This window comes from Thermococcus sp. 2319x1 (assembly GCF_001484685.1).
Lineage (GTDB): Archaea > Methanobacteriota_B > Thermococci > Thermococcales > Thermococcaceae > Thermococcus_A.
On record NZ_CP012200.1, the window covers coordinates 609276 to 721545 of the forward strand.

General features: G+C 45.9%; 117 protein-coding genes, 4 tRNA genes and 6 pseudogenes (2 of these 127 only partly in view). 62 read left to right on the forward strand and 65 right to left on the reverse strand.

What is annotated here, in order from left to right; translation table 11 throughout:
* Positions 1–414 carry the 3' portion of an Lrp/AsnC family transcriptional regulator gene (locus tag ADU37_RS03465; protein ID WP_058946312.1) on the forward strand. 51 nt of this gene lie to the left of the window's left edge, so only the last 414 of its 465 coding nucleotides appear in the window; the start codon falls outside the window, past its left edge; the stop codon is at positions 412–414.
* On the opposite strand, the gene engB is transcribed toward ADU37_RS03465, so the two are convergent.
* Entirely contained in the window at positions 386–958 is a 573-nt protein-coding gene (engB, locus tag ADU37_RS03470; RefSeq protein ID WP_058946313.1) for a GTP-binding protein EngB, read from the reverse strand. The two genes, ADU37_RS03465 and engB, sit on opposite strands and share 29 nt — an antisense overlap.
* 70 nt (positions 959–1028) lie before the next feature.
* On the opposite strand from engB, the gene ADU37_RS03475 reads away from it, so the two are divergent.
* Entirely contained in the window at positions 1029–1685 is a 657-nt protein-coding gene (locus ADU37_RS03475; protein ID WP_058946314.1) for a hypothetical protein, read from the forward strand.
* Here ADU37_RS03475 and ADU37_RS03480 read toward each other — a convergent pair.
* Positions 1682–1852, reverse strand: coding sequence for a preprotein translocase subunit Sec61beta (locus ADU37_RS03480; protein ID WP_058946315.1), 171 nt, complete (start codon positions 1850–1852; stop codon positions 1682–1684). The genes ADU37_RS03475 and ADU37_RS03480 overlap by 4 nt on opposite strands.
* Positions 1853–2370: 518 nt before the next feature.
* On the opposite strand from ADU37_RS03480, the gene ileS reads away from it, so the two are divergent.
* Entirely contained in the window at positions 2371–5532 is a 3162-nt protein-coding gene (gene ileS, locus ADU37_RS03485; protein WP_058946316.1) for an isoleucine--tRNA ligase, read from the forward strand.
* Positions 5533–5542: 10 nt separating this feature from the next.
* Here the strand turns inward: ileS and ADU37_RS03490 are convergent, their stop codons facing one another.
* The 6 genes from ADU37_RS03490 to ADU37_RS11870 form a co-directional block, all read right to left on the reverse strand.
* A complete protein-coding gene (locus tag ADU37_RS03490) occupies positions 5543–6043 on the reverse strand; it encodes a hypothetical protein (protein WP_144433184.1) in 501 nt (166 codons plus the stop codon).
* A 481-nt stretch (positions 6044–6524) separates the two neighbouring features.
* On the reverse strand, positions 6525–7148 hold the full coding sequence (locus ADU37_RS11235) for a hypothetical protein (protein WP_144433186.1): 624 nt from the start codon (positions 7146–7148) through the stop codon (positions 6525–6527).
* 80 nt (positions 7149–7228) lie between these two features.
* Positions 7229–7543 (reverse strand): hypothetical protein, encoded by a 315-nt coding sequence (locus ADU37_RS03505; RefSeq protein WP_058946320.1) that lies wholly within the window; start codon positions 7541–7543, stop codon positions 7229–7231.
* Between the two features lie 327 nt (positions 7544–7870).
* Complete coding sequence (locus tag ADU37_RS11810; protein WP_343203957.1) at positions 7871–7993, reverse strand: PIN domain-containing protein; 123 nt, start codon at positions 7991–7993, stop codon at positions 7871–7873.
* Positions 7994–8029: 36 nt separating this feature from the next.
* The gene (locus ADU37_RS11815; RefSeq protein WP_343203958.1) at positions 8030–8221 is read right to left on the reverse strand and encodes a hypothetical protein; all 192 of its coding nucleotides are present in this window, start codon (positions 8219–8221) and stop codon (positions 8030–8032) included.
* Positions 8191–8292: a hypothetical protein gene (locus ADU37_RS11870; protein ID WP_394325715.1), complete on the reverse strand. Its 102-nt coding sequence runs from the start codon at positions 8290–8292 to the stop codon at positions 8191–8193. The genes ADU37_RS11815 and ADU37_RS11870 overlap by 31 nt, the downstream gene beginning before the upstream one ends.
* 313 nt (positions 8293–8605) lie before the next feature.
* Between ADU37_RS11870 and ADU37_RS11490 the strand changes: the two genes are divergently transcribed.
* Positions 8606–8803, forward strand: a complete 198-nt coding sequence (locus tag ADU37_RS11490; RefSeq protein ID WP_058946321.1) for a hypothetical protein — start codon at positions 8606–8608, stop codon at positions 8801–8803.
* A gap of 380 nt (positions 8804–9183) precedes the next feature.
* On the opposite strand, the gene glmA is transcribed toward ADU37_RS11490, so the two are convergent.
* The 7 genes from glmA to ADU37_RS03550 form a co-directional block, all read right to left on the reverse strand.
* Positions 9184–11544 (reverse strand): exo-beta-D-glucosaminidase, encoded by a 2361-nt coding sequence (gene glmA, locus ADU37_RS03520; RefSeq protein WP_058946322.1) that lies wholly within the window; start codon positions 11542–11544, stop codon positions 9184–9186.
* A 5-nt stretch (positions 11545–11549) separates the two neighbouring features.
* Entirely contained in the window at positions 11550–12530 is a 981-nt protein-coding gene (glmD, locus tag ADU37_RS03525) for a glucosamine-6-phosphate deaminase (RefSeq protein ID WP_058946323.1), read from the reverse strand.
* A 4-nt stretch (positions 12531–12534) separates the two neighbouring features.
* Entirely contained in the window at positions 12535–13500 is a 966-nt protein-coding gene (locus ADU37_RS03530; RefSeq protein ID WP_203226262.1) for an ABC transporter ATP-binding protein, read from the reverse strand.
* Positions 13497–14471 carry an ABC transporter ATP-binding protein gene (locus ADU37_RS03535; protein WP_058946324.1) on the reverse strand — a complete coding sequence of 325 codons (975 nt, stop codon included), beginning with the start codon at positions 14469–14471 and terminating at the stop codon, positions 13497–13499. The genes ADU37_RS03530 and ADU37_RS03535 overlap by 4 nt, the downstream gene beginning before the upstream one ends.
* On the reverse strand, positions 14468–15391 hold the full coding sequence (locus tag ADU37_RS03540) for an ABC transporter permease (RefSeq protein ID WP_058946325.1): 924 nt from the start codon (positions 15389–15391) through the stop codon (positions 14468–14470). The genes ADU37_RS03535 and ADU37_RS03540 overlap by 4 nt, the downstream gene beginning before the upstream one ends.
* The gene (locus tag ADU37_RS03545; protein ID WP_058947615.1) at positions 15392–16381 is read right to left on the reverse strand and encodes an ABC transporter permease; all 990 of its coding nucleotides are present in this window, start codon (positions 16379–16381) and stop codon (positions 15392–15394) included.
* A gap of 92 nt (positions 16382–16473) precedes the next feature.
* Complete coding sequence (locus tag ADU37_RS03550; RefSeq protein WP_082663011.1) at positions 16474–18309, reverse strand: ABC transporter substrate-binding protein; 1836 nt, start codon at positions 18307–18309, stop codon at positions 16474–16476.
* 158 nt (positions 18310–18467) lie between these two features.
* Between ADU37_RS03550 and bgaS (ADU37_RS03555) the strand changes: the two genes are divergently transcribed.
* The 7 genes and pseudogenes from bgaS (ADU37_RS03555) to ADU37_RS03585 form a co-directional block, all read left to right on the forward strand.
* On the forward strand, positions 18468–20006 hold the full coding sequence (gene bgaS, locus ADU37_RS03555; RefSeq protein WP_058946327.1) for a beta-galactosidase BgaS: 1539 nt from the start codon (positions 18468–18470) through the stop codon (positions 20004–20006).
* Positions 20003–20260, forward strand: a complete 258-nt coding sequence (locus tag ADU37_RS03560; RefSeq protein ID WP_058946328.1) for a hypothetical protein — start codon at positions 20003–20005, stop codon at positions 20258–20260. Before bgaS (ADU37_RS03555) ends, ADU37_RS03560 begins: the two co-directional genes overlap by 4 nt.
* Positions 20229–20717, forward strand: a complete 489-nt coding sequence (locus ADU37_RS03565; protein ID WP_058946329.1) for a type II toxin-antitoxin system VapC family toxin — start codon at positions 20229–20231, stop codon at positions 20715–20717. Before ADU37_RS03560 ends, ADU37_RS03565 begins: the two co-directional genes overlap by 32 nt.
* A 46-nt stretch (positions 20718–20763) precedes the next feature.
* Complete coding sequence (locus tag ADU37_RS03570) at positions 20764–21915, forward strand: MFS transporter (protein WP_058947616.1); 1152 nt, start codon at positions 20764–20766, stop codon at positions 21913–21915.
* 91 nt (positions 21916–22006) lie between these two features.
* Complete coding sequence (locus tag ADU37_RS11585; RefSeq protein ID WP_238981993.1) at positions 22007–23368, forward strand: hypothetical protein; 1362 nt, start codon at positions 22007–22009, stop codon at positions 23366–23368.
* A 4-nt stretch (positions 23369–23372) separates the two neighbouring features.
* A complete protein-coding gene (locus ADU37_RS03580) occupies positions 23373–24035 on the forward strand; it encodes a hypothetical protein (protein WP_058946330.1) in 663 nt (220 codons plus the stop codon).
* 126 nt (positions 24036–24161) lie between these two features.
* Positions 24162–24542: pseudogene (locus ADU37_RS03585) on the forward strand (50S ribosomal protein L16); the annotation flags it as partial.
* A gap of 66 nt (positions 24543–24608) precedes the next feature.
* Here ADU37_RS03585 and ADU37_RS11875 read toward each other — a convergent pair.
* A complete protein-coding gene (locus ADU37_RS11875) occupies positions 24609–25223 on the reverse strand; it encodes a hypothetical protein (protein WP_394325722.1) in 615 nt (204 codons plus the stop codon).
* Between the two features lie 27 nt (positions 25224–25250).
* Positions 25251–26606, reverse strand: a pseudogene (locus ADU37_RS03590) (ABC transporter substrate-binding protein); the annotation flags it as partial.
* Positions 26607–26831: 225 nt separating this feature from the next.
* Between ADU37_RS03590 and bgaS (ADU37_RS03595) the strand changes: the two are divergent.
* From bgaS (ADU37_RS03595) to ADU37_RS03605, 3 genes are read left to right on the forward strand one after another with little or no spacing between them, the layout of a single operon-like run.
* Positions 26832–28286 carry a beta-galactosidase BgaS gene (gene bgaS / locus ADU37_RS03595; protein WP_058946331.1) on the forward strand — a complete coding sequence of 485 codons (1455 nt, stop codon included), beginning with the start codon at positions 26832–26834 and terminating at the stop codon, positions 28284–28286.
* A complete protein-coding gene (locus ADU37_RS03600) occupies positions 28283–28492 on the forward strand; it encodes a hypothetical protein (RefSeq protein ID WP_058946332.1) in 210 nt (69 codons plus the stop codon). The genes bgaS (ADU37_RS03595) and ADU37_RS03600 overlap by 4 nt, the downstream gene beginning before the upstream one ends.
* Positions 28489–28941 (forward strand): type II toxin-antitoxin system VapC family toxin, encoded by a 453-nt coding sequence (locus ADU37_RS03605; RefSeq protein WP_058946333.1) that lies wholly within the window; start codon positions 28489–28491, stop codon positions 28939–28941. The genes ADU37_RS03600 and ADU37_RS03605 overlap by 4 nt, the downstream gene beginning before the upstream one ends.
* Here the strand turns inward: ADU37_RS03605 and ADU37_RS03610 are convergent.
* Positions 28938–29741, reverse strand: coding sequence for a PIG-L deacetylase family protein (locus tag ADU37_RS03610; RefSeq protein ID WP_058946334.1), 804 nt, complete (start codon positions 29739–29741; stop codon positions 28938–28940). The two genes, ADU37_RS03605 and ADU37_RS03610, sit on opposite strands and share 4 nt — an antisense overlap.
* A gap of 214 nt (positions 29742–29955) precedes the next feature.
* Between ADU37_RS03610 and ADU37_RS03615 the strand changes: the two genes are divergently transcribed.
* Positions 29956–30762 (forward strand): hypothetical protein, encoded by an 807-nt coding sequence (locus ADU37_RS03615; RefSeq protein WP_238981994.1) that lies wholly within the window; start codon positions 29956–29958, stop codon positions 30760–30762.
* A gap of 194 nt (positions 30763–30956) precedes the next feature.
* Here ADU37_RS03615 and ADU37_RS03620 read toward each other — a convergent pair whose 3' ends face one another.
* The 3 genes from ADU37_RS03620 to rqcH are packed head-to-tail and all read right to left on the reverse strand — an operon-like array spanning position 30957 to position 34466.
* On the reverse strand, positions 30957–32039 hold the full coding sequence (locus tag ADU37_RS03620) for a radical SAM protein (protein ID WP_058946335.1): 1083 nt from the start codon (positions 32037–32039) through the stop codon (positions 30957–30959).
* 37 nt (positions 32040–32076) lie between these two features.
* The gene (locus ADU37_RS03625) at positions 32077–32517 is read right to left on the reverse strand and encodes a hypothetical protein (protein ID WP_058946336.1); all 441 of its coding nucleotides are present in this window, start codon (positions 32515–32517) and stop codon (positions 32077–32079) included.
* A complete protein-coding gene (gene rqcH / locus ADU37_RS03630; protein WP_058946337.1) occupies positions 32514–34466 on the reverse strand; it encodes a ribosome rescue protein RqcH in 1953 nt (650 codons plus the stop codon). Before rqcH ends, ADU37_RS03625 begins: the two co-directional genes overlap by 4 nt.
* A gap of 256 nt (positions 34467–34722) precedes the next feature.
* Here rqcH and ADU37_RS10900 point away from each other — a divergent pair.
* Both ADU37_RS10900 and ADU37_RS03635 read left to right on the forward strand, forming a co-directional pair.
* Positions 34723–35370 (forward strand): annotated as a pseudogene (locus ADU37_RS10900) (IS6 family transposase); the annotation flags it as partial.
* 100 nt (positions 35371–35470) lie between these two features.
* Positions 35471–35725: a UPF0147 family protein gene (locus ADU37_RS03635; RefSeq protein WP_082663012.1), complete on the forward strand. Its 255-nt coding sequence runs from the start codon at positions 35471–35473 to the stop codon at positions 35723–35725.
* On the opposite strand, the gene ADU37_RS03640 is transcribed toward ADU37_RS03635, so the two are convergent.
* The 8 genes from ADU37_RS03640 to psmB all read right to left on the reverse strand — a co-directional run bounded on the left by ADU37_RS03640 (position 35718) and on the right by psmB (position 42178).
* Positions 35718–36290: an aldolase gene (locus ADU37_RS03640; protein ID WP_058946339.1), complete on the reverse strand. Its 573-nt coding sequence runs from the start codon at positions 36288–36290 to the stop codon at positions 35718–35720. The genes ADU37_RS03635 and ADU37_RS03640 overlap by 8 nt on opposite strands.
* Positions 36287–36871, reverse strand: a complete 585-nt coding sequence (locus tag ADU37_RS03645; RefSeq protein WP_082663013.1) for a hypothetical protein — start codon at positions 36869–36871, stop codon at positions 36287–36289. Before ADU37_RS03645 ends, ADU37_RS03640 begins: the two co-directional genes overlap by 4 nt.
* A gap of 59 nt (positions 36872–36930) precedes the next feature.
* A tRNA-Leu gene (locus tag ADU37_RS03650) sits at positions 36931–37018 on the reverse strand.
* Positions 37019–37174: 156 nt separating this feature from the next.
* A complete protein-coding gene (gene rpiA, locus ADU37_RS03655) occupies positions 37175–37858 on the reverse strand; it encodes a ribose-5-phosphate isomerase RpiA (RefSeq protein ID WP_058946340.1) in 684 nt (227 codons plus the stop codon).
* A gap of 3 nt (positions 37859–37861) precedes the next feature.
* Entirely contained in the window at positions 37862–38185 is a 324-nt protein-coding gene (locus ADU37_RS03660; RefSeq protein WP_058946341.1) for a hypothetical protein, read from the reverse strand.
* A 49-nt stretch (positions 38186–38234) separates the two neighbouring features.
* Positions 38235–39566, reverse strand: coding sequence for a pyridoxal-phosphate dependent enzyme (locus ADU37_RS03665; protein WP_203226277.1), 1332 nt, complete (start codon positions 39564–39566; stop codon positions 38235–38237).
* 24 nt (positions 39567–39590) lie between these two features.
* Positions 39591–41537: a beta-CASP ribonuclease aCPSF1 gene (locus ADU37_RS03670; RefSeq protein ID WP_058946342.1), complete on the reverse strand. Its 1947-nt coding sequence runs from the start codon at positions 41535–41537 to the stop codon at positions 39591–39593.
* A 17-nt stretch (positions 41538–41554) separates the two neighbouring features.
* Positions 41555–42178, reverse strand: a complete 624-nt coding sequence (gene psmB, locus ADU37_RS03675) for an archaeal proteasome endopeptidase complex subunit beta (RefSeq protein WP_058947620.1) — start codon at positions 42176–42178, stop codon at positions 41555–41557.
* A gap of 185 nt (positions 42179–42363) precedes the next feature.
* On the opposite strand from psmB, the gene serK reads away from it, so the two are divergent.
* The 3 genes from serK to ADU37_RS03685 all read left to right on the forward strand — a co-directional run bounded on the left by serK (position 42364) and on the right by ADU37_RS03685 (position 44400).
* Positions 42364–43092 carry an L-serine kinase SerK gene (gene serK, locus ADU37_RS03680; RefSeq protein ID WP_058946343.1) on the forward strand — a complete coding sequence of 243 codons (729 nt, stop codon included), beginning with the start codon at positions 42364–42366 and terminating at the stop codon, positions 43090–43092.
* A 381-nt stretch (positions 43093–43473) separates the two neighbouring features.
* A complete protein-coding gene (locus ADU37_RS11250) occupies positions 43474–43614 on the forward strand; it encodes a hypothetical protein (RefSeq protein WP_203226263.1) in 141 nt (46 codons plus the stop codon).
* A gap of 120 nt (positions 43615–43734) precedes the next feature.
* Positions 43735–44400: an HAD family hydrolase gene (locus tag ADU37_RS03685; RefSeq protein WP_058946344.1), complete on the forward strand. Its 666-nt coding sequence runs from the start codon at positions 43735–43737 to the stop codon at positions 44398–44400.
* 241 nt (positions 44401–44641) lie between these two features.
* On the opposite strand, the gene ADU37_RS10910 is transcribed toward ADU37_RS03685, so the two are convergent.
* The 3 genes from ADU37_RS10910 to ADU37_RS03695 form a co-directional block, all read right to left on the reverse strand.
* Complete coding sequence (locus tag ADU37_RS10910; protein WP_144433190.1) at positions 44642–45715, reverse strand: hypothetical protein; 1074 nt, start codon at positions 45713–45715, stop codon at positions 44642–44644.
* Between the two features lie 42 nt (positions 45716–45757).
* Positions 45758–45835: transfer RNA gene (locus ADU37_RS03690), tRNA-Val, on the reverse strand.
* A 13-nt stretch (positions 45836–45848) separates the two neighbouring features.
* Positions 45849–45926, reverse strand: a tRNA-Ala gene (locus ADU37_RS03695).
* Positions 45927–46025: 99 nt separating this feature from the next.
* Between ADU37_RS03695 and ADU37_RS03700 the strand changes: the two genes are divergently transcribed.
* A complete protein-coding gene (locus tag ADU37_RS03700; protein ID WP_058946345.1) occupies positions 46026–46556 on the forward strand; it encodes a flavin reductase family protein in 531 nt (176 codons plus the stop codon).
* A gap of 22 nt (positions 46557–46578) precedes the next feature.
* Here the strand turns inward: ADU37_RS03700 and ADU37_RS03705 are convergent, their stop codons facing one another.
* The 6 genes from ADU37_RS03705 to ADU37_RS03730 form a co-directional block, all read right to left on the reverse strand.
* On the reverse strand, positions 46579–48261 hold the full coding sequence (locus ADU37_RS03705) for an ATP-dependent DNA ligase (RefSeq protein WP_058946346.1): 1683 nt from the start codon (positions 48259–48261) through the stop codon (positions 46579–46581).
* Between the two features lie 42 nt (positions 48262–48303).
* Positions 48304–48534: a hypothetical protein gene (locus tag ADU37_RS03710; protein WP_058946347.1), complete on the reverse strand. Its 231-nt coding sequence runs from the start codon at positions 48532–48534 to the stop codon at positions 48304–48306.
* Positions 48531–49445 (reverse strand): pantoate kinase, encoded by a 915-nt coding sequence (locus ADU37_RS03715; protein ID WP_058946348.1) that lies wholly within the window; start codon positions 49443–49445, stop codon positions 48531–48533. The genes ADU37_RS03710 and ADU37_RS03715 overlap by 4 nt, the downstream gene beginning before the upstream one ends.
* Before the next feature lie 501 nt (positions 49446–49946).
* The gene (locus ADU37_RS03720) at positions 49947–51545 is read right to left on the reverse strand and encodes a Na+/H+ antiporter NhaC family protein (protein WP_058946349.1); all 1599 of its coding nucleotides are present in this window, start codon (positions 51543–51545) and stop codon (positions 49947–49949) included.
* 326 nt (positions 51546–51871) lie between these two features.
* Complete coding sequence (gene udg / locus ADU37_RS03725; protein WP_058946350.1) at positions 51872–52459, reverse strand: type-4 uracil-DNA glycosylase; 588 nt, start codon at positions 52457–52459, stop codon at positions 51872–51874.
* Complete coding sequence (locus ADU37_RS03730; RefSeq protein WP_058946351.1) at positions 52446–52814, reverse strand: hypothetical protein; 369 nt, start codon at positions 52812–52814, stop codon at positions 52446–52448. The genes udg and ADU37_RS03730 overlap by 14 nt, the downstream gene beginning before the upstream one ends.
* Positions 52815–52990: 176 nt before the next feature.
* Here ADU37_RS03730 and tes point away from each other — a divergent pair, with 176 nt between their 5' ends.
* Positions 52991–54742 (forward strand): tetraether lipid synthase Tes, encoded by a 1752-nt coding sequence (gene tes / locus ADU37_RS03735; RefSeq protein ID WP_058946352.1) that lies wholly within the window; start codon positions 52991–52993, stop codon positions 54740–54742.
* A gap of 5 nt (positions 54743–54747) precedes the next feature.
* Positions 54748–55020, forward strand: a complete 273-nt coding sequence (locus tag ADU37_RS03740; protein WP_058946353.1) for a DUF3213 domain-containing protein — start codon at positions 54748–54750, stop codon at positions 55018–55020.
* Between the two features lie 32 nt (positions 55021–55052).
* Here ADU37_RS03740 and ADU37_RS03745 read toward each other — a convergent pair whose 3' ends face one another.
* Positions 55053–56546, reverse strand: coding sequence for a DUF2139 domain-containing protein (locus tag ADU37_RS03745; protein ID WP_058946354.1), 1494 nt, complete (start codon positions 56544–56546; stop codon positions 55053–55055).
* Between the two features lie 132 nt (positions 56547–56678).
* Between ADU37_RS03745 and ppcA the strand changes: the two genes are divergently transcribed.
* Positions 56679–58109, forward strand: a complete 1431-nt coding sequence (gene ppcA, locus ADU37_RS03750) for a phosphoenolpyruvate carboxylase (protein WP_058946355.1) — start codon at positions 56679–56681, stop codon at positions 58107–58109.
* Between the two features lie 398 nt (positions 58110–58507).
* Here ppcA and ADU37_RS11260 read toward each other — a convergent pair whose 3' ends face one another.
* Complete coding sequence (locus ADU37_RS11260; RefSeq protein ID WP_058946356.1) at positions 58508–58690, reverse strand: hypothetical protein; 183 nt, start codon at positions 58688–58690, stop codon at positions 58508–58510.
* 101 nt (positions 58691–58791) lie between these two features.
* Here ADU37_RS11260 and ADU37_RS03760 point away from each other — a divergent pair, with 101 nt between their 5' ends.
* Entirely contained in the window at positions 58792–60777 is a 1986-nt protein-coding gene (locus ADU37_RS03760) for a DUF460 domain-containing protein (protein WP_058946357.1), read from the forward strand.
* 232 nt (positions 60778–61009) lie between these two features.
* On the opposite strand, the gene ADU37_RS03765 is transcribed toward ADU37_RS03760, so the two are convergent.
* Positions 61010–61264 carry a hypothetical protein gene (locus ADU37_RS03765; RefSeq protein ID WP_058946358.1) on the reverse strand — a complete coding sequence of 85 codons (255 nt, stop codon included), beginning with the start codon at positions 61262–61264 and terminating at the stop codon, positions 61010–61012.
* 102 nt (positions 61265–61366) lie between these two features.
* On the opposite strand from ADU37_RS03765, the gene ADU37_RS03770 reads away from it, so the two are divergent.
* Positions 61367–62374: a radical SAM protein gene (locus tag ADU37_RS03770; protein ID WP_058946359.1), complete on the forward strand. Its 1008-nt coding sequence runs from the start codon at positions 61367–61369 to the stop codon at positions 62372–62374.
* Here the strand turns inward: ADU37_RS03770 and ADU37_RS03775 are convergent.
* On the reverse strand, positions 62361–63326 hold the full coding sequence (locus ADU37_RS03775) for a TIGR00269 family protein (protein WP_058946360.1): 966 nt from the start codon (positions 63324–63326) through the stop codon (positions 62361–62363). The two genes, ADU37_RS03770 and ADU37_RS03775, sit on opposite strands and share 14 nt — an antisense overlap.
* A 116-nt stretch (positions 63327–63442) precedes the next feature.
* Between ADU37_RS03775 and ADU37_RS03780 the strand changes: the two genes are divergently transcribed.
* Positions 63443–64177 carry a hypothetical protein gene (locus ADU37_RS03780; protein WP_058946361.1) on the forward strand — a complete coding sequence of 245 codons (735 nt, stop codon included), beginning with the start codon at positions 63443–63445 and terminating at the stop codon, positions 64175–64177.
* Here the strand turns inward: ADU37_RS03780 and ADU37_RS03785 are convergent.
* The 5 genes from ADU37_RS03785 to ADU37_RS03805 form a co-directional block, all read right to left on the reverse strand.
* Positions 64170–64682 (reverse strand): TIGR00725 family protein, encoded by a 513-nt coding sequence (locus tag ADU37_RS03785; RefSeq protein ID WP_058946362.1) that lies wholly within the window; start codon positions 64680–64682, stop codon positions 64170–64172. The genes ADU37_RS03780 and ADU37_RS03785 overlap by 8 nt on opposite strands.
* A 4-nt stretch (positions 64683–64686) precedes the next feature.
* Positions 64687–65820, reverse strand: coding sequence for a site-2 protease family protein (locus ADU37_RS03790; protein ID WP_058946363.1), 1134 nt, complete (start codon positions 65818–65820; stop codon positions 64687–64689).
* 139 nt (positions 65821–65959) lie between these two features.
* The gene (locus ADU37_RS03795) at positions 65960–66709 is read right to left on the reverse strand and encodes a biotin/lipoate A/B protein ligase family protein (RefSeq protein ID WP_058946364.1); all 750 of its coding nucleotides are present in this window, start codon (positions 66707–66709) and stop codon (positions 65960–65962) included.
* Between the two features lie 123 nt (positions 66710–66832).
* The gene (locus tag ADU37_RS03800) at positions 66833–67342 is read right to left on the reverse strand and encodes a signal peptidase I (protein WP_058946365.1); all 510 of its coding nucleotides are present in this window, start codon (positions 67340–67342) and stop codon (positions 66833–66835) included.
* Complete coding sequence (locus ADU37_RS03805; protein ID WP_058946366.1) at positions 67324–67872, reverse strand: DUF531 domain-containing protein; 549 nt, start codon at positions 67870–67872, stop codon at positions 67324–67326. Before ADU37_RS03805 ends, ADU37_RS03800 begins: the two co-directional genes overlap by 19 nt.
* Positions 67873–67942: 70 nt before the next feature.
* On the opposite strand from ADU37_RS03805, the gene ADU37_RS03810 reads away from it, so the two are divergent.
* From ADU37_RS03810 to ADU37_RS03830, 5 genes are read left to right on the forward strand one after another with little or no spacing between them, the layout of a single operon-like run.
* Positions 67943–69013, forward strand: a complete 1071-nt coding sequence (locus ADU37_RS03810; RefSeq protein WP_058947621.1) for a tetratricopeptide repeat protein — start codon at positions 67943–67945, stop codon at positions 69011–69013.
* A gap of 28 nt (positions 69014–69041) precedes the next feature.
* The gene (locus tag ADU37_RS03815) at positions 69042–69974 is read left to right on the forward strand and encodes a dipeptidase (RefSeq protein ID WP_058946367.1); all 933 of its coding nucleotides are present in this window, start codon (positions 69042–69044) and stop codon (positions 69972–69974) included.
* Between the two features lie 47 nt (positions 69975–70021).
* Positions 70022–70861 (forward strand): methyltransferase domain-containing protein, encoded by an 840-nt coding sequence (locus ADU37_RS03820; RefSeq protein WP_058946368.1) that lies wholly within the window; start codon positions 70022–70024, stop codon positions 70859–70861.
* A gap of 12 nt (positions 70862–70873) precedes the next feature.
* Complete coding sequence (locus ADU37_RS03825; RefSeq protein ID WP_058946369.1) at positions 70874–71689, forward strand: 7-cyano-7-deazaguanine synthase; 816 nt, start codon at positions 70874–70876, stop codon at positions 71687–71689.
* Entirely contained in the window at positions 71667–72653 is a 987-nt protein-coding gene (locus ADU37_RS03830; protein ID WP_058946370.1) for an AIR synthase family protein, read from the forward strand. Before ADU37_RS03825 ends, ADU37_RS03830 begins: the two co-directional genes overlap by 23 nt.
* Here the strand turns inward: ADU37_RS03830 and ADU37_RS03835 are convergent, their stop codons facing one another.
* Positions 72654–73724: an mRNA surveillance protein pelota gene (locus ADU37_RS03835; protein WP_058946371.1), complete on the reverse strand. Its 1071-nt coding sequence runs from the start codon at positions 73722–73724 to the stop codon at positions 72654–72656.
* A gap of 151 nt (positions 73725–73875) precedes the next feature.
* Between ADU37_RS03835 and ADU37_RS03840 the strand changes: the two genes are divergently transcribed.
* The 13 genes and pseudogenes from ADU37_RS03840 to ADU37_RS03900 all read left to right on the forward strand — a co-directional run bounded on the left by ADU37_RS03840 (position 73876) and on the right by ADU37_RS03900 (position 85660).
* Positions 73876–74460, forward strand: a complete 585-nt coding sequence (locus ADU37_RS03840) for a 50S ribosomal protein L15e (protein ID WP_058947622.1) — start codon at positions 73876–73878, stop codon at positions 74458–74460.
* 756 nt (positions 74461–75216) lie between these two features.
* Positions 75217–76326, forward strand: a complete 1110-nt coding sequence (locus tag ADU37_RS03845) for a cystathionine gamma-synthase family protein (RefSeq protein ID WP_238981995.1) — start codon at positions 75217–75219, stop codon at positions 76324–76326.
* Between the two features lie 52 nt (positions 76327–76378).
* A complete protein-coding gene (locus ADU37_RS03850) occupies positions 76379–77377 on the forward strand; it encodes a methylenetetrahydrofolate reductase (protein ID WP_238981996.1) in 999 nt (332 codons plus the stop codon).
* Complete coding sequence (locus ADU37_RS03855; RefSeq protein ID WP_058946374.1) at positions 77374–78303, forward strand: 5-methyltetrahydropteroyltriglutamate--homocysteine methyltransferase; 930 nt, start codon at positions 77374–77376, stop codon at positions 78301–78303. Before ADU37_RS03850 ends, ADU37_RS03855 begins: the two co-directional genes overlap by 4 nt.
* 1 nt (position 78304) lies before the next feature.
* On the forward strand, positions 78305–79315 hold the full coding sequence (locus ADU37_RS03860; protein ID WP_058946375.1) for a methionine synthase: 1011 nt from the start codon (positions 78305–78307) through the stop codon (positions 79313–79315).
* Positions 79315–80418: an aspartate kinase gene (locus ADU37_RS03865; RefSeq protein WP_058946376.1), complete on the forward strand. Its 1104-nt coding sequence runs from the start codon at positions 79315–79317 to the stop codon at positions 80416–80418. The genes ADU37_RS03860 and ADU37_RS03865 overlap by 1 nt, the downstream gene beginning before the upstream one ends.
* A 71-nt stretch (positions 80419–80489) precedes the next feature.
* Entirely contained in the window at positions 80490–80939 is a 450-nt protein-coding gene (locus tag ADU37_RS03870) for a hypothetical protein (protein ID WP_144433192.1), read from the forward strand.
* Positions 80940–80963: 24 nt separating this feature from the next.
* Positions 80964–81842 carry a homoserine kinase gene (locus ADU37_RS03875; protein WP_058946378.1) on the forward strand — a complete coding sequence of 293 codons (879 nt, stop codon included), beginning with the start codon at positions 80964–80966 and terminating at the stop codon, positions 81840–81842.
* A pseudogene (locus ADU37_RS03880) lies at positions 81833–82096 on the forward strand (threonine synthase); the annotation flags it as partial. The gene ADU37_RS03875 and the pseudogene ADU37_RS03880, both read left to right, overlap by 10 nt.
* A gap of 53 nt (positions 82097–82149) precedes the next feature.
* The gene (gene asd / locus ADU37_RS03885) at positions 82150–83157 is read left to right on the forward strand and encodes an aspartate-semialdehyde dehydrogenase (protein ID WP_058946380.1); all 1008 of its coding nucleotides are present in this window, start codon (positions 82150–82152) and stop codon (positions 83155–83157) included.
* An 89-nt stretch (positions 83158–83246) separates the two neighbouring features.
* Positions 83247–83399: pseudogene (locus ADU37_RS03890) on the forward strand (50S ribosomal protein L15e); the annotation flags it as partial.
* Positions 83400–83593: 194 nt separating this feature from the next.
* On the forward strand, positions 83594–83947 hold the full coding sequence (locus tag ADU37_RS03895; protein ID WP_144433194.1) for a hypothetical protein: 354 nt from the start codon (positions 83594–83596) through the stop codon (positions 83945–83947).
* 186 nt (positions 83948–84133) lie between these two features.
* On the forward strand, positions 84134–85660 hold the full coding sequence (locus tag ADU37_RS03900) for a hypothetical protein (RefSeq protein ID WP_144433196.1): 1527 nt from the start codon (positions 84134–84136) through the stop codon (positions 85658–85660).
* Positions 85661–85882: 222 nt separating this feature from the next.
* Here the strand turns inward: ADU37_RS03900 and ADU37_RS03905 are convergent.
* A pseudogene (locus ADU37_RS03905) lies at positions 85883–86528 on the reverse strand (IS6 family transposase).
* Between the two features lie 119 nt (positions 86529–86647).
* Here ADU37_RS03905 and ADU37_RS03910 point away from each other — a divergent pair.
* Positions 86648–86959: a hypothetical protein gene (locus ADU37_RS03910; protein ID WP_058946384.1), complete on the forward strand. Its 312-nt coding sequence runs from the start codon at positions 86648–86650 to the stop codon at positions 86957–86959.
* Here the strand turns inward: ADU37_RS03910 and ADU37_RS03915 are convergent.
* Complete coding sequence (locus ADU37_RS03915; protein WP_058946385.1) at positions 86942–87586, reverse strand: hypothetical protein; 645 nt, start codon at positions 87584–87586, stop codon at positions 86942–86944. The genes ADU37_RS03910 and ADU37_RS03915 overlap by 18 nt on opposite strands.
* 58 nt (positions 87587–87644) lie before the next feature.
* Here ADU37_RS03915 and ADU37_RS11590 point away from each other — a divergent pair, with 58 nt between their 5' ends.
* The 4 genes from ADU37_RS11590 (at position 87645) to ADU37_RS03925 (ending at position 88865) form a co-directional block, all read left to right on the forward strand.
* Positions 87645–87875: an acetamidase/formamidase family protein gene (locus ADU37_RS11590; RefSeq protein WP_238981997.1), complete on the forward strand. Its 231-nt coding sequence runs from the start codon at positions 87645–87647 to the stop codon at positions 87873–87875.
* A gap of 31 nt (positions 87876–87906) precedes the next feature.
* Positions 87907–88095 (forward strand): hypothetical protein, encoded by a 189-nt coding sequence (locus tag ADU37_RS11595; RefSeq protein WP_238981998.1) that lies wholly within the window; start codon positions 87907–87909, stop codon positions 88093–88095.
* 6 nt (positions 88096–88101) lie between these two features.
* Positions 88102–88551 carry an acetamidase/formamidase family protein gene (locus ADU37_RS11600; RefSeq protein ID WP_238981999.1) on the forward strand — a complete coding sequence of 150 codons (450 nt, stop codon included), beginning with the start codon at positions 88102–88104 and terminating at the stop codon, positions 88549–88551.
* An 86-nt stretch (positions 88552–88637) separates the two neighbouring features.
* Positions 88638–88865, forward strand: coding sequence for an Lrp/AsnC family transcriptional regulator (locus ADU37_RS03925; protein ID WP_004066764.1), 228 nt, complete (start codon positions 88638–88640; stop codon positions 88863–88865).
* Positions 88866–88928: 63 nt separating this feature from the next.
* On the opposite strand, the gene ADU37_RS03930 is transcribed toward ADU37_RS03925, so the two are convergent.
* The 5 genes from ADU37_RS03930 to ADU37_RS03950 form a co-directional block, all read right to left on the reverse strand.
* Entirely contained in the window at positions 88929–89615 is a 687-nt protein-coding gene (locus tag ADU37_RS03930; RefSeq protein ID WP_058946386.1) for a TIGR00153 family protein, read from the reverse strand.
* Between the two features lie 5 nt (positions 89616–89620).
* Positions 89621–90847 (reverse strand): inorganic phosphate transporter, encoded by a 1227-nt coding sequence (locus tag ADU37_RS03935; RefSeq protein ID WP_394325717.1) that lies wholly within the window; start codon positions 90845–90847, stop codon positions 89621–89623.
* Between the two features lie 106 nt (positions 90848–90953).
* Entirely contained in the window at positions 90954–92546 is a 1593-nt protein-coding gene (locus ADU37_RS03940; protein ID WP_058946388.1) for a metallophosphoesterase, read from the reverse strand.
* A 12-nt stretch (positions 92547–92558) separates the two neighbouring features.
* Positions 92559–93068, reverse strand: coding sequence for a hypothetical protein (locus tag ADU37_RS03945; protein WP_144433198.1), 510 nt, complete (start codon positions 93066–93068; stop codon positions 92559–92561).
* A gap of 103 nt (positions 93069–93171) precedes the next feature.
* A tRNA-Arg gene (locus ADU37_RS03950) sits at positions 93172–93249 on the reverse strand.
* 271 nt (positions 93250–93520) lie between these two features.
* Here ADU37_RS03950 and ADU37_RS03955 point away from each other — a divergent pair.
* The 3 genes from ADU37_RS03955 to ADU37_RS03965 all read left to right on the forward strand — a co-directional run bounded on the left by ADU37_RS03955 (position 93521) and on the right by ADU37_RS03965 (position 95769).
* Positions 93521–94585 carry a DUF835 domain-containing protein gene (locus tag ADU37_RS03955; protein ID WP_058946390.1) on the forward strand — a complete coding sequence of 355 codons (1065 nt, stop codon included), beginning with the start codon at positions 93521–93523 and terminating at the stop codon, positions 94583–94585.
* A gap of 81 nt (positions 94586–94666) precedes the next feature.
* The gene (locus ADU37_RS03960; protein ID WP_058946391.1) at positions 94667–95575 is read left to right on the forward strand and encodes an MBL fold metallo-hydrolase; all 909 of its coding nucleotides are present in this window, start codon (positions 94667–94669) and stop codon (positions 95573–95575) included.
* A 2-nt stretch (positions 95576–95577) separates the two neighbouring features.
* Positions 95578–95769 (forward strand): hypothetical protein, encoded by a 192-nt coding sequence (locus ADU37_RS03965; protein ID WP_058946392.1) that lies wholly within the window; start codon positions 95578–95580, stop codon positions 95767–95769.
* On the opposite strand, the gene ADU37_RS03970 is transcribed toward ADU37_RS03965, so the two are convergent.
* The gene (locus tag ADU37_RS03970) at positions 95758–96195 is read right to left on the reverse strand and encodes a flavodoxin domain-containing protein (protein WP_058946393.1); all 438 of its coding nucleotides are present in this window, start codon (positions 96193–96195) and stop codon (positions 95758–95760) included. The two genes, ADU37_RS03965 and ADU37_RS03970, sit on opposite strands and share 12 nt — an antisense overlap.
* A gap of 86 nt (positions 96196–96281) precedes the next feature.
* Here ADU37_RS03970 and ADU37_RS03975 point away from each other — a divergent pair, with 86 nt between their 5' ends.
* Entirely contained in the window at positions 96282–97556 is a 1275-nt protein-coding gene (locus ADU37_RS03975) for a tRNA (N(6)-L-threonylcarbamoyladenosine(37)-C(2))-methylthiotransferase (protein ID WP_058946394.1), read from the forward strand.
* A 100-nt stretch (positions 97557–97656) separates the two neighbouring features.
* Here the strand turns inward: ADU37_RS03975 and ADU37_RS03980 are convergent, their stop codons facing one another.
* Both ADU37_RS03980 and pepQ read right to left on the reverse strand, forming a co-directional pair.
* A complete protein-coding gene (locus tag ADU37_RS03980; protein ID WP_203226264.1) occupies positions 97657–99135 on the reverse strand; it encodes an MFS transporter in 1479 nt (492 codons plus the stop codon).
* Between the two features lie 157 nt (positions 99136–99292).
* On the reverse strand, positions 99293–100336 hold the full coding sequence (pepQ, locus tag ADU37_RS03985) for a Xaa-Pro dipeptidase PepQ (protein ID WP_058946395.1): 1044 nt from the start codon (positions 100334–100336) through the stop codon (positions 99293–99295).
* Positions 100337–100425: 89 nt separating this feature from the next.
* On the opposite strand from pepQ, the gene ADU37_RS03990 reads away from it, so the two are divergent.
* Positions 100426–100842, forward strand: coding sequence for an RNA-binding domain-containing protein (locus ADU37_RS03990; RefSeq protein WP_203226265.1), 417 nt, complete (start codon positions 100426–100428; stop codon positions 100840–100842).
* On the opposite strand, the gene hflX is transcribed toward ADU37_RS03990, so the two are convergent.
* Positions 100843–102117 carry a GTPase HflX gene (gene hflX, locus ADU37_RS03995; protein ID WP_058946397.1) on the reverse strand — a complete coding sequence of 425 codons (1275 nt, stop codon included), beginning with the start codon at positions 102115–102117 and terminating at the stop codon, positions 100843–100845.
* Between the two features lie 81 nt (positions 102118–102198).
* Here hflX and ADU37_RS04000 point away from each other — a divergent pair, with 81 nt between their 5' ends.
* Positions 102199–102558, forward strand: coding sequence for a carboxymuconolactone decarboxylase family protein (locus ADU37_RS04000; protein WP_058946398.1), 360 nt, complete (start codon positions 102199–102201; stop codon positions 102556–102558).
* Positions 102559–102560: 2 nt separating this feature from the next.
* Here the strand turns inward: ADU37_RS04000 and ADU37_RS04005 are convergent, their stop codons facing one another.
* From ADU37_RS04005 to ADU37_RS04020, 4 genes are read right to left on the reverse strand one after another with little or no spacing between them, the layout of a single operon-like run.
* Positions 102561–102902: a nascent polypeptide-associated complex protein gene (locus ADU37_RS04005; RefSeq protein WP_058946399.1), complete on the reverse strand. Its 342-nt coding sequence runs from the start codon at positions 102900–102902 to the stop codon at positions 102561–102563.
* A 60-nt stretch (positions 102903–102962) separates the two neighbouring features.
* Complete coding sequence (locus ADU37_RS04010) at positions 102963–103997, reverse strand: tetratricopeptide repeat protein (RefSeq protein ID WP_058946400.1); 1035 nt, start codon at positions 103995–103997, stop codon at positions 102963–102965.
* Complete coding sequence (gene otg, locus ADU37_RS04015; protein WP_058946401.1) at positions 103985–104512, reverse strand: methylated-DNA--protein-cysteine methyltransferase; 528 nt, start codon at positions 104510–104512, stop codon at positions 103985–103987. Before otg ends, ADU37_RS04010 begins: the two co-directional genes overlap by 13 nt.
* Complete coding sequence (locus ADU37_RS04020) at positions 104499–105239, reverse strand: RNA methyltransferase (RefSeq protein WP_058947624.1); 741 nt, start codon at positions 105237–105239, stop codon at positions 104499–104501. The genes otg and ADU37_RS04020 overlap by 14 nt, the downstream gene beginning before the upstream one ends.
* 40 nt (positions 105240–105279) lie before the next feature.
* Between ADU37_RS04020 and ADU37_RS04025 the strand changes: the two genes are divergently transcribed.
* From ADU37_RS04025 to ADU37_RS04040, 4 genes are read left to right on the forward strand one after another with little or no spacing between them, the layout of a single operon-like run.
* On the forward strand, positions 105280–105924 hold the full coding sequence (locus ADU37_RS04025; RefSeq protein WP_144433200.1) for a hypothetical protein: 645 nt from the start codon (positions 105280–105282) through the stop codon (positions 105922–105924).
* Entirely contained in the window at positions 105921–106820 is a 900-nt protein-coding gene (locus ADU37_RS04030; protein WP_058946403.1) for a 2-dehydropantoate 2-reductase, read from the forward strand. The genes ADU37_RS04025 and ADU37_RS04030 overlap by 4 nt, the downstream gene beginning before the upstream one ends.
* Before the next feature lie 32 nt (positions 106821–106852).
* Positions 106853–107500, forward strand: coding sequence for a TIGR00153 family protein (locus ADU37_RS04035; RefSeq protein ID WP_058946404.1), 648 nt, complete (start codon positions 106853–106855; stop codon positions 107498–107500).
* Positions 107501–107502: 2 nt separating this feature from the next.
* Positions 107503–108420 (forward strand): D-2-hydroxyacid dehydrogenase, encoded by a 918-nt coding sequence (locus ADU37_RS04040; protein ID WP_058946405.1) that lies wholly within the window; start codon positions 107503–107505, stop codon positions 108418–108420.
* Between the two features lie 71 nt (positions 108421–108491).
* On the opposite strand, the gene ADU37_RS04045 is transcribed toward ADU37_RS04040, so the two are convergent.
* The gene (locus ADU37_RS04045) at positions 108492–109493 is read right to left on the reverse strand and encodes a 2-hydroxyacid dehydrogenase (protein ID WP_058946406.1); all 1002 of its coding nucleotides are present in this window, start codon (positions 109491–109493) and stop codon (positions 108492–108494) included.
* 107 nt (positions 109494–109600) lie between these two features.
* On the opposite strand from ADU37_RS04045, the gene proS reads away from it, so the two are divergent.
* A complete protein-coding gene (gene proS, locus ADU37_RS04050; protein WP_058946407.1) occupies positions 109601–111067 on the forward strand; it encodes a proline--tRNA ligase in 1467 nt (488 codons plus the stop codon).
* Here the strand turns inward: proS and pcp are convergent.
* Positions 111064–111666 (reverse strand): pyroglutamyl-peptidase I, encoded by a 603-nt coding sequence (gene pcp, locus ADU37_RS04055; protein ID WP_058946408.1) that lies wholly within the window; start codon positions 111664–111666, stop codon positions 111064–111066. The two genes, proS and pcp, sit on opposite strands and share 4 nt — an antisense overlap.
* Positions 111667–111729: 63 nt before the next feature.
* On the opposite strand from pcp, the gene ADU37_RS04060 reads away from it, so the two are divergent.
* A protein-coding gene (locus tag ADU37_RS04060; protein WP_058946409.1) for an NAD(P)/FAD-dependent oxidoreductase crosses the window boundary here: on the forward strand, positions 111730–112270 show its beginning. Its footprint extends 578 nt past the window's final position; the window shows 541 of its 1119 coding nt (coding positions 1–541); its start codon is at positions 111730–111732; its stop codon lies beyond the right edge, outside the window.

Genomic DNA, 112270 nt, shown 5'->3' on the forward strand with positions numbered 1-112270 from the left:
CTTTACAAAGAGGGAAAAACCATAGAGGTACACACCGTTGAAAAGACCCAAGATGAAATAGCCGAGGAATTGGGGATAACAAGACAGGCTTTAAGCAACCATCTCAAGACCCTCAAGGAGCTCGGATACATAAGAACGGGTAGGGGGTTTATAGATCTCACCGACAAGGCGTTAGAGTTTTTGGGTGAAAAGAAAGGAGACGTGTTCATTTTTGTCAGGATTGAACCAACGAAGAGAAAATTTGTTTACGATGCAATCAAAAAGCTCAAAGTTAAGCGCGTTTACAGGGTTACCGGAGATATAGACCTTATTGTTGAAGCGGATAAAACAAGACTTGACGAGATACTCGAGGAGATAGCCTCCCTTGATGGAGTTAAGGAGACAGTCACCCACGTTGTTCTTGAGATTCTCTGATTTTCTTTTCTATCAATTTTCCAAGCTGGTCCAAGTTTGTCCCAAATTTTGCAGAAATCGGCAGAAAGACATCTTTGTAATCTTCCCATGTTCCACTGAGCCCAAATTTCTCTATAAGGCGGTTTATGGTTGCATTTAAGTTTTTCACTTTATCCATCTTGTTGACTGCAACTATGGTTGGTATGTTAAGTTCTTGAAGAAACTGGAAGAACTCGACATCGATGGGTATTTCCCCCCTCTTCTCCCACCGCTCAATGACTTCAAGGGCGCTTTTTCCATCCACAACCAAAACCGCAAGCTCAATTTTGTCGGCGTTGTCTTCTATAAAGTGCACTATTTCAGTTTTTATCTTTTCTTGAACATGTTTTGGTACTCCGCTCATAAATCCAAAACCCGGCATGTCAACTATTGTCTTTCCTCTCCATTCTATCTCTATTGGTTTTCTCGTTACGCCTGGCCTCTTGCCCCTCTTAACGTACTTTCCAGTAAGCCTAAATATCAGCGTGCTTTTCCCGACATTTGACCGTCCAACAAAGATTATCATAGACTCTCACCTTCTGACCTCGGAAAGGCTTAAGTAGAGTAACCTCAAAAATCTTTCTTAGGTGAGTGCCATGGAGAACCAACAGGGGAACCAGCTTGTTAATAAGTTTGTTATTTCATTGACCGATGGACAGATACTTGGTTATGTGACCGACATTAACGTGGAAGTTGACCATGACCAGTTCTATTTTATTCTAAAAATCAAGCCCCTCGAAAATATAAGCAAGAGCGGTGAACTCCAGCCCGGCATGTTTTCAAGTGAAAGAAAGATAAAGATCAAGCCTACCGACATTGTCAGCGTTGGTCCGGATGTCATAATCCTCGGAAACGGTCAGGTTCCACCAATAAGGGAGATAGAGAGGCTCCACCACATAGCTTCAGAGTACAACGCTCTGGTAAAGGAGCTGGAGCACAAAGAAAAGGTTATTGCAGATCTTAAGGAGGAAAACTCAAGGCTGATCAAGCAGATTGATGAGCTTACGAGGGAGGTAAAGAGGCTTCAGGTTCTCAAAGAGGACTTTGAACACCTAAAAGAACAGCTTATAAAACAAGAGGGACAGCTTGAGATGGCGAAAGAATATATAAAGCTCCTAGAAGGGTTAAGGCACGATATAGACCAGATAAAAGCAGACGTCGAGACCCTTATCAAGGGTTACATTGAGGACGTAGTTAGGAAGATAGTAAATGAAGAATTGAACGCAAGGGGACTAAAGAAGGCACTACTTTAGCCAAATATCTGATGACCGAACACGTTGAGCAGTATCTCAACGGCCACAAATATCAATACTATCGCTATTGCTCCTTTGGGACTTATTTTTATTGCCTTTGTATCTTCATCAAAGAACCTCATTAAACCTGCACCGGTAGGAGGGAGAGTTGTTTTTTCCTTGGCCATGTTATCACCTCTTGTTGAGAAGATGGGTATAAGCATATAAAAAAGTTTTTGTTGAAGAGGGCGTGTTTAGTTTCACCTCCCGTTACTTAAATAGTATTTAAGGGTCTATGCCATAGTTCTGGATGTCTCTGAGGGGTAGATTGTAGTACTGTTTGAAGAGGGGTACTGCTATTATTGTTTTTACTGGGAATTTTTTGGATTTTTGGTGGGTTTTTCAGTTTTCCTTCTGATTTTAGGTCTGTTGGGACGTCAAGAATTGTGAATGCTATGCTTTCGGGGTCTTTGAGTCCATGATCCCATCTGGGATCATGTGATCACCAGAAAAATTCGGCAAAAACCCTAATAAAAGTTACCATAAACACGCCCGTTTTGGCAAAAGGTTTATAAATAAAACCCCACAATTTTGACCGATGTCCATGAGGGGGGAGTGTTTTATCCTTCGCTTTGCATTTTGCCCGTGATCCCTTTGGCCATTTTGCTAACTCAGTCTATTCTATAAACTTCAGGAGGTTTTTGAGATGATAAAGGAGCCAGAGATGAGGGAGTACGATCCACAAGTCTTGGAGGAAAAAATAGAAGCATTCTGGAAAGAAAACGACGTCTACAACAAGGTGAAAAGAGCAAGAGAAAACGGTCCGGACTACTATTTTCTTGATGGGCCACCATATGTAAGCGGTGCCATACACTTGGGCACTGCATGGAACAAAATAATCAAGGATATGGTGATAAGATTCAGAACCATGCAGGGTTACAACGTTAGAAGGCAACCGGGCTTTGACATGCATGGCCTACCAATAGAGGTTAAAGTTGAGCAGGCCCTTGGGTTGAAATACAAAAAGGATATAGAGGAGAAGGTTGGTGTTGAAAACTTCATAAAGAAGTGTAGGGAGTTCGCTTTGACCAATCTCAAAATCATGACAGAGCAGTTTAAAATGCTCGGAGTTTGGATGGATTGGGATAATCCATATATGACAATCAAGAACGAGTATATAGAATCAGCTTGGTTTACTTTAAAGAAAGCATGGGAAAAGGGACTTTTGGAGAAGGATCAGAGGGTTCTCCACTGGTGCCCCAGATGTGAGACTGCTTTGGCTGAACACGAAGTTAGAGGAGAATACAAGATAAGGGAAGACCCAAGCATATATGTAAAGTTCCCGGTAGAAGGAAAAGAAAACGAGTACCTCCTCATCTGGACAACCACACCATGGACTTTACCTGCGAACTTGGCCGTTACCGTTCACCCTGAATACGAGTACGCAAAAGTGAAGGTATTCCTTGATGGAAAAGAAGAGCACTGGATAATAGCTAAGGGGTTAGTTGAGAGGGTTCTCAATGAAATCGGTGCCAAAGGAGAGATCGTGGAGGAATTCAAGGGCGAAGAGCTTGAGGGCATAAGGTATGTGCACCCGTTTTTGGAGGAATATCCAAGGCAGAAGGAGTTTAGAGAAAAATACGAGTGGGCCCATTGCGTAATATTGGGAGAGCACGTTACCCTCGGTGAAGGCACCGGATTAGTTCACACCGCCCCGGGACACGGTGAAGAAGACTTTGAGATAGGAAAACTGTATGGCCTGCCAATCTACTCACCTCTTGACGATGAAGGAAGATATGTAGAGGGCAAGTGGGAGGGCAAGTTCGTTAAAGATGCTGATCCCGAAATAATTGAGTATCTAAAGAAAAAAGGCCTTCTCGTGAAAGCCGGTACAATAGAGCACAAATATCCACACTGCTGGCGCTGTAAGACGCCGCTGATATTTAGAGCAACAGACCAGTGGTTCCTCAAGATAAGCAAAGTTAAGGAGAAGATAATAGAAGAAAACGACAAGAACGTCACCTGGTATCCGGATTGGGTAAAGATAAGGTACGACAACGGAGTCATGAACAGCGGAGACTGGTGCATCTCAAGACAGAGGTATTGGGGAATACCATTACCAATATGGGTATGTGAGAGCTGTGGTAACGTCCATGTGGTGGGTTCTTTTGAGGAGCTCAAAGAGATGAGCAAGGAGCCAATAGAGAAGGACTTTCATGAGGTGGACCTCCACAAACCGTGGATTGATACGGTAGTGCTGAGATGCCCCAAGTGTGGAGGAGACATGAAAAGGGTCAAAGACGTTCTCGATGTGTGGTTCGACAGTGGAATAGCGAGCTGGGCTTCCCTTGACTATCCAAGGAGGAAAGACCTCTTCGAAAGGCTTTGGCCTGCGGATTTCATAGTTGAGGGGGAGGATCAGGTTACAAAGTGGTTCTACTCCCAGCAGGCGGCAAGTGTTGTTGCGTTTGACACCGTTCCGTACAAGAAGGTCGCAATGCATGGCTACGTTTTGGACGAAAAGGGAGATAAGATGAGCAAGAGCCTTGGAAACATAATAAGGCCAGAAGAAGTTGTCCAGAAGGAAGGAAGAGATTCGTTTAGGTTCTACATGCTCTGGGCGACGACTCCTTGGGAGAACCTGAGGTTCAGCTGGAAGGGGCTTGCACAGGTTAAGAGAATGCTCAACATCCTCTGGAACGTCTACATACTGGCTTCAACCTACATGAGCTTGGACAACTTTGATCCCACAAAGCTCAATCCAGAGGAGCTTCCATTTAGGGAGGAGGACAGGTGGATACTTTCAAGAGTCAACACTCTAATAGATGCCGTGGAAGACGGAATAGAGACATTCTACCTCACGAGGGCAACGAGGGCAATAGAGTACTTTGTGATAGAGGACTTGAGCAGGTGGTATGTAAGGCTCATAAGGAAGAGGCTCTGGATTGAGAAAGACGACCCAGATAAGCTTGCCGCTTACTGGACATTGTGGAAGGTGTTCGACGTTCTGCTTAGATTAATGGCACCATTTACGCCCTACATCACCGAGGAAATTTATCAGAACCTTATAAGACCGTTCAGCGGAAAGGAAAGCATACACCTCGAGGACTGGCCTAAGAAGGACGAGAGCTGGGTTGATGAAGAGCTCGAAAGGGAAATGGAGATAGTGAGAAAAATAGTGGAAGCTGGCTCCGCGGCAAGACAAAGGGCAAAGATAAAACTCCGCTATCCTGTGAGGCAGATACTCATAGAGACCGAGGACGAAACAACAAAGAAAGCCGTTGAAAGACTTAACTATCTCCTCAAAGACCAGCTCAACGCTAAGGAAGTCAAGGTTGCCAAGGTTGAGAGGGAAATAAAGGTAAAGCCCAACTTCGCCAAACTCGGGCCCCACTTCAAGGGGGATGCAAAGCTGATTGCAAAATGGATCGACGAGCAAAACGACAGGGAGCTTTATGAGAAGCTCATGCAAGGAAAGCTGAAAGTGGAGATAGAAGGCAAGGAGTTTACAATCGAGAGGGAGCACATTGTCGTTGAGGAAGAACTCCCGGACTTCCTTGTAGGAGAAGAATTCGATCACGGCAAGGTATTTGTTGACAAGACACTCACAAGGGAGCTCATGATGGAAGGGCTTGCAAGAGAGTTCGTCAGAAGGATACAAGAGATGAGAAAGCACCTTGACTTGGATGTCAATGACAGAATAGTGGTTTACATTGAAACAGCTGAGGAAAACAAAGAGCTCCTCAAAGAGATGCTTGACTACATAAAGGGAGAAACAAGGGCGGTTGACGTTAGGTTCGAAGAGGCTAAGGGCTACGTTGTCGAGTGGCCGGAAGTTGAGGCGAAGATAGGGATTGAGAGAGTTTGATCTTCACCCTTTACCCTTTTCCACCAACAAGGTAGGCGTAGGGCATGGTAACATTCTTCGACCCCCTAACCATCAGTATTCTGGCAAGTCCAAGACCCTCTATTTTCCCGCATTCAATGTATAGATACTCACCGTTCCTCGCATAAAGCCTTGAAAACACCACCTCCACAGGATTCTTTTGCCATTTTCCAAAGTCTTCAACAGCGGTAAAGTTAAGGCGCCTACATATTCTTTCAACAATATCATCCAGAGAACACGAGCAACTTGCTTCAATTAAATTGGGTGAAACCACTCCACCATATATAGGTTCCGACCAAAAGACCCAGCGTCCCTTATAGAGTGGGATGAAATAGTAGGCAATTTCTAAACTTCCACTCAACGCTCTGACACTGCCTAGGTCAACCCTCTCTGGTTTGGAACCCTTCCCCAAACAGCTCCCATGCTCATACTGGACGTAATGTCCCAAACTGTTTGTGTCTCTTGGGAGGGTTATCCTCCACTCCTCTCCCAATATCGCACATTGTGGTGAGATGCCAGCTCTTTAGTCCAGCTGCTTTTTCACCGTTGAAAAATACGGGAATGACTTCATTGTCCCCAACTTCATACACATACTCTTCGGAGAAGAAAACGAACTTATCCCCAGCAATCCTCACTGCTGTGGTGAGCCAGAAAGGGGAGTATGGAACTGAAGAAAGGCAATCGGTGGAGAAGTTGCTCATCGGGAGTTTACACTCAGGATTCCCGCGTGGAACGATATGTGTAAGAAGAACCATGGAGAAAAGGAAAAAATAACGCCAGTGATGAATCTCTTTCCCAATCGAATCACCCGTTGGCAGTTATGGCCACATAGGGACATACTCCACCCCAGCACATTTTTATCGGCTTCACAGTTGTGTTATCATTGCATCCACCCAGTTGCCGATCCTCACCCACCCAGCCGAGGATTTTTTCAAGTTGTGTGGACATATATTGCCGGGATGCTTGCATCATATTCAACAAAAGGTCATCGAGTGTCCAACAATCCGACCATTGCTGAGTCCCCAGAAGACGTTCAAAAGACTGGGATGATTATTGTCAACTTCACATTTAGTCGCCAGGAACAGTTGGTAGTCTGAGTAGTATTTGTGGTTCTTGGCGTCATATCCATAGGTTGGATGAACACCAAGATATCCTTCTCTGTAGAGTTTTGTAGCTTCCCAGTAGAAATCTTCAATTCCTTTCAGTATGCCATCTGGCTCTGTTCCACCCTTACTATTTGTTCCCATTGTGAAATGGAGAATGTCAATTATGGCCTCCCTTAGATTGGGAGTTCTAAATTGAGAATCATAATATGCAACAACCATTGATGCCTCTATAGGAGAACAACCATCCCAATTGTCCCACGGATCTGCGGCAGAACCCACGTTATTGGGATATTTAGTATCAGCGTTTCGCAGTGCTATACATTTGGAAACTAAGGAGAGGGCTTTAGTAGGACTCGTGGGCACTTTAGATGTGGAGTTTCCTGCAACATGGCTTCCTGTGTTAAGCAGGAATGTTCCTAAAACCAAAAACACCAACAATATCCCTAAGCCTCTGCTTCCCCCTTCATGGTCACCACTTAACCAGCCAGCCACTTAGGATAACATGTGTGAATATATAAGTTTTACTTTTATAAGTTGTATTAACTAACGCTTTTTTTCGTAAGATTTTCAACTTACAACCGTACTAAAACGACGAGAACATTGTGAGCCATCATGGAATAGTACCAGCTGGCCAAAACAAAAACGTAAAGCGCCATCGAGACGCTCTTTTCCAAACTCACCTCGGAGGAATATGCAACTGTAAAGAGAAGGAGGGACGTTGAAAGCTCCCTTAGAAAGTTCTGCCAGGAGTAGGTGATTTTCTCAGGAGTCTTATTCTTGCTATAAAACACCGAGGCGAGGAACATCAGAAAGGAGCCCACTGCAAAGAGAAAGCCGAGCACCTTGACGAGTGAAACGAACGAAGTTCCAGGTTTTGCAAAGACCAAATACTAAGCCCGAATAAGAGCACAACTGAACCCAAACGAGCCAAGGAAAAAGATGAGATATCTTGCACCCTTGGATTTTAAGAGTCCAGATTTCTCTCTCCATTTATCTGACTTCTCCCAGAAAACATGGGCTAAGGTATAGAGAAAAGCTGGGATAACCGCAAAGGAAAGGCTTTTCCGGCAAAAGAGAGTGCATAGCTAAATAGCATTGCCAGAAAGACAATCCCGACAAAGAAGCTTAGAAAAAGGAAATATCTCCTCAATTCCAACTCCACACCACCTCAGGAAGGCCAGGCTCATCATTCTGCGAATGGGAAACACAAGGGACTACTTTTCTAAAATTTTCACCTTAAGCCCGTATTCTTTGAACCTCTCAAAGCCCTCGTCGCAGATAAAAAGGGCCATGTTGTGCGCTATCGCCGTTGCTGCTATGAGTAAATCCTTCGTCAAAGGTCTCTGCTCCTTTGAGGCCAAATCTTTGAATATTTACCCAGCAACTTCCGCGCTTACCCTGTCAAAGTTTACAAGTCTCTGTCTGGGCTTAAGCCAGCAGCAGAGGAGCTCAAAGAGTACTATAGAGGGGAGAGCATACTCCCTCTCGGGAGGAAGTTGAGTGGAAACCTTCGTGTTCCCTTTGAAAAGTTCAATCACGACGCTGGTGTCTGGGAGTTGAACCATTCCTCGACCTCCTTCATTTCCTTCTCAAACTCTTTGACCTCATCCTCATTCATTGTTCCAAAGGCTATCATGAGCACATCCAGGTTTCCCTTCTTTCTTGCCGATCAGCTCCCTCAGGAGTCCCGAAAAGCTCTTCTTTCCCAAGGACACCACCTATAAGTGCATGCGTGCACGAAATATATAACCTTGTGAACTCCTCTCCACTAGTTAACTCTGAGGCGAAGAGAAAATTTTTTAGGAAATGCATTATAATCAGTGTTGTAAGAGCATGGTGAAATTTACTCTAAAACTCGACATCGAGATATTCAAGCTGGCCATCGTTACGTTAGCACTCTTCATCCTGTACAAAAACCGCCGTATTTTTGAGGTGACCCCAAAAGCTTGATGCGGAGGGGCACTCACGTTGTCGTCCTTTTCTGGCTGGGCTTTCTCGCCGAGGTAATGAACGACGTTGTACTGGAACTAACCAGATTTCTATGTGACCAGATGCATGAAAAGCTCTGGAAACCGCGAACGTTTGAATACCAAGATCTTGGAATGCCCATAGATAACCTCTACTTTGAAGGCGTCGAAGTTGGTTAAGCCCCCTACAACGCAGAGGAATCTACCCCTATTGGCAAGAGGAAAGGAACTCGATAAACCCTTTGAGTACTACGCGCGCTTGCTAACTTCCTGCCAAAAAAGCAGGGATTCGGAAATCTGGGTTGCACTGGACGAGGATTCGGAATAGACAGAAAGGTTTTCTGCGGCTTTTTGCCTGCATATTTTCAATGGATGATATAGATGAAGTCGTAATGGCTCTCCCGGAGGAAGTAGAATGAAGAGAAAAAGAGCTCAAAAGTCTGATAGAATCCAGGGCCACGTCCATCGATGTGAGGGGATGGCATAAAACTGAACCTAAATGAAATCGGCCTCGTATCACTGGGGAGATTCCTGGACTTGGAGGAAGAAACATGAAAAGCTCAGAGGAGTTCTACCTCGAAGTACTCTCCAGAGTGCTCCACAGCCATCCTTAGGATTTCTCCATTCTCCTCGTCAATTATCCTACCACCCTTCACCTTCACCCTGCTCCTGCCCCTTATGGCCACTTCGCTGACGCCGGAGAGGTGGTTCCTGAATGTAAGAATCCCTCCCTCCCACTTCACCAGTGTTGCAGTGGCGTATACTATCTCAACACCTTCCTTTCTGACACCAAAGGGAAGGTAGAGGGTGCCCCTCTTCCTCATTTCAATGCCATCGAGCAGGACTGGAATCTCAAGGCCGCGGTAATTTATCTTACCCTTTATCTCGTGGCCCCTCGGATTGGTAACGGCTAGGTAGGCGTAATCGCTCCCCTCCATCGGAAGGAGTATCATGTCGGGGTTTGTGACCTCGAAGTCCTCCCTTACCCCTTGGAGCTCCTTGAGCTTCCAGACGAACTTTCTGTGGAGGTCGTGGTGGCTCGTGTAGTACTGGAGTCTGAAGCCTAGAACGACGGCACTTCCTCTGCCCTTTCTGACGAACGCTCCGACGGGTTTTTCACCCATGAAAGCTATGGGTTCTCCGCCTTTTACTTCGCGAACGGTGTTCCTGACGAGCATCCTGTCTATGCCATCTGCCGATACGCTTAGAAACTGAATGAGGCGCGGATTCCTCCTGGCATTCGCCCTCTCAACTTCAACGCCGAGGAAGTCTGCAAGAGAGCTGTAGGGCTCCATGTCCTCATCGTAGCGCGGGAGCATCGGGAGTATAACGAGGTTCCCACCTCTCGCAACGAACTCGACGAGCTTGTCCTGAACTTCCCTGGACATGAAATCGAGGCTGTAGACCCAGAGCTGCTTGTAACTCAAGAGTTCGTCAACCGTGGCATCCTCAAGATCAACGGCATCAAAGGGTGTGTTGCTCATGGCCAAGAGCGTGAAAAGACCCCTCTCCCCAAGGAGGTACTCGTTTAAGTCGGTGCTTTCCTCAAGGCTTTCGTAGCCCCAGAGGTTGAGGGGTTCATAGGGCTCGTATAGGCCGACCGCAACTTTGGGCTTCAACTCGGCATCGGCGAGTCCCTCTGCGGAGGTCATTGTCTCGGAAAGGGCCTTTATGACTCCGAAGTGAGGTCTCTCAGACCCATCAAGACCAACTGGCGAGTAAACGTCCCAAGTGATCCCGTTGTGAGATTCATAGCCCTTCGGATTCTCCCCACCGACGAAGAGGTAGTAGTTGATGTTCGGTATGCCCAGCGGGGGCAGTATGGAGTACAGGAGCTCGGCCTCCGTCGGGTCGATGGTGTGGGCGAGCGAGCTCTGGGTCTCGATGCTTAGCGGCGGTGTTCCGGCTTTCCTGACGTGGTAGCGGTAGATTCCCGTCTTGTAGTAGATGTGGCCGAGCTTATCCTCCTTAAAGTCGAAAGAGCGGTAGAATGAGTACCAGAACTCGGTCCAGACGTGAATCTTCATATTGTGTTCCCTTATGTAGTTGAAGAAGTGCCTCCAGGCCATCTGGAGGAGGTAGGGATCGAGGATGCTTATGGGAACGTCGAACTCCCTCTCCATCCTCTCGTAAATCCAGCGGACGTACTCGTTGACCATCCAGAGCTTGAAGTGGTGCCAATCGAGGAGCTTTGGCAAGGGCTCGGAGAAGCTCGTCGGCACCTTTATCTCGGAGTAGTCCATGAAGTCGCCCTTGTAGCGCCTCCTGAGGTCTTCAATTGTGTAGTTTTCCTCAAGCCACCTCTCCCACAGTCCTCCGGGCCTCGTTATTACCTCGTTGTAGTCAGTTAAAAAGGGCTGGAAGATTGTTTCCCAGTATGAGGGCTCGTCGTCGATTGAGACGCTTATTATCGGCCCCCCGTTCGTGTAGAGGTACTTCCTGATCACGGGAAAGACGGCGTTGTACCACTCCTCCACGGCTTCCAGGTAAGTGGGATGGAGGTAGGTGATGGGCGGATAGTAGATGTCCCTAGGAAGCGGCCCGTTCGACCCTTTGGCCAGAATCTCCGGATGAGCGTCTATCAGCCAGTCTGGAATGCCGCCGTTCCGCCACTCGCCGCAAATGTAGGGGCCGGGCCTTATGATGACGTAGAAGCCAAGATTCTGGGCAAGTTCAAGAAAGCCGACCAAATCCCTCTGTGGGTGAGTTTCACCCGTGAAATCAAAGCTCCCCCTCTCAGGTTCGTGCCAGTTCCAGGCGACGTAGGTGTCAACCGTGTTGAGGCCAGCTTCTTTCATCTTTAAGAGCCTCTCCCTCCATGTGTTTGCCGGAACCCTGAAGAACTGAAGCGTTCCCCCCGCTATCGTAACGGGCTCTCCATCGATGATGTATCTCTTGCCGCTAAACTCAACCTTTCCCATTCCCATCACCACTTTACAACCTTGCTCAGGAAGCGCGGATTATCGGGATTGAGGCCCATTTGAACCGCTTTGTAGTAGGCCAAGAGCTGGATAACCGGGAGGTAGACGATTGGTGCAATAGCCCCCTCCAGCTCTTGAGTCTTCAGGAAATAGTCAGCTCCCGTGTTTTCGGGAGCAACCGTGAAGACCTTCGCACCCTGATTCTGGAACTCCTTTGTGAGCTTCTCGTGCCAATCAAAGGGCCTATTGGTAAGCAAAACAACGAGTGTTCCATCATCTGCTATCGACTTGAAGCCGTGCCTGACCTCGAAGGTATGATATGCCTCGCTCCAGAAGAGCGCCATTTCCTTCATCTTCAGCATTGCTTCGAGGGCTACTGGGTAGAGGATCCCCGAACCGAGGAATATGACGTTCCTGAAGTCAAAGGAATCCACGAGATTCCTGATGTATGGCTCTGCTTTGAGTACCTCTTCCGTGAGCTGTGAGATTTCAAGGGCGTTATAAGTCTCCCTACCCCACGATTTCAGAAGGAGCTGGAGGTAGGCAAAGTAGAAAGCCGGGAAGGAGTGAGTCATCACAATGCTCTCCTCATGAGTAGGAACGATCAGAGCATAGTCTGCCATTCTTGAGAGCGTGCTCTCGTAGGCTGTGAGGGCAAGCTTGGGGATGTTTAGTGCCTCAATGGCCATTATCGCCTCGGTAGTCTCCCCAGAACGCGAGATTGAAACGAGGAGCTGAGGGGTTCCCAAAGGATAGTATTCGCGGGAATAAAGAAGTTCGGAGCAAGGGAGGGCAATTCCCCTGCCCCCCAGGTGTGTGGTTATCATGGCCAGCAACTGCGACAGAAAGTAAGAGGAACCACAACCCGTAAAGAGAACTTCACCGGGTATCTTGAATTCGTATAGATTAGCAAACCTTTCAAAAGCCTTCTGAGCCTCAAGAATTCCTTTCGGAATCCTTCTGATTTCCTTGATCGTCTTGTGCATCCCCTCACCCTCCAACGTTATAGCATGCGACCCAGTGGTTTTTCTCGAATTCAACTACTTCAGGCCTAACCCTCCAGCACTTCTCAGTGGCCAGCGGGCAGCGCGGAGTGTAATTACACCCAACTATCTCGTAAACACCTTCCTCTTCCTCAGGCCGAACCTCACCCCTGAACTCCCACTTAACATTCAAGTCAGGCACACTCTCCAAAAGCATTTTAGTGTACGGGTGCAAAGGATTCTTGAAAACCCTCTCAGTATCACCAAACTCCACCAAGCGCCCCCTGTACATGATCAACGTCGTATCACTGATGTAGTACCCCAAGGCAAGATCATGCGTAACGAAAAGCACTGAAGTCCCAAGCCTATCCCTCACCTCACCCAAAAGATTCAAAACATCAATCCTCGTGCTTGCATCAAGCATCGAAACCGCCTCATCCGCCACTAGGAGTGAGGGCTCGATGAGTAAAGCCCTAGCTATTAAAACACGCTGCAACTGCCCCCCACTGAGCTGGTGAGGATACTTACCAAGAACCTCATCGGGATTAAGACCAACACTCTCCAAAGACTTAACCATCAAATCCTCCCGCTCCTCCCCATTCATATTGGGGAAAAAATTACTGAAAACCAAGTCGAACGTCCTATCCACAGGATACAACGGGTTAAAACTCGCGAAAGGATCCTGAAAGACCGCCTGAACCTGCTTGTAGTAATACTTCCTCAGCCTACTCCCGCTAAACTCACTGATATCCTCCCCCCTGAAGAGAATCCTACCCGACGTTGGAGTTAAAAGCCTCAAGATGAGCTTTCCGATGGTCGTTTTTCCACTACCACTCTCCCCAACCAGGGAAATAATTTCACCCTCCCCAATGTTGAAACTAACATCATCCACAGCCCTAACCTGAAAACCCCCAATGAAACCCGAAGTGAAAACCTTAGTCAAGTGCTCAACCCTAACCAAAGGCTCACTCATTCCTCATCACCCCCGTAAAGATGACAAGCAACCAAATGATCATCCTCCACACTGACCACCTTCGGCTCAACCCTCGGACAGTGCTCCATCGCGTAAGGACACCGCGGGTAAAACCTACAGCCTTCAGGCGGGTTGAGAAGGCTTATAGGATAGCCGGGAATACCCTTCAGCTTAGTCTGCTTGTAGTGCACACCAATCTTTGGAAGGGCTTCGATGAGCATTGAAGTGTACGGGTGCGCTGGAGAATTAATGACCTCCTCAGTCGGACCAATCTCAACCACCTTACCCGCGTAGAGAACCATAACCCTATCCGCTATCTTGTCAAGGAGAGCCAGATCATGAGTCACGAAGATTATGGACTTAACGATTTCTTCCTTCATGAAGTAATGGAGGAGCTCGAGAACAACCCTTTGCGTTGTAACGTCAAGCGCTGAAGTAATCTCGTCAGCAATGAGCAAGTCCGGGTTCAATAGCGTTGAAACAACCATCGTTGCCCTCTGCCTCATCCCACCACTTAGCTCCACCGGGTACATGTCAGCGACTTTCTCACTGAGTTTAACCATCCTAAGCCTCTCCCTGAGGAGTTTCTCAACCTCCCCCCCGTTCGTTTCCCCATGCTCCCTCGCCAAATCCCAAACAATATCCTTGATTTTTTTGGTAGGGTTTAGGGCGTTCATAGCATACTGGGGAACTATTGAAAGCTCATTGTACTTTATCTTGCGCTCTTCCTCTTTGCTGAGCTTCATGAGATCCTTTCCCTTGAATATTGCGTCTCCACCCATGTGAGTCATCGGAGGCTTGCGAAGTATGAAGGAGTGAACGAGAGTGGATTTACCACACCCACTCTCCCCCGCTATCCCGAAAACCTCACCCTCCCTAACGTCAAAGGACACACCATCAACAGCCTTAACATAACCCACAGGAGTCTTGTAGTAGATTTTAAGGTTTCTCACATCGAGAATTCTCTTCATTCACCACCCCTCCTAAGCCTCGGATTGAAAACCTCGTCAAGTCCCGTGTTTATGAAGTAGAGACCTGTTATCAGGAGGGCTATGACGAGTCCAGGCGGTATTGCCCACCACCAATAGCCAAGCTGTATTGCGTTCCACAGCACTGCATTCTGAAGGATGATTCCGAGGGATATTCCCCTCGTGGGACCGAGACCTATGAAGTCGAGGCCAACAGCTGCCAGTATTGCACCACCGAACTGGAGGATGAAGACCATGAAGACGTAGGAGACCATGTTGGGCATTATCTCCCCGAAGATTATGGCCAGGTCCCTCATACCCGCTATCTTGGCCAGCGCCACGAACTCCCTGTTCTTCAGTGAGAGGGTCTGTGCTCTCACGGCTCTTGCGGTCCAAGGCCAGGCTGTCAGGCCGATGATTATGCCCTCTATCAGGATGCCCCTGTAGGTCACGTAAGCTGCTATGATGATAAGCAGGGCTAGGGTCGGGATGACGAGCAGTATGTTGGTCAACATCATGAGTATCTCGTCCACCCAGCCGCCCTTGTAGCCTGCCACGAAGCCGATGACAAGGCCAATTAGCGTGGCAAGGTTGCCTCCGACGAGACCCACGAACAGTGAGCTCCTCAGACCGTGGACGAGCTGGCTGTAAAGGTCCCTTCCAAAGCTGTCAGTCCCAAGGTAGTGCTTGACCCTAACGACCCCTTGAGGGGTGAATATCTCCCCCATCTCCCCGGGCGGAAGGTTGGCGATTGAAGCTTTGGTTACCGACCTATCCCCGATTTTAATAACGTAATAGCCGAGTGGGTCAAATTTAGAGAACATGGGGCCTATCAGAGCAAAAATAATGAAGAAGCCCACTATGACAACCCCTATCTTGAACTTGTTGTTTTTTAGTGCGATCCGCAGAGTGTTCCCCTTCATTCACTCTCCCCCCGTGTAGGAGTACTTGACCCTCGGATCTATGACAACGTACAGGAGGTCTATCACGAAGTTGGCAACGAGGACGTTCAGGATTATCATCAGGAAGCAGCCCTGTATGAGGAAGTAATCCTGGTTGAGTATGCCCTGCATCAGTACGTAACCAATTCCCGGATAAGAGAATACGACCTCCGTGGTCAGTGCACCTGCAACGATGAGACCGAGCTGGAGTGCAAGTCCAGTGACCTGTGGGAGCATTGCGTTTCTGAAGGCGTGCTTGAGTATAAGCCTCTCCGAGGAACCCAGGGCCTCAAGGTAGTGCGCGTAGTCCGCCTCTATCTCATAGATTATCATGTTCCTCATTCCTATCGCCCAGCCTCCAAGCTGGACGAGGAAGAGGCTCAGGAACGGGAGCGTCCAGTGGTGCAGGAAGTCCTTGATAAACGCCCAGCTCAGTGAGGGTATTATCCCGTAGCTGTACGCCCCTGAAACCGGGAATAAATCCAGCTTAACACCCAGAAGGTAAGCTAAGACTATAGCAAACCAGAAGTAGGGTGAAGCTGTCAGGAAGTAGAAGACCGGCATTAGGTAGGAGTCCATCTTCCTGTTCTTACCGGCCAGGGCCCCCAGCCAGTTTCCGACTATCCAGCTGAGGACAATTGAAGGCACGAGAAGTGCAATATCATAGGGAAGGGCACTCTTTATGATTTCAGCAACGGGTTTTGGGTAGTAGTAAATGCTTATACCCAAATCGCCGTGTAGAAGGGCGTTCCAGAACGAAATGTACTGCTCCCAAAGGGGTTTATCCAGACCGAAGGCCTGAATGAAGTAGGAGTGAAGGTGTTCGGCAACGTTCGGCAGGGTTGCAAACCTCGACAAAAGCACTGCCACCGGATCCCCCGGCATGAACCTCGGGATGGCCCAGTCTATGGTGACCGCGAAGAAAAACGTGAGTATGTAAATCAAAATCTTTCTGGTGAGGTACCTCTTTATTCCGCTCACATCTCTCCCCTCCGTCAGTTTGAGCCCAGTGGTATTATTTTATGCGCCCCAAGAAAAAATAAAAATGTCGGAATGCCAAAAAGTCACCTCTTCCTCTTTCTGAGGAGAAGCGGGACGACTGCAAGTCCCACGAGCACTGCCGGACCGCAGATGCCTCCACCTTCGCTGGATGAAGTAGTTGTTGTCTGGGAGGTTGTGCTGCTCTTAACGGGCTTTATGCCAAGGAGGACCTTTAAGCCGCCCATCTGCCAGTAGTTGTTCCAGCTTATCGGATAAGCGTACGGGTTCTTCTCGGTAGGCCAGTTTGTCCAGTGGGCAGGGCTGGCCTCGAACCAGGCACCGTTGTAAACTATCGGGATAGCTGGCACTTCCTTGAGCATTATTTCCTGGAGCTCCCTGTAGTACTGGAGTTTCTTGTTCTCGTCCTTCTCGGTGTTTATTAGCTCAAGGAGCTCGGTTACCCTGTCGTTCTTGTACCTGCCCCAGTTCCCTGAGTAGGATGGCTCCCCAACGGAGGTAACGTCCGGGTAGAGAACCCAGTTGAACCACTGCCAGGGCGTGGCGTAAACCTGGCTTCCGAAGTTGTTGATCGCCATGTCAAAAGTGCCCTTGGTCAGGTCCTCCCAGTACTTGCTGTAATCCGGGAACTTGGGCTCCGCGCGTATTCCGACTGCTGCAAGCTGCTCGCTGATGATCCTGATCATCTCCATCCAGTCGGTCCATCCGTATGGGACTATTATCTCGAACTTCATTGGACTACCGTCCGGGAACTCCCTGTAGCCGTCGCCGTTCACATCCTTGAAGCCGAGGCTATCGAGTATCTGAATAGCCTTCTCGGGATCGTACTTCCAGCCGTACTTCTCCTCAAGGTCCTTTGCCTTTATCTTTTCAAACACCGGAACAGGTAGGAGTCCAGTTGGGTCAGCAGGCAGAACCTGATTCTGCTGAGCCCTCGCGGCAATTTCCTCGGGGTTTATCGCATAGGCAAGTGCCCTTCTAAAGTCCGGGTTGTTGAGGGGTTCCTTCTGAGTGTTCAGGAAGAGGAACGCGGTGTTGGCTGGAAGGTGATAGGGCTTGTCATCGTACCAAGTCACTATGTTGTAAGTGCTCTTGACATCTGGGACACCCGGGATGAAGAAGTTGCTCCAGTCAAGATCGCCCTTAACAAGCATCGAGAGAGCAACGTTGTTGCTGTAGACTATGACGTAAACGATGTACTTCGGAGCGGGCTTACCAAATACCTTGGTTCCCCACCAGTCGTCGTTCCTAATCCAGATAGCCCTCATCTCGTCGGTCTTGTAAAGCTTGTACATACCCGAACCCACTGGGTTTTCGGTGTTGGCGTAGGAAATCGGATCTTCAATGCTCTCCCATATGTGCTTTGGAACTATCGGAACGTTGTACAGCCAGTAGGTCCACTCCTCGTAGTGGGGCTGGCTGAAGACGAACTGAACTGTTCTGTCGTCCACGACCTTTACTTCGCTGAGCCAGTCCCATATCGGGGCCCACCCAACGCCGCCGTTTTCCTTGGCAATGTCAAAGGTGAACTTCACGTCATCAGCGGTCAGCGGCTTTCCGTCCTGCCACTTAAGGCCCTCCCTGAGCTTCACTTCGTAGGTGTTGTCGCTTACCCACTGGCCGGATTCGGCAAGCCAGGGCTCAAGCTTGTCGTTCAGCGGGTCGTAAATAAACATCGTCTCGTAGAGAAGTCCTATAGTTCCGGTAACTGCGGCCCACGGGGTCAGCGGGTTGAAGTTGTTTGGCTGGCTCCAAAGGCCACCACCCACGTACAGGGTTTCGTCCCTCGGTAGTTCCTCGGCACGGACGTATCCGGAGCTCAAGACGTTTGCAAACACCACCAGGGCTATTATAGCACCCAACAGTTTCTTCATAGACACCACCCCGACCCCCCTGTTCATAATGGGGGGCCTGTAGTGTAATATGCGCTAATCATTTATAAGTTTTCCTCGAGTTTATAATAACTTGGATCAGGATTTATAAAACTGGCCCAAACATTTATAAAATCGAATCCCCAAACTATTCAACAGCAATGTAATGAAGCTGGAGGTTGATTACGATGCTACCGGAAGAATTCCTGTGGGGCGTTGGGCAGTCGAGCTTTCAGTTCGAAATGGGCGACAAGCTCAGGAGGCACATTGACCCGAACACCGACTGGTGGAAGTGGGTTCGTGACCCTTTTAACATAAAAAAGGAGCTTGTGAGTGGAGACCTTCCAGAGGACGGCATCAACAACTACGAACTTTTTGAGAATGACCACAAGCTCGCCAGAGGCCTCGGCCTCAACACCTACAGGATTGGAATAGAGTGGAGCAGAATCTTTCCCTGGCCGACGTGGACGGTCGATACCGAGGTTGAGTTCGACACTTACGGGCTAATAAAGGACGTTAAGATAGACAAGTCCACCCTTGCGGAGCTCGACAGACTGGCCAACAAGGAGGAAGTCCTGCATTACAGGCGCGTCATTCAGCACTTAAGGGAGCTCGGCTTCAAGGTTTTTGTGAACCTCAACCACTTCACGCTTCCAATCTGGCTCCACGACCCCATAGTGGCAAGGGAGAAGGCCCTTACCAACGACAGGATCGGCTGGGTCTCCCAGAGGGCGGTTGTTGAGTTTGCTAAGTATGCCGCTTACATTGCTCATGCGCTCGGAGACCTCGTGGACACCTGGAGCACCTTCAACGAACCGATGGTCGTCGTTGAGCTCGGCTACCTCGCCCCCTACTCAGGATTTCCTCCCGGTGTTATGAACCCGGAGGCGGCGAAGCTGGCGATCCTCAACATGATAAACGCCCACGCTTTGGCCTATAAGATGATAAAGAGGTTCGACACCAAGAAGGCCGATAATGACAGTAAGTCCCCAGCGGACGTTGGCATAATTTACAACAACATCGGCGTTGCATATCCAAAGGACTCCAACGATCCCAAGGATGTTAAAGCCGCCGAAAACGACAACTACTTCCACAGCGGACTGTTCTTTGATGCCATCCATAAGGGGAAGCTCAACATCGACTTCGACGGCGAAAACTTTGTAAAAGTTAGGCACTTAAAGGGCAATGATTGGATAGGCCTAAACTACTACACCCGCGAGGTCGTCAGGTATTCGGAGCCCAAGTTCCCGAGTATACCCCTAATATCGTTCAAGGGCGTTCCCAACTACGGCTACTCCTGCAGACCTGGCACAACCTCCGCCGATGGCATGCCCGTCAGCGACATAGGCTGGGAGGTCTATCCCCAGGGCATCTACGACTCGATAGTCGAGGCCACCAAGTATGGCGTCCCGGTTTACGTCACCGAGAACGGCGTTGCGGATTCAGCGGACACACTGAGGCCCTACTACATAGTCAGCCACGTCTCAAAGATAGAGGAAGCCATTGAGAATGGATACCCCGTAAAAGGCTACATGTACTGGGCGCTTACCGACAACTACGAGTGGGCCCTCGGCTTCAGCATGAGGTTTGGCCTCTACAAGGTCGACCTTATCTCCAAGGAGAGGATTCCGAGGGAGAGGAGCGTTGAGATATATCGGAGGATAGTTCAGTCCAACGGGGTTCCTCAAGACCTCAAAGAGGAGTTCCTTAAAGGTGGGGAGAAATGAAAACCATAGCCGTTGATGAGGACACCTGGGAGGCTATAAAGAAGCTCAAGGCCAAGCTGGATGCACGGTCTTACGACGAGGTACTCAGGAAGCTCATCGAGGCATGGCACCTCGTGGAGTTTGACCTCAAGACGGAAAAGGTCGTCCTGGACGACGATGAGGCCGAGCTCATGATTAACCTTATAAAGGACAGGGAGAGAGCGATATCAAGAGGAGGTAGCCATGAGAAGACTTCCCAAGAGGGTGGTCTTTGATCCGCAAGCCCTCATCGAGATAAACAGGAGACGAAACAGGGACATCCTGGAGTTCATACTGGCCGAGTTCGAAGTCTTCGTGCCTTTCCCCTCTCTACATGCCTATTTTCTCGGGAAGGCCTACCTGGGCCGCAACGTTGAGGAGGATCTCTCCAGGTTTGAGGAGATCTACCGGACCACATATCCTGATAGGGAGCTTTTGATAAAACTCGTGAATATAGAGGCCTCCCTCATAAAAGAGGGAGTTTTCATGTCTCTCGAGGACCTATTAACGGGTGTTTCCGCAATAATGGTCGAGGCCCTCCTGGTTTCCACGGAACCGGAGAGGTTCAAGCCCCTCAAAAAGTACGGCCTCGACTGCGTGGGTCTTGAGAAGTTCTTTGAGGAAGTCGGCGAGCTGGCGAGGGAGGAGATAAAGAAAAAGAAATCGGGGGCAAAGGAAAGCACCGTTAAATAACGCTGCTTTCGTGAAGTTTTTATATCCGTTTCTTGATTGTCTGCTCATGGAGCGGAGAAGACTCGTAGGCATTGCCCTGCTCGTGGTCTCAGCATTCACAGGAACCCTCGCCTTTCGCCTTGCCACACCCGCCATAGCCTTCTACACGAGGGACACGCTCAGCGCGAGCATGCTGGCGGTTTCCATAGTTTCCATGTCCTTCGTTTTGGCCAGAGCTTTTTCCTCGGTGTTCGGTGGCCTCCTCCTTGAGAAGAGGAAGTCCCTCCTCCACATCGGCGGAATTGCCATGATGGGGAATGCGCTGGCCGTTCACCTCTACCCTCTCACCTCAAACTGGATTCAGGTCGCTGGAATAAAGCTCCTCAACGGCTTTCTCAACGGCCTCAGCTGGCCCATGGCCCAGTTCGTCGTTGCCGTGGCGACTCCACGGGAGATACGTGCGAGAGTTACGGCCGTTTACTTCTTCTTCGGCAGCATCGCTTCCCTCCTCGGCAATTATATTTACGCCTACACGATAGATTTTGGACTTTCTGGCCAGATGTGGATATCTTCTGTCTTCTTTGTGCTGACCGGACTGATAATGATAATCGCCTACATCCTCCTCTCTGACTGGATAGTACCGAAAAGGGAGAAAAAGAGCTCTCAGGGGCCTTCCCTTGACCCAAGAAAAGTCCTCGTGATAGCTTCCTTGATGGCAGTCATAGTGGCGTTTACCTCGGGAGAGATAACGTACGTCTACGTCTCCGAGGCCCTTGGGCTGGAAAAGGCAACTACCGCGACCCTACTGGGGTGGGTTGACTTCTTCGCATCTTTACTCAGCTACTTCTCCTCTTGGTTTGCGGATAAGGTCAGCGAGGTTGGGATGGTAAAGCTGACGGCCGTACTTGCCGGGATTTCGCCGCTCCTCGCGGCCGTTAAAACATCGTTCACCGTTTTCCTCGGGATATTTCTAGCTCTCTTCGCCTTCCAGAGTTTCAGGCCCATATCCAGAAAGGTACTCGCCAGCTACCACCGCTCTTCCCTGGCCATAGGCGGGGTTAACGGCGTTCAGAACCTCTCGACTTTCCTTGGAGGGGTTTTCTTTGGCCTTGCGTATTCAATAGGGGAAATCCACGTTGGGGTTACCTTGAACGGGGCGCTCCTGGCGTTTACGCCGGTCTCAGTGATTCTACTCCTTAAGGCGTCTGCCATTAGGTGACATCACCATCGGTTTTTAACTTTTGGAGTTAGAAATATTTATATTTGTATCTACCACCCATATTACGAAATAACTGCATTAGGAGATAACCATGAAATTTTGGAAGCATGTTTGGGCAGCAATACTTGTTGTACTTGTCCTAGCCCTGCCGGGAGTGGCGGCTCTCTCTTACCCCTGGGCAGGATTCCCGGTTTTTGGGCCAGAGTCCGGTGCATACCCAATCCGCTTGGTTGGGGTTGATCAGAAGGACAACATTGCCATAGTAACTTGGGATGTGCCAACTAACTGCTTATCTGGTATGGGGACTGTCCTCATGAGCAAAGACGGCCATAATATTGCGGAGAGTGTCAATCTTGGCCGCTTAAAACCCTGGGGCAAGAAAGTTGCCGTTGTAGTCCAAGTGAGGGAACCCCTCTATGTGAAGCTCCGCATTATTGCAGGGAACGGGGTGTTCATGAGTTCCTGGGTCAAGCTCACACCGGATTCGCGGCATCCATACACACCAACGGGTGAAAAAGGTGTAATAACCCCCCAGCTATTCCCTGGACTGGCCCTTCTGATAGTTGCTGGGTTGACACTTTGGGATGCATACGACACCTACAAGACCTGCAAGAACTACGGCATAGACTCAATGGAATGTAAAGTCCAGGGGACGTTCTTTGTGGTGGGCCTTGCGCTTCCTGGGGACGAGGGCATAAAGCTCGTAAAGAAGGGCGCTACCAAAATCGGGGTAACTAGTAAGATTTACAGGGTTCTCAAGAATGCTAAAATTATTGACAACGCGGATAATGTTCTAACAAAATTCACCCATATTTTTGATGACATCGCCAAATATGGTGATGATGCTGCAGACGCTTTGGACAACCTGCTCGGGAGAGGGATTACAAGTGATGCCATAGAAAATACAGTGAAACACGGCGTAACTCTAAAAGCCTTAAGAGAGGGCATCGAAAAAGCTGACAGGCATTTTTCAAGGAAATTCAGCACCGTTTGGACTCCTCTCTGGGGGAGTGCTTACAAAGTTGGTGACGTCAGTGATTCCATGATAACTATCCCCAGAGGTAACGAGAGGATGGGATTAATACATTCATTCCTCAGGCATATCTGGGGTTATGAGGCAGAAGTTAAACCCATGACATCCTTCTGGCCTATAGGTCAGAGGGTTACCATTAACGGCAAAACCCTCCAAATGCCCAAGGTCTTTAAGGACGAAGGGGAGGTTGCGGAATTTGCAAGTGACGTCCTTCAGAGGGCTTTAAAGCTCGATAAATACAGGGGACAATTCACGAGTGGCAGAGTTGTTCTAGATGTTGATCTCTCAGACGTTGGCATCTACAAACCCGGAATAGACTCGGTAACGTATGTCTTTGCCTGCGAGGGAAGGACATGTGGCTTAATAACAATGTATCCAAATGGTCCCGAGGTAGTGATTTACAAGAGGTTTGGGGGATGATGTTATGGAGGAGTTGCTGCTTGAGGGAAGGCATTTTACTGTGAGGGTTTTTACTAACCGGCCTGTTGATTATGCTTTTCCTTTTTTTGGCATTATCCTCGTTGATGGAGAGTTAATTGCCGGCACGTGCATGATTGAGGGGGAGAGAAAAACCCTCTCCCCAATTGATTTAGACCCATATGTTACCTTTCAGGATTTGCTTGATTGTTGTGAGTTTTTCCTGTTTGATACGGAGGAGCAGGGTGGATATAGGGTTGGAGACATTAGGAGGCACGCTAAGAAGCATGGTTTTCCCGTGGGAGAAAAGACAAGATTATTCTGGTCAAGCTTAGGCGTATACATGGGAGATTACACCTTCGAACTCGCGAACAATACCGTAAACCTCCATTACTACAATAATTATCTCAAGTTGAGCAATGGTTGTCCTGAGTTTGAGGGGAGGTATAAGGGCACGATTTTAATTCCCCTGAAAGAGTTTGTAGAGGACGCTTTGAAGTTAAGCTACGAGTACCTGACAAAACACGGGCCAATACTCGATGAGCTCTTTATAAAGGAGGGACTTAGACCAACCAGTGAAGAGCTCTATGATGCGTTATGGAAGAGGCACAAAACGGTCAAGAAACTATATGAGGAAATCTTTTCTGGGGGTAGTAAATCTTCAGGGTGATGTTATGGAGGAGTTGCTGCATGAGGGAAGACATTTTCGTTGTGAAAATGGATGCGGGGAGATGTTCTCGAACAGCCGGGTGCTATGGTCGTCTACCGTTTAACCGTTAAGCTTAAAGGTTGGATGATAAGGCAGAACGCCCTTGAGGCCATCCGTATCCAGGTGAACAGGTACCTCCAGAAGAACGTTGGAAGGAGCAACTACAACTTCAAGATCAGGGTTTATCCGTTCCAGGTTCTCCGTGAGAACCCGATGGCAACCGGAAGGAAGGCTGACCGTTACGGAAACGGTATGCGCAGGCCCTTTGGAAAACCGATTGGACTTGCCGCCAGGGTTAGGAAGGACCAGAAGATACTCACCGTCTGGGTGAACGGCCAGCACCTCAAGTTCGCCCTCGGTGCAATGCACAGGGCCAAGATGAAGCTCCCCTACAGTGCCTACTACAGGATCTACGATAAGGAAGGCAACGACGTTACCACGAAGGTTCTCTCCACCATGAAGCTCTGACTGCATTCTTTTCTTCCTTTGACTTCTGGCGTATATTCATAATGGTTATTAACGGTGCCTCCCTATTCAAACCGGTGGGAGCATGGTAAGCTCGTACTTCAGGAACCTGTTCCTCAAGCTGGGCCTTCCAGAGGACAGGATGGAAGTTCTTGAATCCAAGGGGGCTCTGGTTGAGGACGAGTTCGAGAGGATAAAATACCTCCACTTCAGGGACTCCGCGAGGAACTTCAGGAGGGGAACCGCCGCGAGGAGAACCACCACACCAGGCCCGCAGATTCCTCCACCCCCACTGCTCGTTGATGATGTCGGAGATTCACTTGAACTGGTTGTAGCTGGGGCTGATGTTGTGGTTGTCTCGGAGACAGGGACTTTAGCGGGCTTGACACCAAGGAGGGCAGGGGCTGTACCCCAGGTGCCGTAGTTAGTCCAGAAGATTGGAACACCATATGGGTTCTTCTCGTTCGGCCAGTTAGTCCAGTACTCAGTGTTGGCCTCATAGAAGAGCGTTGCCATGTAAACCGGAGCCGCTGGAACGTCTTGGAGCCAAATCTGGCAGAGCTGCTTTATGTACTGGACCTCTTTGTTCTCGTCGACCGTCTTTCCAAACTCCTCTAAAATCTGGTCAACCTGTGGGTTCTCGTACTTGCCGTAGTTGGCTCCACCGTCCTTTGAAATGAGCATGTTGAAGACAGCATAAGCGCTCGGCTGGAAGGTTCCGGACCAGTGGAGGGCAAGGTCGAAGTCACCATTCTGAAGACTCTTCATAAAGAAGTTGGTCCAGTCACCCTTCTCTATCTCGACCTCAATTCCAACGGCCTTGAGCTGGTTCGCTATGATCTCACCGGCTTGGAGCCAGTCGTTACAGCCGGCACATGTGACGAATTTGAGCTTGAGCGACTTGCCGTTGTACTCCCTGATGCCGTCGCCGTCGGTATCCTTGATACCAGCCTCGTCGAGGAGCTTTATTGCCCCGGCAACATCACCGTACTTCCAGCCGTACTAGCTGATGAGGCCGTCAATACCAACCTTGTTGCTCCACTTGTTTAGGAGACCCGGACCGAATGGAACCTGCTTTGGAAGGTCGCTTATCGGACCCTGGTTGACGATCTGGTAAGGGTTGATTGCCATCGCTATTGCCCTTCTGACTTTCGGATTGTCGAGCGGGGCGTGCTTGGTGTTGAAGTAGAGCAGAACGGGGGCAACGGGCGGGAAGTAGGGGTACCTGTCGAGCCAGCTCGCGAGCTTGGGGTTCTTCTGCTTGGCCGAAACTATGTCGATATAATAGGTACCGACGTCGAGGTCGCCCTTGATGAACATGTTGGCGGCCTGGTTGTTGTCGGTGACGTAGAGCTGGACGATGTACTTTGGTCCGGGCTTTCCGAAGATCTTTGCTCCCCACCAGTCCTCATTCCTCTCAAGGATGGCCTTTTCCTGTCCCACTATCTCCTTGAGCTTGTAGGCTCCAGAACCGACGAGGTACTTCATCTCATCGCCGGTGAAGGTCATCTTTGGTATGTCCTCGGGGTTGATCTTCTCAAAAACGTGCTTCGGAACTATGAGTGCACCCTGTCCCCAGCCGAAGAACATCTGAAGCTGCCAGAGCTGATAGTTGGGGGTCCCCTCGAAGATAAACTGAACCGTCCTGTCATCAACGACCTTTATCTCCTTGAGTCCGAGGTTGCCCCAGTTCCTGAGGCCAATCTTTTCGTAGTACTCATAGGAGAACTTGACGTCTTCGGCGGTCAGGGGCTTGCCGTCCTGCCACTTGAGGCCCGATCTGAGCTTGACTTCAAAGGTGTCGTCGTCAACCCACTTGGCACTTTCTGCAAGCCACGGTTTGAGCTCACCGGTCATGAAGTTGAACATGCACAGAGGCTCAAAAACAAGACCATCTATTCCAAGCACTGAGCCTCCCGTGAACGGGTTGGCGTTCGTTGGAGGGGCGCTGTTGGCAGTGTAGAGGGTCTCATTCCTTGGCAGACTTTCTGCCGCCAAACCGTATCCAGCCCCGAAGAGGCTGGCCAGTAAAATGGCCATAAGGCCCATGGCTACGGCTTTCTTCATAGGCACCACCACTTATAATGTTGATCATTTTTATAGTTTAAGCCCAATCTATATAAACCTTTTTATTATATAGACCTGAGCCGATAACTGCAAAAATGCCCTAAATACCACATTGGGCTATCCAGTGAGCGATGTTCCTGAGGAGGCAAAAACGCCAAACAGCAAAATGCCAAGGTTACGAAAATTATAAAAAAGGTTAGAGTTATAATTTATATAGGTGAAAGCATGGCGGAGTTTGCATGGGGTGTTGTACAGTCAGCGTTTCAGTTCGAGATGGGCGATCCTCTCAGGAGGTTCATAGATACGAGGAGTGACTGGTGGCACTGGGTCCGCGACCCTTTCAACATAAAAAACGATCTCGTGAGCGGCCATCTTCCGGAGGATGGCATAAACAACTACGGACTCTATGAGATTGACCACCAGCTTGCGAAGGATATGGGGCTCAACGCCTATCAGATAACGGTTGAGTGGAGCAGAATCTTCCCCTGCCCGACTTTTGGAGTCGAAGTTGATTTTGAGAGGGACTCCTACGGACTTATAAAGAGGATAAAGATAACCAAAGAAACCCTCAAAGAGCTCGAAGGGCTCTCAAACCTTAGAGAAGTGAAGCACTACAGAAAAGTCTTAGGGAACCTCAAAAAGCTGGGGTTCTCCACTTTCGTAACCCTGAACCACCAGACCCAGCCGATATGGCTCCATGACCCTATAGAAGTCAGACAGAACTTCGAGAAAGCCCGGGCCAAGGGGTGGGCCGATGAAAGAGCCATACTTGAGTTTGCCAAGTTTGCAGCATTTGCCGCCTGGAAGCTCGGAGACTTGGTCGACTTCTGGGCGACCTTTGATGAGCCAATGGTGACTGTGGAGCTCGGCTATCTGGCACCCTACGTTGGGTGGCCCCCCGGAATACTAAACCCCAAAGCTGCCAAAGCAGTTATCATAAATCAACTCGTTGGACACGCAAGGGCCTATGATGCTATAAAAGCATTTTCGGACAAACCCGTTGGGATAATCCTCAACATAATCCCAGCATATCCCCGCGACCCAAACGACCCTAAGGACATGAAGGCCACCGAGAACTACGACCTCTTCCACAATAGGATATTCCTGGATGGAGTAAACGAAGGAAAGGTTGATCTTAATTTCGACGGAGACTACGCCAAAATCAATCACTTGGAGAGAAACGACTGGATAGGCGATAACTACTACACCAGGGAAGTGATAAGGTACACAGAGCCAAAATACGATGAGCTTCCGATAATAAACTTCGTAGGAACGGAAGGCTACGGCTACTCTTCAGAGCCCAACAGCGTCTCCAAGGACAACAACCCAACGAGCGACTTTGGCTGGGAGTGCTTCCCTCAGGGGATGTACGATTCAATAATGATCGGAAACGAGTATGGAAAACCCGTTTACATAACGGAAAATGGAATAGCCGATTCCAGGGACCTTTTAAGACCGAGATATATAAGGGAACACGTGACAAAGATGTTTGAAGCAATTCAAGCCGGCGCCGACGTGAGGGGATATTTCCACTGGGCACTCACGGATAACTACGAATGGGCGATGGGTTTTAAAATAAAGTTCGGCCTCTATGAGGTTGACCCGATAAGCAAGCAGAGGATACCAAGACCCAAGAGCATAGAAACCTACAAGAAAATTGTGCGGGAGGGATTACCTTGAAAACGATAGCAGTTGATGAGAACACCTGGAAAAAGATAAAGCTCCTGAAGGACAAGCTCGACGCAAGATCCTACGATGAGGTGCTTCAGAAGCTCATTGAAACTTGGCACCTAGTGGAGCTTGACAAGAAGATCGAAGACATAATCGTCGATGATGACGAAGCGGAGATGCTACTTAGAGTCATTAAGGAGAGGGGTAAACAATGACCCTCCCTGATAGCATCCTATTTGACGCAACATCACTGATAAAAATGCACACTGCAAGCAGGAGGAGGCTACTTGAGGTGACCCTAGCAAAATTCAACGTTTTCGTCCCGATAATCTCGATTTACAAGTATCTGGTATCTAAGGCATACATAAACAGAAAAATAGAGAACGAATTCAAAGTCCTCAAAGAAATCTACACCATCCTCCCCCTAACCGAGGAGATAGTTCTACACGGTGCAAAGATAGAGGCCAAACTCCTCAAAAAGGGGCTGAGACTTGAAGTCGATGACGTGCTCACGGGAGCCTTCGCAATAAAGCACAGAATGCTCCTGGTAACCGCTGACCAGGATAGATATAAGCCCCTAACCGAGTTTGGACTTGACATGATGGAGCTTGACTACTTCCTGAAAGAAGTAGAAAGGATGGTAGAGGAAGAATTAAAGGCCTAAATAAGTTCGGCAAAAGGACATATATGCAGGAAAAGGCTAGGAATGAACCTTATACCTTCAGCGTACTTGTAACCACTCATTTTTCCATAATAGAGAGCTATTGTCCTGAGATACGGCTCCCAAAGCTTCCAGATGTCGTCAGGAAACTGGCTTCTATGGGCCCTCACAGCCCTCAGCTTTGTTTCCATGACATCGGTTATATCAATGAAGTAGTTTGGTTTGTGGGTGTAGTAGAAGCCAACTGCGGAGACGTTATGGGGCTCAAGTCCAGCAATGAGGTCGGTTCTGTTGAAGTTTGGGAGACCCGAAAAGCCGACCGCCTCTATTCCGAGGAATCCCGCATGCCTGTGATCGGGGTGACTCTCGTAGGGGAGCCACGGATCGGGCATCAAAACCATATCAGGTTTCTCCTTTCTTATCACAGTGACTATCTCCTTTCTGACCTCCCTCGTGTAGGGAAGTTCGGTGTCGCCAAGGTCTAGGGTGTGTATCTTCTTAACCCCAAGGATTTCAGCGCTCTTTTTTTCTTCTTCAAGTCTCTTTAGGACAAGCTCATGGCGTGATATCCCATCGTCGGTCGTTCCCATCGAGCCGTCCGTGAGAAGTAGATAGACAACCTCAACCCCTGAGTCCGTTAGCTTTTTAATGGTGCCCCCGAGCCCGATAGCACAGTCGTCTGGATGCGGCTCTATGCAGATAATCTTCTCCACGTTCTTGAAAGGCTCGTTTATTTTGAAGTCAAGCTCGTCCATGAGTGCCGAAAGTGCATTGTCAAACCTCTCAAACAGTTCAAACCCCATATCATGCACCCCTATATTATAGAATTGCTCTATTTTATAATTTTTTGGAACCCCGTCTGTACACTTTTAACGGATATTTTTCGGCTTTAGGTGACAGTATTGACATTGAATACCGCAGCTACATAAAATGTAATTTTGGAAATATTTATAAATATTTGAGCACATGTAAATAATTAAATAATGCAAAACTCCAAAAAGATCCCAGTGGGGTGTAGTGGATGCAAAAGAGTGGGCCTTCGATAGTTTTAATGGTCCTGCTTCTGCTGTCCTTAACCCAAGTGGGCACTTTCTCCTGCTCAGTATCCACAAGCCGCTCGTTGAGTACTACAACCTCACGGGGACACCGTACTTCACTCTCGCCTTTGTCTTATACAGTTCAGTCTACAACGGGCCGGCCTGGGCTGGAAGCATTCCCCTTGACGCCTTCGTTGAGGAAGTGAAGGAGCTCAGAGAAGCTGGAGGGGACGTTATTATAGCCTTCGGAGGCGCAGTTGGCCCCTACCTCTGCCAGCAGGCAAAGACCCCAGAACAGCTCGCGCAGTGGTACATTCAGGTCATAGACACATACAACGCCACCTACCTTGATTTTGACATCGAGGCTGGTGTGGACGCCGACAAACTGGCGGATGCCCTCCTTATCGTACAGAGAGAAAGACCGAACGTTAGATTTAGCTTCACACTGCCCAGCGACCCAGGAATAGGTCTCGCGGGCGGATACGGAATAATAGAGACCATGGCAAAGAAGGGGGTTATCATCGACAGGGTCAACCCGATGACGATGGACTGCTACTGGATGCCAGCAAACGCGGACAACGCCATAAGCGTGGCCGAACACGTTTTCAAACAGCTCAAGAGGATCTATCCAAACAAAAGCGACGACGAGATATGGGGCATGATAGGCCTGACCCCCGATGATAGGAACCAACGACGACAAGAGCATTTTCTCGCTCCAAGATGCCGAAAAGCTCGTCGACTGGGCGATACAGCACAGAATACGCTCACTGGCCTTCTGGAGCATTGATAGAGACCACCCAGGCCCAATCGGAGAAGTCTCACCCCTTCACAGGGGAACCAGCGACCCTGACTGGGCCTTCAGCCACGCTTTCCTTAGATTCATGACGGCCTTCCAGCCGATTGCCAACGCGACCCAAGTGGCCGTTGCAATCTCCGTTTGACTTCTTTTCTTCTCTTTTTTAGGCAAAATTGGGGAAAGACTTATGGAAGCGGAATCCTCTCGACCTCTATTCGATCCCACGTTGGATACTCCTCGACTATGTAGAACTTTACGTCCCCTTCTATTGCATCGGCAAGCTCTTCTGCAACCTCTATGGGCATTTCAATCCGTCCTTTCTTTGTATTTATGTAGAGCCACTCCTCTGGAACCTCCGCTTCATTTACAAGCAAATTGTAGAGCTCTATTAGGTCATCGTACTCCGCAATCCCGAACCTTAAGGTTCCCTCTTCCGTGATTTCCATATAGGGTTTGGCGACGTTTTTTGCCATTCTTTTAAGCCTGTTTCTCAGCTGAACAGCGTCCTTAAGCTTGGCTGTGCATAGGTGGTAGTTCAGGGAGGTGTTCTCTTCTCCCCATTCGAGGATTTTCAAGCCCAGTTCAAGGCTTCCCGCTATAGCTGAACTTTCGTTGCTAACAGTTCTAAGTCCTCTTGAGAGGAGGGCATCTAAATTGGTCTCACTGAATTCAAGTTCATTTATGTTGAGAAACCTCGCTTCACGGGCGTCTAAAAACTCGGCGAACCACTTAATCCTTTCTTCCTGCCCCGGAACACTCGGCACTTCTCCGCCTACATCCCAATCAAAATCAAAAGCATTCTTTATGTTCTCAAGCTCTTTCTGGAAAATCCTTGAGTTGGGATTAAAAAGATCCGGGTGGAAGCGTATTTCATCCAAACCCGCTGAGTAGAGCTTTTCAAGGTTCTCTCTTGTGGCCAATGCTCCAGTGGTGTAGAGGTGGATGTGGAACTTCTCTCCAAAGTTTTCTTTTAGGGCTTTTATATATTCCACAGTTCTGTCTATCCTCGAGAGGGGATCTCCTCCAGTAACTCCTGCACCCAAGGCCTCTTGGATTTTGGCCTCTTCTATTATGTCGTCAAGACTCTTTATCGGTCTTTCATTTGCATAGCTTACATCCCCTCTCCTCCAGGGACTTAGGGGGCAGTAGAAGCAATCTCTGGGACAAACTCCGGTTGTAAAGAGCACCAACTTTGCTCCCTGAACGCAGAGCTTGCACCCTTCCGGAAGCTCCCCAACTACATACGAATAATACTCGGTTCCTTTCATGGTTCCTCCCTACATGCAGATTCTTTAAAAACCTTTGCTACGCAACATCGACCTGCTCGTGTGTTGGCAGTCCCCTCTTGTGTTTGAGAAGTAACTCATAAAAGAATTCTTTCATCTCCGGGCTCATATTGTCATCTAAAAGCAGATCCGCTTTTCCATTATAGCTCTTCTCGGCTTCTCTAATAAGTGTGTGAAGGGCTGGCAAAAGATGGTTTATCAACGCCCTCACAAGCTCTGGATAAGCATCCTCGTCAATTACTTCATCGCTTTCTAAGCCGAGATAAATCACGTATCCCCTCATCTGGACTGCCAGCACAAACTCATTGTCTGCAATCTCAACAAAAGAAAAATTATAGCTCCTTGAGTCTGTTTTTGCTATCATAACCCCTCTTACAGATAACGTCACCACTTCATCGTCAACCTCAAAGAGCAAATCCTTTGCAAGTTCTCTCTGGGCTATTGCATAGAGGTTTATCATTCGACCACCTCCACAATCTCACCGTTTCCGGGTGGCAGGATTTGCATTAACTCATCAAGATCCACTTTGTATCCCCACTTCTCGAAAATTTTAGCTATTTTTTTGGCAAGTTCGCTCTTTTTTGTTCTTCCCGGGCGGATAATGATGTACCTATCCGTATGAGCCCTAACTGCATCAACAGGCCCACACATTGGGAGCTTCTCTCCTTCATACTCCACTATTCCGATGGCGAGCTTTAGAGGAATTCCGTGATACCAGTTTCTCTTTCCATAAACCATGAACGCACCTTTGCCAAGATACTCTCCGCTTGGAGCTTTCTTTGTAACTTGATTTGGATACGCCCAGTAGGCATCTGCTGAGTAAACGCCTTCACTCCATGCTTTTGACATTGAAACGGCAAACTGACATGCCTCAAATATGGTCTTTTCACTCGCTTTCTGTCCGTCTTTGAGTACAACGTGAGGCGCTCCGTGAACATCAGCGTGACAATACAAGTCATTTTCGTTCATATGCTTTTTAACTACCATCTCATTGGTCGTTGCATCCTTCCCCCCTATAATGAGAAATCCTTCGCTGCTTATGAACCATCTAAACTTTTCAAACCACTTCTTCTTTCTTTTTTCAAGCTTTTTGACTTTAAGTTCCTTTTCTCTCTCTTCCTCAATCAGCTTTTCAATTTCTTGAATTTTTTTCAGTGTGTCTTCGTAAGCTTTTCTTGCTCCTTCCAGCTTGTGCTTGGCTTTTTTAGCTTCCTCATAATAAATCTCGGCATTTTCTCCTACGCTCCTGTTGAGGTAGAGCTTTACCTTTTTACTTTCAAGTTCGATCGTTACGGCCTTCTCTTTTGGATCTACATCTTTTATCATCTGAGCTACTTTATTGCTCGATTTTCTACCTTCTTCTATTCTTTTCTTGAATTCCTCCCACCCAAGCTTTTCAACTGCCTTTGAAAGCTCCTTGAGGAGATTTTCCACAAAGGTGAAGTTTGCATAGATTAAGTCACCAATCTCCTGATTTTCCTGCATTTGCCTCTCAAAACCTTTTATCATTTCTTCTTGCTTTCTAAGAGTAACCTCCAACCCTCTCTTTTTTTCCTGAAGCTTTTTGGTTCTCTCAATTTTTGCACTCTCAATGAGGATCTTTCCAAAATACTCATCTAAAGCCTCGCTGAAAGTCTCGAAGAATTTTTTTTCATAGCCTTCATACCACTTGAGCTCGATTGGAAGGACATCTATGGGTGTGGAGTCTTTATATACTATGTTTGGCTTCTTTGGAGCGTTAAATACCTCTCTCATCTTTTCAAAAATCAGCTTAAGTTCTTCTTCGCTCAGCTCATTTGCTTTCTTTTTCTTGTCAATTTCAGCTCTCAGAAGAATTTCTTCTGCGTAGAGACCTCCCATGTTCATTTTTCTTGCCAATGCCCTTACAATCTCAACGTCTTCTCCTTTAATTAATTCAACGAATCTCTCCCAGCTCACTTCTATGGGACTTTCCCTAGCTGGGGGAAGTTTATACTCATGCTTTGGTTTTATTGCTCTGTCTTTAAATTCTTCATAACTTAAAGCGCCAATGATAATGTTGTTTTCATCAACCAAAACTATGTTTCCTCTTCTAAAGAGCTCAGCTATGAGAGTATAGTTCCCAACCTTAATCTTCACAATCCTGTCAAAGTCATGCTGCTCAATATTATCAAAAAAGCCTCCACTTAGGTGTTTGCGGAGAAGCATCGTGAAAGATGAGGGCATCTTTGGAGCTTCTTTTATGTAGCTTGTCAAGTGAATTCTTTTGCCAGCCTCAATTATTAGCTCTTTTCTCCCTTCTCCTGCTTTATGGAGCTTAATCCTAATCTCACTCCCGTCATGATAAATCTTGTCAATTCTCGCACCTTTAAGAGACTTAAGCTCTTCAACTATGTATTTGATGTCAACGCTGCTCATTTCTTCTTTCATTAGTCTCACCTGAGGACGTTTATCTCGATAGTTTTTAAACTATATTGCAACTTGCCTTTCATGCCATAGCCAATTATTTTCTGGTAGGTTCTTTGGCGGTCTTCCGCTTTAACAGGAGAACTAAAATGATTTTGGAATACATTTAGAGGGATACTGTCAGGATAAGCATTGGAGTGTCGGGTTTAAATCCCAGACACCACCACAGAAGAAGAAAGGGAGGAAATATGCAAGCTGAAACCATTATTCACCATTTACTCCCTTAAAACCCCTTCACCTCAACAAAATCCCACCAGAAAAGAAAGTCAGGACGGTAGAATTATTGCAAGGCTTAAGCTACAGACAGACCCAGAATCCTTGGAATTAGTCACACAAGAGCCGAAGCAGTTCAAAAAATAGCGGAAGCAATCTACCAGCCAAAACTCCTCGCAGTCAAAAAACAGAGAAACTTCATTGCAGTTGAGGAAACAATAATAAAAATCAACGGGAGGAAAAGATTCCTCTGGGCTGCAATTGACGTTGAGGGCAAGGGGTTTTAGCAATCTGGATTGCAACCCTTAGAAACTGATAGGTCGCCAGGGATTTCATTCTGGTTGTTTTAAAGTCATGTGAGGGGCAGCCTGTCTTTCTGGTTGATAATGCTAGGGTACAAGCCAGCGTTTAAGAGTTTGGGGTTGGGTTATCTGCTGTGACTTTCGGGCCGAGGAATTGTGTTGAGCGCTGGTTTGGGACGTTGAAAGGGGTACGAAGCTTTTCTGGAATAATTTCAGGGGTAAAGAGTGGAAAGCTCAGAAGTTTGTTTTTCTGTTTGCCTTCTGGTATAATTTTGTTAGGTTTCATTCTGGTTTTAAGGTCATCCGGTGATTTTACTGAGTGGCTTCGGGAGGTGATGCCACGGTTATCCTGACAGTATCAGCAAAATAACCGAAAGGTTTTAATAACCAATGTGCAATATATGGTGGAAAATTTTTAGTTACGAATTCTTACTTAAATTGGAGGTGATGGAAATGAGCGAGGAAATGATCCAACAGATTATCCAAGTTCTGAAAGAGCAGGTTGTTCAAGATACAATCGTCCCAAGAAATATTAGGAAGGCTGCTGAACAGGCAATTGAAGTCCTAATGGATACAAGCAAGGATCCAACCGTGAGAGCCGCGGATGCTATTGCTATTCTTGAGGAGATTAGCGAGGATCCAAACATGCCAATGCACACAAGAACTATAATCTGGGAAGTATTGGGCGCTTTGGAGCAGGTTAAATGATTTGCTTGCCTTTTTCTTTTAGATACCATAGCTTTGCACTTTCTTCTACCAATTCCGCTTTGTAATAAGCTTCCCTTAAGCTTTTTCCGACGGTCACTATTCCATGATTCTGTAAAATAACTGCATCGTAATGTTCTATATACTTTGCAGTCTCTTTAGCCAATTCCCAGCTTCCGGCTGGTTTGAACTCAGCTATGGGAATCTTTTTCAGGTATATCTCAGCCTCGGGTGTTATTATGGGGAGTTCTTCACTAAGCAACGTGGATGCAACTATCGAATAAGGGGGATGGAGATGGACTATAGCTCTTATATCCCCTCTCCGCTTGTAGCCTTCAACATGAAGTTTCCATTCCGAAGAAGGCTTTACTAAGCTTAGGACGTTCCCATCAAGGTCAATTATGGCTATTTGCTCTTGCGTAAGTTCACCCATAACAGACCCAGTTGCCTTTATGAAGATTTTTCCGTTGAAAAGAACACTCAAATTTCCTCCAAATGCCGCGGTTAGCCCTCTTTCGTGAGCCAGTCTGGAGTACTTAACAAGCATCTCCTTAACAATTCTGCTCATTTTTTCACCACCTTTACTCCAAAACCGCAGGAGCTACAGTGGGCAATTCCCCCTTGCCACACAAGTCCATCGGCTCCACATATAGGGCACACCCCAAGTTTGCCACTTTCTTTCCATGCCTCATAGGTTTTCTCACTTATTACAAGAAAGATGTTCTCCTTTTCCTTTTCAAAATGTCCCAAAACTGGGGCACTTTTTAGTTCAAAAGTTTCCGCATCTATTATGACCGGCTCTATGCCAATGTTTCCTTCAAATTCGAGCTCATTAGCCGGCATTATATCAACTATATAGGCATCGAGTGTTTTGTCTTGATACACCATGAGCTCTAGAGCGTCGCTTAAATCTCCGGAGGAGGAGAATATATCAACGGTTATATACTTTGCAGATGGAATCAAAAGGGCGAAAACGTACTTAGAGCGGAAGAGGGCAAGTCCCCTTCCCAAACAAACCTCCTCGAGACCAAGAGATGTCAATATTCTTCGAAAATCCTCGCCCTCTGGCATTTTCTTTTCTTGTAATATCTGATCTTTAATTTTTTCCGCGAGGGGCATTGCTATCATTATAGGTTCGTAAAGTATCATTGGCCTCACCATAGAAAAGTGGTAATCTCGGCTTTTAGATTTTGTTGTCACAAGAGATTTGGTGCGGGGGCGGGGATTTGAACCCCGGAACCCCTACGGGAGTGGATCTTGAGTCCACCGCCTTTGACCAGGCTCGGCAACCCCCGCTTTCTGTACATTTTCTCTATACACCAATTCGGTTTTAAAAACCTTATGGTCTCAAAGTTTTATTATAAGCTCTGTTGCTTCCTGTTTTGTTATGAGTTATAAGTTATAACTTACAAGTGATAAGTTATAAGTTTAGAAGTTTGGGATAAAAAAGCATCATCTTTCCATTCTTTTAACGCCATCCTTAGTGCCAACAAGAACGATATCCGCTATATCAGCAAAGATGCCGTTTTCGACAACTCCCGGGATGTTGTTCAGCTCAATCTCCATGTCAAGAGGATCTTCTATCCTTTCGAATTTTGCATCGAGGATAAAGTTCCCGTTGTCAGTTATCACAGGCCCGTCTTTTTTAACGCCCATCCTAAGCTCAGCCTTTGCATTGAAGACTTCAAGCTCTTCTTTTATAGCCCTCCATGCTGCAGGGATGACTTCTATGGGGACTGGCATTTTCTGGCCAAGGTATTCCACGAGCTTGCTCTCATCAACGAGCACTATAAACGTTCCAGCCCTGTACTCAATGATCTTTTCCATAGTTAATGCTGCACCCCTTCCCTTGATGAGATTGAGATGGGGATCAACTTCGTCTGCACCGTCAATTGCGATGTCAATTGCATCAACTTCATCAAGAGCCACAACGGGGACGCCGTTCTCAAGGGCCAAGAGGCGGGACTGATGAGAGGTGGGAATGCCATAAACATCTTCAAGTTCCCCAGTCATAAGCATCTTTCCAAGCATTTGAATAAAATAAGCCGTTGTAGAGCCCGTGCCTAACCCGATTATCATATCATCGTCAATGAATTTCAGGGCCTCCTTAGCAACCATTCTTTTCATTTCTTCCATCCTTCATCCCTTCGTTATGTTGTAGAGGAGAGACTGATTTGAGTAAAATTTCGGTTCAGGCTGCAGGATGAGGTTATAGCTAAAAATCGTGAAGTACAGCCAGAACAGAAAGAATCCCCAAAAGCCCTTTCTAAGCAGAATTCTCTCATCTTTTAGCTCATCTGGAAGATCCTTAACAAGAGCGATGACCACCTTTGGTGAGAGCAGATAAATCAGCAAACCCGCGATGTAACCCATTTGAGCCTGAGTTGAGAGGATTCCACTCACTATCCCTGCTATTGTTCCAATTGCGTAAAATATGAGCGACATCTTGTTTTCAGCATTCACCCTCTATCACCTAAAACTTAGTTTAAGGATTCATTTAAAATACTTTCCATTACTCCTCAAAGTTCTCGAGCAGTCGCTCCCCTTTTTCAGTGAGCTTGTAGTAAACCCTTCTTCCCCTCTTGTACGCCTCTCCTATTAATCCAAGAGCCTCAAGTTCTTTTATGTGCTGATAAACTGCTTGATACTTCATTGGCTTTTCGAGGTTCTCCCAGATTTCATAGCCATACATGGGCTTCTCTCTTAGGAGCTTTAAAATTTCCAGCTTTGTCCCGCCAATTGAAAAACGCTCCCTCTCCTCTACATGGTAGCTCTTTAATCCCGAACCCGTAACTATCAAAGCTACTTTGTCCCCTTTTTCAAAATATCCACTTTCGTGGAGCTTTACCAAAGCCGGAATAACAACGGCCGAAGAATACTCAGCAAAGACACCCTCCTTAGCAAGAGCCCTTTCCCCAAAATCAAGCTCATCTTCCCTTACAACCACGGCCGTTCCATTGCTTTCTCTGACAGCTTTTATTGCAAGTTCCTTGTTTATTGGGTCTTTGACATATAACCCGAGGGCTTTGGTAAACTCCCTTCTGCTTTCTATCCCCAATATCTCAGCCGCTATTGGAGAGCAGTTTTCAGTTTGCACTGCAATTAGTTTGGGGAGCTCTTCAATAGCGCCAATTTCTAAAAGTTCCCTAAAACCCTTGTAGATGCTATAGATGTTGCTTCCACTTCCCGTTGGTACGATTACATGGGTTGGGTTTATCTCTTCCCATAGCTCAAAAGCGAGGGTTTTCTGTCCTTCAAGCCCGATTACATTGTTTTCGGGGGTTATGTCATAGAGACCGTTTAACCGGGAGAGTTCTCTAGCATATTCTATACACTCATCCACGCTCTCTCCATAGCGAATTATCTTAGCCCCAAAAGCTATCATCTGAATGAGTTTCCCTTTATCAACCTTCTTTGGCACGACAACAAAGGCCTCTTTATTGGCCCTAGCGGCGTAAGCTGCTAAGGAAGCTGCTGCATTGCCATCGCTGGCAACTATGAATCCATTGCCGGCATATGGCAGACCATATGAAACTCCTACCGTAGCAAGCCGATCCCTAAATGAGCCTGTTGGATTCCTCGTCTCGTCTTTAATAAAAACATCTATTCCAAGCTCTTCACCGAGTTTTGCTTTAACTAAAGGTGTTCCGCCTTCTTTTAGGGAAATTATTTTAGGCACACCGGGAAGTAGCTCTTTGTACCTCCATACTCCCCTCTCTCTGTTTTTCCATCTTTTGACATCCACTTTAGAATAATCATATGACACCTCAAGGAAAGCACCACATGAACATTTTGGGGGTATTATCTGTTTATACTCCCTTCCACAGTTGGGGCACTTTATCATCATCACCCACCAAAAAATTAAAAATCACTTGAGCCTGATGGCGTCAAGATTGTTGGGAGCCCTTGTAGAAATACCAAACTTCTTGTGGATACTTGAGGCAAGATCAAGGCACTTCTGAGGCTCTCCGTGAACTGTTATTACCCTTTCTGGTCTCGGCTTTACCCTTGCCACATAGCTCATTAACTCCCTTCTATCGGCGTGACCTGAAAATCCGTCTATCGTGTGAATTTCCATGTTTACTTGGATAACTTCCGTCTTTCCACCTTCACCGACTGTTGGTATCTCCCTTAGACCTCTTTGAACCTGTCTTCCCAAAGTCCCTTCTGCCTGGTAGCTTACGAATATCAGCGAGTTTCTAGGATCTGGAGCAAGATGCTTAAAGTACTCCACACTAGGCCCACCAACCAGCATACCGGAGGAGGCCACGATTATTGCGGGTTCTTCACTCTCTATTATGTCCTTCCTTTCGTTTGCATTTGCCACTGGTTTGAATATCTCATTTAAGAACGGATTATAGCCTTCGTGGAATATCTGATTCCTGAGGCCCTTGCTTAAATATTCAGGATATGCTGTATGGATTGCCGTCGCCTCCCATATCATGCCATCCAAGTATATTGGAACGTCCAAGCCTCCTACCCTCACGTAATCTTCAAGGGCTATCATTATCTCCTGAGCCCTTCCAACGGCCATTGCAGGGATAAGAACCTTTCCTTTGCGCTTGATCGTCTGAAGGATGACCTCAATAAGCCGCTTCTCAGCTTCTTCTCTCGGCATCTGGTAATCTTTGCTTCCTCCATAAGTTGATTCCATTATTAGAGTCTCAAGTCTTGGGAATTTTGCATTTGCTGGCTCAAAGAGCTTTGTGGGAATGAACTTGAAGTCCCCAGTCACGGCTATGTTGTGGAGACCGTTTCCAACGTGAAGGTGGACTATTGAAGAGCCCAGAATGTGGCCCGCATTGTGCAGGGTAAGTCTCAAATCTGGCGAGATGTCCCTGACTTCTCCATAATCAAGGGTTATTGTGTGCTTAACGACCTCTTTTATGTCTCTCATTCTGTAAAGGGGATCAATACCGTTGCTCTGCTGTATTTCAATGAAGTCCTTTTGAAGAAGAACCATTAAATCTCTTGTAGGCGGAGTTGCATAAATAGGGCCATCAAATAAGTTGTACCTGAAGAGGTAAGGCAACAGTCCAGAGTGGTCAAGGTGTGCGTGGGTAACTATTATTGCATCCAAGAGGCCTTCTTTAAGAACGTAAGTAAATTCTGGAGCATCAAAGTGCGGAAATCCCTTCTTGGGGTCATTCAACGCCGCAACGTTTACACCAAAGTCAACCAGCACAAAACTCTCATTTGTTTGGAGCAAGAGGGCACTTCTTCCAACTTCCCTGAATCCTCCAAGTCCCGTTATCCTTATCCAGTCACTCTTAAGTTCTGGCTTTCTGTAGATGTTTCTCCCAACCTGTCTCAGGAATTTTCTCCTATCTTTACTCTCAGACTGCAAAATCCCCCTAATAGAGTATATGGTCTGGGACTGCAAAGGAGGTGTTCTAACGACTTTTGGCGCCCAGTAAACTTTTTGGGTTATCTCTCTAAGCGTCTCCCCGTTCTTTCCAATCACAAGTCCGGGCTTTTTAGCCTCAATTATTACCTCACCAACAGAAGGATCGAAACTTATATTCGTTATTTCCGCCTCTGGCGGAACTATCTGCTTAATTAACTCCTCGGCCTTTTCAGGAGGAAGAAGAACATCCGGATCCGGCCTCACACTAATCCTCTTTTTGAGAACCTTTGCAAGGTTTTTTATAAGATCTCCATCCTGCATTACGACTTCAGGGTTTTTTACGTAGATAACCAGCTCCGGTCCCTCAAATTCAACTTCTGTTATCTTTGCCTCCTTAGGCACCATCTGGTTAATAATCTCCCTGATTTCCTTTAGAACTTCATCAACGTTTGTTTCTCTTTTTATCACACCAATCACCCCTAGAATCAAAGCTTCTTAATGATCTTCTCGACTTCTTCTTTAGAAAGCTCGCTATAACCTTCTTTTGTAATAACAACAACCATTATACCATCTCCAGTAAAGACGTCCCTTTTTATTGCGGTGTTTATAGCCTTTATGGCCAATTTAACGCCTTTTTTAACATTCATCTTTTCATCGTATTCGTTATCCAAAACAGAGTAAGCAAACTCCATACCAGAACCTGCAGAAACATATTTATCTTCAGTAATTCCTCCAGCCATATCAATCGAATAAAGACCCGGCTTCTCGTCGTAACCTCCTACTAAAAACCAGCCGAAGTAGGGGAAGTACCGTCTTCCATTTAAGATGTTAGAAGTCAGCGTTGCCAATGCCTTTGTGCTCATCTCTCTGCCAACTCTCGCTCTGTAAAGCTTTGCTTCTGCCCTCAAAAGCCTTACAAGGCTCAGTATGTCTCCTACACTTCCAGCTCCTGCTAGAGCTAAATGGTCGTCTATTTGGAATATCTTGCTAACTCCCTTGGATAGGATCATGTTGCCCAGTGAAGCCCTCATGTCCGCAGCTAATACCACCCCATCATTACAAACAATGCCTACTGTTGTTGTCCCTTTAATTTTGTCCAAAGCCAACACCCCTTTAGGATAGTCATTTTGCTTGAGAATAGAAACAAATGTTACAGTGGGGGTTTGACCGAGGGAGTATTTAAAGTTTTCGCAAAGCAACATGAGTTGCTCCTTTCAGATGGGCAGCTAAAGGAAAAAGCTTTTTATTCTATGAATTGTTTTACAGTAGTGTAACCATTGGGAGGTATGATAAAATGGGTGTCGAAAAAGTTCCCAAATACGATATACCAGTAAAGAAAGTTGAATATGTTTTTATTGAGCTGGAAAAGATGAAACCCCACGAGCAGCTCGTCCAAAAAGAGCTCGAAGCATTTATTGAAAGCGTAACAGGTTCGGGTATTTTCTGGAAACCAATGCTTTTGGCAAAAGTTCCCGGTGAAGATATGTACCTTATCGTTGATGGTCACCACAGGTGGGCAGGTTTAGAAAAGCTCGGGGCAAAGAGGGCTCCTTCTGTAATTCTCGACTATTTCAGCGACGATGTTAAAGTTTACACTTGGTATCCAGCGTTTAAGGGAGACCTCAACAAGGTTCTGGAAAGATTAAAAGCAGAGGGTTTGGAAATAGTTGAAGACGAAGAGGCTGAAGAAAAGGCAGAAAAGGGAGAAATAGCCTTTGCCCTCATTGGAGAAAAGAGCTTTGCCATTCCAGGTGGTCTTGATGAACAGAAGAAGGTCAGCAAAGTGCTTGATGAGATGAGTGTTGAGGGAGAGATAGAGCTCATTTACTATGGTCTCAAAGAAGACGCGAGGGAAGACATGGACAAGGGCGAAATTGACTATGTCTTCATCAGAAAAGCCCCAAGCAAGGAAGAGGTCATGGAGCTTGTGAAGAGAGGAGAGGTATACTCTCCAAAGACAACAAGACACGTTCTGCCATTTATACCGGATAAGATTGACGTAAAGCTCGAGGATCTCTTCTGATGTTCTTCCCTTTTATCTTGACGAGCTGAACGAACTGGTAGATAAAAATACAAAGCTCATAGTAATCAACCGGAGCCCTCTTGGACGAGAAAAGCTGAAAGGAATTCTACAGGGGCTTTATATTGATCCAAAAGATCAGGTGCCGTCGATAGTGGATATCTCCGACAGGTCAATAGCAACGAGCTCTTTCTCAAAGCCTCTCTCTAACGGCTCTACGCCTTGGATGGGTAGCCACATTCAGTGAAGAGGCTAAGGAGTCGACCCTTCATCGGAATTATACCACGATAAGCGTTGGCATTCTCATAGAAAAATTAGTCGCCCTTGCAGTCAAGAAAAGGAGAACCCCTGATAGTGACTGTTTTAATGCCGGAGAGAGACCACATGCTAATTGAAGGAACAGCGGCACTTCCAGTTGCAGCCTATTTAAAAGAGTTAGAGCGTTTTAGAGGCAGAAATATCGTTTTGGTTATCAGTGGGAGTAGGATAGGTTTGGGCGCCCTTAGAAAAATCCTGGGATGTTGAGCCGTCTTTTCCAAAACTTTTTATCCACCACTTCTTATATTCTTTCAATCGATGATGAGGGATCAACCGACTGAAGGATGATGAAGTCTAGCCTATCTGAGATGCATCCGGGGGATAGGGATGTTAAGGGTATTAATATTTGACGTCGATGAGACGCTTGTTTATTATGAACACTACAACGATGGGGAATGGTTTGAAAAATGGGGGAAGAAAGAGATAGAAAAACTTGGGATAAGCGTTGACCACGAAACGTACAAAAAAATGGTTAAAGGAGAACTCCCAAGGAGCTGGGTCGAAAAGCTTGGAGTTAATCACGTGGAATTCTGGAAAGCCATAGACAGGGCAAAGCTCAAGTACAGAAAATGGGCCGCAGAAAAGGGATTAATAAAAGCCTTCCCCGATGTGGATGCTTTGGAGAATTTCAAGCAAATGGGCTTAAAACTGGCAGCCGTTAGCAACGCTTCCCAAGATTGCACGGAATTCGTGCTGGAGCTTTATAACTTGAGGGAATATTTTGATGTCATTCTTGGTAAAGACTACAGGTATTTGGATGGCGCCAAGCCGAATCCCTATCTAATCAAAAAAGCCCTCGATGCCCTCGGAGTTCTTCCAGGTGAAGCTTTGGTCGTGGGGGACTCTGAATCAGATATCTTGGCAGCCCATAGGGCTGGCGTTAGGGCCGTTCAAGTGATGAGGTTTGGGAAAATGGAGGGGGCAGACTATTACGTGAAAGATTTGAACGAACTTGTACAGTTAGTGGGCTCATTAATGGATAAGGATTTATAAAGGAACGACCTAACTTATAATGCCCCCGCGCGAGGACCCACCCAATTAATGAAGGTGGGGGCGATGCGGGGGCAACAGCTCGGCCATAGCGAGGTCCCCACGGGAGGGCCTTCCGCGTTACGGAGCGCGATGACCGTGGGAAACCCTGGCCGAGTACACTTTTCTGGCCCGCCTGGGTTAAGCCGCTTGAGATTGCCCTATGGCTTCAATGAGAGCGGTCGTTACGGGCGGGCCACATTTATTAGAAAGTCTTTAATGGTTTAGAAATGGAGATTAGCTCTTCCACTGCCAGTGCCAGCTCTTCTGGAGTTCTGGGGTAATATGTGCCAATTTCATAATTTCTTTTAAGACTTGTTACGAGCAAATTTGCGGAGGACTCTATACTAGGCCCCTGATAATTTGTGGTAATTTTAGAATGCAAATTTTGATAATACCGAGGCTCAATATCAAAAGAGGGGGTTTTTGATATCCTCCTTATTACTTCCTTATTCTTTTGAGTGTTCCTGACAACAAGGATTATTTTGGACAACTCCTTATTGATGCTTCCAATAACAGTTATTAACCTCTCAACAGTACCATTTATCCATGGAGAGACTATTACCGGCTCCTCAGCATCATAAAGGACATCGGCTATTCCAGCATAAATTGTATAATCACCAGGCATTGTTCGAATTATATCAGAAGATTCAACATAATCCCTAATTAGCCTCTCTCCATCTTTTGTCAGTCTTATTTTATTGTCTCCCTTATCTATCAAACCCAAGTCTACAGAAAGCGGTATGAAAAGAGAACTTACGACAAATTTATTGTAAGGCTTTGCAACGTTCCCTCTCTGGAGGATCCCCAGCTGATAAAGTATTGATGTCCAGTGTTTCATTTCTCCTCCCAATTCTGAAGATATAACTTTTGGGCTTGCTGAGCCTTTATGGTCAATGTATCTCAGAAAGACTATCAGAGGATACCATTTTTTGAAAATCGTTCTTAGAACATTCTCCCTGTTTTCTGTATCTTCCTCCATTTGGGTTAACAAATTCTGACCATATGAGCTTATTCTATATTCTCTTCCAGAACTTTTGACCAAAATTCCCAGATGCCATAATAGCCTAGCGAAGTAATGCCCCTCTTTTCCAGTCTTAGCAAAGGGATTTTGACTGTTCTTTTTTAAGAAAGAGTCCATCTCGTTAGTGCTCACGATCTTTTTTGACTCAATGAAATTAAGAAGTTTTAAAAATGTATCTACATCAAACCACGCGATTCCATAGCTTGAGAAATAAATCTTGGCAGCATAATAAGGTCTACTTATGATAGGCACCACCAGAAAAATTAGGAGTTTTTCACAAAAATCATTTTCGGTGATTGGTGGGCCCGCGGGGATTCGAACCCCGGACCTCCACCTTGTCAGGGTGGCGTCATAACCAGTCTAGACCACGGGCCCGCCCTAAAAGTTATGGTGGACCGGCCGGGATTTGAACCCGGGGCCTCCGCCTTGCCAAGGCGGCGCTCATCCCAGGCTGAGCTACCGGCCCACTTCTTCAAGCCAGATACGTATCCTAGAAATGAGTTTAAAAACTTTACGCTAAAGCAACTTTTTAAAGGGAGCAAATAACAATAAGTGAGGTGATTCCATGTGGCATCTTCTATACCCCATGAGAACTTTTCTGATAGTTTCGGGGCGAGATAATGAAATAAACGTGATGGCAGCTGATTGGCTAACTTATCTCTCTACAAAACCTCCAATTGTTGGGATATCTATTCATCCGGCTCATCACACCCACGGCTTGATAAAGAAACACAGAGAGTTCGTGATTAGCATCCCTACAATAAACATGCTCAGAGACGTTTTGATTGCTGGAAGAAAGAGCGGTCCAGAAAAGCTCAAGAAAATGAGTGTAACCTTTATTCCGTCAAAGAAAGTAAAAACGCCAAGTATAAAAGAAGCTGCCGCAAACATTGAATGTAAGGTTATAGAAGAAAAGTCCTACGGCAATTATACCTTCTTTGCCGCGGAGATAGTTAACTTCATCCAAAACGAAGAAGCGTTCAAAAACAGTCAACCAGATGTAAAATTCGGCTTTATGGCGCATTTAGCTCCCGGCACAAACAAGTTCGTCGTATTTAACGAGGAAATATATGAGATTCCAACCAAAGACCTCTAACGGATTAAAAATAAAAAGAGACTCACTTACCTCCTTTCATTCTCTCCTGCAGTTGGTAGAGCTCGGCTATCCTCTGGACTGTATCCGCATCCTCTGGTCCCTTGTCCTCTCTTAGCGCAACGTATCTCGGGAACCTCAGTGCAAAGCCGCTCTCGTACTTGGGGCTCTTCTGAATCTCCTGATAAGTAACTTCAATCACAATCTTAGGCTCTATTTCAACTAACTTGCCGTGTTCCCTTTTTATAAAGGGTTTAAGCATCTTTGTGAACTCCACTAAATCCTCATCAGTAAATCCGCTTCCCACTTTACCAACCGGGACGAAATCTCCCCTAACGGGATCATATGCACCTAAAAGGAACGAGCTCAGGACTCCACTTCTCCTCCCTTCGCCCCATTCCGCGCCTATAATAACTAAATCGAGATTCTCCATTGTTGGCTTAATCTTTAACCACTTCTTGCCCCTGTTACCGGGCTCGTAAACTGAGTCGAGCCTTTTTGCCATTAGTCCTTCATGACCCAGGTCAAGGGCTCTGTGATAGAACTTCTCGGCCTCTTCTGGATTCTTTGTTATTAAGTTCTCCGCCACTTTTATCCATTCGTTTGTGGTCACAATGCTTTCAAGGGTCTTCCTCCTCTCTATGAACTGGACATCTATCATGCTTTTGCCATCAACGTAAAGAACATCGAAGAGGTTAAGCTCAAGGGGTATTTTTTCAACCATCTCATCTATGTTGTACTTCCTTCTAAATCTCCTCAACACGTACTGAAACGGCCTCGGTCTTCCTTCTTCCCCAACGGCGACGAGTTCGCCTTCTACAATAACTCTCTCCGGCTTTAAAGACTCTTTAATCCTCTCAACAACCTCTGGAATTGATCTCGTAACGTTTTCAAGACGCCTTGAATAAACGATAACCTTCTCTCCGTCCTTGTGAACCTGAACCCTCGCACCGTCATATTTAATCTCAAACTCCGCCTCTCCACCCATTTCCATTAGAGCCTCTCTAACGTTGGCTGCCATCTGGGCGAGCATCGGCTTAATGGGCTTCCCTACTTGGATTTCTACTTTCAAAAGACCTTCGTCTCCCTCAAGCCTTGCTACTTTAGCCACAAATCCAAAGTCACTCGTAAGCATGTAAGCCCTCTCAACAAGCTCAACCTTTACCCTAAACGCCTCCGCTATTGCATCCCTCAGCAATCCTTCTGCAACTCCCGTCCTCATGGTCCCAAGTATCGTCCTTGCCAAATACTTCCCTTCCTCTGGAGAAGCATCCATAAAGAGATTGGCGAGGTATTTCAGCTTTCTATCCTGACTCCCTTCGCCGGTGGTTTCGGCAACTTTAACTAAAGTGCTATAAACTCTTTTTATTGTAAGGGGTTGGGAGAAAAAGCTTTTTTGCTTCCTCTTTTGAAGGGCAAGGGTAACGCTTTCCCCCAAATCGCCAGTATCTTTTACGGAATTTTCTATCTCGTCACTATTTATTCCAGTGGCCATAGAAACGGCCCTTATCAATAGCTTCTCACCTACGCCAAGCTCTCTCTCATCCCAATCCGGAAAGACCTTACCGAGGATTAAATAGGGAATAATTTCCAACAGCTCTGGATCTTCAGCTTTCTTTAAAAATTCTGCCACAAATTTTGTCTTAAGGGTCTTCAGAGTCGTTTTCTCAAGTCTTTTATAAAGCTCGGCCAGTTCTCTGTATAACATAAACACCACCATATTGGAGTATCGTATCAAAGGATAAAAAGATTAATCCCTCTGCATTGGTCTGAACCTCAGGAATTCAAAGAATACAGTGGCTACGAAGCCTCCAGCAAATATAAGTGGGAGAGGGTATCCACTTTTTTCAAAGGCAAATAAGAATGCAAACCCTCCAGCAAACCCAGATGCAAAGAGACCCATTTCCCGCTGGTTGCTTTTGTTCAAGTATATTGCTAAAAGAAGGGAGAGGATTGAAAGGGTAAGATACACCGGGTTCATCCCCCTTCCCCCATCCATCTTTCAACACTAGGCCTCTGGGTGTAAACCTCACATATGTGGTACTCTTCTATGGAAAGGTCATCTAAGAGAGACTTCACTTTCTCTACCTCATTTTCCCTCAAAAGTGCAAAGAGGCTCTTTCCCAGCATTATCATTGATGATGGCAGGTGGAGAACCCTATCAATTTCATTGGCAATTTCCAAGAGCTCACCGGAGAGCAGACCCGTACGCTCAGCAAATCCTCTTGCCTCTTTCATCAAAACCTCAACTCTTGGATTTGAGAGAAGTGCGTTAAAGGCTTTCTCTCCCTCTTTCTCGATTAATCTAATAACGTCGCTGTCAAGCACCTCTCTTGTGGATAGCCTCCCCATCGGCACTGCCAGAACCTTGTATTCTTCGAAAAAGATGTTATCCACTACTCCAATCCCCGGTGCACCGGGTTTTATCCTAATTTCTATCCCTCCGTGAATTTGGGCTATAACATCCCCAAGGCCACCCTTGTGGATGACCTCATGCTTGTGGGCTATTTGAGCGGCTTGGAGAAAAGTTTTCTCTTTAAAGGCAAAAGCCAAAGAAAGGGCAGTCCCAAGAGCCCCACCGGCGCTGTTCCCAAAACCGTAACCGTTTGGAAAGTCAAAGTACTGCCAGATTTCAACCTCTCCGGTAAAATTCTCCGGGACGATCTCATTAGCGACGGAGTAGCTGATAATGGCATCTTCTTTTTTAACGGGTTCTCCATTAAAAGCAATGTGTATGTGCCTCTCTAAGCCTTCCCCCAAGCTTACAAAAACGTTGATTCCTCTGCTTAAATTTATGCCGGCTCCAAGTGAACCGGCTAAAAGAGGTTCTTCGTTGAATTTGGGAACAAAAAAGGCCGTAATGTGCGCTGGAATGAAAGTCCTTATCAGCATTTTCTCACCCCCATCTAAGTTGGGACGGATGTTTTTAAAGTTGAGCTTGGAACAAAGTATTGACGATAGAGATAAACATGTTAGAGTCCTTAAGGAATACGGGATTAAAAGGCTTTGAGGTAAAACAGATTGAAGAGCCGGGGACGTTATGGTAACCGACCAGGGTGTTATTTTTTGTTAGGGCTTCCCAGAGAACTAATGTAGAAGGTATAAAACAACTGGCTCGATATTCGCCCAATGTAAAAGTCGTAAAGGTCCCCAATATCGAAAATCTTTCACCTGCTTTCTGGAGTTAACTACCTCGGAAACAAGAGGATTGCAGTATCTCCCGGCGTAGTGGATGTGAGTTATTTCAAAGGATTCAAGCTCATCAAACAACATGCTCCATCTCGGAGAGAACAACCTATTGCTTCCAGAGGGATACCCAAAGACCGAAGAAAAACTAAGAAGAGGGGGATTTAAGCCGGTAACGGTAGATGTCTCCAAAAAGAAAGAAAAAGTTCATTCCTCAACAACATACACCGGCACTTTTCCGTGCGGAATGCCGTATTTCCTGCCGTACCACTCACTGAGAACGTACCATGCAGCTATTAAAAGTACTATGCCTGTTGGAAGTAAAATTGCCCAGCTGCGGATTCCTATAGCAAAGAGCAGGTACAAAATAACACCCACGCTCGCTGCTGTCACTGCATATGGGATTTGTGTATTTACGTGGTCTATGTGGTCGCTTCCGGAGAACATTGAACTCATGATTGTTGTATCGCTTATTGGTGAACAGTGGTCACCGAAAATACCACCTGCAAAGACCGCGCCTATTGAGGCATAGAGCACCGGGCCGATTTGTCCCCCTGTGATTTTGTATGCTAGTGGAATCGCAATTGGCATCAAAATACCGAATGTTCCCCATGAGGTTCCCGTTGTAAACGATATGAACATTGCAACCAAGAACACTATAAGCGGAACTATACCCGCTGGAATGTTTGCGCTGGTGGCCAAGTTTACCACATAGTCTGCCGTTCCAACAGCGCTTGTGGCACTCTTGATACTCCATGCAAGGACTAAAATTGCATTAGCCATCATCATCTGTTTCATACCTTGGACAATTGCAGTCTCGGCCTCTTCAACTGTCATCTGTTTTCTTCCAAGAACTAGCACTAATCCTACCAGCACCATGCTAAACGATCCCCACAATAGGGCTGTTGCCGCATCAGAGTTTGAAAGCACGCCCATCAAGCCCTTTTCTGCATAAGTTGCCCCTCCACCGCCGGTGTACCACATCCCATAGAGTGTTACAAAGACAAGGCTGAAGATGGGCAGGATAAAGTTCCAGACGTCTCCTCCTTCTTTTGGAGTTCCTAAATCTACTTCAGTTGTCATCAATGGTTTTGCTCCATCGCGGAGGACTTTACCCGTTGTTCTAGCCCTATACTCGGCATGGAGCATTGGACCATAGTGCCTGTGAGTATAAGCGACAATAAGCACCAAGAGTATCGCAAGTAGTGAGTAGAACCTGTATGGAACACTTGAAAGCCAAGCAGCATATGAGCCAAGAGTAATTCCAAGGCTATCGAAGGACTTGCCAATAAGCCCTATCTCATAACCGATCCACGTAGAGACTAAAGCTAATCCTGCTACAGGCGCTGCAGTAGAGTCATCGATGTAAGCGAGCATTTCTCTTGAAACCCTTGCCCTATCTGTTATTGGCCTCATGGTGTTACCGACTATGATTGTGTTGGTATAGTCATCAAAGAACACAAGAACACCAAGGAGCCATCCAAGTACTGAAGCTGCCCTGCTGTTGTTCACTCTCTTTGTCAAAGCTCTTGCGATTGCATGGGCACCTCCCGATTTGTAAATCAATCCAACTCCCGCTCCAATCAAGAAATCAAAAACCAAAATTGTTGCGTTCCAGCTCTCTGTTACATTCTCAATAACCCACTGCCAAGTGATTATTGTACCCGTTACTGGATTCCATCCGGAGGCCATAACTCCGCCAACCCAAACACCAGCAAATAAAGCGAACAACACCCTTTTGGACCATATAGCCAATATAATGGCCACGAGTGGGGGCAGCAAAGACAACACCCCAAAGTCCGACACTCCTTACACCTCCATATACATTTTTCGTGAGCCCAAATTTTTCGAACTCTTTATAAGTTTTTCGCAAATATTGTTGTCTCTTTGATAATTTTCGAAATTTTTTGTATATTTTCCACGATTTACTGAAATAAATTCGGGATAAAATGTTGCAGGGTTTTGTTCCTCACTGCATGCTAATGGCATATCGTGTTTAACATTATACAATAATGCTTTCTTACCATAAAAACGTTTTCCCAGCGTTTTTTGACACTTTTTGAAACCCTCATTGAAAGTTATTGGATTAAAGAGAATAATAGCAAAAAAGAATTCGGAGTAAAATTACAAAGTTAAGACAAGCTTTCTAGTACCTCTTTCAGCTTTTTAAAGTCTTTTTCAAGCTCTTCTCTAAGCTGGGGCTTATAGAGGGCAACGGCCGGGTGATACATTGGCATAATGACAACCTTCCCGAAAAGGGTTCCAGCTTCAAGTATCTTCCCATGCATCTTACTTATGGGCTCGGCTTCAAAGCCAAATTTATTAAGGATGTAAGCCATTGAATATCTTCCCAGGGGGACTATGACCTTCGGCCGGATTATGTCTATTTGTTTATCTAAGTAAGGAGAACAAGCCTTGATTTCTTCCTCGGTTGGATCTCTATTGTTGGGAGGCCGGCACTTTACAACGTTGGTGATGTACACCTCTTCGCGTTTAAGCCCAACACTTTCCAAAAGCTCATCCAGCACTTTCCCGGCCCTTCCAACAAAAGGTAAGCCCTTTTGATCTTCCCAGTAACCCGGGGCTTCTCCGACAAACATTATTTTAGCATCATAACTTCCCGAGCCGGGGACAGCGTTTGTCCTTAATTCTCCCAACGGACACTTTTTACAAGCTTTTATCTTTTCTTCAAGTCCCTTCATAGCTTCACTTTTTCCCATGCTTAACACCCAGTCTCTCTTGAGAGAGATACGCCGTTAAAAGTTCTTTCCATGCCGTGTAGTATCCTTTCTCATAATCGTCCCTAAATTCATGCTGGAGTATGCTCTCAAAATGTTCAAGGAGTTTTTGAGCTTTTTCATTGTCCGGATTTCTTACAAGCTGGACTATCAGAGAGTCGGTGTCATTGTCATTTAACGCAGATAAAAAGCCATTTATAGCCTTGCTGTATCCCCTACCCCACTCGTCATCTCCCACTATCTTCTCAAGTTTGTCCAGATGAGCTTTCGCCTTGGTGTAGTCTCCCTTCATCAGCGCTCTGAGGAACATCTCCATTCTCATCTCCCGTGCTGGCATTTTTCACCACCATCTTATTTGGGAGTCTCGGTCTTTTTAACCCTTTTCAAGGGGTCGCACATATAGGGAAGAGACAATATTATAGGGCCTTTCGTGTATCTATGAAAGTAAATCTTCATATTTACGCAAAAGTTTTTATACTCCATACTTGTAAAAAACTCGTAGAGGTGATTAGAATGGAAGAGATAACAGAGGGAATACCAAGTGGGGAGAGAGAATTTGGTGAGCTTACTAAAAAGGTTCGCGATCTCATCGAATACCCCGAAATAGGTGAAGAGGAATTTCACGAGCTCCTTACAAAAGCCACCAAGGGTTACGGTGGAGCTCTCCCCCACAGAACTTGGTCCCTCTGCCCAGAAACTAGAAAAGTTGTCCCTGCCGTGGTCTGGGAAAAGGATGGAAAAGTGTGGATAACGAAAAAATGCCCAGAAGGCCTGATAACTGATGTTTATTATGAAGACGTTGAGATGTATAAGCGTTTTGAGGAGTGGAGGTATGACTTTAAGATAAAGAGCTACAACGTTGAGAACACCGGCGTAAACTGTCCCTTTGATTGTGGTCTCTGTCCAAGGCACCGCTCCCACACGAACCTGCTTAACATAGTTCTGACAAATAGGTGTAATTTGAGCTGCTGGTATTGCTTCTTCTATGCCAAGGAAGGCCAGCCAATTTACGAACCTACCCTCGAGCAGATACGCATGATGCTCCGCAACGCAAAGAAAGAGCAACCCGTTGGAGCTAATGCCGTCCAGTTCACTGGAGGGGAGCCAACACTGAGGGATGACCTCATAGAGATCATAAAGATTGCAAAGGAAGAAGGCTACGATCACGTTCAGCTTAACACTGATGGAATAAAGCTCGCCTTCGATCCGGAGCTTGTGAAGAAGATTAGAGAAGCCGGCGTCAATACCATATACCTAAGCTACGATGGAATGACCCCAAAAACAAACTGGAAGAATCACTGGGAGGTTCCGTTGATCTTCGAAAACGTGAGAAAAGCCGGCGGCCCTGGAATCGTTCTTGTGCCCACAACAATAAGGAACGTAAACGACCATGAGCTTGGAGCTATAATCAACTTCGGCCTCAATCACCTCGACATAGTCAGAGGAGTCAACTTCCAACCCATCTCCCTTGTGGGAAGAGTCCCAAAGAAAGAAAGAGAGCGCTTCAGGATTACCATTCCCGGGGCAATAAAGAGAATAGAGGAGCAGACCAATGGCACTATAGCAAAGGAGGACTGGTATCCAATACCGATTGCCGGCCATATTGCGAGGTTTTTTGAAGCGTTTGCAGGCAGAAAATACTATATGACATCCCACTTTGGCTGTGGAGCTGCAACGTATGTGTTCCTTGACGAAGACAGAGTGGTTCCAATTTCGAGATTCCTCGACGTTGAAGGCTTCGTGGAATTCCTTGAGAGCAAGGCTGAGGAGATTGAAAAATGGAAAACCTTGAGAAGACTTCAGAAGCTCAAGCTTGGGGCGGAGATATTCCTCAAGTTCAGGAGCTTCTACGACGAAAAATATGCTCCAAAGAGCTTTGACGTGTTGAGGATTATAAGAGAAGCGTTCACCCACGGAACTTACGAGGCACTTGGTCAGTTCCACTACAAGACGCTCTTCCTCGGAATGATGCACTTCATGGATGAGTACAACTACGATGTTGAAAGGGTGGAGCGCTGTGTAATTCACTACGCAATGCCCGACGGAAGGATTGTACCCTTCTGTACCTTCAACGTGATTCCAGAGCTCTATAGAGACAAGGTCCAAGCCCAGTTTAGCTACACCTGGGGAGAATGGAAAGCCCTCCACCCAGACTGGGAGTACCAGAAGGACAAATACGTGAGAACCAAGGAGTTCGTTGAAAAAATGAAGGAGAGTGAGCTCTATAGAAAGACTTACATTGACATAAAGAACTACTTCGGGTGATGACGATGAGGAGGGTAGATCTCAAATTCAGCAAAATAACCCCTGACGAAGCCAGAGAAATGCAGTACAAACTCTCACTCGATTTGGCAGTTTATAGGGTTTTTATCAACGGGTACTCAAAGAGCGGTTACGTGATATTTGACGAAACAAAATTGCCAAAAGAGAAGCTTTTGGCGATGCTTAAGCCCTTTGAACCGGAGGTTATCAACGAGAAAGAGCTAACTCCACAAGAGCTCATAGAAAGCAGTCTGAGCTGGAAAAACACAATAGCTGCTTGATTTTCTTTTTAAAATTTTAAAAACAAAAAAAGCTAAAGGAGCTTTATTCTTATTTTTCCTGCAATATCTGGTTCCTCCAGCTTAAATGAAACTATCCCGCTGAATGAGGATAAATCAATAATGTTTCTACCGCTTTTTATTCCAATGAACTCCTCATAAGCCCTCTCAACCGGGAGCGAAAGATCATACTCGTATATTGTCAACAGGTTGTCCTTGCTTGAGTGTATTATCAGCTCGGCCTCTCTATATCCGTCGAGAGGTATTCCTCCAAAGGCCTTTGCCCCAAAGAGCTTGCCCGCTTTTGCCAAGGCAGAGGTGTTGAGGGAAATGCTGAGTGCGGGAGGCTTTCTATGTAGTACATCTTCGTCAAGAACAACGATGTCCCTATTGCCAGTGTCAAAAGGCGTCGCTTCCAGAGCCCCTGTGTTGGGAGTGGTGTTCGTTCCAAGGAGTATCTTTCCGAAGGCCTTTTCTATACTTGTTATCCTCGCACCAAAAACGCCCACCACCTTAATCATTGGGGGAGCCACATAAAGAAGCAAAGAGGGGGCGTTTATGGTGTTTGTAAATTTTGCCATAACCCTACTCCCCTCATCCACCGGTCTGTAGATTGCATCATGATGGGCATTGTAAGCTATCAGTATTCCTCCCCCTATTGGAAGAGCGTTCGTTCTCATAGGGGCATAGAAGCTTGGAAAGTCCAGCAGTCTAAGGAAGACCATCTCCTCACCGTTAAGGGGATTGCCCACAAACATTCCTCCCCTCACAAAGGCAAAAACCCTGTTGTATGCGCTCTCCATATCACCCAGAACTGGCCTCACGGGAGGATTTCCGTCCACAGAGCTCACAGCTACTGGAAATACTTCCCACTTTCTCGTAACTAAATCAAAGGCATGTAATTCTCTCACTCCCCACTCGAAATTCTTTCCAACCCCGAAGAAGACGGTGTCGTGGACAAGAGTCCCCTTAAGGCTCGGATTTTCATTGAGAAGCTTTGCCTCCCCGGTTTTTCTGTCAAGTTCATATATACCGAGGTTTGCATGCCCATCTTCTCTCGCTATTAGGAGCTTGTCCTCATAGGGATCGTAGATTATATCGCTCACTTCCCCCGCCCAATCGGTTTTATGATGGATAGAGTCTTTCCAGAGAAGCCTTATTTTGTCGTTTTCTGTATCGTATTCGTGAACGTGGGAATATTTGTTGACAAAACTTATTGTCGATTTCTCGTTCTTTCCTTCATAAACTGCCGGGGCATGAACCCAGCCCCCAAAGTAAATAAACTCATCAACGGTCTCAACCGCATTGTAGGTGTCTCCTCCCGAAGTTGGCCCTTCACCAACGAGGTCAAACTCGTAAACCTTCTTTGAGTCTTCCCGTATAAAATGCGCCTGAGCTTCAAACGCCACCGTGAAGTACAAAACGCCGTTGTGATACCTTAAACCAAATATTCCACCACTTCCCCATTCGGGACCATAACGAGGTGGAAACCTGTTTAGGTGTTCCAGTATCTTCACAGATATCACCATTAAAAGTTCCCCCCAAAGATTTAAAACATTGTGCAAGCTGTGGGGGAGAGCATCACCACTCTTTGCCATTTTTTCAAAAAAATTGTCAAAAAACTTAAATTTTGTGCACTCCCAATGGAAATGGTGAGCGAAATGATACCAAGAACAATGAGTACCCAGCATCCTGACAATGTGTATATACCCTTCTTTGCTCAGGAGCCCCAGCTGAGTGGGGAGGATGAAATAATTGAAGCGTTCTATGCTTTTAGCGTTCTTGGGGTAGAGGAGCAAATGTGGGACTTTGAAGGAAAGGAAGTGGATGAGTTTGTTGTTAAAAAGCTTCTGGAGAAATATCCTCATTTCTTCCGAAAGCACAGGCTTGGTAGGGACTTCAGAATAACCCCCCGCGTGCCAAACCCGAGCGTGGAGAAAGCAGAGGCAAAGCTCTTGCTTGAAACCCTTGAAAGCATTCCTAGATCTGCCGATTATGCAAGGTTATTTTACGGAGAGAAAGTCGCCCCAATTTTTGAAGTCATCTTGCCCATGACAACCTTCTCAGAGGAAATCGAAAGGGTGTATGAGCTTTACAGAAGGTATATCATAGGAAAGCAGTACAAAAGGGTGTACGACGTTAAAATCTATGAATGGATTGGAGAGTTTTTTCCGGAAGAGATAAATGTCATACCCCTATTTGAGACAAAAGAGGCCATCCTGAACTCGCATGAAATCCTGGAGGAATATCTAACCGGAAAAAACTTTGAGTACCAGAGGGTGTTTTTAGCAAGAAGCGACCCCGCAATGAACTATGGCCTCATAAGTGCGGTAATGTACGACAAATATGCTTTATTCAAACTCCAAGAACTTGAAGAAGAGCTAAGCATCCCCCTATATCCAATAATCGGTGTTGGTGGAGCCCCTTTTAGGGGACATTTCACACCCAAGAATGTCGATGCAGTAATGGAAGAATATCCAAGCGCCCAGACCTTCACCGTCCAAAGCTCATTTAAATATGATAATGAGCCTAAAGAAGTTATCAAAGCTATTGAAAAGGTAAACGATACAAAAAGAAAAGAAACGCAAGCAATTGATGAGAAGATATTTGAGATACTCGACAAATATGAGGAAGAATACACCAAGGAACTTAAGATTCTCGCCCCCTATATACGGGAGGTTGCAAAGGCTGTTCCCTCAAGGAGGAAAAGGAAGCTTCACATAGGGCTCTTTGGATATTCAAGGGAGGTCAACGGAGAAGCCCTTCCAAGGGCTATAAAGTTCACGGCATCTCTGTATTCCCTTGGAATACCCCCGGAAATCCTAGGATTAAGGGCACTGAGCGAAGGGGAGCTGGAGAGGATAAGTGAACACTACAGGGGGCTTTATAATGATATATCTTTTGCATTAAGGTTCTTTAATCCAAAAGCAGCCTCCCGTTTTAAATTTCTGGGGGATATAGCCAAAATGCAAAAAGAAATGGGCGTAGAAAAGGATGAAAGGCATTTAAGCATAACCACCCAAATACTGAATGGAAAAATTGAAGAGAGCCTTGTGGTAGAGGCAGCCAGTATCAGAGGATTTCTCGGGTAAGCACTGCGATTTTTCTTTATTCTTTGCGTTTTTACGTGAAGTACTCCAATAGCGGCACAATAAAGCTCAGACACCTGCCACCTACAAGGGGCCTCAAGAACTCAATGAACCTTTTTCAGAGGTTATTGAGGACGAAAAGGTTGAGGTCGAGCCTATAAGAAGTTACTAAAAATGACCTTGAAAAATTCTTGGTAGTTCTCTACTATGTTGGATCGAGAAATGTTCTCCGGACTCCGAAAGAGGCTATCTGGTAAATGAAAAATTAAAACTGAAAACCCCAATCCCCTACCCGTGAGGTAATCCCTCCACATTTACAGCCGGAACCGCTCCTAAAATCCTGAGGGCCAAGCCTTTCAAAATAGCACTCCGAATAGGTTTCAACAAGAAAGCATCGGATATTAAAGCGTCTTTTTTAAGTAATCAGCAGGAGGAAACTTATACCGAGCATAAATATCCTCTGTAAGACCACCAAACTCCTTTTCTCCAGTTATTAGTACGCTCGAGCTTTTGGCTGCTTTGATGAACTTCCTTGTCTCGCTGCCTTTTCTACCGTATAGTCTGAAGTCTCCAGTGTAGGCCAAACTTAACTCCCCCCAATTATGTAGGCCGTGACTATGTTCCGGGAGGCAATCTTTTTAAAAGCTGGTTAACCTTAATAAATCACGTAAGTGAAGTGAGGGTGATGCCTATTCTGATCGTTGGGATTGATATAATCAGTGAAGAACCAAAACGTTTTGCCGTGGTTAGCTGGTTTAATGGGAAGATAATCAAACACGGTGAATTCACCTTTTACCGGCTTCTGAGATTTATAAGGGTCAAAAAACCCGATATTGTTGCCATGGACAACATCCACGAGTTTGGAGAATACCTTAGGAAGTTCATAAGGGCAATTCCGCAGGGGACAAAGATAGTTCAGGTAACTGGCAGACCCGAAGAGCAGAAACCCCTATGGAGATTAGCTAAGGAACACGGAATAAAAGTGGGGGATAAGTTTAACCCCTATGAGGAAGCAAAGGTATGTGCCCTTTTAGCCGCTAAGGGGGTAGGCTATGAAGTTCTTCCTTTTGAAGATGAGGTCATTATAAAGGTCTCAAGAGGAAGAAGTCAGGGAAAAGGAGGATGGAGCCAAGATAGGTACAGGCGGAGGGTCCACAATCTGATTCTGAATAAGGTCAGAGAGATTGAGGAAACGCTCAAAAGAGCCAACATTCCATTTGACCTCGAAATTAAGGAGAAAGACCAGGGGCTGGAAAGGGGAGAGTTTAGGGTTTATACATCCAGGGAGGAGCTTGCGGGTCTCATAAAGCCTATGAAGGGGGGAGATGTTGAAATAAGAATCCGCCCAGTGGAGAGGAAGACTTTTGAGTTTGTACCCCTAAAGAGTGAAAGCGCCATAAGAGAAAGAAAAAGCATTATTGTAGGGCTTGATCCCGGCATCACCGTTGGAATAGCTGCCTTAGATTTGAACGGCAAGATTTTAGCACTTTACAGTGAGAGAAACATGGCAGTTAGTGACATTGTGAGATTCATAAGCGATGTTGGTCATCCAATAATAGTAGCCACTGACGTAAACCCCGCTCCCGGGTTGGTGGAGAAAATTTCCCGCTCTTTTAAGGCAATACTCTTTGTTCCGCGGGAGAGCTTAAAAGTTGAGGAAAAGAATGAGCTTTTAAAGAACTTGGGCATAAGCGTTGAGGATGATCACCAAAGGGACGCATTAGCTGCAGCCTACAAAGCATACCTTCGCCTGAAGCCAAAGCTTGACCATGTTGAAGCAAAACTCAGAGAGATGGGCATCACAAAGAAGGAAGAGGAGATAAAGGCTCTCGTAATCCAGGGGTACAATCTTGGAGAGGCCATTTTGAAAGTAAAAGAAAAAGAGAAGGGCAAAGAAGTAAAGACTGCCGGGGTAACCGAGACCTCCGTTGACGTTACTCCCTACATAGAAAAGATAAGGGAACTTGAAAATACCATAAATCTTCTGGAGAGGGAGAATCAAGAGCTAAGAGCTGTAATTGAAGAGCAGAGAAAAATTATAGAAAGCTTGGAGAATAGATTGGCAACCTATGACGAGAGAATCAGGGAAAAGATCATCAGAGAGAAGGAGATGGAAATTAGAGAGAAAAGAATAGAGTACCTTGAGAAAGAACTTAGAGAAGCCAGGTTGATAATAGAAAAGCTCAGCAGAGACTTGGTCTTGGCAAAGAGGATGCACCTGTTGGAACTTAAAGGCACTGCGGTTCCTCTAAAGGTAATCGAAAACCTAACTTGGAAAGAGATTGAAGAGTTAGAGCGTTCTGCGGGTATTAAAAAAGAGGACGTCCTCTATGTTGTTAATCCTTCAGGTGCCGGAAAGAGCATAGCAGAACACCTTGCAGAAAAGAAGATAAAAGCCCTTATCAGTGCAAAAACACTACCAAACCTTGTATATGAAACGCTAAAGGAAAACAAAATACCAGTTCTCTACGAGGATGAGATCGAAGTAAAGAGGGTGGATGACTTCGCAATAGTTGATAGAGAAGAGCTTGAAAAAGCCATAAATTCCAAACTAAAGCGTTGGGAAGAAGAGGAAAAAGAAAAAGAAGTTCAGGAGTTTCTAAGACTTGTCGAGGAGTACCGGCTGGAGAGAATCAAAGAGCTCAAAAAAAGAGCCGAGGAAGGCCATTAGGCCTCGTTTAGGATCTCCCGTAACAATTTTAGATATTCTCCAGTTATCTGGGCACCTTTTTTTAGTTATTTCCACTGCAGTTCTCGGCCTATCGGAAAAGACTTTTTTTGAGTTTTATATACCCGGCTTTTTCAAGAACTCTGAGATGAGAATCCAGCCTCTTCCGTGATCCCCAAGTTAAGCCTTGGAACTGCAACCCACCCAATTATCGCCCCTACTATCCAGGGAAGAGCTATAATAGAGAAGCAAAGAGGCCTTCAAGTCTCTTACCAACCATCACTCCTACCCATACCACGAGAACAAATGCTCCAATCCAGTAAATAGCTGAAAAAATGCTGTTAAATCCTACAATAGCCCCAAGCACATAATAGAGAGCCATCACCGCCAAGAAAGCTATGAACCACATTGCCCCATACATATACTGCGCCGCTATCAGCTTTCCCTCAACCCTCTCAAGCACACTTTTAAGTTCCTTAACATCCTCCATATTCCCCACCTCAATTTAGGGTAGTACATCTATTATTTATAGCGTGAAGTTTCTCTGAATTTCAGAGAAAACCTTAAGCCAAATAAAAACCAAATTTCTCTGATGAAAATTGAAGAGCTTTACGAAAAACAGGGCAGAGGCGTTAGGTGTCTTGTCTGTGAGAGGGGGTGCTTGATAGAAGAGGGCAAGAAAGGGATATGCAGGAACTACGCCAATTTAGATGGGAGACTAATCCATATAGGCTATGGAAAGCTGAGCGCCATTGAGAGCAGACCAATTGAGATAAAACCTTTCTTTCACTATTACCCAAATTCCACCGCACTTACTTTCTCCGGCTTTGGGTGCAATTTCTACTGCCCTTGGTGTCAAAACTACCATCTGAGCTTCTCCGACATTCCAGAGGGGATCAAGGGGGTTTCGGCAGAAGAGCTTGTAAGGCTGGCCTTAAGGAATAATGACAAAGGTCTTTGTGCAAGCTTTAACGAACCAGCAACCCTTTATACCTATCTCCTTGATGTTTTTGAGCTGGGAAAAAAGAGAAACCTCTATGCCTGCTTGGTCACAAATGGTTATTTCACTCTCAAAGCTTTGAGAAATCTCATCGAAAACGGAGCTTCTGGCTTTAGCATAGACATCAAAGGGTGCCCCAAGATGAAAATTCTAAGCGTTGATCACAAGAAGGTTTTCAGAAACGCCAAAGAAGCAATAAACTTAGGGGCCCATGTAGAGATGGTTTATCTTGTGGTCACAAACACAAACGATTCTGAAGAATGTTACAACTGGATTTTTGACATGCACTTAAAAATGCTCGGAGAAGATGTTCCCCTACATATAAACCGCTATTACCCGATGAACTACTGGAAAGAGCCGCCTACACCAGTAGAAAAGCTGGTAAAGTTAAAGGAGATCGCTCAAAAGGAGTACAATCTGAATTACGTCTACGTTGGAAACATTGGCTCAATCGAACACGAAACGACGTATTGTCCTAAATGCGGCGAAAAGCTGATAATACGTTCCGGTTACAGAGTGCTGAAATGGAATCTAAGGGACAACAGATGTCCCCGATGTGGCGAAAAGATTCCAGTCTATGGGGAGTTCACTCGATTCTAAAGGTGATTCCCTTTTCCTTTGCCTTCTCCTGCACTTGAAGCTTGAAGCTGCATGCCTTACATATCTCTCCAGTTGTCGGCTGCCCGCAGATTCTGCATCTATTGAGGTCTCTGTTGGCATAGGCTTTGGCTAAAAGGGGAAACATTTTGTCGTAGCTCCTCAAAATTTGGTACTTAGTTCCCGGGTGCTTTTCTTCCATTTCATTTACCCAGTCTCTGATTTCTGCTCTAAACGCCTCCACCGCATAGGGGCATTCAGAAAAATCTACTTCAATGTTGTTCAAAATCGCATAAAGCACTATCTCCTTTTCCGGTACCTCTCTAAGGGGCTTTATTCTAGGGACTAACCCTTCGTGAATAACTTCATAATAGGGGCCGGTTCTCCCGAGTCTAGCCACATCTCCACGCATAATGTTCATGAGAAACATCTGAACTTCATCGTCCAAATTATGGCCAACGGCAAGCTTGTCAGCATGGACATCCTGAGCAGCATAGTTTAACAACCACCTCCTCCAAACGCCGCAGTAGGAACATGCCCCGACCCTTTCTCCTTTTTCGAAGCTTCCCATTATGTTGACGGTCTCATCGAGGGTGAAGCCTATGTATTCCTTGAAGGAATAGATGCGGTGCTCAATTCCAAGCATCTTTGCATTCTTCCTCGCTATTTCAACGCTTTCCGGCCTGTAACCGGCTATCCCCTCATCTACGGTTATCGCTATTATTTCAAAAGGAAACCTCTGGCTGAGCTTGTGGAGGATGTGAAGGAGAACAACGCTATCTTTCCCGCCGCTTACTCCAACGGCTATTCTGTCCCCTCTCTTGATTAACCCGTATTTTCTTACAGTTTGCTTTACTTTGCTCTCAACCATTTCATTGAAATGTTTGTGGCAATAAAACTTTCCCTCATATCTCGCATGATACACTGCCTCTCTTTCACACTTTGTACATTTCATTTTTCTCTCGCCTCACTGCGGGAAGATATTTTTCTTTAAAAAACCTTTCCATTTAAATGAAAAGATTTAAATAAACCTTTTCTTTACTTGCAGTAATAATTTTGTCGGTGATTACCATGGAGCTCATAAGCACTAAGATTCCACAACTTGATGAGGCGTTGGGGGGAGGGATACTTGAGGACAGTATTGTTTTGATAACCTACGATACCTATTCACAGGGATGGACTCTCGCCTTTGAGATTCTAAAAAGAAGAATAGAAGAAGGAGATTTCGGAGTGATAATAAACTCCGTGCTCCCCCTTTCGATGTTGAACATGGAGCTTAAGAGGATTGGTTTTGACATCTTTGAGGAAGGCGAAAAAGGAAATCTTGGCATAATTGACATTTTTGCATCGTTCTATGGAATAAAATATCAACAGCCCTACATCTACTATGCCGATATGGATCAGGAGACTTATCTTCCAAAGTTTATGAACCTTTACAGAAGAATGCTGAAGGAGAGAATAGAGGATAGGAGGCCAATAGGGATACAGATAACTGCGGATGGATTTGTGTTTTTAATAGGTGAGGACAGAGAGCTCAGGAACCTTCAAAAGAATTTGGCAGCAAAAGAAAACGCTTTACTCCATGAGAAAAGGAAGAGACCGATAAATATAACCCTCCTCAACAGGGACAGAGTCTCCTCGAAATACTTCTCATGGCTCTCCCTTTACAGCCAATACCAGATCGACTTCAGCTCCCAAGAAGGAAAGCTTGAGGAGAAGATGCTCATAAGAAAATCCCCTTTGCCAAACTTTAAGCCAACTACGCGCATATTTAAGTTAGAAAACGGAAAGGTCAACATTATCTAGCGAGCTCCAGTGCAAGTCTGGCAGCTTCCTTTGCATCTTTTGTAAAGTGAACCTTTACAAGTTTTTTATGGTCAAAGTAGCCATCCTGAGCAAGAAGCTCAAGTCTGTCGCTTGGATAACCCGTATCCGTGACCACAACAAGGGGTTTTGAATAGTCGTACGCCATCAATGCCTCCACCATAGTTCCTATTCCGCCTCCCAAAACCACTAAAACATCGGCTGAGTTGATCATAATCGCACTCCTCTCCGCAAAGTCCATCCCGGTTTTTATTCTGATTGTGTTGAACTCGTTTCCTTCCTGTCTCTCAGGGAGAACCCCCACAACGAGTCCTCCAAACTTTACAAATTCCCTGCTTGCTATCTCCATGATACCTCCCCTGCCTCCGGTAAGGAGGACTACTTTATCTTTGTGCTTAGCTAACTCCTCAATGAATTCTTTTGTCTTTTTTACTGCCCTTGCTAAGGGTTTCTCATCACTTGACCCTGCTATGGCTATTTGGATCACTCTATCACCCCAGAAGGCTTCTTAAAGCCGGGAAGAGGTTCACAGCGAGCAAAAACAATCCTACCCCTACAAATAGGTAGGTTATAGATTTTGCAACTTTGGAAGGAAGGATGGCCTTTAGAATATCATCAAGCATCTTTCCTCCATCAAGCGGAACTAAGGGGAAGAGATTCATCAGCCCTATGCCAAGATTTAGCACGTAAATCCAGTAAAGTGAAAACGCCAGAGGGAGCACGATCCCGTTGAAGCCCACCTTTGAGGCTATGTGCTGTGCAGGATAAACCCCAAGGTAGCCTTTTTCCGGATTGTCCGGATGAGAGGCCAAGGGGATGGTAATGACTTCCTTTTTTCCTTTGCGTATTACCTCAACTTCTATCGTTTCTCCGGCTTTTGTTTTGTTCATTATGTTGAAGAACTCCTCCACTGTTGCTATCTGCTGGCCGTTTATACCCACGATGATATCCCCCTCTTTGAGGTAATCTTTGGCGGGCCCTTCCGGGGCCAGTTTGGAAACCTCGACTCCGGCTGGCTGTATTATGGGAGTTAAAGCATAGCTCAAAAGCAGAATGGCAAGAAGAGCCGTTACAATATTCGCCATGGAGCCAGCGGCATAAACCCTTAGACGGCTCAGCAGGGGAGCCTTTGTTAACTCTTTCTCATCCGGTTCAACAAACGCACCCGGAATCACAAAGAAAAGCACGAGACCAACGGACTTTAGGGGCAAATTCTCAGCTCTGGCAACAAATCCGTGGCTTAATTCGTGGACGAACATAACTACAACAAGTCCTATAAGCCCATACCATAGGGGAATCGTAATGCCCGGTATAACAAGCTGAACACCCGGGGTGGCGGCTTTTGTACGAATATTCTGCATGGCAAGATTGAAGAGGGTGTGGAAAACATAGGCCATCCCTACGAAGCCAGCAATTACACCAACGGTGGAATAACCTTTCCAGAACTTCCTGTACTTCGTTCCAACTTTGTCTATGAAGTTAACAAACCTTTTGGTTCTCCATATAGCAACGAAAAGGTCAACCTGCAGACCTTCTTCTTTCTCTTCTCCTCTCCTTCCAAATGCGAGATATAGAACTCCCCAGAAGCCGAGTATCAAAGTTATTGCTGTAATTAAGCTCACCATTTTGTCCACCTAATTTCACTTCCAAGGGAAGTTTAAAAAGATAGTGCATATCCTTAAAAACAAAAGCCCTCAAGAAAAGTATGCGATGATGAGTGATGGGCGAACCGAAAGATGAGGATGGAAAGGTGATCGCTGAGCGTTATTTTTGGAAGTTCCACTTTTCGTTACCGTATCTTTCTTCTACAAGCTTTTCTGCAAGTTCAAGCTCGTAATCTGTAAGTTCTCCTTCCTCAAGGGGGAACTCCTCAAAGAACTTTGACCTCAATAGCTCGTAGACCTCGTCTCTGCTGAGCCTTATCCCTTCCCTTTCAAGTGTTGTCACCCTTTCCCATATGCTTGAAACTCCCTTGTCCTGCAGTTTTTTCCGGGAAACTTTGAGTACAGAAGCGAGAACTTCAAGCCGAGTTGCGTACATAAAAGTGCCATGCTGTAGGATAATTCCCTTTCTTCTTGTTTGTGCGGATCCACTGATTTTCTTGCCGTTAGCCAGTATGTCGTTTAACCCAGAAAAGCCACCGCTTATTCCCAATTCATCAAGCGCTTTGACGAGTGGAGAAGCCAAGAACCTGTAGCTTCTTTCTATGTTCTTCAAGCTCTCGTGAAAGTCCTCGCCTATGATCACGCTGTAAGTTATCTCTCCATACTGGTCGTGGAAGACGCTTCCCCCGCCGGTTATTCTTCTCACCACAGGGATGCTAAGCTCCCTGCACTTGTCAAGGTTAACGTCATGCTCAATACTCTGAAATCTACCGATGGTAATGGAACTCGGCTTGAAAACGTAAAGCCTAACGGTGTCCTCAACTTTTCCCTCAATTCTCGCCTGCATTATTGCTTCATCTATAGCCATCTGCACTTCGGGTCTTGCAACTATCATTGGAACAAACCTCATAACATCACCAAAGAGTGAAGACAATTAGGGCTTAAAAATGTGTGCCCAAAGAACAAAAATAGAAGGGAAGATTCCGGTCAGGGGCCGATTAGCTCATCACCCTTCAGCAACCTACCCTTCACATCATCCCAGCCCAAGTCTTTCTCTCACGACTAATGGGGGGTATCCAATCTTCGGAAAGACAAGCAGTGCCTTTGCCTCGATTGCCTCTTGAGGGATGCATGGAAGCACATCCCCTTCAGCTAAGCCGGTATAGTCTTTAAGATAGGGAAACCCCTTTATGTCAAGGGGGTAAAAGTCGTGTATCCAGTTGTTGTCTCCCTGAATCACGAAGCACCTTTTTCCGTTGTACTCAACTATATCCCTAACCCTATGAATTATTGGATACCTCGTATAGGGCCTCTTGTAGACAACAACGTCTCCAACCTTTATCTCACTCGGGGGAACTCCCTTGAGAAGGACAACGTCTCCCCGATAAAACGTCGGCTCCATTGAGCCGCTTATCACAATAACCAGTGGCGAGTCGGTGTGAAGGGCAATCTTTAAACCGCTATGAAGGGCAAAAACGACCACAAGGCTGATGAGGAGAAATGCAACGTCCCCTTTCCACCCACTTAGTAACTTTTCCTCCATTTCAATTCCTCCATTATTGTTCTAATTTTCGTTGGTATTGAACCTATGGCAGTGCATGTTTCCAGACTTATTCTCTTTCCATCGGTGATATCTAAATGATAGTTGGCCAACTTAAAGATTTCCTTCGGAAGTCCATGCCTTCCAAGGCCAACAACTAACATAAAGCTTTCCCCTTTAAGGGCCCTTTCTGCAAGCTGATGAGAAGATATCTCCTTGTTTTCATTGGGCTTCCGTGTAGTTGCCACAATATGACCGAACTGGGAAGGAAAGCCGCCTTTTGGAAACTCAATGAGGTGAAACTTGTTTGTCCTTGCAAGCTCTATGAGGTATTTTCCACCCTCTCCAATAGTTGTATTCTGGGATATTTCCTCAGCTATTTCATTAGGTTTCTTTTTTTCAAAGGGGAACCCTATGAGGGCAAGGTGGAAATCGAAGGCATAACAGATGGGAGCTGCTCTAGCGATGGCTCTCAGATGCGCTTCGTGAAGCTTCTTGGGATCGTATGAATTGTAGAGGGCCAGGGTAAGCATCCTGAATCACCCGATATTAGGAAAGTGGGAATGTTTATTAAGTTGTTTCTCCAATATATTTTTGATAACGATGGTTGAGATTGAGGACATTGTGTTTTTGGTGAGGAACGGAAAATACGAGGAAGCATTGAAATTACTCAACAACCTAGACAATAATCTGGATAAAGTGTTAGCTCTCAGTGCTATGGCTAAGGTGATTTACCCGCAGGACATGGAGATGGCTTATGGTTTTTTGGAGGATGCAGAATATTTTTCTGAAAAAATTAAGGACAAGGGAGAGAAAGCGAAAGCACTCGCGAATATTGCCTCTGCATATTACAAGATAGGGGATACAGAATACGCCTTGGAGCTGTTTGAAGAGGCAATAAAGGAAGCGGAGAAAATAAAGAAGCCTGAAGATAGGATATACCCCCTTGCAAATATTGCGTATTATATGGGCATTTCCGAACTTGTGGATTTCTCGCTGGATCTATTTGAGAGGGTTTTTGACATAGTGGTCAACCTAAGGGTAAACTACGTGAGGAAGACCGAGTACCTAATAGAACTTGGGAACATAATGGAAAACGTTGGAGACGAGCTACCTTCAGAAGAGGCCATTAAATTCTACGAGAGGGCCCATGACTTATTTGAAAAGCTCCGCGTACCAGCGAAAGCTGCGACTATTGAAAGGAAAATCGACCTAGCGAGAATCATGGCCACAGTTGGTCTGCCTGAAATAAGAAAAGCCGTCTCGGAAGGAAAATACATCTACGCCACCAAATTAATTATACGCACATTCAACGATGAGAAGATGTTTATTGGTCTTTTAGAGGTAGCTCTATGGATGAAAAAGAACGAAACCCTTGGGTACAGCCACATAGTCGAAACAGCCCTTAAATATCTCCAAGAAATCCAAATATCCAATCACTATCTACATTACGTAATAAAGCTACTGACTGAACTCGAAAGATTTGAAGAAGCGTTAAAACTTTCCATGAACATTGAAGACGTGGAGCTGCGCTCTGAGATTATGGCAGAAATATCCGTGGGGATGTTAAAAAGTGGGGAAATTGAAGGTGCTTTCAAGATAGCTGAGCTGATACCTGATATCCACATCCGCGCCGCCACAGTAGCGGAACTAAGGAAAATACTAAAATATTAAAAGCAGATAGTCTTATGGGTGGAAAATCATGATATTCGATGCCCATTCTGATCTGCCAACCTATATCTATGAGGAAAGAAAGAACGGCAATGCGGTTTTAGAGAGAAACTTTGCGAGGTTCTTTGGAGAAACAATAAGGGCAAGGGTAATGGCCATTTGGACAAAACCAGAAAAAAGGGCCACGGCATTAAGATATGCTCTGGAAGTATTGAATAACTTTCACAAAGACGTCATTGAGAGTCCAAGCTTTGAGCTCGTGACCAGCGTAAAAGAGATGGAAAATGCCATTAAGAACGGAAAAGTTGCGCTCTGGCTTGGACTGGAGGGTGGAGAGCCGATAGAAGACAGCTTGGAGTTACTTGAAGTTTTCTACGCCTTGGGTGTAAGGGTTCTAACGTTGACGTGGAATCTAAGAAACGCCATAGGGGATGGTGTTTTTGAAAGAACAAAAGGAGGCTTAACAAACTTCGGCATAGAAGTGCTTGGAAAAGCGGAAGAACTCGGCATAGTTGTGGATGTAAGCCATCTAAACGAGCAGGGCTTTTGGGACGTTGTTGAGACAACGGGGTTTCCAATCATAGCTTCCCACTCCAATGCTCACTCTCTTTGTCCAAATCCCAGAAATCTCAAAGACGATCAGATAAAAGCTATAACGGAGAGAGATGGGGTTATTGGAGTTACCGCAATTCCAAGCTTTGTTGATAAGGAAAATCCAACGATGGACAAAATGGTTGCCCACTTGGAGTACATAGAGGATTTAGCGGGCTATAAACACGTTGGATTTGGTTTTGACTTCGTGTATTATCTCAAAGGATGGAGCGGAAAAAGCGTCAAGGGATTTGAAAACGAAAGCAAAATTCCGGAGCTTTTGAGGAGGCTAAACGAAACTTTCAGCAAAAGAGAAACTGAAGCAATAGCGTTCAAAAACTTTGAAAGGGTTTTTGAAAGGGTCGTCGGATAACCAAAATTTTTTAACTCTTTTTCATTTCTCTCTCTTGAGTGGAGAGCATGGAAGAAATTTACTTCCTAACATTCAGAGAGGCCAGAATTTTACTGCTTTCTAAGGGAGAGGTTAGGGTAAACCTTGACTTGAGAAAAACGAACAGATCGCATGTAGTCCTCGTTAGGGAAGATAAAGTCGTTTTTCCCGATGGAAGTGAAGTGGAAAAAGAGATTCTGAAGAGGATAGCAAAGGACGAAAACACAGTTTACTTTTTGAGTAAGGGGCAATTGTATAAAGCCGCAATCGCCACTGATGGCTTTTACAAGCTCGTTCCCACAATTCCCCCAACAATAGAAATAAACGGCATCAGAATGCACAGGACAAAAGAGATGAATCCCTTAAAAGACACCCGGAGCAAAGTAGAAGCGGTGAAACCAAAAGAAGGGGAATTCGTTTTGGATACTTGCATGGGGTTGGGATATACGGCAATAGAAAGCGCAAAAAGAGGGGCTTATGTGATTACAATTGAAAAAGATCCGAACGTCATTGAACTTGCCAGGCTTAATCCGTGGAGCAGGGAAGTTTTTACATTCCAAAACATTCAGCTTATCCAAGGAGATGCGTTCGAGGTGATAAAGAGGTTTAACGATAAAAGCTTTGATGCAATAATACATGACCCGCCAAGGTTTTCTCTTGCCGGGCAGTTGTATAGCGAAGAATTTTATGCTGAGCTGTTTAGGGTTCTAAAGCCAAAAGGGAGGCTATTTCACTACGTAGGGAATCCCGGTGGGAGATACAGAAGGAGAGATCTCCAGAGAGGTGTGATGGAGAGGTTGAGAAAGGTGGGGTTTAAGGGGGTTAAGAGAGTCGAAGAAGCCCTGGGAGTAGTTGCCTTAAAGCCATAACCGGTGATTGCCGTGCTCTCTAAGGCCATAGAGGAACTGAAGGACTTTGCAAGTAGAGAAGGCCTCTATGAAAAGAAGATTCTGCTTATGTTTAGCGGAGGCAAGGATAGCAGTTTAGCCCTTTATCTCCTCAAAAACGCCGGCTTAAATACCTCTGCAATAACTTTCATTCACAGATGGAGCTGGAGAGAGCCCCTTCCACACATGCTTAGATTTACAGCCTCCCTTGGAGTAGAGCATTACCTCGTTGACATAACCGAAAGCCTTCTGAGAAACTCTCTCGGAAAAAAGGGGCCTATATGCATTCACTGTAAAAAGGTCATGCTTAAAAACACCTACTGGTTTGCAAGAATTAATGGGTTTGACATAATTGCCAAAGGGGACAATGCAAACGACAAAATAAAAGGCGCTCTGCTGGATCAATGGGAAGGAGATCATAGATTAAGCACCATTCCGAGGATTGGGATTCCAATTTTGAGACCTCTGATAAACTACACGGCTGAAGAAGTTGAAGCCCTTACAAAAGAGGCAAATTTAAGAGTTTTTAGGATGTATGAATACGGAAGAAGGAGGCAGTGGAGGGAGGGATGCCCTCTGCAGTATATCGACAAGGAGCTGATAATAAGGGAGGAGTATTTTGACATTGCTTATGAAGCAAATTACGAGATAAGCAAAATTGCAAGAAAGCATAAGGTGAGGATGAGCATTCGTGTGCCGTCTTTCAGAATAATGTGCCACGGATGTAATGAAAAAGTGCTTGAAGAAACTAAAACTGCCCTCGAAAACATTAAAAGGAGGCTCACCAATGCTCCCTCCGGGGAAGGTTAGAAACGAAATTTTGAGAAAAATAATTCTACCTGACCTTCCCGTTGGTGATGAGAAAATAGTCGTTGGGCCAAAAGAGGGCTTTGACGCAGCTGTTCTGGAATATGATGAGGCCAACTACCTTGTGATTGCCACTGATCCAGTTCTCGGGGTTCCAAGGGAGCACTTTGGTTTTTTCACATATCATTTCGCTTCAAGTGACGTGGCCGTTTTTGGAGCAAGGCCCAGATGGCTGATCGTTGACCTCCTTTTGCCCCCCGGAGCCAAAGAGGAAGAGCTGAAAGCTACTATGGAGGAGCTTAAAGGGGAGTGCAAAAAATATAAAACCTCCATAGTGGGGGGTCACACTGGCGTTTATAAAACCATTAACGACTTTACAGCCACAACAACTGCTATTGGAATCGTGAGAAAGGATAAACTAAAGCTTCCCTTAGCTAAGGCGGGAGATGACATAGTTATCACAAAGGGGATTGCGATAGAATTCGCAGTCGGGGCTGCGTGGTTTAAAGCCGAGGAACTCAAGAGCGTACTCTCCCCGTCAGAAATTTCTTTTCTAAGGGAGATGTACAGGCTTGAGAGCGTTGTTAAAGATGCACTTTTGGCAAGAGAACTTGCGAGGGGAATGCACGATGCAACTGAAGGCGGCTTAACGGCTTTGCATGAAATAGCCGATAACTCTGGAGTGGGGTTTGAGGTTTATTATGAGAACCTCTACATGCATCCGCTTGTGGAGAAGGTTGTGAACTTCTACGGCGCAAATCCGTTAACTGCATCTTCAACCGGCGCTTTAATCATTATCTCACCAAGAGAAAATACGGGAGAATTAATCGAAAAGCTCCAAACAAACGGAATAGGGGCCTTCGTCATTGGGAGATTCACAGAAAAAAGGGAAAGAGTATTGATTAAAAACGGCAAGAAAGAGGAGTTCCCGGAATTTGAAAGAGATGCATATGCGGATATATACTAATCACTTCACCTTATACCTCAGCAGTGCGGCAATGCCACCAAGAGCCTTGAGCTTTTCGCCGCCTTCGTGTTCCGAGCTTACTATTACTATTTCTCCCCTTGTGCCCCTTGCGAACTCCATTATCTCCTCTATCTTTTCCTTGTGCTCCCCCTTTAGCAGTTCGTCCAGAACTAAAAGCGTCTCTATAGCCCCGTAGTTTGCGGCCTCTTCGACCTCTTTCAAGCCATAAGCGACCAGTCCGTTTTTGGAAATCTCTTCGATAACCTTTTCTACAAGCTGAACTTCCTTGGCGACTCTGTTTTCGTGGTAAACCCTATCAACGGTGCCTCTCCTGATTACCTCATAGATGCCGGTTCTTCCCGTAACGCTTGTGTCTTCTATAACAACCTTCTCGGCTAGATCTGGATAGTTCTCACTTAAAAATTTGTAAAAGTTCTCCTTTGCAAATCCCGGTCCTGCTACAATAGCTCTGTCCACTTTTTCCCTCTCCATAATCTCGATCATTGTTCTTGCAAGGTCGTGGAAGAACTTTTTCTCCTCGCTCTCCCTGTCAGCATTATACCTCTTCCCCCCAAGGTTGTGAGTGACATTTGCTGTGATCTCAACTCCATACTCTCTAACCACAGCTATGTCAGCTTCACCTTCATCAACTACAACTATCATAACCTTAGCTCTCTGGGAGGCCTTGACTGCCTCTTCCAGCCTCTCGAGGTGGTGTCTCTTCCATTTTTCTTTCTGTATTGTTACTGTATCGTTCTCTTCAACTGCTATTGTGTGGTATTTGCCGAGAGGAACCTCCTCTCTCGAGGTATATACTATGGGGCCGGTTATCCTTAGGGCGTTTGCGAACCTGTGGAAATTTACCTTTTCCACTTTAACCCCGAGAAACACCGGTATCGCTTGGACTTTTTCGGGTCTTAGGGAATCACTCCTCTGGCTCTGCTTTCTGAGGGTTTTGGCGTAAACAACATCCCCTTCTTCAATAATGTGATAGAGATGCCAGAGATCATCGAGCGTCTCCACCTTGACTTTGATTTTGCCCTCCTTGGGATCTTGATGAACTATTTTCACTCTCACCACCAGCTCAAAATTTGCGGCTTGCTTTTTAAATAATGAGGCGCAACTTTTAAAAAGCAATACCCTTTATTCACCACGACTAGGCGGTGGAAACCGCGGGATGTTCCCGGAAGGGAGAACCACAAACATGGAAGGAGGGAACGAGATGGGAATGTACAAATACATTAGGGAAGCCTGGAAGAGTCCAAAAAAGAGCTACGTTGGAGAACTCTTGAAGCAGAGGATGATTAAGTGGAGAAGGGAGCCAAGCGTCGTTAGGATTGAGAGACCAACCAGACTTGATAGGGCTCGGAGCTTAGGATATCAGGCAAAGCAGGGTTACGTTCTTGTTAGAGTTAGAGTGAGAAAAGGTGGAAGGAAGAGGCCAAGGTGGAAGGGTGGAAGAAAGCCCTCAAAGATGGGTCAAGTAAAGTACTCACCAAAGAAGTCCCTCCAGTGGATTGCTGAGGAAAAAGCCGCGAGAAAGTTCCCCAACCTTGAGGTTCTCAACTCATACTGGGTTGGCGAGGACGGTATGTACAAGTGGTTTGAGGTTATCCTAGTGGATCCACACCACCCGGTCATCAAGAGCGATCCGAAGATTGCTTGGATTGCTGGAAAGGCCCATAAGGGTAGGGTCTTTAGAGGACTCACAAGCGCTGGAAAGAGAAGCAGGGGTCTGCTCAACAAGGGTAAGGGTGCTGAAAAGGTTAGACCAAGTATCAGGGCTCACAGAGGAAGGGGCAAGTGACGCCCCTCTATTCTTTTAATTGCCTCTCTATTAACAGTTTAAAGTCCGATTGGATCTTCCTCAGGTTCTGATTCCAATCCGTTGCATCATTGTGCAACTCTTTTACTTGGGCCTCTTTTGGTTCATTCTAACAAAAGATACCAACGGTAGAGCATATTACTACATCGTAGAAGGGCCCGTAAAAAAGGAGACCGTTCTAAGGGACTTCATTAAAACGCAAAGTACTTCTCGCGGAGACCAACATACAGGAGGATACCGGTAATTGGGGGAACCAGGGATTGGATTGACATTGGGGCAGGCACATGGAAAAAGGCTTCCATTGGGAGCACAATGGAAATGGGAGTAACGGTAGAATTTAGCTACGTCTCTACGACATCGGGGATGACATACTATTTTGTGGAAATCCATCAGTCTGGCAATCTTTTGTTGTTATGATTTCAACCACCACATATCCATACAATGCGCTCGCTCAAAACTGGACGGTCGGAGATGCCGTGATTTCAGAGGGGAAATCTCTACAAAAAAGCTCGCCCTTGATCGTTCTCCCGACCGGCCTTTACGCCCAGAGGGTGCTTGCATTCAGCCTATGACATCTCAAAATTAAATTTTTATTGACATTTTCATGTCAATTTTCGGCCAAAATAAAGGCTTCTGTTGTCTTTTTTCTAACTACTTCAAGTTGAATAACTATGAGGAATATTTAGTATCAAAAAATATGTCGAAAAGTATATAAAGATGACGGGGGAGGGTATATAGGTGATTACCGTGAGACCCCTCCATGATCCGATATACCTCACGATCGCCTTCGAGCAGGCAGGCGAGACAGAGCTCTCGGACAGAGGTTTCGATCTCAAGTATTCCAGGGAAGAGAATCCAACGGTAAGGCTTCTGGAAAAGAATGTTGCCCTCATAGAAGAAGGAGTTGACTCCCTGGCTTTCAACAGCGGAATGGCCGCTATCAGCACCATCTACCTCTCCATTCTCAGAGCTGGCGACGAGGTAGTTCTCCCAATGGAGGGTTATGGAACGACGATCCAGCTCGCGGAGGAGCTGGGGAAATTTGGAGTGAGGGTTAAGCTTGCATATCCGAGTGCAGAAGCCCTCAATGAGGCAATAACAGAGAATACCAAGCTGGTCCTCACCGAGGTTGTTACCAACCCGACCCTGAAGGTCATAGACGTTCCTGAAGTCATAAAGCGGGCGAAGGAAGTTGGGGCAACGGTCGTCGTTGACAACACCTTCTCGCCGCTGGTCTTCAAACCTCTAAAAGTGGGGGCCGATGGGGTAATCCACAGCCTCACCAAGTACATAGCGGGCCACAACGACGTTATAGGGGGGGCTCTGATATGGGGCGACCTTGATCCCGAAAACCTCTGGCACTGGAGGAGGAGGCTTGGATCGATAATCCAGCCTTTCGATGCCTGGCTGGTAATAAGGGGGCTTAAAACCTTAGAATTGCGCTTTGAGAGGCAGAGCAGAAGTGCTCAGGCAATAGCTGAATTCCTAAGCGAGCATCCTAAGATTGAAAAAGTTCACTATCCCGGGCTTAAGAGCGATCCCTACCATTCAACAGCCAGCAAGATTTTTTCAAGGCACCTTTTTGGCGGCGTTCTAAGCTTCCTCCATAGGGAGGGAGAGAGTGGAGCTAAAGCATTTCTGAGGAGGCTGAAGAGAGTATTCCCCTCACCCTCCCTCGGAGGTACCGAGAGCTTGGCAACCTATCCAGTGATAAGTGCCGCAAAATCGATGCCCGAGGATAGACGCAGGCTCCTCGGAATCACCCCCGGTCTGATAAGACTCTCCGTTGGGGTTGAGGACACCGATCTCCTTATCGAGGACATAGACAGGGCCCTGAGGGGTGGTTGAGATTCGGGTGACAACGTGCCCAAAGGACCTCCTGAACGGCCCTTGTGGAGGGGTGCTGAACGAAGAGTGTGAAGTGGATGGAAGGGAGTGCCCATGGGTCAGAGTACTGGAAAAGTTCAAAATGAACCCAGCGAATCTCTTTGAAGAACACCCACTGCTCCTCGAGCTTGAGGACCTTGTGAACGGAGATTCTATACCGAGAGCTTCGGTCTTCTGGCAGAACCTGGAGAAAGGAAAGGCACTCAGCGTGGAGTTCCCAGTGGCAGCTGTCTCAAAGCCCCATGAGTCGCTCCGGGTTTTCAGGGGGATCAGTGCTGACCTGATAACCGTGCCGGACAATCCACTCGGCTACCCCCACTACGATCCCGTTGCAGTGGCCTGCTACCTCAAATCCCTAGAACTGCGCTCTGGAGTTATGCCCCACATAACGGCAAAGGATAGGAACCTGAACGCCCTGACATCAGAACTCAGGACCGCCCAGGTCTTCGGCTGTGAAGCCGTTCTGCTTACAACTGGCGACTGGCCGAGCTTTGCAGTACCCAGCAGACCCGTCTTTGACGTTGACGCCTCGAACCTGATACGCCTGGCCAGACTCGTATTTGCCGGTGTAATGCCTACCAAGGAAGTCCTCAAAGTCGAAGACAGGCCTAGGGTTGCGAGCGTAATGAACCCGCACTACAGGCCTAAGATAGAAGCCAAGAGACTGGCAAGGAAGTTGATAGCCGGGAGTGAGGCCTTCTTCACACAGGTGGTGGCAGCAAGGGAGAGTGCAACTGGGATTTCAAAGATCATTGAAGAGCTCAAAAAATACGCCGAAGTTGATGTCCCGATAATCGCATCGGTGCTCTACCCTATGAAGGAGGAGATAAAGCCCTTCCTTAGGGCTCTGGGTATACCTGTAGGAGATGAGCCGTTCGAGGTCCTTCTGGAGGAGCTGAAGGCCGTGGAGGCCGTAAGAGGTCTCAATCTCATAGTTAGCTCCAGAAGCTTGGAGGAATGGCTGGGCCTCTGGAGGGAGGCCAGAGAAATAATCGAGGGGGTGTTTGAATGATAGTGCCAGCCCTTATTGGAAGCCTTCCGAGACCCGTTTCCCTGGCTAAGAAGATCGAGGAGTACTCGATAGGAAGACTTAAGGAGAGAGACCTCGAAAAAGCCTACCTTGAGCATACGAGGAGGGCCTTCATCAAGCTCAGGGAGGTCAGGATACAGGTGATCACCGACGGCCTTTACCGCTGGGACGACATCTTCAACCCATTCGTAAGGTTCATAGAGGGAGTTGAGGTCAACGGACTGTTCAAGTTCTATGAGAACAACTTCTTCTACCGCTCGCCTGTCGTGAGGGGGAATCTTTCCTTGCGTGAGAATCCCCTTTCGGAGTGGCTGAACCAGGCGCTTGCAATCAAGGAGGAAGTCTACCCCGAGGCGACATTTAAGGCCGTCCTGCCCGGCCCGATAACGCTGGCCTACCACTCCCTGAACGAGTACTACAAAAGCCTTGACGAGCTCGCAGAGGCTTATGCAGGAGTGATTGAAGAGGCCATCAAGGAGCTTCCGGTCGAGTTGGTGGAGCTCCAGGAACCGGCCTTGGCGGCTGAGCTATCAAGGGCCACAAGGGAGAAGAGCGACGAGGTATCGAAGGAGACCGCCAAAGCCATTATAGAGCGCCTCTCAAGGGTCAAGAAGCTCTGGGTCGTTACCTACTTCGGAACCCCACAGGTTTTTCCCGATAACATCATCCTGAACGTTGACCTCATCAGCGGCTCGGTTCCTGAAAACTACTCCGGAGAGCTCGGTCTGGGCATAGTAGATGCAAGGGAGACCAAGATGGAGCGCAGGGATCGTTTGCAGGACAAGCTTAGGCTCTATCTAAGGAAGTACAGTCGGATTTACGTCACTCCTAACACGCTCTTGGACTTCCTCCCGGAGAGCGTCGCCTGGAGAAAGCTCAAACTTCTCGGAAGGCTTGGGGGTGAGTGAAATGGAGCTTCCAATACTCCCAACCAGCATCATAGGGAGCTATCCCAAACCGAGATGGCTCCTGAGGATGTACAGCCTCCACAAGCTCGGCAGGCTGCCGGAAGAGGACTTCAGGGAGGCCGTTAGGGACGCGAGCGTAGCCGTCCTCAGGGAGCACGAGAGGGCGGGCATTGACATCCCGTGGGATGGTGAAATGGGCAGGAGCGAGATGACGGAATACTTCACCGCTAAAATATCTGGCTTCAGGTTCTACGGGCCAGTTAGGGTGTGGGGAAACGCTTACTTCAACAAGGCAGCGGCAGTCTCAAAGCTCGAATACCGCGAACCCCTCGTCCTCGACGAGTTCCGCTGGGTAAAGGAGAACACCTCCAGGGAGGTAGTTAAAGTTCCGGTAACCGGGCCCTACACGATAGCCGAGTGGAGCTTCAACGAGTATTATTCAAGCAAGGAGGAGTTCGTCTTTGACCTGGCAAGAATCCTGAACAAGGAGTTCAAGCTCCTGGAAAGAGAGGGTGCGACCTTTATCCAGATCGATGAGCCGGCTATGCTCAACCACCCAGACGAGGTTCCCATAGCTATTGAAGCAATAAACAGGACCGTCAAGGGTGTTAAGGTAAAGTTCGGGCTTCACGTCTGCTACTCGAACTACTACTTGCTCGCCGACTACTTCGAGGACATAAAGGTCTCACAGTTCGCCTTCGAGGCCGCTAACAGGAACTTCCGCGATCTGGACTACCTCAAGAAGCTCACCCACCAGGAGCTCGGATTTGGAGTCATTGACGTCCACAACCCGCGCATCGAGACTCCGGAGGAAGTAGCGAAGGCCATTCGCAAGGTCATGAAGTACGTCGAGCCAGAGAGGCTCTACATCAACCCCGACTGTGGCTTGAAGCTCCTCGACAGGAGCATCGCCTACCAGAAGCTCGTGAACATGGTTAAGGGCGTTGAGATCGTCAGAAGAGAGCTGGCAAGGGAGGGCAAAACTTCCATACCCTTCAGGAGGGAGGTATAGTGCTCTACTCGGGCGGGAGACTCGTAGTCAAGTTCGGAGGAACCTCGGTCAAAGACGACTTTAAGGAGGCGGTTACCTTCGTCTCCCGCCTCTGGGACGAGAACGAAGTGGCTGTGGTGGTTTCAGCGATTAAGGGCGTTACCGACGCCCTGCTGGAATTTTCAAGCACAAGAAAGGGTTTTGAGTGGATAGAGAGGGTCCACAAGGACTTCGCGAAGAAGTACGGGATTTCCTTTGAAGTTTTTATCGACCCGCTTAGGGAGCTCAAGAACCTCTCAAGAGAGGACTTCCCGTCCTTTGAAGCCTACAGGGACCATATCCTCTCATACGGAGAGTGGCTTTCGGGACTAGCGTTTACCGAGGCTTTGAGGAGGGAAGGCATACCAGTGGAGCTCTTCAAGCCGTGGGAGATAATAGAGACGGACGGAAACTTCGGGAACGCCAACGTGGACATGGGCAAGACTTCCAGAAACCTCAAGGTTGTTGGGGAGGCCCTCGAAAGTGGCAAGGTTGCAGTTGTTCCAGGATTCATAGGCTCATACTGTGGCCTCAGAACAACGCTTGGAAGGGAGGGAAGTGACTACACTGCTGCAGTGCTCGGTGAAGGATTGAAAGCGAGAGCCGTCCTGATAATGAGCGACGTCGATGGTATCTACACGGCGGATCCCAGAAGGGTCGTCTCGGCCAAGCTTATACCCTTTGTCTCCTACGAAGAGCTTTATGTGGCCTCGAAGGCCGGAATGAAGGCAATACACCACGGTGCAATTGATGTTGTGCGGGGAATACCGATAATCTTCGGCAGAACGAGGGACTGGAGTATGGGGACCATAGCGGGCTACGAATCATCCAGCCTGCCCATCCTAGTTCACAGGATCAACGGCGAGAAAGCAGTCATAACAGCTGTTGGAGTCCCTGAGATTCCGGGGTTTGAATCCGAGAATGGTTCCGAGCGTGGGATCCCCTGGGCAAGGATCGAGGTCCCAGCGTCCCGTCTTGGCAGCACCCTCAACAGACTCCACCTCCTGTTGGTGAGTGGTAGGGTAAACCTGCCCAGAACCTTGTCTATCGTTCATGAAAGAGAAGCTTCAGCGAATAATATTTAAATCCGGGGGGAGTTTCTTTGTATCTTTGTCATTTTTCTGACAAATTTCCAGAAAATTTTATATCACTCCCGGTGTGGATAGAGAAAGGCGGTCGGCCATCGGTAATCAGGAAACTCAACGTCGTGAAGTTCGGAGGGGGCTCGGTAAGGGACTCTTTTTGGAGTGCCCTGAAGTTGGGGGATTATCTCTATGAGAACAGCAACGTCGTAGTTGTCGTTTCTGCACTCAAGGATGTCACCGAGGATCTGCTGCTTCTATCTACCACCAAGGACAGAGAGATTCCGGAAAGGGTGAGAGCCGAGGTAGAAAGCCTCCTTTCAGAGCTGGAAAAGGCCTTGCATGCCGTTCCTTCTGGGGAGAACAGACAGCTGGAGGCCGGGAACTCTTGTGACAGATCTCGGGGGAGGAATGGCCCATCGTGGTGCACAGGGTTGGGGATGGATTTTGGGGATAGCGGCTGTGGGAAGGAACGACGTAAGGAGCCTTCTGGGTCCCGGTTGAAGGGCTCCCCGATGCTGTGAAGGGGATACACGAGGTGGTGGTCAATGAGGGTCTTAGTTCCAGCGACCATAGCGAACTTTGGGCCAGGGTTTGACGTCTTTGGGGTCGGTATAGAGGAGCCCTATGACGAGCTGGAGTTTAAGGAATCCAGTGAGTGGGAGATAGAGGTGAAAGGCTTTGAGGTTCCAGCGGACAGAAACAACGTGGCCCTTATAGCGGCGAAGGCCCTTACCGCCCTAGTCGGAGAAGAGCTCTGCCTAAAGATGAAGCTCAGGAAGGGGATAAGGCCAAAGAGCGGGCTTGGCAGTTCAGGTGCATCCTCACTCGCCGGGGCGCTGGCCGCTGCAAAGGTCCTCGGCATTGAGGATGACGAGCTGATAATAAAAGCGGCCCTTGAGGGGGAGAAAGCAGCCTCTGGAAGCGTCCACGGGGACAACGTGATTCCGGCTTACTACGGAGACTTCACTATAATCGAGTCCCTAAGGCCCCTTAGAGTCCACAGAATACCGGTTGATTTTTCGCTTGTCGTGGTTTTGCCTGACTTTGAAGTTCCGACGAGCGAGGCAAGGAAGGTTTTGCCGGAGAAAATTCCCAGAAAAGACGCCTTAAGGAACTTGGCGTTAGCTGGGGCACTCGTGAGGGCGCTAATTGCCAATGACCTTAGAACAGTGGGCAGGCTCCTCGACGACAGAATAGCCTTCCCGTACAGGAAGAGGCTGATGCCTTGGTTCGAATGGGTTAGAAAAGCCGCCCTCGATGCCGGAGCCTACGGGGCCTTCATCTCGGGCTCTGGACCTGCTGTCTTTGCCCTCGGGGAGGATCTTAGGAGTATTGGAAAAGCGATCGCAGAAGCCTTTGAGGATATTGGGATAGAGGCCGAGGTTTACGTTACTCACGCCGGGAGGGGTGCCTCTTGGTTTTGAAGTGTATAGAATGCGGTAGGGAGTATCCCGAGGATGAGCTGAGGTACAGGTGCGAGTGTGGTGGACTGCTCGAGGATGTTTTCGATGGCAAAAACATCACGCTCTGGAAGTACGAGAGCTGGCTTCCTGTGAAGAAGAGGGTCTTGCTCAATAAGGGCGGTATGCCTCTATACCGTCTTAAGAACCTTGGAAAAGAACTTGGAGTTCCAAAGCTCTACGCAAAGAACGAGGGCAACAACCTGACGGGTTGCTTCATCCTCCCCAAGCCGACAGAGCCCACACTTGAGGCTTTCAAGGAGGTGATAAGGTGAAGGCAGCCGTTTTAGGCGCAACTGGGATGGTAGGGAGAACTTTCGTGAGGCTACTGGCTAAGCATCCTTGGTTTAGAGTTGAAAAACTGGTTGCCTCTGAGAGGAGTGCCGGAAAGAAGTACGGAGAGCTGGTCGAGGATTCGCCGGAGGAGTTCAGAGATGTGGAGGTGATTTCCCTTCCCGAATTTCTCAAGGACCCGGACGTTGACCTCGTCTTCAACGCCCTCCCTGCATCGATCTCAAAGGAGGTGGAGGAGGAGCTCGCTCAAAACCTTCCTGTGTTCACCAACGCGAGGAGCCATCGCTACGATCCTGATGTGCCGATACTAATCCCAGAGGTAAATCGAGAGCACCTTAATCTGATAGAGGTTCAGAGGGAAAAAAGGGATTGGGAAGGCTTCATAGTGACGAACCCGAACTGCTCGACAGCTATACTCACTGTCTCACTCGCGGCGCTCCGCGGTTTTGGAATCATAGAGGTAAACGTGGCAACGATGCAGGCAATAAGTGGGGCAGGTTATTCGGGCCTCTCTGCCCTGGCAATTCAGGACAACGTAATCCCCCTCATCCAGGGAGAGGAGTGGAAGATCGAGAACGAGAGCAGGAAAATCCTTGGCGAGCTCGACGGAGGAGAGATAAAGCCCGCCGGATTCAAAATAAGTGCCATAGCGACCCGCGTTCCAGTACTGCACGGGCATACGGAGGCCGTCTTCATCAAGCTCGAGGAAGGGAGTCTGGGGGAGGTTAGAGAGGCCTTCGAATCCTTCGACCCACTTCGAGATCTCGGCCTTCCAAGCTACGAGAGACCCATAGTTTACTCCGATGTTCCTCAGCCGAGGCTCCATAGGGACAGGGGAAGGGGCCTAACGGTTACAGTCGGAAGGCTCGAGGAGAGCAAAGGGGGCTTCAAGTACGTCGTAACAGGCCACAATCTCGTCAGGGGAGCAGCTGGAGGTTCAGTTCTAAACGCTGAAATGGCCTACAGGCTCGGCTATCTGAAGTAGCCTCTCTCTTCTTTCCCTTAATGGTCCCAAGAAAAGGGAAAAGGCCAGTAGTTCCCCAAAGCCGGGAAGTACTCGGGCTTGTAGTCCTGAAGATTGCTTGGATTGCCGGAAAGGCCCATAAGGGTAGGGTCTTTAGAGGACTCACAAGCGCTGGAAAGAGAAGCAGAGGTCTGCTCAACAAGGGTAAGGGTGCTGAAAAGGTTAGACCAAGTATCAGGGCCCACAGAGGAAGGGGCAAGTGATTTGCTTTTCTTATTCTCTTTTCTGTTAGATCTGTGCATTTAGGTCTAATCTCTAATTATCAATTTGTGATTTTAGATGGTCAAACTAAACCTGAATAACAGGGTGAAATTTCATTAATACTAATAAGAGTGTTAAAAATCAAAAAATTTAAGTAGTCATAATAGGAACTATAGACTGAGGTGATATTGGAGTGTTGAAGATACCCTACTCCAAAAAGTGTTATGTAATAGTGGAAACTCCCCAACATCCATACAACACAGAGGATCCAGTAAATGTTAGGGAGACTCTCCAGAGTTGGGATGTTGATGGAGTATTTTTAAGCTATAACCAAGGATTTGGAGAAAGAGAGAGATTTTATGAATATTACTCAGCTTTGGAAGACTACATAGAAAATTCGGGATTTATCGTAAATACATTTGGACCTTATTTCTCCGATTATACAACAACAGCTTGCACTACTGGAGAAGATATTAGTGGGTGGATCAATCCTTATTTGATCTCAAAACTTTGGAGGAGTTTTGCATCCCCAGAGGAATTCAGAAAATAACACTTGTTGCCAAGCTTGGAATGTTGGACAAGCATATGATGATACAAAGGGTATCACAAGATGCCTTGGTTTTGTAGCTGTAATGTTGATAGTTATAAATGACGCACTGAATTATTTTGAAGGGGTTGTCTTTTGGGAATACCAATCACTAAAGAGCAACTTTGGAGGTATAGGGAGGGATTAAAGATGAAGTTGGAGTTCAGGATAAAAATCTTTGTAGTTGTAGTTCTTGTGCTTTTACTTTCTCTTCCTTTTTCATTAGTCCAAAGTGTTCCTGTGGAAAAAGATTACCAAATGAAAACGCTCTACTCTCATTCCAAAAATTACGGAATATCAAGTTATGATTTTGTTGAAAAGAGTGATGACTTTTATCTAACATGTCTTAAAGTCATAGCTCTTGCAAGAAGCGAATTTCCAAAGAATTCTCCAGAATTTCAAAGGTTAGTCGAAGAAATAAAATCAAAACAGTTTGAAGATGGTTCATTCCCCCCAATAATTACCGATGATTACTCAAGGGCTGAGGGTGAATGGGTTTACTGGGAGAAATCCAAAGCCGCTGGAACTGCTCTCGCTCTGCTGGCTCTTCTTGAGGCTGGAGAAAGCCCAAACTCCGAAGTTGTAATCAAGGGAATTAAATTTCTCTTGGCTAACAAAACAAACGAGTATTGGACGTCTACAGTTTACATTGATTGGGAGCGGAGCGGAATTAAAAGAATTGGAGAGTTTCCAAGCTTAGTAGCAACAGCTTATGCTACTGCCCTGTTACATAGACTCGGTTACAATGTTACTGATTCTTGGCAATGGCTTAGGGCTAACCTGAATACAAAGAACTTAACCAGAAACTATGCTTTTGATAATCTTTTTGTAGGTTTTCTCTTTCCAATGCCCTACAGGGATTTCAGAATGCCCTATGAAAGCCTAAGTTTACCATTACTTTACTTAAGAGAAGAAGGCTTTAAGCTCAATAATGAAACTTTAGAGTTCTTTAGTTCGCTCTTTAAGCAGTCTCAGTACTTGGAAAACACAACTTTGCTCTTCGTCTTCTACGAAAATTATAGTACCAAGTATGAGCTCAAATTCCTTCGCTTTTCTTTGATAAACAAAATGTGGGAGGAGAGTAAAGTAATCCGGGGAGTTGCTAACGAGAAAATTGAGCTCCAATTAAATCCCGAAGAGGAGATTGCAGTTCTAAAGATAGAGGGTTTGCGAAAGATAAATCCTCAAAAGTCAGGCGTTTTTAAGAAGTTGGGGATAATCAACAAAAGTATGAAGATTTACCCGGAGTTCCCTATGAACTACATAAACTTTCGTTCTTACGCTGCCTCCCAAATACTCCACTTTTCTGAAACCAATGGAACTTACTACATAATCCCTCTCCCCAAGCTGGATAAATCATGGAATCATGATGTATATTCAACCTCAATAGCCCTGATTTGGTTGTACCTAGCAAATAAAACCGGGTATAAAGGGTTTAATGGTGGAATCGAATTTTTACAAAGTAGTGGGGAAAGTCTAAGCTTTGACGGTTATGCTTATGCTTTGATTGCTTTAAGCTTGTATGGTGGAGACTGGGAGAAGAACAAGCCAGAGATTAATGCCATTGTCTCTAATAAGGAAAAGAATATTAAATACCCAGTTTACATTCTCGCGATAATTGTGATATTTTCAATAGGTTACTTCTGGAGAAAGCGTAAACAAGATAAAGGTCTCTAATAGAATGTTAATCCATCATTTTCTACTTTTTTATATCTCATATCAACTCCCGGTTCCCTAAGCTTAGTGGGAAGCCAACAAAGCAACTTCAAACCGCTTATAGGAGTAAAACCCTAGTTCCCATCAGGTCGTTAGATTTATATGCATTTAAATTTTTTGGTTGATTGGTGCATACTGTTAGGATAACTTGGGTATCACCTCCTGAACCCATTCAGCGATGTTTCAAGGCGGAGCATTAAACCGAGAATGAATCCTGACAAAATTATACCAGAAGGCAAACAGAAAAATAAACCTCTGAACCCCCCAATCGCTACTCCTAAATTATTCCAGAAACGCTTTGTCCGCTCCTTCACAGTCCTAAACCAGCGCTCAATACTATTCCTTGGCCCGAAAGTTACGTGAACATAAGCCAGCCCAAGGGATTTAAAAGCAGACTTGTACCCTAGCATTATCAATCAGAAAAACAGGCCGCCCTTCACAGGACTTTAAAACAACCAGAATGAAATCTCTAGCAACCCACCAGTTTCTGGTGGCTGTAATCCAGACTGCGAGGATTTCTTTGCTTTCAACATCAATCGCAGCCCAGAGAAATCTTTTCTGTCCATTGATTTTTATTACAGTCTCATCAACTGCGATAAAATTCCTCTGTTTCCTCACTGTGAGGATTTTTGGCTTGTAAATTGCTTCCGCTAGTTTTTGAACTGTTTCGGCTCTTGTGTGGCTGATTTCCAGTATTCTTCCAACTTGCCAGTAACTGAGGCCCTGCAATAATTCTACTGCCCTGATTTTTCTTTTCTGGTGGGATTTTGTTCCGGCGAAAAGGTTTTAAGGCTGAAAACAAGCAGTATAGGATGATTTCAGCTCTCATCTCTCCCCCTTTTTCTGAAGAAGTACCAGAAACTTAAACCTAACGCCCCCTCCGCTTATCCTAACAGTATCTTTGGGAAAACCCAAAGTTATTTAAAGTTAATTGATGACCTCTACTCCATGAAGAGTGAATACGCTGTCTTGGGAATACTTTTAATCGGCCTAATTGTTTCAATCGTCTCCAAGAGCTATGCTGGTGTAGCAATAGCTGCCTTGGGAATCCCTCTGTATCTTGCTTATATCTCCAGGGAGATGAACATCCTCGCGAAATCCAGAATTTTTGATCGGGACTTGTTTGTTATGATTGGCATAACGATTTTCATAATCCTCCTCTTTGAGTACCTCATTGATCCAAGAATAGGACTTATCGTTGCGGCATTTTTGATTCCCCTTTCAATATGGGGTTGGGACAGATTAAAGAGTAGAAAATAGCTCCCTGATCTTCTCAACGTTTTTCGTCCTCTTATATTCTCCCAGAGCTTCTCGTAAAGCGTTTAGGAAGCGGGTATCCAGGTTAAATTTTTCCCTAACCCTTTTTGCAATAGTGTTGTCGTTGAGAAACATCATTGCCATGGCGGAGGTTACGTTCTTTGGCTTTCTAAAGCCCGCTTTTTCAAAGTCGATTATCCAGACGGTGTCCCCTATTATGATGTGCTTTCCTCCCTGTATCTGCCCGTGATCAATACCCAGAGCATCGAGGCGGTATGTTTTTTCAAGTATCTGAAGTATGTGCTTTTTTCGAGGAGTTGCATAAAGCAGAGGATCACCTTCGGCAAACTCTCTAACGAGAAACTCTTTGCCCTCGAAGACGCCATAATCCACCAAGCGTGGCGTTATTTCTTCCCTCTCAAGAAACTTCAGAATTTCCGCTTCCCTCTTGAAGTTCTTTCTCGGTGAATCAGGCCTTTCGAGCTTTATGATAACCTTTTTATCATCTGCATTTCCAGTAAACACTAAACTAGTCGTTCCTTTAGAGTAGAACTTTTCGAGCATAATTCCCTTTTTCCCGAGAAGCTCTTTGAACTTCTTGAGCTCCTTCTGACTTATGAGATGTTCCATTTTTCTTCCCCGATAGTTTAATTAACATTGCTGGAATATTTTAAAGCTGGTGGTGTGTATGATCTTCATAGACAAATCTAAGCATATCTTTGCATTTGGCCCAAATCTTGAGCCCATTGCAGAAGCAGAAAACGGGGAGGTAGTGGTTTTTGAAACCTTGGACGCCCTCTCCAACCAGATAAGTTCTGAAGAGCAAACTCTTGAAGCCGTTGACTTCTCAAAAGTAAACCCCGCAACAGGGCCGCTCTATGTAAAAGGCGCCGAACCGGGGGGATGCATTAAGGGTTGATATTCTGGATATAGAAGTTGCAGATAAAGGAGTGGTTGTTATTGCACCAAATGCAGGAGTTTTAGGGGACGAGGTCAAAGAGCCGAAAACTAAGGTCTGCAAAATCAAAGACGGTTATGTTTACTTTGGAGACATCAGAATACCGGCAAAGCCTATGATAGGTGTAATTGGTGTTGCTTCTCCAGAGGAAATCCCATGCGGGGAGCCAGGCAAGCATTGAGGGAACATGGACACCAAGCTCATAAGAAAGGGCACTACCCTTTATCTGCCAGTATTTGTTGAAGGAGGTTTACTGGCCCTTGGAGACCTCCACGCAGTAATGGGGGATGGAGAGATCTGTGTTTCAGCCTGTGAGGTCCCTGGAAAAGTAACGGTAAGGGTTAGCATCGTAAAGGGAATGGCCCCTCCATATCCAGTGCTAGAAACAGAGGATTCAGTTTATATAATCGTGTCCCATGGAGACTTGTGGGATGCTATTAAGCAGGCAACCGAGCTTGGCGTTGAGGTTCTTCAAAAGGCCTTAGGCTTAAGCTGGGAAGAAGCCTATATGCTTGGGAGTCTCATTTTGGATGTCGAGATCAGTCAGCTGGTAGATCCAAAAAAGACCGTGAGGATTAGGATTCCAAAGGAGTATGTATCGGCGAAAGAGGTTCTAAATGCCTTATCTTTGGAATAATTAGCTTTCCCTGATTTGTCATTTTTTCCTTATCGATGACGATAAGCTTAAATACTCAAAAAACCAAATATTGTTGGTGGTAAGCTATGGTGACGGCGTTTATTTTGATGGTGACAGCCGCTGGAAAGGAAAGGGAAGTTATGGAGAAACTTCTTACCTATCCGGAAGTAAAAGAGGCGTATGTGGTTTATGGAGAATACGACCTCATAGTTAAGGTTGAAACCGATACTCTCAAAGACCTCGACCACTTCATAACGGAAAGAATAAGGAAGATGCCAGAGATACAGATGACCTCAACCATGATAGCCATCTGAAGTTTTCTCTTCTTACTTTTCCTTGAGAATTTGGAACTTAAAAAAGCAGAAAACCAGAGAGGTTCATTTGCTCATCATCAGTCTTATTCTTTCTGCTGCATCTTTTGCCCTATCCGATATGTTGCTTAGTGTTTTTGCAATGTTGAGGAGGTACATTCCAAGCCCCCAGTCTAACTTGGAAGAGTTTTTGAAAATTATCTCCATGAACTTGGTGTCTAGTTCATCTACCTTGTGCTCCACGCTTTCTATTTCTTTGATTATCTCGTACTCCCTCCCAATTTCTTTCTCACCGAATCCGCTTTCTATAACTCTGTCCATTTGAACTATTGCTTCGTGGACGAGTTTTGCTGCCTTAATGCTTTCATGGCTCATCTTCATTATTAGACTTTTCACTTCCACCCTGAGGTCTTCGGGAGTATCGCTCGGGTCTCTAACCAGAAGCCACTTTGCCGTGTTCTCGGCAGCATCTGCTATCTTATCCTGCATCTGAAGATACCTCAAGATGTCTTCTCTGTTAACGGGCATAAAGAGTTTTGAACTCAAGCTATCCCTTATCTCCTCCTTGATTTTATCGGCAAAGTCCTCTAGATCGTCTACTTTCCTTGCGTATTCTCTCATTGTCTCGTATTCTTCCTTTTCCCATGCCTCAAGGGCCTTCTCAAGGGTCTCCACAGTCTCTAAAACAACTTCAGCGTGCTTTATCAAGGGCTTAAACGGGCTTTTAGCGAATAATTTTGTCCAAACTTGCATTATTTTCACCCCACAATCATTAATACCTTAAACACAATTCCCGCAATTATAGCCGCTACGGGCACTGTTACAAACCAAGATATGATTATATCCTTAACGATGTCCTTGTTTATTGCTTTTACCCCCCTTGCCAATCCCACACCTATAACGGCCCCGACAACAGTGTGTGTTGTTGAGATTGGCAGTCCCAACCAAGAGGCTATTAGCACTACCGTTGCAGCGGAGAAATCTATGCTAAATCCCCTCGTGTTCGTCAGCTCGGTGATTTTCTTTCCAACTGTCTCCATGACTTTGTATCCATAAGTTGCCACTCCTATGGCTATTCCTAAACCACCCATTGCCAAAATCCACCTAGGCACCGGAACCTTCATTCCAGCCAATCCCATGGTTGCGACTGCATAAACTGCTGCAACCGGTCCAACTGCATTTGCAACATCGTTTGCACCGTGGGACAGGGCAACGTAGGCGGAAGTTAGCACTTGAACATTTCTAAATATCGCCTCAGCTCCCAAGTATGGATCGGTCGCTTTGAAGTTTCTTCTCAAAAGTGCAAAGCTGATCAAAAACGCTCCAATTCCTGCCGCAAGACCATACCTGCTTACTGCAACGAAGAGAGAATTTCCATGCATGACCTTAATATAGAACATCGATCCTATAACCACAAACGCCAATCCTATCCATACGGGTGCCCATTTTTTAGCGCTTTCTACTGGATCTTTTTGCTGGAGTATGGTCTTGGAAACGAGCTTTATGACTACGAATGCAACTATTGCACCGAATATCGGAGATAATATCCAGCTGGCAACTACTTGCGCCATCTTGCCCCAATTCACTATTGAAGTCCCGGCATATACCATGCCATAACCAACTATACCTCCTATAATGGAGTGGGTCGTTGACACCGGCAATCCGAACTTTGACGCAAACAGCAACCACAAAGAGGCTGCAAGAAGAGCGGCAATAGAGCCATAAACAATAACATGGGGCTCTGTTATTCGAGAAGCATCAATTATGCCCTTTCTTACGGTCTCGGTAACGGTTTTTCCGAAGAGGTAAGCACCGGTGAATTCAAGCACGCCCGCTATTATAACTGCCTGCTTTGGTGTTATCGCTCCGGCTCCAACGGCTGTGCTCATTGAGTTTGCGGCATCGTTTGCACCTATTGCCCATGCCATAAAGAGACCAGCCACAATCGTGATGAGCAACCAGGGATCGCTAAGCAGCTCGATCATTTTCATCACCAAGGCAGGCTGAACATGACGTATATAAATACTTTGCCGCAATAGAATATAGCCAAATACAGTGGACTATATAAAATATATAGAAAAGGGAAAAGAACTATTCGACTTTCACGGGCTCTACAGCTATGGTATCCCCAGCATTTATCCTTACGTAATGATAGAAGCCTCCTTCCTCGGGCTTTGCATATAGCGGTGCTCCCCCGCCGCCGGTTATCACCATTTCCACACCATCCTTTTCACCGTACCAGTATATGTGGATGTGCCCAAACACTCCAAAGGCGTTGTATTCCTTCATGAGCTCTAAGAGTTTTTTGGCGTCTGTGGGGTTCATTGCGTGGTCTCCCCCAGGTCTGGGGTCTATAGGGGGAGTATGCATCACTATAACAGGCCTTTTACCTAAGGCTTTGGCTTTCTCAAGCTCCTTTTCAAGCCATGTCCATTGAGCTGATGTGAGCTTGTAGTTGTTCTCAACGTTGTTGGCAAAGATGAAGTAATATTTGCCAAGAACAAAGGAATAATCCGTTGGTCCAAAGAACTTGTGATAGATGTTCTTTCCTTCTCCTTGGTATTCATGATTTCCGGGAGCAACAAACACGGGCTTGTTGAACCTCCACTCCTTCAACAGTTCTGCCCACTCTTCAACTTTCCCCGAGTAGACCAGATCTCCGCTGTCAATTATAAAAGCTCCAGTATCTTCGTTCATGAGGTCTCTTATCTTGAAGAATACCTCCGGCTGCTTTGTCCCGCTTCCAGGTCTGTGGTCGCCAAATGCCAAGAACGTGAAGCTCTCCACTTCTCTGGGAGTTATAGAGAAGTCCCCACTTGTTGTGAATTCTATCCAGGTATCCCCTACCTTAGCACCCTTTGGATACTCAACGAACTGGGGATTTATGTTCTCAATTACGTAGGTTATCTGGACGCCTTTCGGATCCTTGACCTTAACGCTTACGTTGAATCCAATGGCTTTTATATGGACTTTTGAGCCGTTTACAAGTCTTATAAAGCCTCCGCTTACAGTTATGTTCTCTCCTTTAACGATTCTCCAGCCGTAAATGAAGGGCTCTTCCACGTATATCTCCTTTAGAAGCCAGTATTCATCTTCATCTTTTACTCCATCCCAGTCGTTATCACCGATCACTTTAACTACCACCCCCTCAAAGTCCCCTCTCCTCAAGACAACTGAGGGGTTCAACTTCCTCCCCTCTTTTAGCTCTTTTGCAAATTCCAAAGCTGCCCCTATCCCGGACTTTCCATTTCCTGTGAAGATAAGCCTATCCTTGCCGTTTTCCTTATATGCCACTATAGTTCCTATTTCCTCGCCCACGAATTTGATCCCGGACTTGTAGATCACGTATCCAAAATACTCCCTTGGGGTTGTGACAATGGGCTTTCCTCCAAGGAGTTTCCTTGCATCTTCCGGAGATAAGATTGCTATGCCACTTTCAAACTCGTCCTTGGTTTTTATATTGGCATTTGGGAAATAATACTTTGCAAGCTCTTCATATCCCTCGCTTACATAAACTGTCTCAGTGCTGAATATCTCTGTCCATTTTTGGATTACCTCTCCCCTGTTGTAGGAGCCAAAGTCTATTCCTTCTTGAGTAGTTGCTGGAGTCGTGGTAGAGGTTTGAGTGCATCCAGCTACAAAAACCAACAGTCCTATGAATAGTATGGGCAACAATTCTCTCATTTCAGCCACCACCTATAATTCGTCTCTTCTCTTAAATCTCTTTTGAAGAACTTTACTTCTCTTGAAAGCAAAAAATGGGCCTATGACAATCAAGAGCGCACTGCCGATTCCAATCAGCAAAGCAGAAAATGTAGAGTGTTTGATTAGATACACCCTTCTGACCACGAGGAGTTTGGCCGGCAAAAGAGAACTTTGGGAGTTGTCGTAGAATATCTGGTATATTCCCTCTTTTGAGGTTTTGAAGTGTAAGTATAGCCCTCCTCCCTTAATCTCTCTTCCAGAGGCTTTCTCTACGGCGTAGAGGACAACACTCCTGTTGCCGCATTCTACAGTGGCATTTACTTCAAAAAGAACATCTTTTGCAAGTTTCCACTCCTCCATAAACACGTATCCCGGCTTTATCGCTATCTCATCCTCCCATTGGTTGTACAGCTCATAGGTTTCTCCAAAGTTCATACCGATAGCTATTAGCAGCCCTCCAAGCAAAAACGGAAACATTAAAGTTTTCCACTCCTTGACCACGTTTGGCACCTTTATCCTTCAACACCTTAAGGGTTAAGAAGTTTGTCCTTTGCAAAAGCATGCTGTTAGGATAACTTGAGTATCGCCTGCGCGAAGTTTGTTATGGCGGGCCCGGCGGGATTTGAACCCGCGACCTTCGCCTCCGGAGGGCGACGCTCTGTCCAGACTAAGCTACGGGCCCTCGATAATGTCAAGAGAAAATGGGATTAAAAATCTTTTTCTCTCAAGCTTCTATGTAAAAACATCATCGCCTAAGTTCACTCTACATAGTCTTTATGCCCCTGTAAATATCGAAAGAACTTGAGAAAAAGTCCGCCTATTGAAATCCCCATACCAAAATCTGCCGAAAAGGAACCTGAAGCAGGAAATAGATCCCAAGGCACAAAGAACCAAAACTTTTTTAACACTTTTCCACACTTTAATGTGAACCGCTTCAAATACGGTGTGGTCATATGAACGAGGAATACCTGACCTTGTTTGTCTATGTCTTAAGTATATTCATAGCCACCGGAACCTTAGGAGTGCTATTCCACACGTATTTAATGCACAGGGTAAAAGCTCTCCTTTTTTGGTCAGCTGCATGGGTGTTTTTCATACTGATGCAGGTGGCCTTTTATACGGGAAATAAAGAAGGAGTTGCACTCTTTTACTCTTTCTTCTCAGGGACTCTGATATATGGAGTCCTGGTGTATCTCAAAGAGTATGGGGATATCAAAACATCAATAAGACCGGAATTGATAGGGGTTATCCCTCCTATCTTTGCACTTTATGGGATATTCTTAGCTCATCTAGGGCTTCCATATGAATTATCCTCTATCGAGGTGCCGTTTGTCGTTCTCTCAGGGATATTCTTTTTGTTTTCTGGCTTCGTCTTCTTGGAGATAGGTAAAAAGAAAAAGAGCAGTCTTCATCTTGGTATCTTGACAATTGCATTTGGTATCTTCGTTCTTCTCTATCCAGTAAGGTTAAGCTTCCCACACCTCAGTTTTGTATGGATATTTCTCGGCACCGCGCTTTCCGTAGGCATGGCACTCTTCATGATAAACCTCGTAACTTCCAGAGAATTTTTGTTCTTTGAGGAACCTGTGGAACTAAAGGTTGTTTTAGAGCCCGGTGCCGAACTTATAACTCCAGAGGACTACGAGCAAATAAAGGAGACTCTTAAGGATTACCCCGTGCTGGCATTTGTTAGAAGCCTAAACGTTCCAAAAAAGTGGAAGGTCTATTATTTGAGCACCGAAGAAAGGGAGGGCAGGATCTCCCCCACGAACCTTGCCTACATGGCTCAGATGACAAGCGAGTACTTCAGAGAAGCAAGGGGAAAAGGACACAAAGGTGTGGTGGTAATAGATTGCCTGGAGTATCTGGCAATGTACAATGGGTTTGAATCCATTGTAAAATTTTTAGCAGCATTAAAGGACTTTGCGGTAATAAACAATGGAGTTCTCCTTGGAGTTATTGATGAGGATGCTTGGAGCAAACGGCAGCTTGCAATCCTAAGGCGCATTTTCAGTTAGAACTTTTAAGTCATACGTTACAAGTTACAACTTCAAAGTTAAGTTTAAGAGAATAAAAAGCCTAAAAATTAAGGTGCCCCCATGAAGATCGTCCCACTCGCCTCTGAAAGTCTCGGTGTTAGAAGCCTCGCAACTTTCTTAGAGGTTGGAAAAGTGGGCATTCTTATCGATCCCGGGGCTGCTTTAGGTCCAAAGCGTTATTCTCTTCCCCCAGCAAAAGCGGAACTTGAGGCCCTGCAAAAGGCAAGGGAGAAGATACAGCGTTATTCAAAAAAAGCCCGGATAATAACGATCTCTCACTACCACTATGATCATCATACTCCTTTCTTTGAGGGGATTTACGAAAGCTCTTCTCCCGAAAAAGCTAAGGAACTCTACACCGAAAAAATCCTCCTTATAAAGCACCCCACGGAGAACATAAACTTCAGCCAGCGAAAACGGGCTTGGGCTTTTCTTAAGGAGGCAGAAAAAATAGCGAAAAAAATTGAATATTCTGACGGGAAGTTCTTTGACTTTGGGGATTTCATAATCGAGTTCTCTCCAGCCGTTCCCCATGGAAGTGAAGGCTCAAAGCTCGGATTTGTCGTGATGGTTATGGTGGATGATGGAAGGAAAAGGGTGATTCACGCAAGTGACATCCAGCTTTTGAACAGCGCATCAAAAGAGTGGATAATCGAGCAGACGCCAGATGTGCTGATCACTGGAGGACCACCGATATATTTAGAAGGATACAGGGTTAAGGAAGCCTGGAACACCGGGCTTAAAAACCTCAACGAGATAATAAAAGAAACGAACGCCAAAATTATCCTGGATCACCACTTGATCAGGGATAAGAAATATCCTGAATTTTTTGCCCAGCTTGAGAAAGAACCCCTAACATTTGCCCGATATCTTGGGGAGGAGGACAAGCCTTTAGAAGCCTACAGGAAAGAACTTCACAAACTTGAGAAAGGAGAAAAAGCTGAAATTCCGTTTGGGATTGAGTGGTAGTCATGAGAATACTGGAAGAGCTTGGGACTCTCTTCCTAATCGTGGGGCTTGTTATTGCAATGGCATTACTAATAATTCTCACGAGAGTTCTTGCAACGTATACCAACTTATTGATAACAATGGTTGGGATGGTGACCTTTGTGGGCTTGATAGGATTCATATTATGGCTTCTGGATAAGAGGTCAAAAATCTAAAAGCCTGAAAGCCCATCTCCTTGCCTTTTCTATCTCTCCCTCCCTTATATTTCCAATGCCGCCTCTTAACACGAGGGTACCAACGATTTCTCCGTGAATTCTCTCCCTTAAGGGCTTTATGTAGTGGTTTTGAATATGCCATCTAACGAGGCTGCCAAACGCAATTGCAAAGTAAACAATAAAAATTGCCACCTTTTTCTTCTCAAGCTCCTCGGAATGCTTTTCCAGAAACTCAAGAACGCTCTTTAGAGGTCTCTCATAGTAAATTGGGGTACCAATAATAACGAGCTCACAAGCTTTAAGGGATTTCACTTCGCTTACCCTTACCACGTCTACATTCGCATACTTCTCGATAGTCTCTTTTATTGCCCTTGCAACCTTTTCCGTCGTCCCGTGCTTGGAGTCGTAGATTATGCATACCTTCATGCTGCATCATTTCTTATCCGATTAGAGGTTTAAATACCCATCTTTGCTACCATATCTTTTTAAATGCTCTAAGGGATTGGATTGCGATGAGAGTTCACATAGAAACTTATGGGTGCACAAGGAACAAGGCAGATGCAGAGATTATGGAAGCCCTGCTGCTCAAAGCGGGTTATGAGATAGTGGACTTGGATAGTGCGGAGTATGTTGTTGTTAACACCTGTGCCGTTAAAGATCCAACGGAAAAGCACATGAGCAAAAGGATTAAAGAGCTCATTGATAGTGGAAAAAGGGTAATAGTGACGGGCTGTTTGCCACACGTTAATCCAGACGCAATAGATGAGAGAGCCTCTGGAATTCTTGGGGTTAAAAGCATAGACAGAATTGTTGAAGCCATACAACTGGCAGAGAAGGGAGAAAAGCTAATCAGTGTTGAAGGGTGGAAAGAGAAGAGCATTGACAAACTGGAACTCCCCAGAGTTTGGAAGGGAGGCGTTGTTTTTGTAGTTCCGATAAGCGAGGGGTGCTTGAATGCCTGCACGTATTGTGCCACAAGATTTGCAAGGGGAGTTTTAAAGAGCTATAAACCCGAGCTCATTGTGAAATGGGTCAAGGAAGCTTTGGCCAAGGGATACAAGGAGATTCAGCTCTCAAGCGAAGACACCGGTTGCTATGGCTTCGACATAGGTACTAACCTGGCAAGGCTTTTGGACGAGATTACGGCAATGGAGGGCGATTTTAGGGTAAGGGTTGGTATGATGAACCCCAACAATGCGATTAAAATACTGGATGAGCTTATAGAGGCTTATAAGGATGAGAAAATCTACAAGTTTCTGCATTTGCCGGTGCAGAGTGGGGATAATGAAATTCTGAGAAAAATGGGGAGAACCTATACGGTTGAGGAGTTTGAAGAGATAGTTAAAGAATTCAGAAGGCACATCAAAGAGCTCAACCTTAACACGGACATAATCGTTGGCTTTCCGGGAGAAACCGAGGAAGCATTTCAAAACACGGTGGAGCTGGTTAAGAGGATAAAACCCGACAAGATAAACGTTTCACGCTTTTCACCACGGCCCGGAACATTGGCGGCAAAGATGAAGGAGCAGATAGTAGGGTGGAAAGTAAAGGAGCGCTCCCGCTATCTGCACAGATTAAGGCTTGCAATAAGCTACGAGATAAACAAAAAATACATAGGCAGAGAAGTAGAGGTTTTGACGCACTCTCCGGGAGAAAAAGGAGGAATAGAAGGAAGGACAATGAACTATAAGGATATAATCCTCCCCAATGCACCCGTTGGAGAGTTCGTGAGGGTAAAGGTTACAAAGGCAACTTCAACGTATCTTCTGGGCGAGATTACAAGATAAGTTTTATCCTTTCCTCTGACTTCCTCCCCGTTTTTAAGGGCGAGGCTTTCAAAAGAAAGAATGCAAAAGCAATGATAAGAAAACACAAGGTTGATAGCGATTATTCGACTACTACTTCCTTTTCTCCTTCGTTTTCCATCTCGTGTATTCTCCCACCTTTCATTATCTCTCTTGTGGCCAATATGAGAAGTGCCAAGAGTAGGTATATCCCCGCAGCACCACCGAATAACATTTCGTAGGCCTTTTCCGTAGGTATTTTCAATGGAATTGGAACGCCAGAGAGTTTGAGCAGAGTGTAATAAGTGCTCATGATTGTTCCAGCTATTGCTGGTCCCCATGTAGAACCGAAGTTCCTGAAGAGACTGTTGGCACCTGTTGCCACTCCCATTATCCTTGGTGGAACACTAAAGACCAGAATGTTGATGAGGGAAATGTTCATGAGAGTTATTCCTGTTCCCACTATGCTTATCATCGTAACGTACTGAGGCAGAGAAAGCGTTGTTGCGTACTTTGACATGAACGCAAGGCCACCACTTGCTATAAGCGAGCCGGCAAGGGCTATTGGCTTTGCACCAACTTTGGGCATAAGTTTTCCTGCCAGTGGGGCGACGATAAGCATCACCAGTGCTTGAGGAGTCATCAATAAGCCACTCTGAAGTATTGTTTTGCCAAATCCGTAGGGTTCTGGCATTTGGAAAATATATGTGTTTGCTTGGCTCATCATGGAGATTCCAAAGGCGGCAAACATTATACCCACGTTTACTATTGCAGGGTTCCTCTTTGAGACGATTTCGATGGGTATCAATGGATTCTCGGCTCTCCTCTCTTGGAGAATGAGGAGAACAAGCCCGATAGCCGCTGTTCCAAAGAGTATGAGGCTCTGCCTTGATGTCCAGCCAACAGTGGGTGCCCTAGTTACTGCTACGAGTGCGGGCACTACCGTAAAGGCTAGTAAAATCGCGCCCGCCCAGTCGAGCTTTCCGGGGTTGACGTAGCGGCTCTCTTTAAGTACCTTCCATGCAAGGAAAAACATAACCAGCACAAAGGGGACGGCTGAGTGGTACGTCCAGCGCCAGCCCCAGTTTTGTGTAACCCATGCACCAAGTGGGAGAGCTATGACCATACCCACCGCGAACATTGCGCTTATCATTCCCTGAACCTGTGGCACCATGCTCGGTGGAAACTCCTCACGGACTAGACTGAAAGCAAGGGGAAAGATAGCCATACCAAAGCCCTGTATTGCCCTCGTAACGAGTAGCCACTGGAAACTTGGGGCAAAACCGTTAAGGATGACGCCGAGGGTGTAGAACCCGAGCGCTATAAGGAACATTCTTTTCTTCCCATACATGTCGCCGAGTTTCCCAAAGAGAGCGACACTCACCGTACCAACTAGCAGGTAAATCGTAAGCACCCAGCTAACGTCGTTGGGATTTATCACGAACTCTTTCTGTATAGTTGGCAATGCCGGTGTAAGCATAGCTTCCGTGTACATAACGAGGAGGGGTAAAAGAACGACGACGAGTGCTGCCTTTTTTGCATAACTCAGGTTGTAGGTCTCACCTCTTTCCATCACTTCCATTTCTATCACCTATCTGCCAATATATCGAACGATATATCATTTATAAAGTTAGCGACAGGACAAATCTTTGCTCCACAAAAGTTTCTTGAAGGCCAAAGCTGAAAGTTGTTGGGCACTTGGTATCCTATCATCGAGCAGAGAAATATAAAATGAAAACTCAGATAAGTTCTCTTTCCGTTTTTGTTAGCCTTCTTGCCCCGTTCTTTGTTATAACGACGGTATCCTCAATCCTGACGCCACCGAATTTTGGAATATATATCCCCGGCTCTATTGTGATTACCATGCCTTCTCTCAGCACCGTCTCATCTTGCTGAGAAACCCTCGGCCACTCGTGAACCTGAAGTCCTATTCCATGTCCGAGGGAGTGGATGAACTTGTCACCATAGCCGTACTCCTCTATTACCTTTCTCGCAACGCTGTCGAGTTCTTTTGCAGTCATCCCGGGCTTTGCCTCTTCCACGGCTTTCTTCTGGGCTTCGAGGACTATCTCATAAATCTCCCTCTGCTTTTCATTTGGAGTACCCACAACTATTGTCCTCGTTATGTCGGAGTTGTAGTGCCTGTAAAGCGCCCCAAGGTCAATAACAACGAGGTCTCCTTTCTCAATCCTTTTGTCGCTTGCAACTCCATGGGGCAGGGCGGAGCGGTAACCGCTTGCAATTATCGTGTCAAAGGCCGGTTTCTCAGCGCCTTCGAGTTTCATCACATATTCAACCTTAGCGGCGATCTCTTTCTCGCGCTTTCCTTCGCTTATCTCCTCTATGGCAGTCATAACCCCTATATCCGCTAATCTGCATGCGTCTTCGATGAGCTTTATTTCCTCTTCGCTCTTTATCATCCTGAGCTCCTTTATTACCTCGTCCAGAAGCTTGAATTCTTTAACCCCGGCTTTTTCCTTCAAGGCATTTTGGAAGGAAATGCTCATGTTGCCCTCAACTGCAAGTGACTTAAAGCGCTTGAGGTATTCATAGAGCTCGTCCATTTTCTTGAATTTCTCCACGCTTACCTTGGCTTCCTCTTTTGCCTGCTCGTACTCGAGTTCAGGGACAAGTAGAGTTTCTTCCTCCAGGGTTACCACAAGGTAGCCACCAACCAAGGGCGCGGCGTTTGTGAAGTAGAAGAGGTTCGGAGCGCTTGTTATTAAAGCAGCCTCAACTCCGTTCTCTTCCAAATATTTTTTGATGCTCTCTATCCTTCCCATGTTTTTCACCAATTTAGATGACTTTCATTGCAATAAAATGCTTTCGGTTGATGAGAAAAGTTCAAAAACCGTCTCCCCAACTATTACCGGTGGGCGAGGTGTTTGAGGAAGTTGAGGTTGAAGCTTACGTTTATCCTACAGAGGACATTGAAAAGGTTAAGAGGGCCATGCTTAACTTAGTGTCACCCCTCGAGTTTGAGGCGTTTGACAAAGGTGATTACATCCTTTTAGTGGGAAAGACGAGGGATAAAAAAGCACTTCAGAGACTTTATGAGCTCTTCAGAGGACAGCAGATTCTTGATACGGCAAGGGCAATGCTGGAAGAAGGTTACTTTGGAGAAGAGATAATAATCAAGGTGCATAAGCAGGTCGCATATGTGGGCAAGGTCAACTTTAACGAGGAATCTCCCCTTGGCCCAATAACGATAATAATAAGGACAAAGGATCCGCAAAGGCTAATGAAATGGTTGGCTCCAAGAACAAAAGATGGAGTGCCGATAGAATAACTAACTCGGATGCTTTAGTTCTAATCCCATTTTTGTAAGGCTTTTTATCATACCCACCTGAATGTAAGCTGAAATTCTTGTCGTTTCGCCGTATTCTATGTCGAGAATTTCCCCTATGGAGTTTATTAAAGCTATCACCTTTGGTACCTTCTCCTTTTCCTTGACCAGAATCTCAAAGAATCTGTATTTCGGAAGGGTAAACATTACCTCCTCAAGGGCACTGTAGAGTTCTTCCAGCTCCCTTTCCTTTGCGGATATTGAGGCGATACCACTTACTGTTATTCCCTTTCTTCTGATTAGCTCTTCAATTGCCTTCCTTTTGTCTGAAAGGTCTTCCTCAGTTGTAAGGTCTTTCTTGTTTAGAACGATCAAAATAGGCTTATCCAGTGCTTTGAGCTCTTTTAGCACTTCTATCGATGCTAAAAACTTTCTCTTTATCTCTCTCCAAGGTTCGCTTGAGTCCAAAACAAGAAGGACAACATCTGCCCTCACTATTTCTTCAAGGGTTGAATGAAAAGCCTCAACTATAAAGGGCGGAAGGTCATCTATAAAACCAACGGTATCGGTTATCAAGGCCCTCTTCCCGTTTATTGTAAACCTTCTTGTGGTCGTGTCAAGGGTTGTGAACATCTGTGTCTTTGCCTCTATGTTCTCATCTGCCAGTGCATTTAAGAGAGTTGACTTTCCAGCGTTTGTATAGCCTGCTAAAGCAACAAGTATAAATCCCACTTCTTCTCTTCTCTTTCTTTTTACTTCCCTATCTGCTCTAACCTTTTCAAGCTCTTTTCTTATTTTTCCCATTCTGTAGCGGATGTGCTTCAGATACTGCTGCGTCTGATATTCACCCATACCTTTGAAACCCGCCCTATCTCCAAGCTTAATTCTCCTAATGGCTTCCTTTACGAGGGGTAATTCATACTGGAGGTTTGCCAGCTCAACCTGAAGCCTGGCCTCCTTTGAATGTGCTCTCTTCTCAAATATCTCAAGAACGAGCTGCCACTTGTCAATGACATCAATTTTAAGCTCTTTTGTTATGTTGAAGGACTGGGAAGGGGTGAGTGGGTTTGCAAATATTACCCTATCGGGATTGAGCTCTCTTATGAGTTCCTTCACTTCCTGGAGCTTCCCGGGACCTATGTTATACTTGGGGTGTTCTTCTCTGGTCTGTTCAACTATTGCGAGAATCTCATAACCGGCACTTCTCAAAAGCTCCTCAAATTCTTCTTTATTGACCCTCCTATTGGGCGAGTGTCTTATTACTCCAATAGCTCTCATCGACTGGAGCTAAGCAAAGGGGTTTATATCCTTTTGGATTAGGTATTTATACCCAAAAAACTAATTTTACACGGTGGTATTATGGAGTGTGAAGGCGTCCAGACAAAACTTAAGGAAATAGAGGAACTCCTTCAAACACTCGGAAAGCAACACCCAAAGGAAATATCAGCCTTTTCAAGGTTTTTGAGGGAAGTTGCTGAGACAAAAGCTTTAACAACAAGAGAAAAGGAACTTATAGCCTTGGCTTTGGGGATAGCTGCCGGTTGTGAATGGTGTATCTATCTGCACACCCAAAAGGCCCTGGAAGCGGGGGCAAAGAAAGAGGAACTTATAGAGGCCGGATTGGTAGCAGTTCTGATGGCTGGGGGACCTGCTCTAATGCATTTAATTCCCCTAATGAGGGCAATTGAAGCATTTGAAAAGGAACATGGGGAAGAGTAACTCTAAGATTCTTGGAGTTTTAATATTGCCTCTGCCAGGTCTCCCTTTGTTTCTTCCAATGCCTTTTTGGCGGTCTCGTAGTCAACGCCCGCCTGCTCCATAACGAGCTTTATGTCCTCTTCGGGAATGTTGAGAACTTCTCTGACTTCCTCCTTGCCCACTATTTGGTAGCTCTTCTCCCCCATAGCCGTTATCACGGTTACTGCAGCGTCTTTAATAACGATTTCTTTATTTTCAAACCTTATTATGACCTCCTTAACTCCTTCAAGCTCTTCCATCTTAATTCCAAGCTGTTTCATGAGCTTCTGCATTTGTTTGGGGTTCATACCCTTCATTGGCATCATACCTATCACCAGAAGGGAATCAAAAAAGGGATATATAACGGTTTCCAAAAAATGAAAAAGTCATTGTGGCTTCTCTGCTTCTTCCGGGAAGTTTGAAGTTTCTTCGTTGCTTTTCATTATTCTTTGCCTATATTCTTCGTACTTCTTCCTCGCTTCTTCAGCCTTCTCTTTTTCTCCCAGGTATTCATAAGCCTCTGCAACGTGCTTCCACCACATGGGGTCTTCTTCGGCCTCTCTTAAGCAGTATTCAAGGAATTTTTGATAGGCTTCTTTTGCAAGCTCTTCGTTTCCAAGCTTCCTCGCTATATTGCCAACATCCTCCCAGAAGACACCCTCTTCTTGGGCTTCACCTTTGTAGTATTCCAAAGCTTTTTCCCAGGCCTCTCTTGCTTTTTCCCCATTGCCAAGCTCTTCATAGAGCTTTGCAACATCCTCCCAGAACCACGGCTCTTCCTCGGCATACCTCTCCAGTGCCTTTGCGGCTCTCTCCATGTTGCCAGCCTTTTTCCAGTACTCGTGGGCCTCCTTGAGGTAGTAGGTGTCCTTTTCCTTCTCGTAAAGCTGCTCATAAATTTCCGCAGCTCTTTCGTATTTTTCGGCCTTTTCATATGCCCAAGCTGCGCTTTCCATCCAGCCAAGCTTTTCATACATCTCTGCGGCTTTTAAGTAGTTCCCTTTCTTTTCATATTTTCTCGCAGCGGCCTTATATTTGCCAGCCCTCTCAAGACTTTCGGCACTTCTAAAGCGGTCAGTTAAGCTCAAATCGGGTTCACTTATGTACCATATACCAAACGCAAGCCCGAGAACAAAGAGGACTATTATTCCACCAACTATCCTTAGCTTCTGCCATGTGATGCTTAGATACGTTGCATAGGCACTTAATGCTGTTGGAATTACCAAAAGCCCAGCGTACTTCCAGCTTTCTGCGTAAAGTGTCAATGCCAAGAAAAACCCAAGCATTAGGGTTAATCCCAAAAATCCTAAGCTCAGCACTATCCTAACCAGCATCCAGAAGCCCCATTTGTATATTATGCCTGCTGCTATCGCAATAATAGCCACGAGGAACCCTATGAGGTAGAGTTTTAGCTTGTCCATTTTTTCACCCCCTCCAGCATGAGTAAAAACTTTTTGTAGTCTATTTTTGGAGTGTACCACCCTAAGCCGCTTGATGCAACAACTCTATGGCAGGGGACCACTACAGGATAGGGGTTTCTTTTCATTGCCCCTCCGACGGCCCTTGGCGAGCTCTTGAGCATTTTAGCAAGCTCACCGTATGTTATGACTTCCCCTCTTTTAACCTTTTTTGTAAGTGTCTCGTAAACTTTCTTCTCAAAGGGAGTGGTCCCCTCAAAGCTAAGGTATTCCAGTGCTTCTTCGTTTTTAATCTCTCCACTAAGAACCCTGTAAACCAGTTGAGGAAAGTTGCTTTCCTTTTCCCTTAGACCGACATTCACACCACGCTTTCCTAAGTGTTTTACCAAAGCTCTAATTCTTTCTCGAAGAAACTCTTCTCCATCAAGGGAAAAAGCTACGCCTTGAATTCTCTCTTCATAGATTACCGCTATCTGTATTTCTCTTTCGCCTATTTTGAATGAGTCAATAGCAATCATCTTTACATCTCTCCAATCTTTCAATGGCTTTTCTTAGAGGCCCGTACATGGAGTGTATCTCCTTTGCGTATATAAACCCTCTTCCCAGAAAACGCTGGAACATCAGCACAGAGAGCTTTCGTCTTTCCAAATCCTTTGGATACTCCAAAGTGTTTAAGAGCTTTCCCCAAAGCTCAACCAATCTGATCCTCTCTTCCTTTGTAGACTTTCTAAGCTTCTCTTTTCTCTCTACAACTTCAGCCTTTGTTCTCTGCTTGTAAACCTCATACAGTATCACGGCAACAGCATGGCTCAAGTTCATCACTGGGTATTCTTCGCTGGTAGGAATCGTAACCGTAAAATCGAGCTTCTTAAGTTCTTCATTGTCCAGCCCCCTGCTTTCCCTACCAAAAACCAGCCCAATACTCCCATCGTAAAGAAAAGCCCTCTTTGCGAATTCTTCCGGTGTTATGGGAGTTCTTTCCGGGATGTAATCCCCTCCGGCTATTCCACTAGTTCCTACAGCTAAATCCACCATTTTAAGGGCTTCATCCAGAATCTCGACAACTTTTGCATTTTCTAGTATATCCACAGCGTGCGCGGCAAATTTTCTGGCCGTTTTGTCATTGGGACTAACCCTGGGATTAACTAAGATAAGCTCCTTTACCCCAAAGTTTTTCATAACCCTTGCAATAGCCCCGAGGTTTATTGGGTATTCTACCTCGACTAGTATTACTGCAAGCTCCATGACTACAAGATATTTAAGGGGATGTATTAAAATGGTTACGGTGAACACCGTGAGACGGCTCATGCCAATAGGAGTATACCTCTTATCCCTTGCAGTTTTTGTTTATGGTGTAAAGGCGGAACTTTCGGGCAGCCTTGAAGGGCCAAAATGGTTTTACCTTCCCCCCATAATGCTGACGCTTCTTTCTATCGCCTATTTGAGTGAAAGATCGAGGTTCTTCGGTGGGGTCTCCCTGTTTTCAGCTTTCATGCTATCCATATTCTATCTGGCAGATGTAAGGGTTCCATTGATCTTTGCCATAGGGCTTTTGCTCTCCCTTATTGCGATACTCATTGCTCTGCCAAAGGGAATGCAGCAAATCAGCTTTAGCGAAAGGGTGATCAATATTGCAGTCGGGATTTTTTCCCTAGCTGTTATACTCAAGGCTTTGAACTTTGTGTGGCCCGACGAAATAAAGCCCTACATATTTTCTTTAGCAATTATTGGGATTTTGTTGCTCTTTTTCAAAAATAGGAAGTTTTCAATCGGCGGAATTCCGCTTTTGGCAATGTTTTATACAGCCCTTTCTTACACAATTTACACGTTTAACTACTCACTTCGGGGTTACTGGTGGGTATTCTTTGCAATTTCTCTTACATTGTCCTTTTACTCGTTATTTCCACTAAGGAAGGTGATGAAGGGATGAAAATTTACGTTCTTGGAGCCGGTTCCATAGGCTCCCTTTTTGGTGCACTTTTAACGAGAATCGGGGAGGATGTGACGCTGATAGGTCGGAAGGAACATGTAGAGGCCATAAACAATAATGGTCTCATGGTCGTTGGGGTTGAAGAGTTCACAGTGTATCCCAAAGCGGTTACCAAAGCTCCTCCAGAGCCTCCAGACTTGATAATCTTGGCAACAAAGTCCTATTCCTCTGCTTATGCTCTGGAGTGCGCAAGGGAGAGCATAGGGGAAAACACGTGGATACTTAGCATTCAAAACGGGCTTGGAAATGAGGAGGAAGCATCAAAATACACAAAAAATGTTCTGGGCGGGATAACTACCAATGGGGCAACTCTTGAGAGATGGGGAGTTGTTAGATGGACTGGGAAGGGAATAACAATAATCGGAAATTACCCTAAGGGAAAAGGAGAATTTGCAGAAAGGCTCGTTGCCCTCTTCAAGAAAGCCGGGTTAGAGGCAGAGATTAGCGAGAACATAGCAGGATGGAAGTGGGCTAAGGCTATAGTTAACTCCGCAATAAACCCAATTGGAGCGATTATGGAAGTCAAAAACGGAGATATTCTGGAAAATGATTACCTCTTAACCTTGGCGATGGAAGTGGTAAAGGAAGGCTGTCAGGTTGCCATCCAACGGGGAATCGAGTTTGAGATGCACCCAATGGAACTCCTCCTCGAGACCCTTAAGGGAACAAGAGAAAACTATAACTCCATGCTCCAAGACATAAGAAGGGGCAAAAAAACAGAGATTGACTTCATAAATGGTAAAATCATTGAATACGGTGAGGAAATAGGGATAAAAACTCCCCTAAACTTTGCACTCTGGAGTTTGGTAAAGGCCAAGGAGTCACAAACTAAATAAAGGCTCCCATTGATAGTATACTGGGGATAGGCATGTCCATATTTGGAGGGAAGGAAAGTAATGTTTTTGCAACAATTGATAAACATCTTGATGCAGTAAATTCCACCATAATAAAACTTAGAGAACTTGTGGAAGCTTATCTCAATGGGGAAGTTGAGAGGGCAGAGGCTTTAATGAAAGAAGTTAAAGAACTGGAGAGAGAGGCAGATACTTTAAGGAGAAAAATAGAGACAATGCTTTATCAAGGCGCATTTTTACCGGTTAACAGAGGCGACTACGTCAGATTATCCGAGCTTGTGGATAGCGTGGCAGATGCAGCGGAAAGTGCCGCCCACTCTTTAATCCTGGCAAAACCAAGAGTGCCCTCAGATCTAAAAGATGAGATCTTGGAACTTTTAGATTATTCCTTGAGGACATATCAGCTTCTTGAAAAGGCTGTTAAAGCACTCAACACGAATGTTGATGAGGCGATTGAGTATGCAAAAAAGACCGAAATAGCAGAGGAAGAGGCCGATAAAATTGAGTATTCCCTTTTGAGAAAAGTTTTTGAAAGTGAAAAAATAACAACATTCGCAAAAATCATATGGGATAAGGTTATAACAAAGATTGGGGATATAGCCGATAGAGCGGAGGATGCCTCCGATCAGGTTTTGATTATGGCACTAAAAAGGAGGGGTTGAGAATGAAAGTGTTAGTTGCCGCACCTCTGCATGAAAAGGCAATCGAGATTTTGAAAAATGCCGGGTTAGAGGTGGTCTATGAGGAATATCCAGACCAAGAGAAGCTCAAAGAGCTCGTTAAGGATGTCAGCGCCATAATAGTCAGGAGCAAGCCCAAAGTGACGAAGGAGATTATAGATGCCGCACCGAGCCTTAAGGTTATAGCCAGAGCCGGCGTTGGGTTGGACAACATAGACGTCGAGTACGCAAAGAGCAAAGGGATTGAGATCGTCAACGCTCCCGCAGCATCAAGTAGAAGCGTTGCCGAATTAGCTATTGCATTGATTTTTAGTGTTGCCAGAAAAGTAGCCTTCGCTGACAGGAAGATAAGAGAGGGAGTGTGGGCCAAGAAGCAGTGCATGGGGTTTGAGCTTGAAGGAAAGACTCTTGGTGTCGTAGGATTTGGAAGGATTGGGTACAATGTAGCAAAGATAGCAAAGGCCATTGGGATGGAAGTCCTTCTCTATGACGTCATGAAAAATGATGAAAGGGCAAAGGAAGTTGGTGGAAGGTTTGTGGAGCTTGAAGAGCTTTTGAGAAACAGCGATGTTGTTACAATCCATGTGCCTCTCCTTGAAAGTACTTACCACCTCATTAACGAAGAGAAGTTGAAGCTCATGAAGCCCACTGCAATCCTCATCAACACATCAAGGGGCCCCATTGTGGACACAAACGCTTTGGTAAAAGCTCTTCAAGAGGGATGGATTGCTGGAGCCGGCCTGGACGTCTTTGAGGAAGAACCGCTTCCCAAAGATCACCCCTTGACAAAGCTTGACAACGTGGTTTTAACTCCTCACATAGGAGCATCTACGGTTGAAGCCCAAGAAAGAGCCGGCATAGAGGTTGCTGAAAAAGTCGTTAAGATTCTGAAGGGCGAGTAGCTTTCCCTCTTTTTGCATTTTATTCCTTCTTTGATGGCGAAGAACTTATAACTTAAAAGTTAAAGGAAATGTCAGAGGAGTTTAACCTCTTCTACTGGCCTTATCTTGAGAACTTCCCTGTTTACTATATTTTCCGGAATTTCGCCCTTAAAAATCGACAGCAGATTGTTTACTGCTTGGAACCCCATGTCTTTCATAGCCTCTTTCGCCAATCCTGCGTGATGGGGAGTAAGCACCGTTTCCCATTCCATTTCAAAGAGTTCGCTCTCCTGAAGCGGCTCCTTTTCATAAACGTCGGTGGCAAATCCCTTGAGTTTCCCTTCTTTTAGGGCCTTGATGAGGGCTTTTTCATCAACCAAGCTTCCTCTGCCTATGTTTATTAGATACTTCCCTTCCATGAGCTTAATTCTTTCCTCATTTATTATGCGATAAGTTTCTGGGGTTGAAGGAAGGGCAAGGATAACAATGTCGCTCTGCTTTAAAACCTCCTCAAGTGGAAGCCACTTTGCATTTACTTCCTTTTCTATATCCTCTTTTCTGCTTCTGCTCCAGTAGTAGATTTCCGTTCCAAGAGCTTTCATTCTTCTTGCTATGGCCTTGCCTATTGGACCCATTCCAAGGATTCCAACCTTCTTGCCGTAGACCGTTTCCACTCTTTTATACCATCCCCAAACCGTCCTGTGGGAGTCCCAAAGGCCCCTTCTCACGAACTTGTCCGAATAGGCAATTTTCCTCAGGAGAGCTATGGTCAAACCCACGGCAAACTCTGCAACGGCTTCGCTTAAAACCCCACTAACCTTTGTTACGTATATTCCCCTTTCAGTTGCCGCTTCAACGTCTATATGGTCGTAGCCAGCGGAGTGGGTACTTATGACCTTAAGCTTTTCTCCTCTCTCAATTATTTCTCTATCCACCCTATTCAAGGGTGAGACTATTAGTCCATCGTATTTGCCTATTATTTCTAATATCCTTTCCTTCTCGGGATAAACCAAGACGTCAACATCGCAATACTGCTTCAAGAGCTCTAAGGGTTCACTCTTCATGTTAAAAAGAACCAAGACTTTTGGCTTCATTTCTTTCACCACTAAAACTTTCATCGAAACATGTTAATAAAACTTTTTGAGAAATCTGCGAAAGATTAAAAAACATTGGGCATTTTTAAGGAATAGGTGGTGAGTTTATGGATGATGCCAGTAAAAAACCAAAAGTAAAGAGAGAAAGGTGGTCAAACGAGTTCAGCGAATGGTACAATGAGATGATAGAGCTCGCTGGGATACAAGATAAGAGATACCCGGTAAAGGGAATGAACGTCTGGTTGCCATATGGATTAAGGATTATGAGGAACATTGAAAACTTCATTCATGAGGAAATGAGAAGGACAGGCCATGACGAAGTGCTCTTTCCAGCTTTAATTCCAGAGACGGAGTTTGAGAAAGAGGCAGAGCACATAGCGGGATTCCATGGGGAAGTTTTGTGGGTAACACAGGCTGGTGAGAAGCCCCTGGATATAAAGCTTATTTTGAGACCAACCAGTGAAACCGCCATGTACCCCATGTTTAACCTATGGATTAGGTCTCACGCAGATCTGCCCTTCAAGGTTTATCAGATAGTTAACGTTTATAGATATGAGACGAAGCATACAAGACCTTTGATCAGGGTAAGGGAAATAAGCAGATTCTTTGAGTCCCACACCGCTCATGACAGCTTTGAAGATGCCGAGAGGCAGATAAAGGAAGACCTTGAGATATTTGACAACCTTGCCAAAAAACTCGCTCTGCCTTACATTGTCTCAAAAAGACCGGACTGGGATAAGTTCCCAGGAGCGTTCTATTCTCTCGGTGCGGAAGTAATAATGCCCGATGGGAGGACTCTGCAAATTGGGACAATGCACAACTACAAGCAGAATTTTGCAAAGGCATACGAGATAACCTATGAAAAAGAGGACGGAACCCACGACTATGTTCACCAGACTACATTTGGAATGAGCGAAAGACTGCTTGCTGCCGTCATGGCGGTGCATGGAGACGACAACGGCCTTGTGTTGCCTCCAACAATAGCCCCCATCCAGGTGGTGATAGTTCCGATTCCAGTGAAGGACTCTCCATATGATGTTAATGCCTATGCCAAGGAAATTGCCGAAGAGCTCAAGACGGCTGGCATTAGAGTTCATGTAGACGATAGAGAGGAGATAAGACCCGGGAGAAAGTTCTACGACTGGGAAATCAAGGGCGTCCCATTGAGAATTGAGGTTGGACCGAGGGACGTCGAGAGCAAAAAGGCAGTTCTGGCAAGAAGAGACACCTTTGAAAAGTTCACCGTCGAGAGGGAAAAAATCGTTGAAGAAGTCAGAAAGGCCCTCGATGCAGTAATGGAGAATCTCTATGCAAGGGCAAAAGAGTTTTTGGAGAGCCACATAAAGAGGGTTGATACAATAGAAGAAGCTAAACAGCTCTTTGAAGACAGAAGAGGAGTAGTGGAGCTCCCATGGTGCGGTGAAGAGAGCTGCGGTGTGGAGATGGAAGAAATCTTGGATGCAAGTATGCTCGGAATACCGTACCCAGAAGAGGCTGCAAAGATTGAAGGGAAGAAGTGTGCCCACTGTGGAAAAGAAGCGAAGTACATAGCAAGGTTTGCAAGGACATACTAACTCTTTATGCTTTCTCTTATTGCTATTTCTACTGCTCTCCTTATCATCTCGAGACTCATCGAAGGCTGTGGCTTTTCTAAAACCTGCTCGGGGATATATGGAACGTGTATAAAGCCCGCTTTCGCCTCCAATCCGTTTACTGCTATGTAGTGTAGAGCCGTGTACATGGCGGTGTTGCACACGTAGGTTCCGGCTGAGTTGGACACCATGGAGGGAATTTTATTCTCCCTTAGAGCTTTTACAATTCTCTTTACGGGTATTGTAGCAAAATAAGCCGCTGGAGCATCTTCAAATATTGGTTCGTCCTCTGGCTTGTATCCCTCGTTGTCTTCCATCCTTGCATCCATAACGTTTATCGCAACCCTTTCAACTGTTATGTTAACCCTTCCACCGGCCTGGCCTGTGAGGATCACAACATCCGGCTTAACATCTTCTATAATCTTGGGCAGCTTTTCTTTAACTCCCTTAAAGCTCACCGGAAGCTGGTGCTTTATTATCTCCGCGTTTTTGATTTTCTCAGGAAGCCCCTTGACGGCTTCCCAAGATGGGTTTATCTTCTCTCCCCCGAAAGGCTCAAAACCCGTAACCAAGACTTTCATTTTAGTCACCAAAAAGGCTAAAGTTTAATTAAGATTTAAAGGTTACACTTTTCGGTGAAGCTTATGAAATATGATGTTGTGATAATAGGTGGGGGAGCAGTTGGGAATTACCTCGCAAACCTTCTTGCGGGAGAGTTTGAGGTTGCAGTAGTTGAAGCAAAGACCTCTTTTGGAGGTAAGGCATGCACAGGTATAATCGGGGCAGAAAATTTTGAAAAGCTCAACCTTCCAAAGGAAGCGATTCTTAACGAGTTCAGAGGCGCGGTGTTTTATTCCAGAATTCAGAGCTTTGAGATAAAAAGGAAAGCTCCACAGGCATATATGGTCGACAGGAAGATTCTCGAAAAGAGCCTTGCCGAGAGAGCGGTCAAAAAAGGTGCCGAATACTATATGGGAGCCAGATTCTTGGGGTTTAAAAATGGAAAGGCTCTTGTACAGAGGTTTAACGAGAGGTTCGAGATAGAGGGCGATTTCTACGTTGGAGCCGACGGAGTGTCAAGCAAAGTCGCCCAGGAAATTGGGGTAAGGGCAGAGGCAGAATTTTTGAGCGGTTACGAAGTTGAAGTGGTTGGAGACTTTAAAAAGAAGGATTTCGTTGAAGTGT

Coding starts and splice junctions, on each gene's coding strand:
- ADU37_RS03530 (WP_203226262.1), bottom strand. CDS start 13,500: ATGAGTGAGCCTTTGGTTAGGGTTGAGCACTTGACTAAGGTTTTCACT.
- engB (WP_058946313.1), bottom strand. CDS start 958: ATGATAATCTTTGTTGGACGGTCAAATGTCGGGAAAAGCACGCTGATA.
- ADU37_RS03830 (WP_058946370.1), top strand. CDS start 71,667: ATGCTCCCTCCGGGGAAGGTTAGAAACGAAATTTTGAGAAAAATAATT.
- tes (WP_058946352.1), top strand. CDS start 52,991: ATGGAAGAGATAACAGAGGGAATACCAAGTGGGGAGAGAGAATTTGGT.
- ADU37_RS03955 (WP_058946390.1), top strand. CDS start 93,521: ATGAACGAGGAATACCTGACCTTGTTTGTCTATGTCTTAAGTATATTC.
- ppcA (WP_058946355.1), top strand. CDS start 56,679: ATGATACCAAGAACAATGAGTACCCAGCATCCTGACAATGTGTATATA.
- ADU37_RS03745 (WP_058946354.1), bottom strand. CDS start 56,546: ATGGTGATATCTGTGAAGATACTGGAACACCTAAACAGGTTTCCACCT.
- hflX (WP_058946397.1), bottom strand. CDS start 102,117: ATGAGAGCTATTGGAGTAATAAGACACTCGCCCAATAGGAGGGTCAAT.
- ADU37_RS03645 (WP_082663013.1), bottom strand. CDS start 36,871: ATGATACTTTACGAACCTATAATGATAGCAATGCCCCTCGCGGAAAAA.
- ADU37_RS03970 (WP_058946393.1), bottom strand. CDS start 96,195: ATGAAGGTATGCATAATCTACGACTCCAAGCACGGGACGACGGAAAAG.
- ADU37_RS03900 (WP_144433196.1), top strand. CDS start 84,134: ATGAAGTTGGAGTTCAGGATAAAAATCTTTGTAGTTGTAGTTCTTGTG.
- ADU37_RS03975 (WP_058946394.1), top strand. CDS start 96,282: ATGAGAGTTCACATAGAAACTTATGGGTGCACAAGGAACAAGGCAGAT.
- ADU37_RS03700 (WP_058946345.1), top strand. CDS start 46,026: ATGTGGCATCTTCTATACCCCATGAGAACTTTTCTGATAGTTTCGGGG.
- bgaS (WP_058946331.1), top strand. CDS start 26,832: ATGGCGGAGTTTGCATGGGGTGTTGTACAGTCAGCGTTTCAGTTCGAG.
- ADU37_RS03935 (WP_394325717.1), bottom strand. CDS start 90,847: ATGATCGAGCTGCTTAGCGATCCCTGGTTGCTCATCACGATTGTGGCT.
- ADU37_RS03775 (WP_058946360.1), bottom strand. CDS start 63,326: ATGAAATGTACAAAGTGTGAAAGAGAGGCAGTGTATCATGCGAGATAT.
- ADU37_RS03705 (WP_058946346.1), bottom strand. CDS start 48,261: ATGTTATACAGAGAACTGGCCGAGCTTTATAAAAGACTTGAGAAAACG.
- ADU37_RS03715 (WP_058946348.1), bottom strand. CDS start 49,445: ATGCTGATAAGGACTTTCATTCCAGCGCACATTACGGCCTTTTTTGTT.
- ADU37_RS03965 (WP_058946392.1), top strand. CDS start 95,578: ATGAGAATACTGGAAGAGCTTGGGACTCTCTTCCTAATCGTGGGGCTT.
- proS (WP_058946407.1), top strand. CDS start 109,601: ATGGATGATGCCAGTAAAAAACCAAAAGTAAAGAGAGAAAGGTGGTCA.
- pepQ (WP_058946395.1), bottom strand. CDS start 100,336: ATGGGAAGGATAGAGAGCATCAAAAAATATTTGGAAGAGAACGGAGTT.
- otg (WP_058946401.1), bottom strand. CDS start 104,512: ATGATTGCTATTGACTCATTCAAAATAGGCGAAAGAGAAATACAGATA.
- ADU37_RS03800 (WP_058946365.1), bottom strand. CDS start 67,342: ATGGAGGAAAAGTTACTAAGTGGGTGGAAAGGGGACGTTGCATTTCTC.
- ADU37_RS03570 (WP_058947616.1), top strand. CDS start 20,764: ATGGAGCGGAGAAGACTCGTAGGCATTGCCCTGCTCGTGGTCTCAGCA.
- ADU37_RS03610 (WP_058946334.1), bottom strand. CDS start 29,741: ATGGGGTTTGAACTGTTTGAGAGGTTTGACAATGCACTTTCGGCACTC.
- ADU37_RS03565 (WP_058946329.1), top strand. CDS start 20,229: ATGAGAAGACTTCCCAAGAGGGTGGTCTTTGATCCGCAAGCCCTCATC.
- bgaS (WP_058946327.1), top strand. CDS start 18,468: ATGCTACCGGAAGAATTCCTGTGGGGCGTTGGGCAGTCGAGCTTTCAG.
- ADU37_RS03960 (WP_058946391.1), top strand. CDS start 94,667: ATGAAGATCGTCCCACTCGCCTCTGAAAGTCTCGGTGTTAGAAGCCTC.
- ADU37_RS03795 (WP_058946364.1), bottom strand. CDS start 66,709: ATGAGGTTTGTTCCAATGATAGTTGCAAGACCCGAAGTGCAGATGGCT.
- ADU37_RS03770 (WP_058946359.1), top strand. CDS start 61,367: ATGAAAATTGAAGAGCTTTACGAAAAACAGGGCAGAGGCGTTAGGTGT.
- ADU37_RS03875 (WP_058946378.1), top strand. CDS start 80,964: ATGAGGGTCTTAGTTCCAGCGACCATAGCGAACTTTGGGCCAGGGTTT.
- ADU37_RS03620 (WP_058946335.1), bottom strand. CDS start 32,039: ATGAAAGGAACCGAGTATTATTCGTATGTAGTTGGGGAGCTTCCGGAA.
- ADU37_RS03550 (WP_082663011.1), bottom strand. CDS start 18,309: ATGAACAGGGGGGTCGGGGTGGTGTCTATGAAGAAACTGTTGGGTGCT.
- ADU37_RS03815 (WP_058946367.1), top strand. CDS start 69,042: ATGATATTCGATGCCCATTCTGATCTGCCAACCTATATCTATGAGGAA.
- ADU37_RS04040 (WP_058946405.1), top strand. CDS start 107,503: ATGAAAGTGTTAGTTGCCGCACCTCTGCATGAAAAGGCAATCGAGATT.
- ADU37_RS11875 (WP_394325722.1), bottom strand. CDS start 25,223: ATGCTCATTTCAAAGGACGGTGGAGCCAACTACGGCAAGTACGAGAAC.
- ADU37_RS03605 (WP_058946333.1), top strand. CDS start 28,489: ATGACCCTCCCTGATAGCATCCTATTTGACGCAACATCACTGATAAAA.
- glmD (WP_058946323.1), bottom strand. CDS start 12,530: ATGCACAAGACGATCAAGGAAATCAGAAGGATTCCGAAAGGAATTCTT.
- ADU37_RS04030 (WP_058946403.1), top strand. CDS start 105,921: ATGAAAATTTACGTTCTTGGAGCCGGTTCCATAGGCTCCCTTTTTGGT.
- ADU37_RS03930 (WP_058946386.1), bottom strand. CDS start 89,615: ATGCAAGTTTGGACAAAATTATTCGCTAAAAGCCCGTTTAAGCCCTTG.
- ADU37_RS11590 (WP_238981997.1), top strand. CDS start 87,645: ATGATCTTCATAGACAAATCTAAGCATATCTTTGCATTTGGCCCAAAT.
- ADU37_RS03860 (WP_058946375.1), top strand. CDS start 78,305: ATGGAGCTTCCAATACTCCCAACCAGCATCATAGGGAGCTATCCCAAA.
- ADU37_RS03740 (WP_058946353.1), top strand. CDS start 54,748: ATGAGGAGGGTAGATCTCAAATTCAGCAAAATAACCCCTGACGAAGCC.
- rpiA (WP_058946340.1), bottom strand. CDS start 37,858: ATGGAAGAAATGAAAAGAATGGTTGCTAAGGAGGCCCTGAAATTCATT.
- ADU37_RS04020 (WP_058947624.1), bottom strand. CDS start 105,239: ATGGAGCTTGCAGTAATACTAGTCGAGGTAGAATACCCAATAAACCTC.
- ADU37_RS11490 (WP_058946321.1), top strand. CDS start 8,606: ATGCGGAGGGGCACTCACGTTGTCGTCCTTTTCTGGCTGGGCTTTCTC.
- ADU37_RS11600 (WP_238981999.1), top strand. CDS start 88,102: ATGGACACCAAGCTCATAAGAAAGGGCACTACCCTTTATCTGCCAGTA.
- ADU37_RS03840 (WP_058947622.1), top strand. CDS start 73,876: ATGGGAATGTACAAATACATTAGGGAAGCCTGGAAGAGTCCAAAAAAG.
- rqcH (WP_058946337.1), bottom strand. CDS start 34,466: ATGAAAGAAGAAATGAGCAGCGTTGACATCAAATACATAGTTGAAGAG.
- ADU37_RS03940 (WP_058946388.1), bottom strand. CDS start 92,546: ATGAGAGAATTGTTGCCCATACTATTCATAGGACTGTTGGTTTTTGTA.
- ADU37_RS04045 (WP_058946406.1), bottom strand. CDS start 109,493: ATGAAGCCAAAAGTCTTGGTTCTTTTTAACATGAAGAGTGAACCCTTA.
- ADU37_RS11870 (WP_394325715.1), bottom strand. CDS start 8,292: ATGATAGCCTTTGGAACAATGAATGAGGATGAGGTCAAAGAGTTTGAG.
- ADU37_RS03805 (WP_058946366.1), bottom strand. CDS start 67,872: ATGCTTACCCTGGCCCTCTACAATTCATACGATCCCAAGAAGCTTCAC.
- ADU37_RS04005 (WP_058946399.1), bottom strand. CDS start 102,902: ATGATGCCAATGAAGGGTATGAACCCCAAACAAATGCAGAAGCTCATG.
- ADU37_RS04000 (WP_058946398.1), top strand. CDS start 102,199: ATGGAGTGTGAAGGCGTCCAGACAAAACTTAAGGAAATAGAGGAACTC.
- ADU37_RS03915 (WP_058946385.1), bottom strand. CDS start 87,586: ATGGAACATCTCATAAGTCAGAAGGAGCTCAAGAAGTTCAAAGAGCTT.
- ADU37_RS11815 (WP_343203958.1), bottom strand. CDS start 8,221: ATGGTTCAACTCCCAGACACCAGCGTCGTGATTGAACTTTTCAAAGGG.
- ADU37_RS03535 (WP_058946324.1), bottom strand. CDS start 14,471: ATGAAGAGAATTCTCGATGTGAGAAACCTTAAAATCTACTACAAGACT.
- ADU37_RS03640 (WP_058946339.1), bottom strand. CDS start 36,290: ATGAGCAGAATTGTTAAGGAGATGCTTGTTAAGTACTCCAGACTGGCT.
- pcp (WP_058946408.1), bottom strand. CDS start 111,666: ATGAAAGTCTTGGTTACGGGTTTTGAGCCTTTCGGGGGAGAGAAGATA.
- ADU37_RS03780 (WP_058946361.1), top strand. CDS start 63,443: ATGGAGCTCATAAGCACTAAGATTCCACAACTTGATGAGGCGTTGGGG.
- ADU37_RS03625 (WP_058946336.1), bottom strand. CDS start 32,517: ATGATAAACCTCTATGCAATAGCCCAGAGAGAACTTGCAAAGGATTTG.
- ADU37_RS03765 (WP_058946358.1), bottom strand. CDS start 61,264: ATGGAGGATGTTAAGGAACTTAAAAGTGTGCTTGAGAGGGTTGAGGGA.
- ADU37_RS03810 (WP_058947621.1), top strand. CDS start 67,943: ATGGTTGAGATTGAGGACATTGTGTTTTTGGTGAGGAACGGAAAATAC.
- ADU37_RS03790 (WP_058946363.1), bottom strand. CDS start 65,820: ATGGTGAGCTTAATTACAGCAATAACTTTGATACTCGGCTTCTGGGGA.
- ADU37_RS04010 (WP_058946400.1), bottom strand. CDS start 103,997: ATGGACAAGCTAAAACTCTACCTCATAGGGTTCCTCGTGGCTATTATT.
- ADU37_RS11585 (WP_238981993.1), top strand. CDS start 22,007: ATGAAATTTTGGAAGCATGTTTGGGCAGCAATACTTGTTGTACTTGTC.
- ADU37_RS03980 (WP_203226264.1), bottom strand. CDS start 99,135: ATGGAAGTGATGGAAAGAGGTGAGACCTACAACCTGAGTTATGCAAAA.
- ADU37_RS03925 (WP_004066764.1), top strand. CDS start 88,638: ATGGTGACGGCGTTTATTTTGATGGTGACAGCCGCTGGAAAGGAAAGG.
- ADU37_RS03635 (WP_082663012.1), top strand. CDS start 35,471: ATGAGCGAGGAAATGATCCAACAGATTATCCAAGTTCTGAAAGAGCAG.
- ileS (WP_058946316.1), top strand. CDS start 2,371: ATGATAAAGGAGCCAGAGATGAGGGAGTACGATCCACAAGTCTTGGAG.
- ADU37_RS03710 (WP_058946347.1), bottom strand. CDS start 48,534: ATGAACCCGGTGTATCTTACCCTTTCAATCCTCTCCCTTCTTTTAGCA.
- ADU37_RS03475 (WP_058946314.1), top strand. CDS start 1,029: ATGGAGAACCAACAGGGGAACCAGCTTGTTAATAAGTTTGTTATTTCA.
- ADU37_RS11250 (WP_203226263.1), top strand. CDS start 43,474: ATGCTAATTGAAGGAACAGCGGCACTTCCAGTTGCAGCCTATTTAAAA.
- ADU37_RS03855 (WP_058946374.1), top strand. CDS start 77,374: ATGATAGTGCCAGCCCTTATTGGAAGCCTTCCGAGACCCGTTTCCCTG.
- ADU37_RS03665 (WP_203226277.1), bottom strand. CDS start 39,566: ATGATAAAGTGCCCCAACTGTGGAAGGGAGTATAAACAGATAATACCC.
- ADU37_RS03480 (WP_058946315.1), bottom strand. CDS start 1,852: ATGGCCAAGGAAAAAACAACTCTCCCTCCTACCGGTGCAGGTTTAATG.
- ADU37_RS03730 (WP_058946351.1), bottom strand. CDS start 52,814: ATGCCAGCACGGGAGATGAGAATGGAGATGTTCCTCAGAGCGCTGATG.
- ADU37_RS03685 (WP_058946344.1), top strand. CDS start 43,735: ATGTTAAGGGTATTAATATTTGACGTCGATGAGACGCTTGTTTATTAT.
- ADU37_RS03560 (WP_058946328.1), top strand. CDS start 20,003: ATGAAAACCATAGCCGTTGATGAGGACACCTGGGAGGCTATAAAGAAG.
- serK (WP_058946343.1), top strand. CDS start 42,364: ATGGGTGTCGAAAAAGTTCCCAAATACGATATACCAGTAAAGAAAGTT.
- udg (WP_058946350.1), bottom strand. CDS start 52,459: ATGGGAAAAAGTGAAGCTATGAAGGGACTTGAAGAAAAGATAAAAGCT.
- ADU37_RS03910 (WP_058946384.1), top strand. CDS start 86,648: ATGAAGAGTGAATACGCTGTCTTGGGAATACTTTTAATCGGCCTAATT.
- ADU37_RS03540 (WP_058946325.1), bottom strand. CDS start 15,391: ATGAAGGGGAACACTCTGCGGATCGCACTAAAAAACAACAAGTTCAAG.
- glmA (WP_058946322.1), bottom strand. CDS start 11,544: ATGGGAAAGGTTGAGTTTAGCGGCAAGAGATACATCATCGATGGAGAG.
- ADU37_RS03760 (WP_058946357.1), top strand. CDS start 58,792: ATGCCTATTCTGATCGTTGGGATTGATATAATCAGTGAAGAACCAAAA.
- ADU37_RS04035 (WP_058946404.1), top strand. CDS start 106,853: ATGTCCATATTTGGAGGGAAGGAAAGTAATGTTTTTGCAACAATTGAT.
- ADU37_RS03820 (WP_058946368.1), top strand. CDS start 70,022: ATGGAAGAAATTTACTTCCTAACATTCAGAGAGGCCAGAATTTTACTG.
- ADU37_RS03580 (WP_058946330.1), top strand. CDS start 23,373: ATGGAGGAGTTGCTGCTTGAGGGAAGGCATTTTACTGTGAGGGTTTTT.